The sequence below is a fragment of the Rhizobium mayense genome (assembly GCF_030272705.1).
Taxonomy (GTDB): Bacteria; Pseudomonadota; Alphaproteobacteria; order Rhizobiales; family Rhizobiaceae; genus Rhizobium; species Rhizobium mayense.
This window is the reverse complement of record NZ_JARFYM010000007.1, coordinates 113,081-223,938: the sequence shown is the minus strand read 5'-3', so window position 1 is coordinate 223,938 and position 110,858 is coordinate 113,081. Positions and strand designations below refer to the sequence as shown.

Sequence of the window (110,858 nt, the reverse complement as noted above, 5' to 3'; positions counted from 1 at the left end):
CGACATCTGCGATTTCGCCGTCGGCCTGTCGCGCCAGCTCTACGGACTGACCATTGCCACCGAGCGCGCCGAACATCGGATGATGGAAAGCTGGCATCCGCTGGGGCCGATCGGCATCATCTCCGCCTTCAATTTCCCGGTCGCCGTCTGGTCGTGGAACGCGGCGCTCGCCATCGTTTGCGGCAACTCCACCGTCTGGAAGCCATCGGAAAAGACGCCGCTGACGGCGCTTGCCGTACAGGCACTGTTCGAAAAGGCGCTGAAGCGTTACGTCGCTGAAGGCGGCGAAGCGCCGGCCGACCTCTCGACCCTGATCATCGGCGGCCGCGATGTCGGCGAGGTGCTGGTGGATCATCCAAAGATTCCGTTGGTTTCGGCAACCGGCTCGACGGCCATGGGCCGTGCAGTCGGACCGCGTCTTGCCGGTCGCTTCGCCCGGGCAATCCTCGAACTCGGCGGCAACAATGCCGCGATCGTTTGCCCAACGGCCGATCTCGATCTGACGCTGCGCGGCGTCGCTTTTTCCGCCATGGGCACGGCCGGCCAGCGCTGCACGACGCTGCGTCGCCTCTTCGTGCATGAAAGCGTCTATGATCAGCTCGTGCCGCGCCTGCAGAAGGCCTACGGCTCCGTCGCCATCGGCAATCCGCTGGAAACGGGCACCCTCGTCGGCCCGCTGATCGATAAGCAGGCCTTCGACAAGATGCAGGTAGCACTCGGCCAGGCGCAGTCGGCCGGAGGCAAGGTTACCGGTGGCGAGCGGGTCGAAAACGGCGCGGCCGATGCCTTCTACGTTCGTCCCGCTTTGGTCGAGATGCCCGCGCAGACCGGTCCGGTCGAGCACGAAACCTTCGCGCCGATCCTCTATGTGATGAAATACAGCGATTTCGACGAGGTATTGGCGCTGCATAACGCCGTGCCCCAAGGCCTTTCGTCGTCGATTTTCACCAACGATATGCGCGAGGCGGAAGCCTTCGTCTCGGCGCGCGGTTCGGACTGCGGCATCGCCAATGTCAATCTCGGGCCTTCCGGCGCTGAAATCGGCGGCGCCTTCGGTGGCGAGAAGGAGACCGGCGGCGGCCGCGAGTCGGGCTCTGACGCCTGGAAGGCCTATATGCGGCGGGCGACCAACACCATCAACTACGGCAGGACGCTGCCGCTGGCGCAGGGTGTCAAGTTCGACGTCGCCTAAGGCAGGCGGAACAATTGTTGCATAGCTAAGAGGAGAGCGAGGGCATAGGAACTCTTCGCTCTCCTTGTCCACTCCAAGGTCTTTCACCATGCATCTGTCGCTCGCCGAAGCTGAAACGCTGATCGTGGATGCGTTGATGCGAAATCGGGTCAGTGCGGAAAATGCCCGTTCGGTGGCCGTTGCCCTGGTCGCAGCCGAAGCTGCCGGGCAGGGTGGCCATGGTCTGCGCCGCGTGCCTGCCTATGCCGGGCAGGCGAAGATCGGCAAGACCGACGGTTTCGCCAAGCCGCAGCTCACCCGGCCCTATCCTGCCGTGCTGCGCATCGATGCCGGCAACGGCTACGCCTATCCGGCTCTCGATCTTGCCGTTGCCGAGCTTCCCACTGTTGCCCGCGAGCAGGGGATCGCGCTTGCTGCCATCAGCCGTTCGCATCATGCCGGCATGATGGGCTTGACTGTGGAGCGCTTTGCCGACCAGGGGCTGGTGGCGCTGATGGTCGCCAATGCGCCGGCCGCGATAGCGCCCTGGGGCGGCAAGAGGCCGGTCTTCGGCACCAATCCTATAGCCTTCGCCGCGCCGCTGCCGGATGCCGATCCCATCGTCATCGATCTGGCGCTGTCGAAAGTGGCGCGCGGCAAGGTCATGGCCGCCCGGCAGAAGGGTACGCCGATACCGGCCGATTGGGCCTACGACCGCCACGGCAAGCCGACGACCGATGCGGAGGAGGCGCTGGCCGGCACGATGATCCCCGCCGGTGAATCGAAGGGGGCAGCACTGGCGATGATGGTGGAGATCCTGTCCGCCGGCCTGACGGGCGCCAACTATTCTTTCGAATCTTCGTCGCTGTTCGACGACCAAGGTTCGCCACCCGCGCTTGGCCACACGATCATCGCCATCAATCCGGCAGCGACGAGTGCCGCCGACACCGCAAAGCGGCTGGCTCTGCTGGCGAGCGAAATCACGAGCGATCCCAACGTCCGTCTACCCGGCCGGCGCGGTCAGACCTCACGGCGTCTTACGCTGAGTGAGGGCATCATCGTCGAGGACGAGGTGATCGAGGCGATCAGGGGGCTTTGAGGCGTAGAAGATGATGGTTGGGTGAATGTGTTTTGACGCGCTCTCGCGCATGGCCCCTCGCCCCAACCCTCTCCGCGCAATGCGGGGCGAGGCACGTCGTTCCTGTAACAGTGAACATGCCTGACGGCTGTCAGCGATACAAAAATCAAGCGATCGCCGGTGCAGCCTGCTTTTCGTCCAGCCAGCCGCCGGTGAAGCCGGCGCGTTCCAGGCCGCGGCGCAGGATCGGTGACTGCCGCATCAGGTCCCAGATCAGGCCGGTACGCTCATTTTCGATCATCATGACGAGCAGGCCCTGGTCGATGGCGACGGAGCGATCGTCGACCCAGCCCTCCGGGCCGGGACCTTTGACGCTGGGGTTGAAGCCGCCGGGAAAGCGGCCGTCCAGCAACAGGTTCGGATAGGCGGCCAGCAGGGCCTTGGTGCCGTCGAGCGCGGCCTGGCGGTCGAACGGCAAGCAGGAGAGCGGACCCCAGGGCGCGATGGTGCCGTCATCGGGACCGAGGGGCGCGCCGCGCGCGGCATAGCCGAGAACTTTCGGGCTGTAACGCCGGCTGTGTTTGGTGCCGGTCGGATTCGGGCCGTCACAGGCCGACAGGCCCCAGATGTCCTTGGCATATCCGACGAAGTGGCCGGGATTGCGGTCGGTGTAATCGCGCTGAACGGCAATCGCCGTCTGGGTGTTGCGGAAGTAGTCAGTTTCCTTGTCGGCCACATGCCGGTCGCGGATGTCGCGAAAATCGATCCAGGCGTGCGAGAAGAGATGGATGAACAGCGGCCCGGCATAGAGATAGGGCCTGTCCTTGAACATCATCCAGGTATAGGTCGAGGCGAAGGCCTCGTAGCTCGACGACGGTACGGGATGGGTCGGTGAAGCGAGCGCCAGCACATAAAGGAAGATCGCCTCGTCGTAGCCCTGATAACGCCAGCGCAGGAAACCGCTGCTCGGCTTCCAGCCCATGCTGATCGTCTGGCCCTTGTTTAGCGCCCAGTGCCAATCGCAACGCTCATAGAGAAACTGCGCCTGCTTGCGGATGTCCTTTTCGTCCCGGCTGGGCCCCTTGAAATAGGCGGCCGCCGTCAAGACGCCGATCAGGAACAGGCCGGTATCGATGGTCGAGAGTTCGCTGTTCCAGGCGCGGTTGCCGGTCGCCATGTAGAGGAAGTGGTAGTAGAAGCCGCGATGGCCGGTCGCGCCACGCTCTTCGCCCTGTTGGCTTTCGGCAAAGAAATTGAGCGCGGTCAACACGCGCAGTGCCGCGTCGGCGCGGCTAATCCAGCCGCGTTCGACGGCGACCGGATAGCTCGACAGCGCAAAACCGACGGCGGCGATACTGCAATGGCTCGTCTTGATCGAGGTGTCCGCCACTAGCCCGTTTTCCGGGTTGGTGTGCAGCATGAAATAGTCGAAAGCGGAACGTTGCAGTCGATCGATCAACGCATCGTCGGTTTCGTTGTTCTGTTGCAGCATGGTCTACCCATCTCCTCGACGCTCCCGTTTCTGCTGGAGCACAGGAGCTTGGACAGTAGCGAATCAAAGATGATTGATACTGCCACGTTTTTGTGGACGATTGTTTAAGATGGGGGCGTTGGCCGGATTTGCCAGCCGCCTTTTCAAGGAAGACGGTGGTCCCGCCGATTTCCATCGGCTCGGTTTTTATCACAATCACGTTGCCGGGATGAAACGTCACACTAGTTTCAACAGGCACCTGTTCAGTGCCGTCTCCGCTTTGTTTCAGGAAAAACAAGATGATCACACCAAGCTTTCAGCATGTATCCTATCCGCCGACCTATCTCTTTCTGGGAGTCCAGATGAAAGTGCTGCTGTCTTCTGCCCAGACCGGCGGCCAGTTCACGCTGATCGAGGGCATCATGCCGCCGGGCGGCGATGGCGGGCTACATGTTCATGCCAATGACGACGAATCGATGCACATGCTCGAGGGAGAGCTGGACGTTACAATCGGCGAAAACAGTTTTGTCCTGAAGCCTGGCGAGACGTATCTGGCACCGCGAGGTGTGCCGCACCGGCTGCGCAATCTTGGCAGCGTGCCGGCTCGCAGCCTGTTGATCACCACGCCTGGCGGCTTCGACGAGATGATCTCGCAAGCTGGTTTTGCCCTGGACGAAGGCGCCGTTCCAGGTCCGGCCGTGCCGCCGACGCCGGAACAGATCGGCCATTTGCTCGAAGTCGCCGCCAGGTTCGGCATCAGCGTGCTCGCTCCGCCGGAGCCGCTGCCCTAAGCGGCGGCGGCCTCGAAAAGCTCAATCGCCGACGCGGATGGTTGCCAGCACCGCATCGAGCAAACTATCCGCTGTTTCGTTGCCGGGAAGCGATCCGATCATGACGTCCAGGCGTCCCTCTAGCCGCAGCGTGGCGAAGCCGTGCGCCAGCGACCAAAACGCCGCCGCCTGTGCCGCCATCTGCAGTGGCGGTGCCGAGGGGTCGGGCGCGCGGGCTCGAACGGCGGCGACAAGTGCCTGGCGGGCGGCGACCGTGGCATCGCGCAGTGCCGGTCGGTCATAGTCGAGCACTTCACTGCGGAACATCAGGGCGAAGAGGCCAGGATGGGCGGCGGCGAAGCCGACATAGCCACGGCCCATCGCCTTGATTCGCTGGCGCGGATCGTCACCGGCCTCAGTCATCGCGTCGGCAAGCGCTGCGCTGAAGCGAACGAAACCCAACGCCGCCAGCTCGCTCAACAGGCCGGTCAGATCGTCGAAATGGTTCTTGGGCGCGGCATGCGACACACCGGCGGCTCGCGCCGCTGCGCGCAGTGTCAGGGCCTGAATACCTTCCTTCTCCAGAATTGTTTCCGCCTTGGCGAGCAGGGCAGCTTTCAGGTCACCATGGTGATAGGGGCGGCGGGGGGTGGCGTCGGGTGCTTCATGATTCATTTCAAATGTTTACAATGGAAACATTTTCGTTGACAAGTGAGCAATGCCCAATATTGTCACTGTCAATATTGGCGCGAACGAGGTTTTCGTTGCGCTCCACCCATTCAGCGAACGGATAAACCAATGAGCCTTCTCCTTGCGTTTCTGCCTTTCATCGTGTTTGCGGTCGCGGACCGATTCGTTGGCCCAACCGAGGCGCTGCTGCTGGCCGCGCTCGTCTCGTTCGTTCTCTTGCTGCGCGATTGGTTCATTCTCGGCAAGGCGGCGAAGATTCTGGACATCGGTACGACAATTCTCTTCACTGGCCTCGCCCTTTACGCTCTGCTGGGCGGCGGTCTCATGGGATCGATTTTCGCTGTTCGTCTGGCAGTCGATGCGGGGCTGTTTGTAATCGTCCTGATATCCATCCTGATTCGGCGCCCGTTCACGCTGCAATATGCCCGCGAACAGGTGGCGCGCGAATTATGGGACAGCTCTGTCTTCATCAGGACGAACTATGTGATCACCTCGGTCTGGGCAGTCGCCTTCGCAGTGATGGCAGCCGCGGATGCGGTCTTGCTCTATGCGCCTGAGGTACCGGTCCAGGTGGGAATAGTCGCAACTATCGTTGCGCTTGTCGCCGCGATCCGGTTTACGGGGTGGTATCCGGAAAAAATACGTCAGCGGTCGGCAGAACGATAAGCGACATCGGCTTACTGCAGCCTGGTTTCTACCCGCTTCCTCAACCTTTGAAGCATCCGCCCAAAAATCTCATCATCCTGGAGCGCTCTGGTCAGCGTCAGTGCGCCCTGAATGCCGACAACAGCTTCTTCGGCGAGCTCATGCGCCTCTGACGCTTCGACGCCGGCCCTCATCATTGCGCCGGCAAGCGCTTCGATCCAACGTTTGAAATAGCCCTCGATCGCGCTTGGGAAACGGTCCCGCGTTTCGTCCAGCGCAAAGGCGCCGATGAGGCAGACACGGCGGCCGGAGCGGAAATAGGCGTCTGTCCTATCCCACATACGGGCAACGGCGGCGCGCGGTTCGTCCTCTTCGAGCGGCTTGAATATTTCGTTGACGAACCAGGCGTCGATATTGGCCATAATCTCTGCGGCCATCTCTTCCTTTCCGCCGGGGAAGAAATGATAGAGGCTGCCTTTCGACAGTTTGGTGCGCGCCGTGATGTTGCTCATCGACGCGCCCTCGTAGCCGAGTTCGCGAAAGACCTCGGCGACGAGGGTTATGGCGTCCGATTTTTCGAAGATGGTGCGTGTCATGGTCTCGTGTCTTAGAGCGGTTCAACTTTTCACGGAAAGGCAGTACCGCTCTATCTCTTGGTTTTTACAATCCCGGACGGAAAACCGCTTCGCAGTATTCCTCGAATTGTTCTAGAGGCCGAGTTCGGAAAGCCCCGGATGATCGTCCGGACGGCGGCCGAGCGGCCAATGGAATTTGCGGTCCTCTTCCTTGATCGGCATGTCGTTGATCGAGGCGAAGCGGCGCTGCATCAGCCCTTCGGCATCGAATTCCCAGTTCTCATTGCCATAGGAGCGGTACCACTGGCCGCTGTCGTCGTGCCATTCATAGGCGAAACGCACGGCGATGTGGTTGCCGTCGAAAGCCCATAGCTCCTTGATCAACCGATATTCCAGCTCTCTGGCCCATTTGCGAGTGAGGAGTTCGACGATTTCCTTGCGGCCGCGCGGGAATTCGGCGCGATTACGCCACTGGCTGTCTACGGTGTAGGCCTTCGAGACACGCTCGGGATCGCGGCTATTCCAGCCGTCTTCGGCCAGACGAGCTTTGGCGATAGCGGTTTCGCGGGTGAACGGCGGTACGAGTGGGGTGGTCATGATTTGCTCCTTTGTGAACTGATAAGTTAAGACTAGACCGATTGGTTTAGAAGCGCAAGAGCCTTGCGCTTTTTTTGAGCGGCTATCGCGCGAATTTTTTTGCACCCACCACGCAGGCAATAACGCCAATGGTCACCAAAAACATGGACCAGCTGACGCTCTCTTTCAGCAGCGTGGCGGCGAGCGCGAGGCCAAAGAAGGGTTGCAGCAACTGCAACTGCCCGACCGCGGCAATGCCGCCCTGCGCCAGTCCGCGGTACCAGAAGATGAAGCCGATCAGCATGCTGAAGAGCGAGACATAGATCAGGCCGATCCAGGCCGGCTCTCCGATGCCGCCAATCGCCTGCGGCATGGTGTAGAGGCAAAGCGCGATCATAACCGGCAGCGACAGCACCAGCGCCCAAGAAATAACCTGCCAGCCGCCGAGCCGGCGCGACAGCACCGCCCCCTCGGCATAGCCAAGGCCGCAGACGAGAATTGCTGCCAGCATCAGCAGATCGCCGACCGGCGAGGCTGAAATGCCCTGTGCAAGGGCATAACCGCAGACGATGGCACTACCGATGGCAGAAAATATCCAGAAGGCCGGCCGCGGCCGTTCGCCGCCGCGGAGTACGCCGAATATGGCGGTAGCAAGCGGCAGCAATCCAATGAAGACGATCGAATGGGCCGAAGTGACATGCTTGAGTGCCAGAGCCGTCAGCAGCGGAAAGCCGACGACGCAGCCGAGCGCCACAATGGCAAGCGGGATGATATCGCCGCGACCGGGTCGCTTCTCCTGAAAGGCAAGCAGCAGGCACAGCGCCAGGATGCCGGCGATCGCGGCACGGGCGACCGTCAGGAAGACGGGATCGAAATCCATCACCGCCACCCGCGTTGCCGGCAACGAGCCGCTGAAAATCAGCACGCCCATCAGTCCGTAGATCCACCCGCCCGTCGTCTTATCCATGTACATGCTCCAAGTTTGTTAGCCGGTATCGGCGAAGCCGGCTGGTCATTCCAGAGACGGTGCAGTACAATTTCTGCAAACTGTTATGGTATGGGGTGCAGTACGGATGGACGATGTGATCGCAACGCGCGGGATCAGCGGCACGCTCATCGAAAGCGTGATGGCGGCGATTGCTGATCGCATTGCGGCGCGCAGCTTAGCACCGGGGGCACGGCTTCCGTCGGTGCGCAGCTTCGCCGGGACGATGCGGGTCTCGGTGTCCACCGTGGTCGAAGCCTATGAGCGGCTGGCGGCCGAGGGCGTGATCCGCTCGCGGCCCGGTTCCGGTTTTTATGTCTGCGGGCCGCTCGCACCGCTTTCCCTGTCGGAGATCGGCCCCAAGCTGGAGCGCGATGTCGATCCGCTTTGGATTTCACGGCAATCTCTGGAGGTGGGAGACGACGCGCTGATGCCCGGTTGCGGCTGGCTTCCGCCCTCCTGGATGCCGGAAGCGGCGTTGCGTCGTGCGATGCGAACCCTGGCGCGGGCAGGCGAGAGCAGCATTCTCACCAATTATGGGACGCCGCTCGGTCTGCCGCCGTTGCGGCAGCTTCTGGCAAGGCGCATGGGCGAGCACGGTATTGCCGCATCGCCCGATCACATCATGTTGACGGAATCCGGTACGCAGGCGATCGATCTTCTCTGCCGGTTCCTGCTCGAACCCGGCGATACCGTACTGGTGGACGATCCCTGTTATTTCAATTTCCATGCCCTCTTGCGGGCGCACCGGGCCAATATTGTCGGCGTGCCTTTCACGCCGACGGGACCGGATGTCGAGCTGTTCGGCCAGGCGCTCGAAAGGCACGCTCCGCGCCTCTACATCACCAATTCCGGCGTTCACAACCCGACGGGTGGCGTGTTATCGCCCGTGACAGCGCATCGCCTGCTGAAGCTGGCGGACGCCTCCAACTTGATCATTATCGAAGACGACATTTTTGCCGATTTCGAGTACACGCCGGCGCCGCGGCTCGCCGCTTATGACGGCCTCGACCGCGTGATCCATATCGGCAGCTTCTCGAAGACATTGTCGGCCTCGGTGCGCTGCGGCTTCATCGCCGCGCGGCGGGACTGGATCGACGGCCTTGTCGATTTGAAGACCGCCACCAGCTTCAGCGGCGGCCAACTGACGGCTGAGCTATTGTTTTCGGCGCTGAAGGATGGCAGCTATCGCAAGCATATCGATGCGCTGCAGGTTCGGCTTGCCAAGGCCATGAGCGAAACTATTTCTCGATTGGAGACAATCGGCATAACGCCGTGGCTCAGGCCGCAGGCCGGCATGTTCCTCTGGTGCCGGCTGCCGGAAGGTCTCGACGCCGCCGAAGTCGCCCGCACTTGTCTAGCCAAGGGCGTCATCCTCGCTCCCGGCAACGCCTTCAGCCAAAACGAAACGGCCGGCGGCTTCATGCGCTTCAATGTCGCGCAATCGACGGATGTCCGCATTTTCGACGTGCTGGCGGCGTCGATGCGGGCATTGGGCGCGAGGATCTAACTCCCTAGCTCGGAGGCAAGGCGTGACGCGGAGAAGATGCGATAAACACTCCCCGTCGCCGGTGGTCGCGATCACATCACTCCTTTGTTTCGGTCTATATGGGCATTCAGTTTCTTGTTGAGATCGTATTTGTCAGGACCGAGATTGTCCCGACGTGCGGCGGCAGCAATTCCGGCGTGCGGCGTAAAAGGCCCGCTTTTTTTGTTAATGACCACGCACAAGTAGTCTTGAGGCTTACAATCTGCTGGCTTTGGCTTTGGTGAATCTGGCTGTTTTTCTGGTGCCGGCACCTGCGTCTGCGGCTGCAGCTGCGTCTGAGCCATCACCATTGTGGATCCGCTCAGCATTAGAAACGTCATCAAATGAAGACGGGTAACCATGGCATCTCTCCTCAAGGATTGGGGTCGATTGCGAAAGATACGGATCGGAAACCGAAGGCGAGGGGTTTCGCGAATGTCTGCCTGTTTGCGATTGTGGCGCCATTTTGCGCCGCGTAGCGCATAAACTCAGAGGAAAGGGGGACCGGCGGCGGATCCTTGTCGACATCGGCGGCGGCATCCGACTTGGCGGTGGTATCCTTCCCTGGGCTCTGATCCTCCCCATTGTTCTTGGCGGCCCCTTTGTGCGGGGATGACTTTGAAACCGAGTAGCGCACGCCGTCGGCTGCTCCCGTCGCAACATCAATCTGTCGCGTCAGATAAACCTGGCTGACGAGCTTGATGGTCAGGTTGAAGATGAATTTTCCCTGATATTTGGCATCGATGTCGCGGCCGAACACGAATTCGAATATTTTCCGAGCATAGTGGTCGCCGCACAATTTTTCGGTCGCCTCGTCGGCGCAATATTGCCCTAGGGCGGATAAGGCGTCGAGAACCGGAACCGAATAGGTCTCGGCCTTTGAGATCGTGATGTCCTCGACCGTGGAGGTATCGCGCCCGAGCGCAAAGAGATTATAGCGCGTACCGCTGTTCAGCTTGCGTCGGATCGAAACGCCGGGAAACGAGATTTCCGACAGAGAAACGAGGTTGGCATCGGACGTGTTTGAGAGTTCGACGTTCGATTGATCGCTGTCGGCGTTACCTGTCGCCACCAGCTTGGTCACGGCGAAACGAGGGGTCTGGTCGCGGCCATTGATTTTCGCGCGAAGATCGACATGGCCGATCTTGAAGCCTTTGCCTTCGAAAACCTCGGACGGATAATCAGGAACGGGCGCTTCTTTGGATCGTGTCGCTACGATGTAGATGTCGCCGACGAAGAAATCTTCCTGAGGAGGATAAAGCGGCTCCATGCCGAGCCGATCGATGGCCTTGTTCCAGGCCAAGGCGACGTTGCTCTCAATGTCGGATGTGTCATCTTCCCACGGGCGAACGACAATAAGAATAAATAGCGCGATAACACAGATCGCGAGCAGGCTGCGCCAGACGATCCGGCTTGCTATGAATTGCTTGATCCTCTCCGAAACCTTCGTCATCGGAACCACCAATCCGTGGTAGCGCGTAATCCCTCATTTGCCGCCTCGCGCCGGTTGCGTTCTCGCTTAACGATCGCCTCCACTCAGGATTCCCTCTCAGCATGAACAGAGACAATTTATTTGTGCTGCATCATGTTAAGATGGCTCAATAATGAAGGAATTAATACATAATGATTACAAGCTTATCGTCTAACTAGACGTTTTTGATAATTAAGATCGTGCGTAGATTGCATTGATATACTTATGTGTCGGCCCACATCTGTCAAGTGAAAAGCTTTTTACACAATTCATCCAGGAGTTACTTGTGCAGCATCTTCAAGGCCTCGATGAAATAGCTGTCGGCTCCGGAAAAGTCGTTGGCCTTGCAACGCTTAAGAGCTTCAGCCACCAGCGCCTGCGCCCGCTTTCTGTCGGCGGCGCTGATCGCCGATGACTTCAACCCATTATTGATGCTGTCCACCATTTTCGCGCATGGCCCGGAATTGCTGTTTCCGGTGGTTGCGGTATTCGCGGCTAAGGCGGTGAACGAAAGGGCGAAAGTGATTGAGATAAGCGATGGAGCGACAAGAGCGAGCGTTTTCATGTCCCTGCATCCCTCAGCCCCGTTCGCAGTCTACGGATAAAACATGTAAGCCAAACGTCTCAGGATACCGTCGAATGCGGGGAGAGAGATGAGAAAGACAATCGGACACTGTGAAGCAGCTCGGATACGCTCTTGCAGGTCTTGTTGGACCGAAACATTTCATTATACCTCTGCCACAAGGCCGCTTCAATTACGGTTCACATCGGCTCCACAATCCCCATTGACGAATGAGATCGACCGTGCGTGTTCTGCTTGTTGAAGACGACAATATTCTTGGATCATCCCTCAAGAAGGCGTTGGAGAAGCACGCTTACGGCGTCGATTGGATGCGGGACGGCGAGTCCGGCCTGGAAGCTGCGCAGCATTCGCATTTCGCGGCTGTCATCCTCGATATCAACCTCCCGCAGCTCAACGGCATGGAGGTGTTGAGGCATATTCGGCAGAGGGGCAATTCCGTGCCTGTCCTGTTGCTGACCGCGCTCGATGCCGTGCGCCAGAAAGTCGAGGGGCTCGACGAGGGCGCAGACGACTATCTGGTCAAGCCGTTCGATCTCGATGAGCTGCTGGCCCGCCTGCGCGCGCTAATCCGCCGTCGCGACGGGCGAACCGAAAGCCTCATCCGATGCGGCGATGTCGAGATCGATCCGTCGGCGATGGTTGCCCGCAAGGGGAGTGCGCAGGTTCATACCACCGCCAAGGAATTCCATTTGCTGAAACTGCTGATGGAGCGCAGCGGTCGATACGTGACCAAGAACGATATCGAATATGCGCTTTACGATGCCGACAACACGATCGAGAGCAACGCGATCGAAGTGACGATCTACAATCTGCGCAAGAAGCTCGGCACAGATTTCATAAAATCGATCCGTGGCGTTGGATACATGGTCGAGCGATGAACAACTCCACGCTAACCCGCAAACTCTTCTTCAGGATCGCGCCGGTCGTGGTGGTGACGATCGTGGTGATCGGTGCCTTCGCGTTCAACAGCGCAACGCGCGAGATCAACAATATTTACGATGCCCAGCTCATCGACGATGCCAACGTCATCTGGAGTCTGCTGCGCCGCCCGCTGGAAAGAACGCCGGATCACTCTCCGAAACAGATCGAAGACATCGACTTCAATATGGACAACCAGCTAGCCTTCAACGAGGACGCTGACGACTATGCCGACGCCCACATGTTTCGCGCCTGGGTGGACGGCCGCATTCGCTTCTACAGCAGCACGGCGTTCCAGTCCGACGTGCCGCAGCAGAAGGTCGGCTTCACCACGCTCAATTATAAGGGCGAGGAATGGCGGGTCTATTCGCTGCCGATTCCGAATACGACCATCGTCATGGAGATCGGCGAGAAGATCGCTCTTCGGGAAACGCTGGTTTCCAACATCCTGCTCAATCTCTTCTTTCCACTGCTCGTGCTGGTGCCGGTCATCGGCTTTCTCATCTGGCTCGGCATCAACAGCGGGTTGCGGACGATCCACGGGCTGGTGCGCCAGATCCGCACCCGCTCGCCCGACGATCTCTCCGCCATCCCCGTCGAAGGTCTGCCGCGGGACCTGTTGCCCCTCGGCCGCTCTATCAACCAGCTTCTCGACAAACTAGGTCATTCATTGACGCTTGAGCGGCGCTTCTCCGATCTTGCGGCGCATCAGTTGCGTACCCCGCAGGCCAGCGTGAAGCTGTTGCTGCAGATGCTGGGCAATAGCGACAGCGAGCAGGAACGACAGACGATCATCGCCGATCTCGTGGCCAGCAACAATCGCGCCATACATCTGATTGAGCAGCTGTTGCGACTGGCCAGAGTAAGCCATCATCCTCTTAATCCCATCCCCGTCCAGCTCTACCATTTGGTGGCATCGGTGCTGGCGGAATTCGGCAACATCATCACCAGCCGGCAGCTTGACGTCTCGCTCGACGGGGGTGAGACGGCGCAGGTCAAAACGGATGAATCACTGCTGCGCATGATGATCAGCAATCTTTTGGACAACGCCATCAAATACACGCCCGTCGGTGGCAGGATCGAAGTGGTGATCGCGTCCGAAAACGACCTGTGGCGAATCTCGATCAGCGACAGCGGGCCTGGTATTCCACCCGATGAACGCGCGGCGGTCTTTCAGCGGTTCTATCGGCTCGATACACTTCATACCGACGGCGCGGGCCTTGGTCTTGCGATTGTCGCCGATACTGCGGATCGTCTCGCCGCAACGATCGAGCTCTCGACGCCGCGCTGGGGAACGGGCCTGCGGGTCGATTTAAGGCTGTCGAAAAGCAGATAACCAACTTAGCCGCGTTTTTCATTTTCGCATCATCCTCCCCTCATGCCCGGCTCATCCGAAGTTGTTAGATGCAACTTAGGGATAAGGCGAAAGGGCATTTTCATGCAGGTGTTTTGCGATTTTGATGGAACCATATCCATCGAAGACGCGACGGATATGGTGTTGTCCCGTTTCGCCGGTTCCGAATGGGAAGACATAGAACAGCAGTGGAAACAGGGGCTGATCGGGTCGGCAGAATGTATGCGCCGGCAGATCGCCCTCGTCCAGGCGAGCCGGGCGGATCTCGACGCGCTCCTGAACACCGTGTCCATCGACCCCGGCTTCCAGGATTTCCTGTCCTATTGCAATCACAGTGATCTGCCCGTGACGATCGTCAGCGATGGTGTCGATTACTTCATTCGTTACATCCTGGCGCGCCACGGCATCGAAGACCTGCCGATTATCGCCAACATCCTCACCCATCGCTTCGTCCATGGCCGAGAGTCGTATTCTCTTTCCCCGTCGTCCACGACAGCCGGCTGCATGTCCGGTTCAGGCGTCTGCAAGTGCCTGGTTGTCAAAAGCGCCGAACTGCAGATCTACATTGGTGATGGACGAAGCGATTTCTGCGTTGCCGACAAGGTCGACCTCGTCTTCGCAAAAGACAAGCTCGCCGATTATTGCGTCGACCGCGGCATTCCTTTTGTCGGGTTCGAAGATTTCACCGACCTGCTTCCAAAGATGAAAGCAATCCTCCCCAGCGCCGCACGGGGACACCGCGCGCTGCTGCATTCCAAGATCGCATGAACAGACCGAGAGGCATTTAATGAAAACCAATGTAGCCGAAGCCTTCAGTGGCGAGATGCAATCGCCCGTCAGATCTGAGGCAGAGTTGCGTATCCTCGAGGAAGCCTATTGCTCCCATGGCGATACGGTCCACTACACGGCAAAACCGAAATTCTTCGAGGAATGCGACGGTTCCTACGTTTACGACCGGGCAGGAACACCGTTCCTCGATCTGCAGATGTGGTATTCGGCCGTCAATTTCGGCTATCGCAACGAACGCCTGAATGCCGCCGCGCACCGTCAGCTCGACCGGCTGCCGCAGGTCGCATCGCAATATCTGCATCGCGAAAAGGTGGAACTGGCAGCGATGATCGCCCAGGACGCCGAACGCAAGTTCGGGCGCAAGGGTCGGGTTCATTTCAATGTCGGCGGCTCGCAGGCCGTCGAGGATTCCTTGAAGCTGGTGCGTAACTTTACCGGCGGCAAGAGCCTGATGTTCGCCTTCGAGGGCGGTTATCATGGCCGCACGCTCGGTGCCTCGGCGATCACGTCGAGCTACCGCTATCGCCGCCGTTACGGCCACTTCGGGGATCGGGCGCAGTTCGTCGAGTTCCCCTATCATTTCCGCGGTCCGAAGGGCATGTCGAAGGAGGAATACGGACACTATTGCGTCCAGAAGTTCGCCCGCCTGTTCGAGAGCGAATATAACGGCGTCTGGGACCCGAAGGCCGAGAAGTCCGAATATGCCGCCTTTTACATCGAGCCGATCCAAGGCACCGGCGGCTACGTCATTCCGCCGATGAATTTCTTCATCGAACTCAAGAAGGTGCTGGACGATCACGGCATCCTGCTCGTCGTCGACGAAATCCAGATGGGCGTCTACCGCACCGGCAAGCTCTGGTCGATCGAGCATTTCGGCGTTTCACCCGATGCTCTCGTCTTCGGCAAGGCGATCACCAATGGGCTCAATCCGCTTTCAGGCGTCTGGGCGAAAGAAGAGATGATCAATCCGACGATCTTCCCGCCTGGCTCGACACATTCCACCTTCGCCAGCAACCCGATGGGGACCGCCGTGGCTCTCGAAACCATGAAGATGTTGGAAGAGGAGGATTTCGGCGCGGCCATCATGGCCAAGGGCGCCTATTTCCTCGATGGGTTGAAACAATTGCAAAAGCGCCATGCCATCGTCGGCGAAGTCGACGGTCTGGGCCTAGCCCTACGGATGGAGATCTGCAAGGACGACAGCTACACGCCGGACAAGGCCACGATGGATTGGCTTTGCGACGAAGGCATGAAGGGCGATCTGCAGGTCGGCGCCAAAATGTACGGCCTCGTGCTCGATGTCGGCGGCTACCACAAGAACGTCATTACCTTTGCGCCCAACCTGCTGATCACCCGCGAGGAAATCGATCTGGCGATTGCCCTGCTCGATCAGCTTCTCACGCGCGCGGCTCGGAGATAAGGCGGTGCAACTCCTTCTTCTTCATCTCGATGATGCGTTGGAGTTGCAGCCGGATTTCGTGCGCGCCTGCAAACTTGCGGGCGCGTGCCAGCATGTCGACAAGGGAACCGGCACCGCGGTCCGGCTCTGGAGCAACCAGAAGGCACTTGCCGAACTCGGCCGCAATATCGTCAGAAGCACTCCCGCAGCCGGCAAGGATCCGCAGCTCTGTTTCATGGGCTCGGGCGACTTTCATCATGTGACGGCACTGCTTCTTGACGGGGCTCTGGAGCGGCAATCCGCTTCCGCAACGCTTATTCATTTCGACAATCATCCGGACTGGGTCACCTTCAAGGGTGGCATGCATTGCGGATCCTGGGTCAACAGCGCACTCGCTCATCCGAATATCCAGAAGGTCATCACCATCGGTGTTTGCAGCCGGGACCTTCGCAGCCCGGAGCGCAAGGGAGCCAATCTGCATTGGCTCGGCGACGGCAAGCTCGAACTCTACCCCTATCAACACGCTCCGAGCCGTGTGCTGGCCGATTATGGCAGCGGCGCCAGCTACCGGCAGGAGAAGGGGGCATTGCACTGGAAATCCATTGCCGAGATCGGCGAGGAAAATTTCATCGACCAGATGCTGAGTCGAATTCGCACCGAGGCGGTCTACGTGACGATCGACAAGGACGTCTTGGCCGCAGACGACGCCGTGACGAACTGGGACCAAGGTCAGATGCGGCTACCCTATCTGCTGGCGTTGATCAGCGAGATCGGCAGCCGCCATCGCATCATTGGCGCCGATGTCATCGGTGACTACTCCGCCCCGATCTATGCCGGCGATTTGAGGACCCGGCTTTTGAAAAAGGCGGAGATTTTTATCGATCAGCCACATGTCCGGCCGAAGCCCGAAACAACCAGGAACATCAACAGTGCCGCAAATCACGCGTTGTTGGAGGTCCTGGCGGAGTACATGGCATGAGCGGCAGTCTGACCCTTCCGATGCTTGCACTGATCCTTTTCTGCGTGCTGGCAGAAACGGCACGCGAGGTCTGTTTCAAGCAGGCGGCAAACGAAAACGCATTGCTCTCGGCGCTGGCCAAGCCTGTCATCTGGCTAGGCATCGTCTTCTGGGCCGTGGAACTGCTGGCCTGGACCGCCGTGCTTGAGCACGTGCCCCTATCCATTGCCTTTCCGCTCATGGCGCTGAGCTATGTCGTCATCGTCTTGGCCGGAGCCCTGATCTTCAAGGAAAACATTAACCTCCGCCACGCAACGGGCGTCTTTCTCGTGACCGCCGGCGTGGCCTGTGTGGGAGTAACCGGACTATGAAAATTTTTGCGCACACCAGATGGGATGCCGCACCGGTTCTGGCCGCTGTGGCGCATCTCGCTTTCGACGTTTATCTGATCGTAGGTTTCGCGAGCCGACCCCTGTGGCTTTCCGCTGTCCTCGGCTGCCTGTACGCCGTATCGATCTCGTGGAACATCAACAGCATATCCCATAATTTCATCCACACGCCCTATTTCAAGCCGCGTTGGATGAACTACGCGTTCAGCCTGCTGGAATCGGCCGCAATCGGCTTTTCGCAGACCTACTATCATTGGGTGCATATGCGCCATCACTCCGGCAACAGCGACCGGCCGGACGAAAAGGGCGATACGATCGATCTCCTGTCGATCTACCGCCACGGCCGCAACGGCGAACCGGAAAATGTGTGGTCCTACACGCTTCTGAGCTTCTTTCGCGACAGCCTCGGCGACATTCACAAGGCCATTGCCCGTAATCGCCCTTTCGACGCGAAATGGGGCCGGTTCGAACTCTTCTTCTTCCTGGGGCTTGCCGCGATTGCGCTGATCTATGACTGGAAGGCCGTGCTGTTCTTCGTGCCCTTCTATTATTTCGGCAACTGCCTGTCGTCGCTCAACGGCTACTACGAGCATCTGCACGGCGACCCGGACGAGCCGATCGCCTGGGGCGTCAGCAGCTACAAAGCATTCTATAACTGGCTGTGGTTCGGCAACGGCTATCATGCCGAGCACCATTATCGGCCGCGGACCCACTGGACGAAACTGCACACGCTGCACGAACAGATCAGGGAAGAGCAGGAAAAGGGCGGCACGCACGTCATCAGTACCTGCCATGCGCTTGGTTTCATGGCCAAGGAAAACCGGCAGGCGGAGCTGTCTCATGAAGTTAGATGATGGGTTGAGCTTCTTTTGGGAAGGCTCAAACGGAAAAGGCGTCCTGCTGATTCATGGGCTGACCGGGGCCCCGGCTGAAATGAAGCTGGTCGCCCGCCATCTCCATCGCAGGGGCTACAGTGTCTATGCACCGCTTCTAGCCGGCCATGGGGTCGACGCCCGTACCCTTCGGCGGTCGCGGTGGGAGGACTGGCTGGAAAGCGTCGAGCGGGCTTCGGATTTCCTTGCGAAGCGAACGCAGCAGGTCTTTGCGGCCGGTATCTGCGTCGGCGGCAAGCTTTCCATACTGGCGGCAGAAAGACGTCCGGAGACGATCAGTGCCGTCGCCATCTATTCCCCCTGCTTTCATTATGACGGCTGGGATGTCCCGTTCTATTATCCGTTGCTGTCGTCGCAAATCGGCTGGCTTTGCCGCATTCCTTTAATCGACCGTCTCAATTTTCGCGAAACCGCATCCCTCGGGATCAAGGACGATCGGCTGCGCCGGCTGGTCGAGGCCATGGGAGGGGAGGGCGTTCTCGAGAAATTCCCCGGAAGGGGGCTCGTCGAGATGCATCGGCTGGGCAAGACTCTCAGAGATAAGTTGCCGCAGATCAGAACGCCCACGCTGATTCTGCACGCCGAGGACGACGACCTCAGCAATCCCAGGCATGCACGCTATATTTCCGACCATATAGGCGGCCCGCACGAGCTCATATGGATCAAGGACAGTTACCACATGATCCATGTCGACCGTCAGCATCGGCAGGTGGCGAATTTCACCGCGGATTTCTTCGAGGCGACGAGCCATGTTGCAGCTGTCGCCTAATCCTTCGCTGGCGCCAGCGCGCGATCCGGTTGCCGAGGTGCATTTCAGCATCCGCGCCATCGGACGCGATGCCTGGAACGCGTGCTTTCACGATCAGGTCGAGGACTATGATTGCCTGCTGGCCATCGAGGAGGCCGGCATCGCCGGTTTCGAATGGCGCTACATTACCGTCGTGGAAGACGGACGGGTCAGCGCCGCGATGCCGGCTTTCCTCTGCCCCTATGCCTTGGACACGACACTGGAAGACGGTTTTCTGCGAAAGGTGGTGCGTCGCATACGGCAGCGCTTCCCGGGTTTCCTGACGCTGCGCCTCGCCTGTCTCGGTTCACCCTGCACGGAAACCGGCACGGTCGGCTTTCACCCCGATGTGCCGCTGGAACGCCGCGAGGCGCTGTTTGCGACCCTGTTGTCATTCTTCGAACAGCTTGCGGCGACGGAAGACTGCGCGCTGATGGGCCTCAAGGATATTCCTCAGCCGATTGCAGCCGAACTCGACGGCCCGCTCTCGGCCCGTCGCTACGCGATGATCGGCGGCCTGCCGACCGCCTGGCTCGACATCGATTTCAAGTCGATCGACGAATATCTCGCCCGGCTTTCCTCGGGGACGCGCAAGGACATGCGCCGCAAGATGAAGTCCTTCCAGCAGGTCAGGGTCGAGATTCGAACGGATTTCGGCGATTTCCTGCCGGAGGTCGTGGCGCTCTACCATGACACCCGCAATCGCAGCGAATGGCAGTTCGAGGAGCTTACGGCCGAGTACTTCGAGGGAATCCTTTCCAGCATGCGCGGTCGCTCTTTCTGCGCCTTCTACTTCGTCGAGGACAGGTTGCTTGCCGCCAATTTGATCGTCCATGACGAACGCGTCGCCATCGACAAATTCTTCTGCATGGATGGCGAAGCGGGACGGCCGTACAATCTGTATTTCCTGAGTTGGTTCACCAATCTGCGCTATTGCCTGGAACACGGCATAGGCCGTTATCAGAGCGGCCAGGCCTATTATGAAAACAAGATACGGCTTGGCAGCAAGCTGACCGCCAACGCGATGTTCTTCCGCCATCGCAATCCCTTTCTTCAGAAAATACTGCGGCTGGCTTCCCCGCTGTTTTCAACAGACGAGGCAGGCCAATGATGTCGATGCGCTTATCCTGGTTGGCCGTCCCGGTGTTGAACACGCTGTACCAATTCTTCATCAAGCACGGGGCCGCGCAATTGGACGGCGCCGCCGGCGCGGACTGGCTATGGCAGGCGCTCGCATCGCACTGGATTCTGGCGGCGATCGCTGCCGAAATCCTCTGCTTCTTCATATGGATGAACGTGCTTTCCGAACTTGACCTGAGCCGGGCCTTTCCCCTTTCCGGCATCAGCTACGTGCTGATCATCGCGACCGGCTGGTTCGTCTTCGGCGAGCCGATCGTCGGCCTGCAGGTGGTCGGCAGCGGATTGATCCTGACGGGTGTCTGGCTGATCGCGGGCGCTGCCGGTGAAGGGGCACGCCAGGATGACTGGGACACGAAGCACAATTCTCTTCGCGTCGACACAGGTAAGGATAGGTAATGTCCCGATTGCAAGCTGAAGATCGTCGCCAAAACAAAGGCGCTGCTGTCGCGTCCAGCCTTTCGGACTGGAGCCTGAAACGCGCGCTTTCGCATATCGTGACGCGAGGATCGCTGACGGTGACGACGGCAGCCGGCCGCGTTCTGACATTCGGCGATGGCAGTGGTCAGCCGGTTCATGTCCGCTTTACCGATACGCGCGCGCAATGGGCCTTTCTGATCGACGCTGATCTCAGGCTCGGCGAGCTCTATATGGATGACCGTTTCCTTGTCGAACAAGGCTCGCTCTACGATTTTGTCGCGATGATGTTGCGGGAGGCGCAAAACAGCACGCATCCGTTCATTGCCCGCGTGATCGACCACATCCGGACGCGGCTGCGCATTTTCCGCCACCGCAATCTGCCGGGGCGCTCGAAGACCAACGTCGCGCATCACTACGATCTCGATGGCCGGCTCTACGAACTTTTTCTGGATGCGGACCGGCAATATTCCTGCGCCTATTTCGAGCATCCCGACCAGTCCCTCGAAGAGGCGCAGCTGGCCAAGAAAAGGCACCTGGCGGCCAAGCTGCTGATCGAGCCGGATCACAGCATTCTCGACATCGGTTGCGGCTGGGGTGGCCTTGCCCTGCATCTGGCCGAGCAGGCACCGGGCGGCTACGTGCTCGGCGTCACCCTGTCCGAAGAGCAGCACGAGTATGCGTCGAAACGGGTGCCCGCCAGCATCGATCGATCGAAGGGGGAAGTTCAGTTTGCGCTCAGGGACTACCGCAGCCTGACGGGCCATTTCGACAGGATCGTCTCGGTCGGCATGTTCGAGCATGTCGGCCTTGCATCCTATCGGACCTTCTTCCGCAAATGCGCCGAGTTGCTGGAAGATGACGGCATCATGGTGCTGCACACCATTGGCTGTGCGGCGACACCGGGCTTTACTACGCCCTGGCTCGACAAATACATCTTCCCCGGTGGCTATATTCCCGCGCTTTCGGAGATCGTTCCGGAAATAGAGGCCGCGGGATTGTCGGTTACCGATGTCGAGGTGTTGCGGCTGCACTACGCCTGGACCCTCGCCAACTGGCGCGAGCGTTTCATGGCGCGCTGGGCTGAGGTGGCGGAGCTCTATGACGAACGCTTCTGCCGCATGTGGGAATATTATCTTTCGACCGCGGAAGCTGCGTTCCGGTACGAAGACCTCGTTGTCTTCCAGATTCAGATGAGCAAGCGCAATGACGTCGTCCCGGTCACGCGGGATTACATCGCCCGGAACGAAGCACGCCGATCTCTAAAACCGGATGTCGAACGTTCTGTTGAGGGTAAAGCCGATAACGTTCTGGTTGGGTGAGCCGATTTGTGAGGTGATCGGGCTGTCGGCGGCGTCGCTTACCAGACGGCTGTACTTGTCGTAGAGCTGCACGCTCCAGGCGGGCGAGATCGTATAGGTCGCGGCCACCGTGAAGCCGACGGATTTGATGCCGCCGCTGGCGTCAAAGGCGCTGAGATGGCCATTCTTCGCCGACTCGCTCGCGGAAATTCCGAAATTATTGCGCATGTAGGCGGAGTTTGCCAGCGACAGGCGCGGCCCGGCGGACAGAAGCCATCTGTCTCCAACCGGCTGGAACCAATCGAGTGACAGATCGGCAAGAAGGCCATCGCCACCCCACAGCGCCTGGCGCACCTCCGCCCGCACCCGCAACTGATTTTCTATCGGCCAATATTGCGCGAATGCGCCCGCATCGAAATTCCAACGAACCCTGTGCAGGCCGTTGAGGTTAGAATCCTCAAATGCCGAGCGCCCACCCCTGAGACCGACGACGGGGCCGATTTCGATGCCGCCGAGGTCGAACAGGCCATAGTCGATGTTGTCGTCCGGGGCGCTGTAATCCTGAGTTTCGCCGAGGCGATGGACGTCAAAAGATGGCAGGCCGCTAAAGGAGAGATGCTTCGATCCCTCGTAGGAAGGCCCGTATTCGACCGTACCGCCAAGCGTCACGACCCAGGTGGTCGAGCCAGATTTCGCCGCCTCCTCCGCGAAGGCCGGAACCGCGGTGATCGCGGATGTTGCTGGCAGAACCATTCCCGTAAACGCCAAAAACCTGGCGAAGAAAGATGTCTTCACGCTGAACATTAAGCCAACACCCATCCCCGATCGCTGACACCGATTCACGGGCAGATCGCCCCCCGCGGCATTACTAACACGTCCTGCGGTTTTAAAAACAGAAAAAACTTGAGATGCAATCGCTGTACTCGGCCGGTGTTTCGCGGAAGACACGGTGCAGAACCTTTGAGGCTTCATTGAACGAACCTCGGAAAGATGACCTTTATCCGCAAGCCAGGTCGTGAGTTTTCCACGAGTATCCCAGCGCCATGGAGGTCGGCGATAGCCTTTACCAGGCTGAGTCCTAGCCCACTGCCCGGCGATGTGCGGCTTTTTTCCAGCCTGTAGAGGCGGCGGAAAATGTTGCCGTGTTCCTGCTCGGGAATGCCGAGGCCGTTGTCTTCGACACTCGTCGCTATCGTTTCGGCATCTGCTTCACACCGGACCACTATGTCGGTTCCGGACGGACAATGGCGAATGGCGTTCTCGATGAGGTTGGCATACATCTGCGTCAGCAGTTCCCGATCACCCAAAATGACCTCGTTGGGCTTACCAATGCTGGTTTTAAGCCGTTGGCCATTGTCCTCGGCGACATTGGAATAGATGTCATCAAGGGACTGCAGCATATCGCTGAGGTCGACCTTGCCGAATCTGGATTTGCGGGCTCCTGCTTCGATCTGAGCAATCCGCAGCAATGCCTCAAAGGTTTCATTGATGCGGTCGGCTTCCGAACTCGCGGCCTCGAGTTCCTGAATGACCGTTAGTCCCGTTTCCTGTTTCGCGAGTGCTTCGTCGACCGTCATCTTGAGGCGGTTGAGTGGGGATTTCAGGTCATGGGCTATATCGGTGCTGACTTGCCGCATTCCATCGACGGTCGCCGCCAGGCGGGCAAGGGCGTCGTTGATGTCATAGGACAGCAAATCGACGTCATCGCCGCCTCCGACGATTGGGACGCGCGCGTCGAGGTTTCCGCGCGCTATATGTTCCATCGTGCTTCGAACGGCGCCAAAACGCCTTTGCAATCGCAGGGCAATCAACCCACCGCCGCAAATTGCGAGCAGCAGGACAATGATGGAGGCCCAGCTGAAGCTTTGCAGCATGATCGCTTCAATGTTTTTGGTTTCCCTCTGACTGAGGCCGACGGTCAGGCGGTTACCGTCGACGGTGCCCGAGAAAATCCGGTATTGCTGATCCCCTGGCAATCGTATCTTGTCGCCGTCAACGTCGCTCCAGCCCTCCGGAAATTTGAGGTCGGGAATATTGCCGGCAAGGACCTTGCCGGAGGGATCGACGAGCGAAAATACGCGCTGGCGGTCGCCGCTTGCTCTGCTGTAGGTCTCAACCGTATCCAGCAGGTCCTGGATGTCCTGATCGCCGTAGGCTGCGGCAATTACGGCAAAGGTCTCCTGGATCGTCTGGTCCTGTCGCTGCTGAAATTCCCATTTCACAAGCTGAAAGACGATCAGGCCCGTCACTATGAACGCGCTGATAAACATCAGCGAAAAGATCAACGCCAGACGAAACGATGAGCTGCGCAGAATGTTATCGCGGCGCATGCAACGAATAACCGGTGTTTCTGATCGTGTGCAGGAGCGGCACGTCGAAGGGCTTGTCGATCTTGCCGCGCAATCTGCTGATATGCGTTTCGACCACGCTGGTCTTCGGATCGAAATGGAAATCCCATACGCGTTCGAGAAGCATGGTCCTGGTGAGAACCCGGCCTTCGTTGCGGGCGAGTACCTCCAGAAGCGTGAATTCCCGCGGCTGCAGCTCGATCTCGACCCCGGCTCTGGTGACGCGGCGCTTCATCACGTCCATCGTCAGGTCGGCGACCTGCAGCATGGTCTTTTCGGACACAGCGGGCGGACGGCGGGCGAGTGCGTTGACCCGCGCCAGGAGTTCGGAGAAGGCGAATGGTTTGACGAGGTAGTCGTCGGCGCCTGCCTCGAGACCCTCCACCCGGTCATCGATACCTGCGATCGCGGTTAGAAAGAGCGCCGGCGTTTTGACGCCGGCGGCGCGCATCGAGCGCATGATCGACAGGCCGTCGAGACCGGGTAACATCCGGTCGATGATAAAGATGTCATAGGTCTCACGGATGGCATGGAAAAGTCCGTCCTGTCCATCCGAAAGCATGTCGCATACGTGCCCTGCTTCCCGCAGGCCGCGCGAGACGAATTCTCCAATTTTGATGTCGTCTTCTATGAGCAGTATGCGCATGAAACGATCTGTTCCTATTCCGGCCATGATGCCGTTTTGAGGCGAGTTCATCCGCGGTGTGCCGACTCTCATTGCGACCGGCGAGTGCGAACATATCGATTACTGCAAACTCATTTCACCAACCTGAAGAGCAGGTTATTGTTCCCCGGAACCCTCGAATTCCGCCTTCACAGGTTCCTGAACCGTGGGTCCTTGAGCAAGCGTCATATAGATCACCAGGCAAACGATCACGGCGAGGAAGAGCAGGCTGGTGACGGTCGTGCCGAAACCCAGGCCGCCATATTCCTGCGGCTGCGATAGCAGATCGCCGAACGAGGCGCCGAGCGGCCGCGTCAGGATATAGGCGAACCAGAAGGCCAGAATGGCGTTCAGTTTGAAGACGTAATAGGCAATCGCAATCACCGCGATGATGCCCCCAAAGAGGATGCCGGTGGTGAGATAGCCGAGCGCGAAGACTTCCGCCACCAGATCGCCCACCGCCGTTCCGAGAGCGAAGGTGAACAGGATGGCCAGCCAATAGAAGGTCTCACGGCGCGTCGTGAAGATGGTATGGATCGATAATGTCCTCTCGGCCGCGTACCAGACCGCAAAGGTCACGGCGAGCGTGATCATGAAGGCGATGGCCGTGGTCTGAAGTGCAACCCCGAAATTGTCGACGAGATTGTCGGAGACCAATGTGCCGACGATGCTGATGAGAACGACGGCTGCCCAGTAGAAGGGTGGAACATAGCGCTTTTGCGCAAACTGGAGCACCAGGGTCACAATCAGCACTGCGGTCATCAGCAGGGAGGTGACGGTCAGGCCGAGACCGAGATTGACGGCAAGATAGTCGGCAGCCGTCTCGCCCATGGTCACGGCCATCAGCTTGATCAGCCAGAAATCGATCGTGACCTCGGGAACGCGGTTCTGCTGAACCGGCGCCGTGTGAGCATGTGTCATCGGATTTCTCCAATTATTTGCGGTTTATTTGCCCATGATCTTCATGGCGTCGGCCAGAAACTTGTCCGAGCGAGTGTCGTCATCGGCATTGCAGCGCTCGATGGCCTTGGCTTCGAGGTCTTTGACCTTTGCCATGTCGGCGTCGCTGAGCTTGGCCGCTGCCTTGGCTGCGCGCATATCCTTCAACATCTGTTCGCAGGGTGCGGCAGCGGCGTGTGCTTGGGATGCGACGAATCCGAGGCTTGCGGTGGCGGCGAGAATGGTCGCGGCGATAATCTTTTTCATGGAAGATTCCTTTGTTTTCGCAGGGTGTTCATGCGGGCAGGCCCGCCCAAATTGATCGACCGGCGTTATCGTTTATCGCCGGTGGGCAAGCGATCTAGCGCAGCGCCTCTACAGCGGCCTTGCCGCAAGGATACGGTTTCGTAAGGTTGGGGTGGCCGGCAAGCGTTCGGCGTCCTCGAACGGCCTCAGCCCCGGCGAGGTTACGTATCCGTATATTCCGGGCAATCTCGCTGAAAAACTGCGTGTCTAAGTTGGATTTGTCGCCTCATAAGGTGCGAACGCGCATTCAACGCAGGGAAGTTTCGGCTCTGCTGTCCTGGCGCCGGCGAGGTGTTGGTGAAACCATCGAATCGAACGGATCAAGAAGATGAAAAGATCAGTCATCATCGCAGCGGCAATATTTGCGATCGCTTCCTCTACTGGCGCCTTTGCAAAGGCAATTACCGATACGATCAAGAGCGTCGACAAGAAAGGCGACTCGATTACGCTGATGAGCGGAAAGGTCTTCAAGCTGCCGGAGAAGATTGAAGCGGAACGCTTCAAGGTCGGTGAGAAGGTCAGAGTCAATTATTCGACGACGAAAGCAGGCAGAACGACGGTATCAAGTATCCATCCCGTTATGTAGGGACATACGGCGTGGGGTTGCGCATGAACCCTTGACTCAAAACAGGGTCAAGGGATTGCGTTTTACGGCGCGCATTCCAACGCGACAATGGTTCCCCGGGCCGACGGCGAGCTCAGCACTGGACTTCCAGCCTTGTCGCTACGAGCTGCGAATAATTCGTTCCCATCGGGTCGTTGAAGAACATGCTGGTGAGCGTCGCCTGATTCTGCGCGATGATTTCATTGGGATTGGGCCGCACCACCTTGCGCTTGCAGCGCGCAAATGCCTCGCCGGAGGTGGCCATGTCGCTGTCGGCGGCGAAATCGACCGCGGTATAAAGCGTCTTGTCGTAAATTCCGAAAATCGTCGTTCCCTTGAGGAAAGTCTTCTGCAGCGGCTTCAGCGAGAAGGTCAGTATCAGGGCGTCGTCCTTGTAGTCCGCCCGTATTTCCTCCGGCTTCGCCATCGCAATCGCTTTGCCGTTGCTGGTGGCGTTCGTATAGTAATCGTACTGCGCCAGCGAATTCTTGACCGTCTTGCCCACCGCCTTGAGCTCGCCCGGGTCGAGCGTCATGTTGCCGTTCTTGTCGAAATCCAATAGCACTGACGAGGAGAAGACCTCATCGAAGCGCCAGACGTTGCGAAGCTCGTTGATCGAGCCATCGGGCGACGCAATCACGTCGAATTTCGCGTCGATGAATATATGCGGGTGGGCAACGGCGGGGACAGGCAGGAGCGACAGCATCGCGATCAGCAAAATCGTATGTCGTTTCATTCAGCCTCTACCCGTGATGCCCCTGCGGCTCGAATGCCAAGGCCTGAACGTCAATTGAGACTGATTTTAGACCTCGGAAGGTTGCAAATGCCGCCACGTTCCGTTGCGAGATCGACAATGTCGATGCAGCAACTGACTCACCAGAAATCGATTCGCAAATGCGCTTCAGCGGCTTTCTAACGGACTGAAATTCCTGAGAGAAACTGGAGTGGCGAAGGGATTCGAGCCTCGCCAGGTTGGCATTGCGCGGTTTCAGCTCATCTCTGAGCAGAACTCATTTGTCGATAAGCAATTGTTTTTATTGAATTTAGCGTCGTGGTGGCCGCTGCGCGCTGTGGCGCCATCGCAACAGTTATTAAAAACAGAATTGCAATTCTAGAATTCTAATGCAGTGAAAAATTGTGCTTTATCGAAGTTCATGACTAATAATTGAATTGCATTATGCTGATATACGCGCCTGGCTAGCAAATAATATTCGCGTGCGGCGAAGCGCATCCACTATTTTGCGACTTGCTCCGGAGGGCGGCGAGCATGCGTGGATTTTGGTTAGGGACATGTCGTCTCAGTGGTGAATGCTTTGCCAACGGGAGTCGGCTGGTCGGGGGAGTGCCGTCACGACGCTCGCAGCCATTCTTCATGGCTTTGCCGTTGCTCGCATCGCTCGGGCTCTCAGTACCCGCCTTGGCGCAGACGGTACCGGTGGTACCGTTCGGGACCACAGTGCAACCGCAGGAATGGCTCGGCGGCACGGGGACAAGCCAGTGGAACAATCAAAACAATTGGGCGCGGCCAGGCAGTAACGGCAGTATTCATGATGGGGTCCCGCTCGTGACCGCATATTTCACCGGCCTCACGACCAACACGACGGTCCGCGACCAGAACAGCCAATCGATTGGTCAGCTCATCTTTACGGCGCCAGGTTATCTTTTGAGCTTGGAGAACGGCACCACCACGACCGTTTACGGCACCGGCTTCGTGATCGACGATCCGAACAACAGACCAATCGTAAACGTTGGCGTTGTCGGCGGCGGCACGTTCAAATTTACGAATGCCGCCACGGGTAGCCTGGCGAAATTCGTGATTGCGTCGAATGGTACGCTCGACATGTCCGGTCGCACGGTACTGAACGGCATGACGAGCGGCGAGATCGACAATGCCGGCAAAATTATCATCGCCAACAGCGATGCCAACAGCGTTGGCAACACACTCACCGTTTTCGGACCTTATACTGGTAACAGCGGCTCGATCTACCTGAGAACGGTTCTCCAAGGCGACAGCTCCCCATCCGACAAGCTCGTCATCGATGGCGGCACGCCCACTATCGATGACATCGCGGGCGCCATTCAGGCCACGGGCAACACGCTTCTTTACTTCACCCCCGGCCCGAACAGCACTGGCGACTACACCACCAACGGCATCCTGGTGGTTGACGCCGCCAACGGCGGCACGACGGCAGAGGGGGCCTTCTCGCTCGGAAATGCGGAGCTGCGCGCCGGAGCTTTCGACTACCGTCTGTTTCGCGGTGGTATCGACGGCAGCAATCCGGACGACTGGTTCCTTCGCTCAACCTTTACAGGGGGGCAGGTCACGCCGCCAACCGTGCTGCCGGAGCCGATCGAGCCGCCGGTCACGCCGCCAAGCGTGCTGCCGCAGCCGATCACGCCGCCAGACGAGTTGCCACCAGATGCGTTGCCGGAAGATTTGCCGCCCGTGCTGCCCCCGGGCCTGTATCCGATCATCGGGCCGGAGATTGCGACTTACGGTGCGGTCCAGCCGACTGCCCGCCAGCTCGGGCTCGCGACACTCGGCACCTTGCACGAGCGCATCGGCGATACGCTTGTGATCGGAAATGGTGAAGGCGATGGGACGAACCGGACCAGTTCCGTCTGGGGGCGTCTTTTCGGTGAGCAGATCAATAACCACTATCGCGCTTTCGCCGACCCGCGCACAGACGGTAACCTGGGCGGCTTTCAGACCGGCGTCGATCTCCTGCACGGCGAATGGCTACCGGGCCACAGTGACGTCGCGGGCATCTATTTCGCCTATGGCCATGCCGATGTTGATGTGACCGGCCTCGTCACCAACGATGCCGCCACGAATTACGAGTTGCGCAAGACGGGCAGCCTCAATCTTAACGGATGGTCTGGCGGCGCCTATTGGACGCACTACGGTCCGACCGGCTGGTATCTCGACGCAGTTCTGCAGGGGACGGCTTACGAGGGCTCGGCATCAACGGACTACACCAAACTTTCGACCGATGGCGCCGGCTTCGCCGCCTCGCTGGAAGCTGGCTATCCGATTTCCATTCCGGCGCTTGGTTCGGGTTTCGTGTTGGAGCCGCAGGCCCAAATCGTCTGGCAACATGTCTCGTTCGACGACGACAACGATGATTTCGGCAAGGTCGCGCTCGGCTCCACGTCTGGAGCGAGCGGACGGATCGGACTGCGCGGCCGCTGGACCGTCGTGAGCGATGGCGGCCAGGTTTGGCAGCCTTACCTGCGAGCGAACCTGTGGCAGGACTGGGGTGCACAGGCGACCACGACCTATTCCGGCGCTACTCGTGTCCCGTTGCTGGAAGAGGCAACGCGCGTCGATCTGAGCGCAGGGTTGACGACCAAGATCAACGCCGGACTTAGCCTTTACGCCCAGGCTGGCTACCAGTTCGCGGTCGGCGACACCGACGGCCACCAACGTGACGGCGCCCGAGCAGATTTCGGTCTCCGCTACAGATGGTAGGTGGCGGACAGCGGCGCTGAGAAATTCGCGAAGATATCCTGCCGATGTGGCCGCAGAGGTTTACACTGAAAGCCGCTGGCGAAGGCTGAACAAGGGGCAACCATCACCGTTCGCGGCGGCATGTGCGAAGGCACGGCGGTCAGCGGGGTGCTCGACCGACCGGAAGAGCACGAGGAGGAAGCGGTATGAGCGAGGACGAGAGGTATGAGGCCGGTTTCGATGCGGGCCTGAAGTTTGTCCTGGACCTTCTGGACAAGCAAGGCGGGCCGCGCGACGGCATCGAGGAAGCGGTGCTCGGGGTGAAGGACAATTTTGACAAATGCAGCCATGGCCGCTTTCGCTACGAGCCCTGCTTCGATTGCCTCAGGATCGCCATCATCGCGGTACTCAAGCGCGAGCACGATCCGGACTAGCAAGACGACCAGCGGTTAGCAAGACGACCAGCGGTCGCCTTCTCGCAAGTCGTTAGCTCGTGGACCTCTTGCCCGCATTTCCTCTATCGACGGGTCGCTGCGTCTTTCAATGCGGGCGTGGAGCGAATGACGAGCTTTTCGATCTCCACGACGAGGAAAAAGGCGAGCCCGCCTACGATGAGCCAGAGCCAGACCGAAGGAGACAAGGCCTCGGTGTTGAAGACGGCCTGGAGCGGCGGTGCATAGGTGAAGAGGAGTTGCAGCACCACGACCCCGCCTATGCCGTACCAGAGATAGGCATTGCCCAAATGGGCGCGCACGGACAGGGACGAATCGAGCAGGTAGCGGCTGTTTAGAAGGTAGTAGACCTGCCCAAGCGTGATGGCGTTGACGGCCGCGGTGCGCGCCATCTGGTCCGAAGCGCCTTGCCCCTTCATCCAGAAGAAGGCCGCCAGCGTATATAGCACAAGCGCCGCACCCACGAAGAGAATGCGCCAGATACCGAAGCCGGTGACGATCGGTCGGTCGACCGAGCGGGGCGGGCGCCGCATCACGTCAGCCTCGTGCGGCTCGAACGAAATGACAAGGCCGAGCGCGACCGAGGTGACCATGTTCACCCACAGCACCTGCGGCGCCGTAATCGGCAGCGTGAAGGCGAACAGGATCGCAATCGCGATCACCGCGCCCTGAGCGACATTGGTGGGTAGCAGGAAAAGCATCGCCTTTTCGATGTTGTTGTAGACGGTGCGGCCCTCCTTCACGGCCGCTGAGATCGAGGCGAAATTGTCGTCGGCGAGAATCATTCCCGCTGCCTCTTTCGTCACCTCGGTGCCCTTGATACCCATTGCGACGCCAATATCGGCCTTCTTGAGCGCCGGCGCATCGTTTACGCCGTCTCCGGTCATGGCCACAATTTGACGATTGGCTTGGATCGCCTTCACCAGCCTGAGTTTGTGCTCGGGGCTGGCGCGGGCGAAGACGTCGACGTCGCGCACGCATTCCTGCAATGCCGCGTCGTTCATCGCCTCGATCTCGGTGCCCGCCACGGCGGTCTTGCCATCGCCGATACCGAGCATCTTCGCGATCGCTGCCGCCGTGATCTTGTGGTCGCCCGTGATCATCGTCACGCGGATACCGCCGCCATGGCATTCCTGCACGGCGTCGATCGCCTCCTTGCGCGGAGGGTCCATGAGGCCCACGAAACCGATCAATACCAGGGTCTTCGGCAAGTCCGCCGGCCCGAGGCTGCCGGCCCGGAGGTCCGGGTTCGGCAGCCATGCCAAGCCCAGCACACGCTCCCCTTGCGCGGCTAGCCGGTCACCCTCTCGAACAAAGCGGTCACGATCGAGCGGCGCCGGACCATTTGCTGCCTGCTGCCGGTCGCAGTGATCGAGGATCACTTCCGGCGCACCCTTGACCAGCAGCATTTCGCCGTCCGCTGAACGGTTGAGCGTTGCCATGAACTTGTGCTCGGACTCGAAGGGGATCGCGTCGATGCGGGGCGCGGCTGCCGCCTCCGCGGCACGATCAATGCCAAGCTTAGTGGCGAAGGGATAAAGGGCGCCCTCGGTCGGATCTCCTTCCACTTTCCACTTTCCCTCCTCGTTGAAGAGCTCGGCGTCGTTACACAGAGCCGACACACGGCCCATCAGCGCGAGCGCTTCCGGCACGGCGTCAACGGGCTTGCCTGCGGCCTTGACTTCGCCGTCGGGCGCATAGCCGTTGCCGCTGACCTCATAGGTCGCATCCGCAGTCACGACGGAGGCGACCATCATTTCCATGAGGGTCAGCGTTCCGGTCTTGTCCGAGCAGATGCGCGAGACGGATCCGAGCGTCTCGACCGCTGGCAGGCGGCGGATGATCGCATTGCGCTGGGCCATGCGTTGCACGCCGATGGCGAGCGTTATGGTGATCAGAGCTGGCAGGCCTTCAGGGATCAGCGACACCGCAATGCCGACAACGGCCTGGAACAGCTCGACGAAGGTCATGTGTCCGAGCCAGTGACCCCAGGAGAAGAGCAACACGCTGATGACGCCGATGGCTGCCGTGATGACGTAGCCGAACTTCTTGATCTGGCGCAGCAGCGGCGTCTCGAGCGCACTGACGTCCGCCAGCATCTGGTTGATGCGGCCAAGTTCCGTCTGGCTACCGGTCGCCACAACGATGCCGGTCGCCCGGCCCGACACCACCATGGTGCCGGAAAACGCCATGTTCTCCCGGTCGCCGATCGTAGCCTTGGCTGATACTGGAGCCGTGGTCTTCTCGGCCGGAACGGATTCGCCCGTAAGCGCAGCCTCCTCCGTGCGCAGGTTCTTGGCATCGATCAGGCGCAGATCTGCCGGAATTTTGTCGCCCGATTCCAGGAGGACGATGTCGCCCGGGACAAGTTCCTCGGCCGAAATGAGGCGCGTCGCCCCACCACGCAAAACGCGCGCCTCCGCCGACAGCATGCTGCGGATCGAATCGAGTGCCCTTTCCGCTCGTCCCTCCTGTAGAAAGCCCAGGAGCGAGTTGAGAATGACGACGGCAAAGATGATCGAGGCGTCGAGCCATAGGCTCAGCATCAGTTTGACGAAGCCAGCCGCCAGCAGGACATAGATAAGAATATTGTTGAACTGGGCGAGAAACCGCATCAGCGGCCCCTTCTTCCTGCCCTGCGGCAGGCGGTTCGGCCCGTGGGTCTTTAGCCGTTCGGCGGCCCCCGCCGCATCGAGGCCGCTCCCGGGATCCACGCGAAGCTGGCTTTCCACCTGGTCGGCCGGCATCGCATGCCACGACACCGAATCCGTACCCAAACCTGAGGTCTCATCCGATCTCATTTTTGTTCCTCCCGGCGCTTTCTCGTGTCTGTCCCTTCCGCCTCGAGTTCCTGGCGCGCCGCCGCGAGATTCTTCATCTTCTCCGGCGTGATTTTGGGATATGTGAGGTCAAGCTTCTCCACCGCCTCCACGATCGCCGCCGCGACGACGAGGCGCGTGAACCATTTGTTGTCGGCGGGTACGACGAACCACGGCGCTTCCACGGAGGCCGTGGCGCGGATCGCGTCATCATAGGCCTGCATGTAGTCTTTCCAGTATCGCCGCTCGCGAACGTCGGACGCGGAGAACTTCCAGTTCTTCTCCGGCTTGTCGAGGCGGCGCATGAACCGCTTTTTCTGCTCCTCGTACGAGAGGTTCAAATAGAACTTGAGGACGACCACGCCCTGGCGCATCAGGTAGTTCTCAAAACGTGCGATGTCGGCAAGCCGCTCTTCCCAGACATTCTTGCCGACAAAGCGCGGCGGGATCTTTTGCGCGTCAAGCAACTCCGGGTGCACGCGCACCACGAGCACTTCCTCGTAATAGGAGCGGTTGAAGATGCCTATTCGCCCGCGCTCGGGAATGTTCTTGGCATAGCGCCAGAGGAAATCGTGCGAGATCTCCTTGTTCGAAGGCTGCTTGAACGAGACGACATCGCACCCCTGCGGATTGACCCGCGACATGACATGCTTGATCGTACCGTCCTTTCCAGCCGCATCCAGCGCCTGGAACACCAGCAGCAGGGCCCAGGAATCCTGCGCATAGAGAATATCTTGCTCCATCGCGAGCCATTCCGAACCGCGATCGAGAAGTTGCGCCGCTTCCTGCTTGCCCATTTTGAGCCCCAGCGTATCGCCTGGATCGAAATCCCGCAGGCGAAAATCACTGCCGTTGGTCACACGGAACGGATCCGTGTATTTCTTCATGGCGTCTATTATTTCCTGCCGAGCCATAGACCGCTTCTCCCAGACGATCGTCCCACGAGAAGAAGGCTCGCGCTTGCAACCAATGTCAATCCGGCACCTGCAGCCAAACGCCGTCGCGGGACAAACAGGGTCGGAGCAGGAACAGTCCAAAACCCTGCACTGAGGCCGAAACCTGCAGGTCATTGGACCGAGAAACGCGGGCGTTGTGATTGTCTGTTTGCTTGAAAGGGCAGGGCACACCAACCCACATCGGCGTTAAAGTCTGCCTCCGCGGCCTTATCGTCGGCTGGCTCCAGGTGATCGAACAGAAACGCAAGCCCAGGCAGTCCCGCAGTGTTTCAGCCGCTCTTTGGGGGTGGCGGCATACAGTTCAAACAACAAAGCCGCCTGTGCGGCGGCTTTTGTTATTCGTCTGATTTCCTTGAAGAAAACTGGAGCGGGCGAAGGGATTCGAACCCTCGACCCCAACCTTGGCAAGGTTGTGCTCTACCCCTGAGCTACACCCGCTCATATCCGCAGCCGTCCGGGGTAGTGTGTTGGACCGCTGGGCGTCGTCTTGCGGCGACGGGCGCTATATGGCCTAACCATTTTTCAAATGCAACAGGGAAATGACGAGGTCGCGAAGAAAAATCTGCATTTTTTTGATCATCCACCGGAAAGCCCGGGAACGCCTAGCTCTGTCGTCTGGAAGATTGCAAAGGATTTGTGAGCGACGTATCAGGGGCGGATCGTTTTTTATCGCGAGACCGCCATGACAGAGAACAGCCCGAAAAACCGCGACGATCTTTTCCGTTTTCTGGATGGGCTCGGCATTTCCCATAGCACCAAAGATCATGCGCCGGTGTTCACCGTCGCCGAATCGGTGTCGCTGCGCGACGAGATCCCCGGCGGGCATACGAAGAACCTGTTCGTGAAGGACAAGAAGGATAATTTCTTCCTGTTGACGGTCGAGGAGAATGCCACCGTCGATTTGAAGACGGTGCACATGCTGATCGGCGCGGCCAGCAAAGTCTCCTTTGGCAAGCCCGAAAAACTGCTAGAATATCTGGGCGTCATTCCGGGCTCGGTGACGGCTTTCGGCGCCATCAACGATACCGGCAAGAACGTGACCTTCATCCTCGATGCCGAATTGATGGAACACGACATCGTCAATTGCCACCCGTTGTCGAACGATGCGACGACCTCGATTGCCAGCAGCGATCTCCTGCGCTTCATGGAAGCGACGGGTCATACGCCGCTAGTCTTGAAAGTGACGGCGTGACATACGATTTTAACGCTGCGATTAGAGCGAGATGACCTGTCTTCGAACTGTCCTGTCGCTCAGGCAATTTCATTGAGCGTGATTTTATCCAAAATTCGCTTCGTTCTTTTTGGAATCATGCTTTAAAGGTCCAGAATGCCGGTAAGCGGGAGATACTCATGAGTGGTTCAAACAATCCCTATAACGCTTCTTTCGGCGGCCAGATGTCTGCCTCGGCATCCTATGGTGCTGCGCCTGTGTCATCCGGCGGCGCTTCACCCATCAAGGACACCACGACGGCGAATTTCGCCCGGGACGTCATCGAGGAATCGCGCAACCAGCCGGTGCTGGTGGATTTCTGGGCGCCCTGGTGCGGCCCGTGCAAGCAGCTGACGCCGGTTCTGGAAAAGGTCGTCAATGAGGGCAAGGGCCGCGTCAAGCTGGTCAAGATGAACATCGACGATCATCCGGCCATCCCCGGTCAGCTCGGTATCCAATCCATTCCGGCCGTCATCGCCTTCGTCAACGGCCGTCCAGCCGACGGTTTCATGGGCGCTATTCCGGAAAGCCAGGTTCGTCAGTTCGTCGATCGCCTCGGCGGTCCGGCTGACGGAGCCGGCGATCAGGCGGCGGAGATCGAAGCGATTTTGGAAGAGGCAGCCGGTCTTCTGGCAGGCGGCGATATCAATGGCGCCGCCGAGCTGTTCGGCGCGGTGCTGCAGGCCGACCCGGAAAACGCCAAGGCGCTTGCCGGTATGGCCGAATGCATGATCGCCGCCGGCCAGAGCCAACGGGCGCGCGAGGCGCTGACGGATCTGCCGGAAACGCTTGCCAACGATGCCGGCATCCAGGCTGTGGTGAAGAAGCTCGATCAGATCGAAGAAGCCCGCAAGCTCGGCGATCCGGTGGCGCTCGAGCATGAGCTGGCGATCAATCCCGACAATCATGAGCAGCGCGTCAAACTCGCAAAGATCCGCAATGTCGAAGGCAAGCGCGACGAGGCCGCCGAGCATCTGCTGACGATCATGCACCGCGACCGCGGCTTCGACGACGACGGTGCGCGCCGTCAGTTGCTGCAATTCTTCGAGGTTTGGGGTCCGAAGGATCCCGCAACCATTGCCGCGCGGCGCAAGCTTTCGTCAATCCTCTTTTCTTGAGGCATTGCGCATTCGAGGGGCGCGATCGTTCCATCCGGAGCATCGTGCCTGCCTCGAACGCAGTTGAAGACAAAATGCTTCGAAGTTTCGCCCGGAAATGCTCTTGTGTTTTCGGGAGAGGGGCCCACATTGTCCTTTGGCGCGGAGTGTGACGGGATAATCGCCGCTGAGGTATCGTTCCTGCGTGTCTTATCGAGACGCACGACGCAGTGATGTAGCGGGACGGGAATCATGCAAGTCGGCAATGCCAGATATCTGAAGCCAAGCGACCTGCCGGAATCGGTGGTTGTGTTCCCCCTGTCCGGCGCTCTGCTTTTGCCAACCGGGCAATTGCCGCTCAACATCTTCGAGCCGCGCTATCTCTCCATGTTCGATGCGGCGATCGCCGGCAACCGGCTGGTTGGCATCGTGCAGCCGGCGCTCAGCGAGACGCCGGAAACGGCGCATCTTTCGCATGTCGGCTGCCTTGGGCGGATCACGTCTTTCGCCGAGACCGGGGACGGCCGCTATATCACCTCCCTGACAGGCATTTGCCGCTTCCGGCTGATGGACGAGATCATCACCCATCAACCCTACCGCACCTTCCGGATCACGCCTTTCATTTCCGACCTCAAGTCGCGCGACGAGGAAGACAGCGTCGATCGCTCGGCTCTCCTGTCCGCCTTCCGGGCCTATCTCGACGCCAACAAGCTGGAGGCGGATTGGGAGAGTGTGGAGCGCGCCAGCAACATGACGCTGGTGAATTCACTGGCGATGATGGCGCCCTTCGACCCTGCCGAGAAACAGGCGCTTCTGGAGGCGCCCGACCTGAAGACAAGGGCGGAAACTTTCATCGCCATCATCGAGATCGTGCTCGCCCGCTTCGGCGACACCGATTCCGTACTGCAATAGGGGTTTGCAATGGACATCACGGTCAGCAAAGTGGACCCGAAGCTGCTCGACCTGCTCGTCTGCCCTCTTACCAAGGGGCGCCTGAGTTACGATCGCGAGAGGAACGAGCTGGTGTCGGAAAAGGCACGGCTCGCCTATCCTATCCGAGACGGCATTCCGATCATGCTGATCTCGGAAGCGCGGCGTATAGAGGACTGAGGCTGGTTTTCTTCCCGATAGTGCTTATTCAGATCGCCTCTCCGGCGAGAAGCCGTGGATTGTCCCTGGCGGCCGTGCCCGCAGCCTGGCCGATGAAGTAGGATTTGAGTTTCGGCAGCCGGTCGACGAGGCCGAGGCCGAAATCGCGGGCGATTCGCACTGGCGTGATATCATTGGAAAACAGCCGGTTCAGCACGTCGGTGGTCACCCCCATGCGGAAGGTGTCGAAACGCCGCCAGGTCTGGTAGCGTTCGAGGATGTTGATCGAGCCGATATCGAGGCCAAGGCGGTCGGCTTCGACGACGGTTTCGGCCAGCGCCGCAACATCCTTGAAACCGAGATTGAGCCCCTGGCCGGAGATGGGGTGGATGCCGTGGGCCGCGTCGCCGGCGAGCGCAAAGCGCGGTGCCACGAAGGCGCGGGCAAGCGTCAGGCCGAGCGGGAAGGCGCGGCGGTCGCCGACCGTGTGAAGCGCGCCGAGCTTATGGCCGAAGCGGCGCTCCAGTTCCTCTTCGAACACCAGATCGTCGGAGGCGACGAGCCGGTCGGCGTCCGGTGTGCGCTCGGTCCAGACGAGCGAGGCGCGATTGTTCTTCAGCGGCAGGATGGCGAAAGGTCCGGAAGGCAGGAAATGTTCCTCGGCGCAGCCATTGTGCGGCCGTTCGTGCTCGACGGTCACGACGATGCCGGACTGGCCATAATCCCAGCTTACGGTCTTGATGCCCGCCATGTCGCGGAGCTTGGAGCGCACACCATCGCAGGCGACCAGCAGCCGCGCTTCCTGCGTGCTGCCGTCCGAGAGCGTCAGCGTGACGTTGGCGTCCCCCGTCTTGAAGTCTGTCGCGCTGACACGGTGGCGAATCGCGATGCCGAGGCGTTCGCAGGCGCCGCGCAGAGCGCCGACCATGGCGAGGTTCGGGACCATATGGGCGAAGGGCTGACCCTCCTCCACTTCGCCGTCGAAAGTCAGAAATACCGGCCGCACGGGATCGCCCGTGCGTGAATCGGTGACGATCATTCTGGTGATCGGCTCCGCTTCCGGCTTGATCTCGTCCCAGACGCCGAAGACTTCCAGCATCTTCGTGGCGGCGGCGATGATCGCCGAAGCACGCATATCTTTTTTCCATGCGGTTTCCGGGGCTGCCTCTATGACCATGACGTCAAGATGGGGTGCTGCCTGCTTGACGGCGACCGCAGCGGCAAGACCCACATAACCGCCACCCACTACCAGCATGTCCAACATAACGCTTCCCCGTGTCCGACTGTCGTTTCCTGTTCTATATAGAGCATCCCATTCGTGGTTCCTACCTTCGGAGTTTATTCAAAATGTCGCGCGAGAACGAGAAACTGACCGCCATGCAAGTCACGCTCGCGACATTGGATCTGGAAACGATCGAGATGAACCTGTTTCGCGGCAACAGCCCGCAGGTCGGCTGGCAGCGCGTCTTCGGCGGGCAGGTCATCGGCCAGGCGCTGATGGCGGCGCAGCGAACCGTGGCGGACGATCGTTTCGTGCATTCGCTGCACGCTTATTTCATGCTCCCCGGCGATCCCGCCGTCCCCATCCTCTATCAGGTCGACCGGCTTCGGGACGGCTCGAGTTTCAATACGCGCCGCGTTCTGGCGATTCAGCACGGCAAGGCGATCTTTGCGATGACGGCTTCCTTCCAGATCGATGAGCCGGGCTTCGAGCATCAAGGCGAGATGCCGAAGGTGCCAGCTCCGGAAGAACTGATGGACGAACAGCAGATCAAGGAACGCTATCTTGCTCGTGCGCCGGAAAATGTACGCCGCTATTGGGAGCGAAAGCGCGCCATCGAAATCCGGCCGGTGTCTCTCGATCGCTATTTCTCCCGTTCGCAGCCCAGCGAGCGTCAGGATATCTGGGTTCGCCTGACGGGACCGGCGCCGGACGACCGGCTCTATCAGAATGCCGTGCTCGCCTATCTTTCGGATATGACGCTCATCGATGCGGCGCTGCATGCGCATGGCACGTCGGTCTTCGACTCGAGGCTGCAGGTCGCGAGCCTCGACCATGCCATGTGGTTCCACCGGCCGTTCAAGCTCGACGACTGGCTGCTTTACACCCAGGACAGTCCGAGTGCTTCGGGTGCGCGCGGGCTGGCCCGTGGTAGCCTTTTTACGAGATCCGGTGTCCTGATTGCGTCGGTTGCGCAGGAAGGGTTGATTCGTAAAAAGGCAAATGATTAAATTTTGCGCAAATTTATAAAATTGCTATAAATTTAAGCGCGTGAAGCGCATCGGGGTGCCGTTTTATTAGCGGCCCAAAGTAAATCCGTTAAAATTCAACTGGTTATGGACGCGTCATGAATCTGGCACGGCCCTTGAATGTGTATGGCCAGTCGCTGCTGAAGCATTCGTCAGCGGCAAGGAGAGTCGGCTCGGCGCCGAGGGTAAAAAGGATGGGAAACCAGATGAAAATTGTGATGGCCATTATCAAGCCGTTCAAGCTCGATGAGGTCCGTGAGGCCCTCACGGCTGTCGGCATCCAGGGCCTGACTGTGACCGAAGTGAAGGGCTACGGACGCCAGAAGGGGCATACCGAAATCTATCGCGGCACCGAATATGCGGTCAGCTTCCTGCCGAAATTGAAGATCGAAGTCGCGGTCGCATCCGAAATCGTCGACATGGCAGTGGAAGCCATCGCGTCGTCTGCCAAGACCGGCCAGATCGGCGACGGCAAGATTTTCGTCTACTCGATTGACCATGCCGTGCGCATCCGTACGGGCGAAACCGATTCAGAAGCGCTGTAAGAGCGGCCGATCAGGGAGTTATTTGCAATGACATCTACTAAGCTTTCCTCCACTCTTGCACGGGTAGGCGCGCTTTCTGCGGCCTTGCTCGCGCCGGCAATCGCCTTTGCGCAGCAAGCCGCGCCGGCCGCAGCCCCGGCAGCCGCTGCCGCAGCACCGGCAATCACCATGGACAAGGGTGACAATACCTGGATGCTGGTTTCCACGGTTCTCGTCCTCCTCATGACCATTCCGGGCCTGGCGCTGTTCTACGGCGGTCTCGTCCGCGCCAAGAACATGCTGTCTGTCCTCATGCAGGTCTTCATGATCACCGCGATGGTCATGATCATCTGGTGCGTCTACGGTTACTCGCTCGCCTTCACAGATGGCGGCGCGCTGAACAGTTTTGTCGGCGGCTTCTCCAAGGCTTTCCTTGCCGGCGTCAGCACCGATTCGAAGGATCTCGTCGAAACCTTCACCAAGGGCGTCGGCATTCCTGAGCTCACCTATGTCTGCTTCCAGATGACCTTCGCCTGCATAACGCCGGCCCTGATCGTCGGCGCCTTCGCCGAGCGCATCAAGTTCTCGGCCGTCATGCTTTTCGTCTTCCTGTGGGTCACCTTCGTGTACTTCCCGATCGCCCACATGGTTTGGTACTGGGGTGGTCCGAGCTCTTATTCGGCTCCGTCGGGCATGGTCTTCGGCTTCGGCGCGCTCGACTTCGCCGGCGGCACGGTCGTCCATATCAATGCCGGCATTGCCGGTCTGGTCGGCGCGATCATGCTCGGCAAGCGTACCGGTTACAAGAAGGAGATCATGGCGCCGCATTCGATGACGCTCACCATGGTCGGCGCATCGCTGCTGTGGGTCGGCTGGTTCGGCTTCAACGCCGGTTCCAACCTTGAAGCAAATGCTTACGCTTCGCTTGCGATGATCAACACCTTCGTCGCCACCGCTGCTGCAGCCCTTTCGTGGTGCCTCGTTGAAACCTTCACCCGTGGCAAAGCATCGATGCTCGGTGCAGCTTCGGGTGCCGTCGCCGGTCTCGTTGCCGTCACGCCGGCTGCCGGCTTTGCCGGCCCGATGGGCTCGATCGTCCTCGGTATCCTGGTTTCGCCGATCTGCTACTTCTTCGTCGACGTCGTGAAGAACAAGTTCAACTACGACGACAGCCTCGACGTCTTCGGCGTCCATTGCGTCGGTGGTATTTTCGGCGCCCTGATGACCGGTATCCTGGTCAATCCGGCCCTTGGCGGCGCTGGCATCGTCGACTACTCGACGGCTGACTTCGCAGCCTCCTATCCGGGCACGGCAACGCAGCTGCTCAGCCAGCTGAAGGCAGTTCTCACCACGCTGCTGTGGTCCGGCATCGGTTCGGCGATCCTCTACAAGATCGTCGACATCATTATCGGCCTGCGCGTAACGCCGGAAGCCGAGCGCGAAGGTCTCGACCTCGCTTCTCACGGCGAAGCTGCTTACCACGCTTCTTAAATCCGGAGATTGCGGCGCCGGGACAATGCTCCGGCGCTGCTGAACATCCCGTCGCGGCCTATTTCATTGAGATAAGCCGCTCTTGGCCCGGACTTTCGTTCGGGCCTTTTTTATGCGCGGCCGCTTTTGCCCATGGCCATAATTTCACTGATTCGGCCGCCGCGCCCGCATGGTTAACATGCCATTAACCCTCCTCTGATTAGGTAGAGCTGACGTACTGGGTGAGTGGCATGACGCCGATTCGCTTGTGCTTTCGATAACGAACGGGCTGGATATTATGGGCAGAAGCAATTCGGCAGCGTTGGGCGGTCGTCCCGACCGCTTCTCGCTTTCGGTAGTCGTTTGGCGGCAGGTGAGGGGCCTTAGCGGCTTCGCGCTGCTGTTCCTGCTGGCGCTCGCCGTTGCGGCACTGGCGACCTGGAACGTCATGGACCCCAGCTATTCCTACGCCACCAGCAATGCGCCGACCAATATACTCGGCTTTCCGGGTGCTGCCTTTGCAGACATCATGATGCAGGCGCTGGGACTTGCCTCGGTCGTCGCACTGCTGCCGGTCGTCGCCTGGGCTTTCGCGCTGATTTCCAATCGCAGGATTCATCGTGTGCCGGCTCGTCTCGGCGCCTGGGTCGGCGGGGCCATTGTCGCTGCCGGTTCCATTGCCTGTTTCCCCGCACCTCCGACCTGGCCGATCCCGAACGGTATCGGCGGCGTCATCGGCGACATCGTCCTGCGCTTTCCCGCCCTTTTCATCGGCACCTATCCGCGCGGCGTCTTCGCTACCGTGTTCGGCTCTGTTCTCGCGATCCCGGCCGCCTGGCTCATGCTGTTCGCAGCCGGCGTTGTCGGCCGCAGCCTGGTGGAAGACGAGGAGGACGAGGACGAAGAGGACTATCAAAACACGCAGAGCCGCGCCCGCAATGTCGGAGATGACGAAGAGGATGACGATCGCGGCGGCTTCCTGGCCTTCGGCGCCCTCATGCATGCCTGGTACAATTGGCAGGCGCGGCTTCGCCGCCTGTTCGGCATGGGTCCGCGCAAGCGTCGCGATCAAGCCTTCGATGCGCCCTACGATTTCAATGATGATGAGTTCGGTACGCTGAACGAGCCGGTGCGTGCCAAGGCGCAGGTTGTCCGCGGCGAGCGTCTCGAACCGTCGATGGACGGCCCGGCGCCACGCCGCGTCGTTTCTCCGCCGTCGATGAATATCGACGATGATGAGGATGAGGACGACGATCCGTCCTATGAACGCGAGCTGCCGCGTCCGGCGGGCATCCTCCCGGATGACGAAGACGACGAATGGGCGCTGCGTCCTGCTTCACCAAAGGTTCCCGGTCACCGTGTCGTTCCCGCCGCCGCCCGGCCGAAGCCTGGCGTCCGCGCCGAGCGCGAGGCGCAGACCTCCTTCATTCGCCCCTATGGCTTCCAGCTTCCGGCCGTGCACCTGCTCGCCGAGCCGAAGACGATCGTGCGGGACGCGACGCTGTCTTCCGATGCGTTGGAGCAGAATGCCCGTATGCTCGAGGGTGTGCTCGAGGACTTCGGCGTCAAGGGAGAGATCATCCACGTCCGTCCGGGCCCGGTCGTGACGCTGTATGAATTGGAGCCGGCGCCGGGCATTAAATCGTCCCGCGTCATCGGCCTTGCCGACGATATCGCCCGCTCGATGAGCGCGATCGCCGCCCGCGTCGCCGTCGTCCCCGGCCGCAATGCTATCGGCATCGAATTGCCGAATTCCACCCGTGAGACGGTCTATCTGCGCGAGCTCATCGCCAGCCGTGATTTCGAAAGCTCCAAGGCCAAGCTCGCCATGTCGCTCGGCAAGACGATCGGCGGCGAACCTGTTATCGCCGATCTCGCCAAGATGCCGCATCTGCTCGTCGCCGGCACCACCGGCTCGGGTAAATCCGTCGCCATCAACACGATGATCCTGTCGCTGCTGTACCGCATGACGCCGGAGCAATGCCGCCTGATCATGATCGATCCGAAAATGCTGGAACTCTCCGTCTATGACGGCATTCCGCACCTGCTCTCGCCTGTGGTCACCGATCCCAAGAAGGCTGTCGTCGCGCTGAAATGGACCGTCCGCGAAATGGAAGAGCGCTACAAGAAGATGTCGAAGATCGGCGTGCGCAACATCGACGGCTTCAATACCCGCGTCGAGCAGGCGGTCGCCAAGGGCGAGGCGATCAGCCGTACCGTTCAGACCGGCTTCGATCGCCAAACAGGCGAGGCGATCTACGAGACCGAGGAATTCGATCTGAAGCCGATGCCCTACATCGTCGTCATCATCGACGAAATGGCCGACCTGATGATGGTCGCCGGCAAAGATATCGAAGGTGCGGTGCAGCGCCTGGCGCAGATGGCGCGTGCCGCGGGCATCCATGTCATCATGGCGACGCAGCGCCCATCGGTCGACGTCATCACCGGCACGATCAAGGCGAACTTCCCGACGCGCATCTCCTTCCAGGTGACGTCGAAGATCGACAGCCGCACGATCCTCGGCGAGCAGGGTGCCGAACAGCTCCTCGGTATGGGCGATATGCTGTACATGGCCGGTGGCGGACGCATCCAGCGCGTGCACGGGCCCTTCGTCTCCGACGGCGAAGTGGAAGACATCGTCTCCTACTTGAAAACGCAGGGCTCACCCCAATATCTCGATGCAATCACCGCCGACGAGGACGGCGACGACGATGGTCACGGTCCAGCGGGTACGGCCAACCTCTCCGATTCGGAGGATCCATACGATCAGGCGGTGGCGATCGTGCTGCGTGACGGCAAGGCATCGACTTCCTATATCCAGCGCCGGCTCGGCATCGGCTATAACCGCGCCGCCTCGCTGATCGAGCGCATGGAACAGGAAGGTCTGATCGGGCCGGCCAACCATGCGGGCAAGCGCGAGATTCTCGTGCCGACAGAAGCGGACGTTCTCGATCGCTGACGGGTCATGAGCCCGTGACACATATCCAGAATATGGTGTCGGAGATTTGATCGCGGCTCGTGACCGAGCAGGGGCCGCCGCGCCATGAAGACGCCGATTTTGCGCGCCATGGACAAAGCATGAAGGAGAATTCGATGAAAAAGTTTGATGCGCAGCCCTCGATCCACCTGAACCTCACTCGCCGTCATTTCCTCGGCGCTATGGTGGCTGTGGGCGCGGCAAGCGTGGCACCCGCGGCGGGAGCCTTCGGGCAGCAATCGGTAACGCTCAATCCCGATATTGCTCAGGCGATCGCCGACCATTTCTCGTCCATCAAGACCATGAAGGGTGGCTTCCTGCAGATCGGACCGCGTGGCGATCAGCTGAGCGGCAGTTTTTTCATTCAGCGTCCCGGCAAGCTGCGCTTCAACTATGATCCGCCGTCGCGTATGCGTGTCATCTGCGACGGCAACAACGTCCAGGTCATCAATGACCAGACGCACACGAACAACATGTATCAGCTTTCGAAGACGCCGCTGAGCCTGTTGCTCGCCAACAAGATCGACCTCTCCGCCGACATGGTTCGCAATGTCGAAGCGCAGCCCGATCTTACCAAGATCACGCTCGGCAACCGCACCGTCTTCGGCGATGCGACCATCGCCATGATCTTCGATTCCAAGACCTACGACCTGCGCCAATGGACGGTCATCGACCCTCAGGGCAAGACCACCGATGTCATCGTCAACAATGTGAAGACTAACGTTTCCTTCGACGACAGCGTCTTCCGCATCGATTATTCGGGCACGAACCGGTAGTTCTCTTCCCTGCTTCAACATCGAGCGAAGACGTTGAATGATCTTCCTTTTTCTTTCCTGTCGGGCTAAACCCCTAGGGCGTCGTGCGTTCGCCTGAACGCACAAAGGTCGCTCTAATCATTTGAATCTAGAGCATCTTATCCGCTTGCAGGTGATTCCACCTGAAGGCGGGATGCTCTAGCGGGATTGAAGGCAGGGGTCTGTGCATGGGATTTTCGATTGCGACTTGGAACATCAATTCGGTGCGGCTGCGCATGCCGATCATCGAGCAATTCGTGATGCAGCACCGGCCCGATATTCTCTGTCTGCAGGAGACCAAGGTCCCGAACGAGCTCTTCCCGCTGTCGCCGCTGAGGGCACTGGGCTACGAGCACATCATCGTCCATGGCCAGAAGGGCTATCATGGTGTCGCCATCGCTTCGCGCATTCCGTTGACCGAGGACCATCGGCAGGATTATTGCAACGTCGGCGATGCCCGCCACATCTCGGCGATCTTCCATCGCGGCAGCCGACGCATCCGGCTGCATAATTTCTACGTCCCGGCCGGCGGCGACGAGCCGGATCGGACGATCAATCCCAAGTTCGGCCATAAGCTCGACTTCATCGAGGAGATGAAGCGACTGCATGCCAATGCCGAGCCGAACACCTCGGCGATCCTCGTTGGCGATCTCAACATCGCGCCGCTCGAGCATGACGTCTGGTCGCACAAGCAATTGCTGAAGATCGTCAGCCATACGCCGATCGAAACCGACGGGTTGATCGAGGTGATGAAGCGCGGCGCCTGGCTAGATCTGATGCGCCAGCAGGTGCCGGAAAGCGAGAAGCTTTATACCTGGTGGAGCTATCGCGCCAAGGATTGGGAAGCGGCTGATCGCGGTCGTCGTCTCGACCATATCTGGTCATCATCCGATCTCGGCCCGCTTCTGCAGCGCATCGACATCCTGAAGGCGGCACGCGGTTGGGATCGCCCGTCCGACCATGTGCCGGTGACCGCGCATTTCAATCTCTGAGATATTAGGGTGAGTTCAAGAGTTCCGCTGGCCATGGGGCCTACCGCGATCCTTCGAGGCCTCGCCGCTTCCACTGACGCTCCAGCGTCAAGGTGCCTCAGGATGAGGTGGTGCGAATCTCGGGGCTGGTCGAGACGATCAGCCGTGATGGTGAGGAAGAAGCTCGCCCCGCCCTCATGGTGAGGTGCGCAGGCCAAAGGCCGGAGCCTCGAACCAGGAGGGTCGGCCTCATGGCTCAGCAACCGCCAAGGCTGGAATCTCAGGAAAACCGATGCAGCAAGGCCGCAGCCTGCTTGGCGAGGATGGAGAAATTTTCGCGGACGCGGTTTTGGATGAGGAGGCCGGCGTCGGGATATTCCTCTATCAGCCGGAGAAACAGGGCGCGTGTGATGCGGATGACATCGGAGTCCTCCAGCGCCACCGCGGTATATTTGCGCTCCACCAGCGTCACCAGCGCCAGTTCCGAGAGCATGGTGCCGGCTTGCACGGTCGCTTCGACATGCGGCTGCCCGGCGGCATCGACGGTGCTCAGCTCGAAACTGCCGCGAGTGACGACATAGGCGCATTCGGCGGGCGATTTTTCCCGGAAGAGTGTCAGGCCGGCCGCGACATGGCGGCGGTCGGCGCCGAAGGCGATCAGCCGCAACGGCTCGTCGCCCATGCCGTGGAACAGCGGCAGTTGCGACAGCAGACGGATATCGTCATTGAGCGCCATCTCTTGTTGCCTATGGAATGATCTTGTAGCCGCCGTTTTCCGTGACCAGGATTTCGGCGTTGGAGGGATCGCGCTCGATTTTCTGGCGCAGCCGGTAGACATGGGTTTCCAGCGTGTGGGTGGTGACGCCGGAATTGTAGCCCCAGACTTCTTCGAGAAGGATGTCGCGCGTGACGACCTTCTGGTCGGCGCGGTAGAGATAGCGGATGATCGCCGCTTCCTTCTCCGTCAGACGGATCTTCTGGCCATCTTCCGTGGTCAGCAGCTTCTGGCTCGGCTTGAAGAGATAGCGACCAACAGTGAAGGTCGCGTCTTCGCTCTGCTCGTGTTGGCGCAACTGCGCGCGGATGCGGGCAAGCAGCACGGCAAAGCGGAAGGGCTTGGTGACATAGTCGTTGGCGCCGGCTTCGAGGCCGAGGATGGTGTCGGAATCTGTATCGTGACCCGTCAGCATGATGATCGGGGCCTTGAAGCCGTTCTTGCGCAGCAGCTTCACCGCTTCGCGGCCGTCCATATCGGGCAGGCCGACATCCATGATCAGGAGATCGACGGGGGTGGCGCGAGCGGCCTGCACGCCTTTGCCGGCGGTCGCCTCCTGCAGAACCGTAAATTCCTCATAAAGCGATAATTGCTCGACCAGCATTTCGCGCAGGTCGTTGTCATCGTCCACCAGCAGAATGGTGCGTGCGGTCATGCCGTTGCGATCCTCGTGTTCTCTAGCTCTAAGTCCTACGCCAAATTGCATTTTTAGCAAGTCATGAGGCTGCTCAGGCTTGGTCGTCCAATTGAAACTGCTATGATTTCAAACGAAATCACGCGCAAAGCAAAAACATGTGAGGAAAATGGAAAAGGCAAGGGCAGGCGGCAGGCGGGCCGTTTCGACCATCGTCGTTCGTCCCGCGCCGGGAAAATCGACGCGCGCACTGATACAGATTGGTGCCTTGACGATGCCGGCTGCGATCGGCCGATCGGGACGCAGGGCGGTAAAGCGGGAAGGGGATGGCGCGACGCCGATCGCTGCAATGAAGCTGCTTTATGGTTTTATCCGCGGCGATCATGTCCCCTTTCTGGAGACGCCTTTGCAGATGCGGCGGATTCGTAAGGACATGCTCTGGTGTGACGAGCCCAACAATCCCAATTACAACAGGCTTGTCAAAGCGCCGTTCAAGCCAAGCCATGAGGAGATGCTGCGACGCGACGGGCTCTATGACATCTGTCTGGTACTCGACTGGAATATCAGTTCGCGCCGTCGCCATCGCGGCTCGGCGATCTTCTTCCATCTAATCAAACCCGGATACGAGCCGACCGCCGGCTGCGTCGCCGTCAGCCTCAAGGACATGCAGCGGCTCATCCGCTTTTTCCGCCGGGGAACAACTGTTCGTGTGATCTGATATGTGCGCTCTGGGGTGATAATCCTGTAATCCTATATTATATAGGCTTCCGACCGGCGCGAGCGGCTGCGATGCGCGCAGGGAAATCCGGGGCCTCCGCCCGGGTTCAATTCACGCCTTCACTCCATCCACTCCCAAGTCCTTTGGAGACATATTGTGACCACTCAACCGACAATCACTTTCAACGACGGCAATTCCATCCCACAGATCGGCCTCGGCGTCTGGCAAACGCCGGAAAACGTGGCGCCCTTGGCCGTCAGCACGGCATTGAAGGCTGGCTATCGTCATGTCGACACGGCTGCCATTTATGCCAATGAAGATGGCGTGGGCGAAGGCATGCGCCAGTCCGGCGTCGCCCGCAAGGACATTTTCCTGACCACAAAGCTCTGGAATGAAGCCCAGGGTTTCGACTCGACCCTGAAGGCGTTCGATGAAAGCCTGAAGCGGCTCGGCACCGATTATGTCGACCTCTACCTGATCCACTGGCCTTCGGCTCATCGCGGCCGTTATCTCGATACCTGGAAGGCATTCCTTCGCATCAAGGAAGAGGGGCGTGCTCGCTCGATCGGCGTCTCCAATTTCGCCAAGGAGCATCTGGACCGCATCATCGGCGAAACCGGCGTTACCCCGGTGCTCAACCAGATCGAATTGCACCCGACCTTCCAGCAGAAGGCCTTGCGTGAGGTCCACGACAAGCTCGGCATCAAGACGCAATCCTGGAGCCCGCTCGGCCAGGGCAAGCTTCTCGGCAATGCTGTGATCGGCGAGGTTGCCGCCAAGCACGGCCGCACGCCGGCTCAGATCGTCATCCGCTGGCACATGGACAACGGCCTGATCGTCATCCCGAAGTCGGTGACGCCGAGCCGCATCGAAGAGAACTTCAAGGTGTTCGACTTCAAACTCGACGCCGAGGATCTCGCCGAAATTGCGAAACTCGATTCTGCCGGCGGACGCATCGGCCCGGACCCGGTAAAAGCAAGCTTCTGATGGATGGAATTGCGGAGGGGACACTTTCCGCGCAGTATTCAGGGGCTCGGAGTTAACACTCCGAGCCCTTTTCGCTTCATAACAGCGTCAAAATTGAAGTCTCTTCAAACACGGTGGCGAAGGGCATTTACGACCAGAGCGAAGGCCGGTGAGGCCTGCCGCCGGCTCGGATAGTAGAGATGATATCCCGCAAATGGCGGGCACCAATCCTCGAGTACCCTGACCAGCCTCCCGTCGTGAAGATAGGGCCGCACCACGTCTTCCGGAAGGTAAGCCAGGCCCAAACCAGCCAAGGCGGCGTTCAGCCTGAGCGCGATGTTGTTGAACACTAGCTGGCCCTCGACTCGCACCTTCAGTTCCCGCCCGTCCTTCTCGAACTCCCAGGCGTAGATGCCGCCGTAGGTCGGCAGACGCAGGTTGATGCAAATGTGATCGGTCAGGTCCTGCGGTGTCCGCGGTTTCGGCCGATTCTCAAAGTACGTGGGAGCGCCGACGACAGCCATGCGCATATCCGGGCCGATGCGAACCGCGATCATGTCTCTTGCCACCTGTTCGCCCAGTCGCACGCCCGCGTCGTACCGTTCGGCGACGATATCGGTCAGTCCGTAATCGACGATAATCTCGACATTGACGTCCGGATATTGCGGTAGCAACGTCTCCAGGGCCGGCCAGAGGATGGTTTCGGCCGAGTGCTCACCGGCTGTGATGCGAATGGTTCCCGCCGGCTTTTCGCGGAATTCGCTAAGCGCGGCCAATTCATTTTCGATCTCGTCAAAGCGGGGACCTATGGTCACCAGCAGCCGCTCTCCGGCTTCGGTCGGCGAGACGCTGCGCGTGGTGCGCATCAGCAGCCTAAGCCCCAGACGAGCCTCAAGTCCCCGGATGGTATGGCTTAGCGCCGATTGCGAAACCCCGAGTTTTGCGGCCGCTTTAGTGAAGCTCTGTTCCCGCGCGACGGCGAGGAAAGCAATTAGATCATTCACGGGCTGACGCGGCATTCATGAATCTTTCTCATAGGCCTTTGCCAATTTTACCATCTAATCGCTATCAATCACACGCGCTAAATCTCGCCCATCAGCGGCCGAATTCATTGTGCTGCCTTTCGGGTAGAGGACGAAGATGATGGAAATCAAACGAAACGGTTCGCAGCCATCGGGCAAAGGACCGGCAGACTGGTTCACCGGAACGGTCCGTGTGGACCCACTGTTTCAAGCAGATGGGCCGGTCCGCGCGGCTGGTGCCAGCGTCACATTCGAGCCGGGCGCCCGCACGGCGTGGCACACGCACCCTGTCGGCCAGACGCTCGTGATAACCGCAGGTCTCGGTCGCGCGCAGCGTGAGGGCGGCCCGATCGAGGAAATACGGCCGGGAGACGTTGTCCGGTTCGCTCCCGGTGAGAAACATTGGCATGGCGCTTCGCCCACCACGGCCATGACCCATGTCGCCATCCAGGAACATCTCGATGGGAAGGTCGTCGACTGGATGGAGCATGTCAGCGACGAACAATATCAGCCCTGAGGGAGAAGAAGCCATGCAGACGCGTAAACTTGGAAACAGCGGTCTCGAAGTCTCAGCTCTCGGTCTCGGATGCATGGGCCTAAGCTACGGCTACGGGCCTGCAACGGACACGCAAGAGGCGATCAAGCTGATCCGTTCAGCTTTCGAGCGCGGCGTTACCTTCTTCGACACCGCCGAGGCCTACGGCCCCTATAAGAATGAGGAGCTTTTAGGTGAAGCTCTGGCGCCCATTCGGGACAAGGTCGCGATCGCAACGAAGTTCGGCTTCGAATTCGATGCGAACGGCGGCCAGAGCGGCATGAACAGCCGACCGGAACAGATTCGCAGGGTTGCCGAAGCCGCCTTGAAACGTCTGAAGACCGACATCATCGACCTGTTCTATCAGCATCGCGTCGATCCGGACGTCCCAATCGAGGATGTTGCCGGCGCGGTGAAGGGCCTGATCAAAGAAGGCAAGGTCAGGCATTTCGGATTGTCGGAGGCTGGCGCACAGACGATCCGTCGTGCCCATGCAGTCCAACCGGTCGCAGCCCTTCAGAGCGAATATTCACTCTGGTGGAGGGAGCCTGAGCAGGAGGTCCTGCCGACGCTCGAAGAACTCGGCATCGGTTTCGTTCCTTTCAGCCCCTTGGGGAAGGGCTTTCTCACCGGCGCGATCAGTGAAAACACCAGATTCGACAGCAAGGACTTCCGCAACATCGTCCCGCGCTTTACGCCGGAGGCCAGAAAAGCCAACCAGGGTCTTGTCGATCTGCTTGGCGCCATCGCGGCGCAAAAGCAGGCGACGCCAGCTCAGGTCGCCCTTGCCTGGCTGCTCGCTCGAAAGCCCTGGATCGTCCCGATCCCCGGCACCACAAAGATGCACCGGCTTGAAGAGAACATCGGAGCGGCTAACGTCGCGCTTACCGCCGACGATCTTCGCAATATCGAGGATGCAGTCTCGCAGATCGCTGTCCAGGGAGACCGTTATCCTCCGCATCTGCAGGCAAGGGTCAACCGGTAAGCGGCATACAAGCCGGAAAGGAAGAGGACATGACTCACGGTATCAGGGACAAAGTTGTTGTCATAACCGGAGCAAGCAGCGGCCTCGGCGAGGCTGCTGCCCGTCGCTTGGCGAAGCACGGGGCCAAATTGGTGGTCGGTGCGCGTCGCCTTGATCGCCTGCAGGCTCTCGCCGAGGAGCTTTCCTTGGATCCGCAAGCAGTCCTGCAGACCGATGTGACACGGTTCGAGCAGGTCAAGCGCCTCGTGGACCAGGCGGTAAAACTCCACGGCCGCATCGATGTCATCATCAACAATGCCGGGCTGATGCCGCATTCTCCTTTGGAGCGCTGCAAGGTGGAGGATTGGGATCGCACGATCGATGTGAACCTGAAGGGCGTGCTCTACGGCATCGGCGCCGCGCTGCCCCACATGAAGGAGCAGAAGAGCGGCCACATCATCAACGTCTCCTCGGTAGCTGGCCACAAGGTCAATCCGGGAGGAGCGGTTTACGCCGCGACGAAGCATGGCGTGCGTGTGATCTCCGAGGGACTGCGGCAGGAGATCAAACCTTATAACATCCGAACCACCATCATTTCACCCGGTGCGGTCGCAACCGAACTTCCCGACAGCATCACCGAACCCGATGTCGCCGAGCGTGTCCGGAAGGTCTACGAGCTTGCCATTCCCGCCGATTCCTTCGCGAACATGGTTGCATTTGCCATGAGCCAGCCTGAAGACGTGGACATCAACGAAATCCTGTTCAGGCCAACCCGTCAGGAATACTGAGCCCGAGGGCGGTCCCGTAGGCCGCTTTCGATGTCGAGGCGTGGCGCTCGCCCCGCTTCTACCGGAGGTCCAACCTACGACGTTTTGTCCAGCATCGAGGCCTCGAAGCCGGCTAAATATTTACCAAGCAGCGCGTTCAACGCCGCTTTCTCTTCTTCCGATAGGCCTGAGACGAGGCGGGCCTGCGTCTCGACATGCGCGGCCACCGCGCTATCGATCAGCGCAAAGCCCTTTTCGGTCAACGACACCAGAAGGCTGCGGCCGTCCTCAGGATTGGTGCTGCGGGCGACGAGACCGGCCTTTTCCAGCTGATCGATGCGATTGGTCATGGTGCCCGAGGCAACCATCATTGCGGCCATCAGATCGCTGGGGGAGAGGGCATAGGGCGCTCCCGAGCGGCGCAGGGTGGCCAGTACGTCGAAGGTTGCACCGTTCAATCCGAATTGCGCGAAAGTCCTGTCCATTTCTCGGCTGAGATGGTGGGCTAGGTTCCTGATGCGGCCGATCAACCCCATCGGGCCGGTGTTGAGATCGGGCCGTTCGCGGCGCCATTGGGCGAGAATTTTGTCGATGCGATCCATGGCAAGAACTCGCCACGAATTTATCTTGACGTCAAGACATTTCGGATTATCTTGAGGTCGAGATAAATTTGGGAGGTTTGACGTGAGGCGCAATTTTGATCTGTTGCTGACGGCAATCGCGCCGACCATTTGGGGCAGCACCTATCTGGTGACGACCGAGCTTCTGCCGGCCGGCTATCCTCTGACGGTCGCCATGTTGCGCGCATTGCCCGCCGGGCTGCTTCTGCTCGCGGTCGTCCGGCGATTGCCGCACGGCATATGGTGGGCGAGATCGCTCGTCCTCGGCGCGCTGAATTTCTCGATTTTCTGGTGGATGTTGTTCATATCCGCATACCGGCTGCCGGGCGGCGTGGCGGCCACTGTCGGCGCGATTCAGCCGCTCATCGTCCTCGTGCTGGCCCGGTTCCTGCTCGGTTCGCCGATTCGCGGCCTTTCCATCGTCGCGGCGATGGCCGGTATCGTCGGCGTCGCGCTCCTCATTCTCACGCCGAAGGCGACGCTTGATCCGGTCGGCATCGCGGCTGGTATCGGCGGTGCCGTCTCCATGGCGGCCGGCACCGTACTCAGCCGCCGCTGGCGGCCCGATGTATCGCCGCTCACGTTCACCGCCTGGCAATTGACGGCCGGAGGCTTCTTGTTGTTGCCCTTTACCCTGGCGATGGAGCCTCCGCTTCCCTTTCCGACCGCCGCCAATCTTTTGGGTTTTGCCTATCTCGGCCTGATTGGAGCAGCGCTCACCTATATGCTCTGGTTTCGCGGCCTGTCGCGCCTGGAGCCGTCCGTCGTCTCGCCGCTCGGCTTTCTCAGCCCGACGACCGCCGTGATCCTCGGCTGGTGGGTGCTGGACCAGCGATTGAGCCCGATACAGTTCCTGGGCATCGCCACCGTGCTTGGCAGCGTCTGGCTCAGCCAGCGTGCACAGCAGGTTCCTTCCCGCGGCAAATCAGCGCCCACCGAACGCCCGGCAGTCGTGTCGAGAGGATAGAAGGCTATTGGGCAGAGATTTTTGGTAGCAGACAAAAAAGGCGGCCCAGAAGCCGCCTTTTGCATTCAATCAATCGAAGCCGATCAGTTCCATTCGCGAATATCGACGAAGTGCCCCGCGATTGCAGCTGCTGCGGCCATGGCGGGCGATACCAGATGCGTGCGGCCCTTGAAGCCCTGGCGGCCTTCGAAGTTGCGGTTCGAGGTCGAAGCGCAGCGTTCGCCGGGCTTTAGGCGGTCGTCGTTCATGGCCAGGCACATGGAACAGCCGGGCTCGCGCCAGTCGAAGCCGGCCGCCTTGAAGATCTTGTCGAGGCCTTCGGCTTCCGCCTGTTCCTTTACAAGACCGGAGCCCGGAACGATCATGGCGTCGACCGTCGCAGCCACCGTCTTGCCTTCGACGACCTTCGCGACTGCGCGCAGATCCTCGATTCGGCCGTTGGTGCAGGAACCGATAAAGACGCGATCCACATTGATCTCGGTCATCGGCGTGCCCGGCTTCAGGCCCATGTAGTCGAGCGCACGCCACTTGGAGGCGCGCTTGGTCTCGTCCTGGATTTCATCCGGGTTCGGCACGATGCCCTGAACGGACACGACGTCTTCCGGCGAGGAACCCCAGGAGACGATCGGCGGCAGGTTGGCGGCGTCGAGCTTGACGATACGATCGTAGTGAGCGCCTTCGTCCGACTTCAGCGTCTTCCAGTAGCTGATCGCCTGCTCCAGCGCCTCGCCCTTCGGTGCGCGCGGCTTGCCCTTGATGTATTCGAAGGTGATTTCATCGGGCGCGATCAGGCCGGCGCGGGCACCGCCTTCGATCGACATGTTGCAGATGGTCATGCGGCCTTCCATCGACAACGAGCGGATGGTTTCTCCTGCATATTCAATGACATAGCCGGTGCCGCCGGCAGTGCCGATCTCGCCGATGATGGCGAGGATGATGTCCTTGGCGGTGACGCCGGGCGGCAGCTGCCCGTCGACCTGCACCAGCATGTTCTTCGCCTTTTTCTGGATCAGCGTCTGGGTTGCCAGAACGTGTTCTACTTCGGACGTGCCGATGCCATGCGCCAGCGAGCCGAAGGCGCCGTGGGTCGAGGTGTGGCTGTCACCGCAGACAATGGTCATGCCGGGCAGGGTGAAGCCCTGCTCGGGGCCGATGATGTGGACGATGCCCTGGCGCTTGTCGTTTTCGGAGTAGTATTCGACACCGAATTCCGCGGCGTTCTTGGCAAGCGCCTCCACCTGGATACGGCTTTCCTCGTTCTTGATGCCGAGATGGCGATCAGGAGAGGTCGGGACGTTATGGTCGACGACGGCCAGGGTCTTTTCCGGCGCGCGGACCTTGCGGCCGCTCATGCGCAGGCCTTCGAAGGCCTGCGGCGACGTCACTTCGTGAACGAGGTGACGGTCGATATAGATAAGACAGGTACCATCGTCCTGGGCGTCGACGAGATGATCATCCCAGATTTTGTCGTAAAGGGTGCGGGGAGCGCTCATGGCTACAGATCCATATTGGCATTGTCGAAAATGGGGGGTGACGGATCAGGACCGCCGGCCTCGGGAGTGATCAGCGAAGTCGGCTGTTGAGCGCGCCCGAAATCATTGCAAAGAAACGGGCCGGCAGGCGCTTATGGTCCTGCAGCACGAACGCCGTGACGAATTGCCCGTCTTTGCTCATGATCCTAGTCATGCCGATGCTCATACCAATTTTCAAAACCTTCGGCAATGGTGGCCATGGGCCAACATTTTGCCGCAGGTCATTCTCTCAGCGCTCGTGGGCCTTGCGCATCCGCTTTTCAATCCGGCGCAGCAATAGCGACAGGCCTACCGTGAGAATGAGGTAGATGTAGGTGACGATCGAGTAGGTTTCAAAGAAGCGGAATGAGCCGGAGGCATAGACCTTGCCCATCTGCGTGATGTCGGCGACGCCGAGGACGGAAACCAGCGAACTGTCCTTCACCATCGAGACGAAATCGTTGGAGAGCGGCGGGAAAATGACGCGGATCGCCTGAGGCGCGATAACGTGGCGGAAGCGGCGGTAGCGCGACAGACCGAGCGCCTTCGCCGCTTCGATCTGGCCCTGGTCGACTGCCTGAATGCCGGCGCGAAAAATCTCGGCGATGAAGGAGGCATAGCCGATCATCAGCGCGATGATGGCGCGCCACATCAGGGAGAGGTCGCGCACCAGCATCGGCTTTGCCCAGCCAGCATTGGCCAGCGGCGCCGTCACGGTGTTATAGAGCGCGACGATCGCCGGGGCTCCCACGAAGGCAACGTAGAAGAGCAGCACCAGCATCGGGATGCCGCGAATGACTTCGATATAGAAGCGTGCCGTCTGGCGCAGGACGATATGGTCGGAGAGGCCGAGCAGCGCAATGCAAAGGCCGAGTATGACAGCCAATGCGAAGGCGACCAGCGTCACGAAGACGGTGACGTAGACGCCCTGCGCGACGGTGAAGAAGACCTGGGTATAAAGATCGCTGACGATAATGGCGGCAGCGATCGCGATCCCTAACAAAATGAAAACGACTAGCCACCAGGGATAGTCGTCCTTGATATGGCGTCCGCTCTGAGCCATCAGAGCGGGATTCCCGGCTGCAGAGGCATAAGGCTCATTGGCCCATCTTGTAGTCGAGGAACCACTTCTTGTTCAGCGCGTCGAACGTGCCGTCGGCCTTGAGGCTGGCGATGGCGGCGTTGATCGGGGCGACGAGATCGGAGCCCTTCTGGAAGATGAAGCCGAAATCTTCCGTGCCGAGCGGATCGCCGATCAGCTTCAGTGCGCCGTTCGAGGCGTCGACATAGCCTTTGCCGGCCGTGCCATCGGTCAGAACCACGTCGACGTCGCCGGTCTTCAACGCCTGTACGGTGGCGCCGAAGGTTTCGAAGAGCTTGATGCGCGGATTCTGCTCGTTGCCGTCAAGGATTTCGTAGACGGCGGTGTAGAAGGGAGTCGTGCCCGGCTGCGCGCCGACCAAACCATCCTTGAAGGCAGCAAAGCTCTTGGCATCGGTGAAACGCTTTTCATCGCCGCGCACCAACATGAATTGTTGCGAACGCATGTAGGGATCGGAGAAATCGACCTTCTGCTTGCGGTCTTCCTTGATGGTGATACCGGTCATGCCGATGTTGTACTGGCCATCCGAGACAGCCTGGATCATCGCATCCCAGCTCGTATTCTGATACTCGACCTTGAAGTTCAACCGCTTAGCGATCTCATTCATCGCGTCATATTCCCAACCGATTGCCTTGCCGGTTTTGGGATCGATGAATTGCAGCGGCGGATAGGCATTCTCGGTGACGACGACGACGGTCTTGCCGTTGAGATTCGGCAGGTCGGCGGCAAAGGAAGCAAAGGGTGCAAGCACGAGGGCGGTGAGGCCCAGAAGGAACGAACGACGGAATGCCATGGAAATCTCCCCGAATAGCGCAACGGAAAATTGTCATAATTGGAAAGCGGATTGCAAGGCCATTGCATAGCCATGACGATAAATACAGAAAAGCCGCACCAAACTGATGGCCTGCGGAGAATTTTCCGCAATTACATAGCTACTGCACTAGACTGGACTCTATGCCGAGCTCCCAGGGGCGCATGTTGGCGACGGCGGTGGCGCGCTGACGTTCATCATCATTGCTGCAATGATGATCGTTGCGTTTTGCCGCATCGTGATGCGGTGACGTGTGCTAGCTACGGCGGCAGTGGACCTCAGCCAAGCGGATGCCATTCATGGGCGACTCTGGCGTAAGCCACACCCAGTACCGCACCGTAGACTAGGTGAAGAACAAGCGTTGCGACCGCCGCCTGCCCCCCGAGCGACAGCGCGAACAGGCCATGGCCGGCCAGGGGCATGAAGATGATCATCATGGCGAGCCAGGCTAAAGCTCCGAAAATGAGGCCCCTGACGACCGGGGTGCCTGGAAGGCTTGCCTGTATCGCCGCATAGATGATGCCCCATACGATTGTCCCGAGGACGAAGTGGCCGATCCATCCAAACAATAGGGATAGGATGGTGCCTGCCGGCTGACCCGCTACATGGGCGATATCTTCGATTGGATTGAGCTGCGGCAGCAAGCCTGCCGAACTCTGGGCAATCATCAGGATGGAAAGAACGACGGTAGCTGTGAAGCCGGCGATAAGCCCTGCCCGGACATCTAGGGTCATTGGCGTTGGATGGAAGAATTGTCTGACGTTCATGGCGTTGCCTCACCAGCTTAAGCTCCTTCCACGAATGCGGAAGGATATCGAACCAAGTCGATTTCAGATTCGCTCGCCTGCTGGAGGCATTACCGCTGCCATCGATTTCACGGAAACTCGGCGTGTACCGCTAGCAGGCTGTGACTATTTTACACCTATTGCGTTGCGGAGTTTAGAGGTGTGATGCCGCTTTTTTGGGCGCTGCATCAAAAAAGGCGACCCGAGGGCCGCCTTGATTGTAACAATCCGATGGGATCGAAAGCTTATTCGCTTGCCGGTTCCGCGGCGGCTGCAGCGGCTTCAGCTGCTGCCTTTGCTTCGGCGGCTTCGGCTGCTGCCTTTTCGGCTGCGAGAGCCTGAGCTGCGGCAACCTTTTCAGCCTCGATACGAGCCTTTTCATCGGCAACGGCCTGGCGCTCGGAATCGTTGAGCTTGCGGGCGCGGGTGCCGGTGTTCTCGACGATACGGGCAGCCTTGCCGCGCAGGTCGCGCAGGTAGTAGAGCTTGGCGCGACGGACCTTACCGCGGCGAACGACTTCGACGCTTTCGATCATCGGCGAGTAAACCGGGAATACGCGCTCGACGCCCTCGCCATAGGAGATCTTGCGAACGGTGAAGTTTTCCTGCAAACCACCGCCGGAGCGAGCGATGCAGACGCCTTCATAGGCCTGAACGCGGGTACGGTTGCCTTCCGTGACCTTCACGTTGACGCGGACGGTGTCGCCGGCGGAGAATTCGGGAAGGGTACGCTTGGCTTCGATCTTGGCGGCCTGTTCGGCTTCCAGCTGCTGAATGATGTTCATGTTATCAACCTCGTTGTTGGTTCAACAGCCAGAGCGCTCTGAACAATCTATCTTTGGTCCGATCTTGCGATCTCGCCTCGGATATATGCCCGTGAAGGCAGGAGCGAATACGTCTGCTATTCTTTGGTGGTTGATGGGAAATTTCCCATGCCGGGCGCGCACATACCCTATTGTCGCGGCTTTGTCACCCCTTGTCGGGGAATTTCATGAGCGAGATGTCACTTTTGAACGTTCATACCGCTTCGGCCGGACGAAAGCTCGATCCGTTCCTTCTCCAGCAAATCCGGCCGGCGGTCCCTGGTCAGTCTTTCGGCCTCTTGCCTCTGCCATTTGGCGATGGCGCCGTGGTTGCCTGACGTCAGCACCGCTGGAATCTCGTGGCCTTCCCAGACCTGTGGTCGTGTGTATTGCGGATGTTCGAGCAGGCCTCCTTCGAAGCTCTCGTGCAGGCCGGAAAGATCGTTGCCCATGACGCCGGGCAGGATGCGGACGATAGCATCAAGCAGGATCAGCGCGGCCGGCTCGCCGCCGGAAAGGATATAGTCACCGATCGAGACTTCCTCGAGGTCGCGCCCGTCGATCACCCGCTGGTCAACGCCTTCGAAGCGGCCGCAGACGATGATAACGCCGTCGCCGTCAGCGAGTTCTCGAACACGCTTCTGCGTGAGCGGCTTGCCGCGCGGGCTCATCAGGAGGCGAGGGCGGTGGTCGTTTTCTGAGGCATGGTCTATGGCGCGGGCAAGCACGTCCGGCTTCAGCACCATGCCGGCGCCGCCGCCGGCCGGCGTGTCGTCGACCGTGCGGTGCTTATCGATGGCGAAATCGCGGATCTGCACGGTGTCCAGCGACCATTGCCCGCGCTCCATCGCCTTGCCGGCGAGCGACGTGCCGAGATGGCCGGGAAACATCTCGGGGTACAGCGTCAGGATGGTTGCCCGGAAACTCATGGCCGGATCACTTCTTCGCTTTGCCCGGACGCTTCGGTGGCTTGCCGGCGAAGTCCTCCGGGCTGTCGATCAGGCCTGCGGCCATCGGGTCGATCAGGATCTTGCCGCCTTCAAGGTCGATTTCCAGCACTGCAGCTTCGGAAAAGGGGATGAGCACCGGGCGCTTGCCCGGCCCCTTCAGCTCCAGAAGGTCGCCGGCGCCGAAATCATAGATGCCGCTGACCGTACCGTAACCGGTGCCCTTGTCGTCGACCGCTTCCAGGCCTTCGAGATCGGCATAGAAGAACTCGTCGTCCTCCAGCTCGTCATCGGGCAGGTTGTCGCGCTCGATATAGAGTTCCAGCCCGTTCAGCGCCTCGGCGGCATTGCGGTCGTTGACGCCGCGAAAGCGGACGATCACCACGTTCTTGGCCTCGCGGATTTCCAGAACCTCGAAGCTGCGGCCGTCGAGGCTGTGCAGATGGCCGTAATCGCCGAGTGCCGTGGGGTCCGAGGTAAATGCGCGGGCCCGCACTTCGCCTCTCAGGCCCTGTGCGGCGCCGATGGTGGCCATCAATACCGGGTTTTCAAGTTTCGTCATGGTCCTGTGCCGACTGCCGGAGGATCGATTGCGTTCTCTCATAAGGTGAACGCTCGCCTATGGGAACAAAAAACGGGCGGCATGTCGCCATGCCACCCGTTTAAATAGCCGTTAAGGCCAATTATTCAGCAGAAGCGGCGGCGGCGTCAGCGGCCTTCTGTGCCTTTTCAGCGGCGCGTTCCTGGGCGCGCTTGCCCGGCTTTGCCTTTTCCGGGTTGTTCTTGGCTTCGCGCGTAGCAATGCCGGCTTCGGCGAGGAAGCGCAGAACGCGGTCGGTCGGCTGGGCGCCGTTGTCGAGCCAATGCTTGATGCGGTCGGCGTTCAGTTCAACGCGCTTGGCGTCGTCCTTGGCGAGCATCGGGTTCCAGGAACCGAGGGTCTCCAGGAAACGGCCGTCGCGGGGCGAACGGGCGTCGGCGAGGACGACGTGGTAATACGGGCGCTTCTTGGAGCCACCGCGGGCGAGACGAATTTTCAGTGCCATGTTAATTCTCCTTAGGCTTTTCTTGACCGCTTCGTTTTGGCGGTATGTTCATTTGCCGTTGCTGTTCTTGTGTGTCGCATGATCTCTTGCGAAAACCGCTTCACACTTTTCGCGATCATGCTTTGAGATCAGCAGCGATCTGTTCATGATGCCGGATGACTTCCTTGATGACGAAGTTCAGGAACTTCTCGGCGAAATCCGGGTCCAGATTTGCGTCCTTTGCCAGGTGGCGCAGGCGTTCGATCTGGTATTCCTCGCGCGCCGGATCGGCCGGCGGCAGATTGTACTTGGCCTTCAGCACACCGACTTCCTTCGTGCAGCGGAAGCGTTCGGCCAGCATGTGCACCAGTGCGGCATCGATATTGTCGATCGACTGGCGGTAGTTGCCCAGTTGGGCCTTGACGTCTGGATCAATCATTGGGGTCAACGATCCTTCTCACTTCTTCTTCGGCAAACCGGGCAGGCCCGGGAAACCACCGCCGAGGCCTGGCAGCTTGGCGCCGCCGAGACCGGGCAATCCGCCACCACCGCCGAGGCCCGGCAGGCCGCCGGGACGGCCGAGGCCGGCGGCTTCGGCCTGCTTCTGCAGGGCTTCAAGCTGCTTGGGGTCGATGTTCGACAGGTCAGGCATGCCGCCCATTCCACCCATGCCGCCGCCGAGGCCCATCTTGCCGGCAAGGCCGCCCATGAGCTGCTTCATCATGCCGCCTTTGCCCTTGCCGCCCATCATCTTCATCATGTCCGCCATCTGGCGGTGCATCTTCAGAAGCTTGTTGATGTCGGAGGCGTCGGTGCCGGAGCCGCTCGCGATGCGCTTCTTGCGGGAGTGTTTCAGGAGATCCGGGTTGGAGCGCTCGGCCTTGGTCATCGAGGAGATGATGGCGAGCTGGCGCTTGAACAGGCGGTCGTCGAGGCCGGCGGCGGCCATCTTGTCCTTCATGCCGGCCATGCCGGGCATCAGGCCCATGATGCCGCCCATGCCGCCCATCTTCTGCATCTGCCCGAGCTGGTCGGCGAGATCGTTCAGATCGAATTTGCCCTTGGCCATCTTGGCGGCCATGGCGGCTGCCTTTTCGGCGTCGATGTTCTCGGCGGCCCGCTCGACCAGCGAAACGATGTCGCCCATGCCGAGGATACGGTCGGCGATGCGGCGGGGATGGAATTCCTCCAGCTCGCCCATCTTTTCGCCGACACCGATCAGCTTGATCGGCTTGCCGGTGACGGCACGCATCGAAAGGGCGGCACCGCCGCGGCCGTCGCCATCCATGCGGGTCAGCACGAGGCCGGTGATGCCGACGCGCTCATCGAAATTACGGGCGAGATTGACAGCGTCCTGACCGGTCAAGCTATCCGCGACCAGCAGGATTTCATGCGGATTGGACTTCTTCTTGATGTCCGCCATCTCGACCATGAGCGGCTCGTCGATATGCGTACGGCCGGCGGTGTCGAGGATGACGACGTCATGGCCGCCGAGCTTGGCGGCCTGCACGGCGCGGGCGGCGATATCGGTCGGCGACTGGCCGGCGATGACCGGAAGCGTGTCGACGCCGGTCTGGACGCCGAGCTGGCGCAACTGCTCCTGCGCGGCCGGGCGGCGGGTGTCGAGCGAGGCCATCAGGACCTTCTTGCGGTCGCGGCTCGTCAGGCGGCTGGCGATCTTGGCGGTCGTGGTCGTCTTACCGGAGCCCTGCAGACCGACCATCATGACGACGACGGGGGCCGGCGCGTTCAGGTCGATGCCGACGCCTTCGCCGCCGAGCATCTCGATCAACTCGTCATGGACGATCTTGACGACCATCTGGCCGGGCTTGATCGACTTCAGGATCTCGGCGCCGACGGCCTTTTCACGGATGCGATCGGTAAAGGATCGCACGACATCCAGCGCCACGTCGGCTTCCAACAGCGCGCGGCGAACCTCGCGCAGCGCTGCGGAAACATCGGCTTCCGAAAGCGCGCCGCGGCCTGTCAGTCCATTCAGAATGGATCCAAGACGGTCCTGGAGGTTTTCAAACATCGGTTCTTCCTTATCGATCGCTTGGGATTTGGATTTGCGCCCCTGCGCGGTTCCTCGCCCGAAAACGTCGTGCTTTTCCATGACGAAAACAAGACGCAAAGCCAAAAAGCACCCGAGGGCGCATCGCGCTGTCGGGTGTTGACCTCCGGGATCTCTTTATACCTTAACGGGTCCCGGCCGGTGGCTCGGAGGCTTGTGCTCGTCGCAGATTGCGGGCGATAAACAGGAAACGGGTGGGAAAGTCAAGCCAAGAGGGCGGAAAGGCTTTCAAAAGCGCTATGTTTGCCCCACATCTCAGCCAAGAGAAAAATCCATCGGCGCATTCATGACAGACAAACGCGGCTCCCGGAAGGCATCGAACCCTTATTACCAAGGTCCAATCTCCGATCATTTCGACGGGCTACGCTTCTTCAATCCGGACGGCGTAGAGCCGGGCGGGCTCAGTGACCTGCTGAAATGGAAACTCGGCGGCGGGCGGGCGCGTTGGCCGAATCCGGTCGTCAGCCTGTTTCCGCAAGCCAGGCCCGACAAGCATGTTTTCGGCGACGCGTTGCGGGTAACCATGATCGGCCATGCCTCGATGCTGATCCAGGCGGCTGGTCTCAATATATTGACGGATCCGGTGTGGTCGGAACGCGTGAGCCCCTTCACCTTTATCGGGCCAAAGCGGGCGGTTCCGCCCGGCATCCGCTTCGAAGACCTGCCGCCGATCGATCTCGTGCTCGTCTCGCACAATCATTATGACCATCTCGATCTCGCAACGCTGAAGCGGCTGCACGAGACGCATGCGCCGAAAATCCTGACGCCGCTCGGCAATGACGCCATTATCCGGCGTGGGGTGCCCGATGCGCGGATGATGACGATGGATTGGGGTGACCGCGTCGCGATCACTAACGCGGTGACCGTGGATGCCGAGCCCTGCCATCACTGGTCGGCGCGCGGTGCGGGCGACCGCCGCATGGCGCTTTGGGCGGCTTTCGTCATCACGACTTCCGCCGGCAAGATCTACCATGTCGGCGACACCGGCTTTCATCGCGGCGTCAACTATGAGGCGGCGCGGCAAAAACATGGCGGCTTCCGCCTCGCCATCCTACCTTTCGGCGCCTACGAACCGCGTTGGTTCATGAAGGGCCAGCATCAGAACCCGGCGGAAGCGGTTCAAGGCATGAAGCTCTGCAACGCGGCTCACGTCGCCGGCCACCATTTCGCGACCTTCCAGCTCACCGACGAGGCAATCGATGCGCCGGTCAAGGCGCTGGACGCGGCGCTTCGGGAGCACGGCGTGGAACCGGATCGCTTCAGGCCGCTCAGGGCAGGGGAAGTGTTTGATGTGCCGGTTGTTTGAAGAGCAATCGAGCCGCCCCGCGAACAGGACGGCCGGTGCAGGAATGCAAGGTTGAGCGCGCCTCTATGGTCGCGCGCTGGATCGCGAAAATAATCTACGCGATCCGATCATAAGAGCTCTTGTCGCTCTCAACGCCTTATTGGTTGATTTCAGGCTCGACGAGCTTTGCCAGATTGTACAGCGATTCCTGCCAGCCGAGATAGCAGGCTTCCGGCGGAATGACATCCGGCACGCCTGCCTGGGTTATATTCACCTCGGTCCCGACCAGGACCTTCTTCAACGTCACGGTCACTTCCATTTCACCCGGCAGGTTGGGATCGTCGAACTTGTCGGTGTAGCGCACCAGCTCGCCAGGGATGAGTTCGCGAAATTCACCGCCGAACGCATGGCTATGGCTCGTCGTGAAATTGCGGAAGGACATTCTGAACGTGCCGCCGACACTCGGCTCCAGGTGATGCACGGTGCAGGCAAAGCCGTTCGGCGGAAGCCATTTGGCGAGCGCGTCCGCCTCGATGAATGCGCGATAGACCTTCTCCGGGCTCGTTGCCAGGACGCGGTGCAGGCGGATGGTATTCGGCATGGTCATGATCCTTCTGATTTGACGGAGTGGACGAGCCTAGGACGGGTGAGGTTTCCGTGATCCGACATTGGGCGGATCTTTTATTGGAATAATTTGCATCAAGCGCTCATGCGGCAGGATTTTCGCGGAGAGGCGATGGACGCAATTATCCGTTGATAGTCGAACAGCGTGTTCGCAGTTATAGTAAATCATGACCGTACGTGCGCCCACCGAACAAGATGCGGATTGGATTGCGAAGCTCCTTAAAGAGCGATGGGGTAGCACCACGGTTGTCGCTCACGGCGGGGTCTTTGATTTGCTGAAGCTTCCGGCGCTGGTGGCCGAACCCGATCGGGGATTGGCGACCTATCGGGCGGGAGACGACGAGGCCGAGCTGATGTCGCTTGATGCCGTTTATCCCGGTCAGGGCGTCGGAACTTTATTGATTGAAGCTTTGGCTGATCTTTTGCGGAAGCGAGGAATTTCTTGCCTTTGGGTCACCACGACAAATGACAATCTCACCGCATTGCGCTTCTATCAAAGACGGGGCTTCGAACTGCGGCGAGTTCGACCTGGAGCGGTGGATGCGGCTCGCTTGCTGAAACCCGCAATTCCACAGATCGGCAATCATGGGATTCCTATCAGGGACGAAATTGATCTGTGCCGTCGGCTTCTCTAAGGACTTGCGCAAGCGCGATGCGCCGAAACGATCGACGCTCAGCCTCTGCCCGGTCTGATGTCACAGGCCATGAACCAACCATGCCACTGGTAATTCCCCCGCAATTCCGCCATATACAGCTCGAAATACACTGACGGACATACCACCATGAGCAATACGGTCGAATTTGCGCGGATGAACGGGCTTGGCAACAAGATCCTGGTTGTCGATATGCGCGGCCGGAAAGATGTGGTGACGGCGGCGGCGGCGATTGCGCTGAATGCCGATCCGGCCACCGAGTTCGACCAGATCATGGCGATCCACGATCCGAAGGCTCAAGGCACCGACGCCTGGATCGATATCCTCAATTCCGACGGCACCAAGGCGCAGGCTTGCGGCAACGGCACGCGCTGCGTCGTGCAGGCGCTTGCCGCCGAGACCGGCAAGAAGATGTTCACCTTCCAGACCGTCGCCGGCATTCTGAATGCCGTCGAGCATGAGGACGGCACGATTTCGGTCGACATGGGCAAGCCGGTCTTTGCGTGGGACAAGATTCCGCTCGCGGAGGAATTCGCCGATACGCGCCGCATCGAGCTGCAGATCGGGCCGATCGATAATCCGGTCCTGCATTCGCCTTCGGTCATGTCGATGGGCAATCCGCATGCGATCTTCTGGGTCGACAAGGACCCGATGTCCTTCGATCTCGCCCGCTTCGGGCCGTTGCTCGAAAATCATCCGATGTTTCCCGAACGCGCCAATATCACCCTGGCGCAAGTGCTTTCGCCGACCACGCTGCGCACGCGCACCTGGGAGCGCGGCGCGGGGCTCACGCTTGCCTGCGGCTCGGCCGCCTGTTCGGCCGCCGTCAGCGCGGCGCGTACGGGCCGAACCGGCCGCAAGGTGACGATCGATGTCGCCTCTGCCCCGGCGCCGAGCCAACTCACCATAGAATGGCGGGAAAGCGACGATCACGTCGTCATGACCGGCCCGGCGGAATGGGAATGGTCTGGCTCCGTCGATCCGACGACGGGTCAATGGAGGCGCGATCAGGAGCAGGGGGCTCAGGCGCGGTGAGTGGGGTCGAGGTCATCACCTTCGGCTGTCGTCTCAACACCTATGAATCCGAAGTGATGCGGGCCAAGGCGGAAAAAGCCGGGCTCAACAACGCCATCCTGGTCAATACCTGCGCCGTCACCGGCGAGGCCGTGCGCCAGGCACGCCAGGCGATCCGCCGTGCGCGGCGCGACAATCCGCATGCCCGCATCATCGTCACCGGCTGCGCCGCCCAGACGGAAAAGCAGACCTTTGCCGATATGGCGGAAGTGGATGCCGTGCTCGGCAATGAGGAGAAACTGACGAGCGCTTCCTATCGCGCGCTGCCGGATTTCGGCGTCTCGGCCGAGGAGAAGCTGCGCGTCAACGACATCATGAGCGTGCGGGCGACCGCGCCGCAGATGATCCGGCATATCGATGGACATGTGCGCGCCTTCATTCAGGTACAGAACGGTTGCGACCATCGCTGCACCTTCTGCATCATCCCCTACGGCCGCGGCAATTCGCGATCCGTGCCGATGGGCGCGGTGGTGAGCCAGGCGCGCAATCTCGTCGAAAGCGGTTACCACGAGATCGTCCTGACCGGCGTCGATGCCACCAGTTACGGCGCCGACCTGCCCGGGCAACCGACGCTCGGGCTTCTGGCGAAGACGCTGCTGAAGCAGATCCCCGAGATCCGCCGCCTGCGGCTCTCCTCGATCGACAGCATCGAGGCCGATCGGCATCTGATGGATCTGATCGCCGACGAGCCGCGTTTCATGCCGCATCTGCATCTGTCGCTGCAGCACGGCGACGACATGATCCTGAAGCGGATGAAGCGGCGGCATTCCCGCACCGATGCTATCAGTTTCGTCGAGGATGTCCGCCGTCTTCGGCCGGAGATGAGCTTTGGCGCCGATATGATCGCCGGCTTTCCGACCGAAACGGAAGCGATGTTCGAAAACGCCGCCAATCTTGCGGAAGAGGTTGGCATTGCGCATCTGCACGTCTTTCCCTATAGCCCACGTCCTGGAACGCCGGCCGCGCGGATGCCGCAGCTCGACCGGGCGCTGATCAAGGAACGCGCTGCACGGCTGCGCCTGGCTGGACAAAAACTGCATCAGTCCCATCTGGATACGATGGTCGGCACACGGCAGTGGCTGCTCGTGGAGAATAATGGGCTGGCGCATACGGAAAACTTCACGCTTGTCGCAGCGCCGGGCCTCAGGCCGCGCGACCTTGTGCAGGTCGTCATCACCGGCCACAATGGCAGGCATCTCGACATGCAACTTGCGGCCGCCGACGCGGCCTGATCCTACTCGCTCACGGAATTTTCATGGCGCTCAGTTTCATCAAAAAAGTCTTCACCTTCGGCCGCGAAAAGCCGGCGGAAGAGCAGGCGCCGGAAGAGGCTTTGCTCGTTGAGGAATCCGCTGCCGCGCAAGAGGCGCCTGTTGCGGACGTTTCGCCGGCTTCCGAGCCTGCCGAACCTGCGTCGCCCCCCCCTGTCCCTTCGGGACATCGCCCCCACGAGGGGGGAGATCGCTTGGAGGTTGCCCCGCCCTCGGAACAAGAAAAACCGGTTGACGAACAAGCAGAGGGCGATTTTCGCGCTGAGTTGAATGCTCAGGAGATCGAGGCCGGGGAGGCTTCGTCGGCAGAGCATCCTGTAGCGACCGAAGCTAATGATGAGCCGCATGCGGCCGCTTCCGAACCGATCTCTCCCCTTGTGAGGGGGATGTCCGACAGGACAGAGGGGGGTGAGGAAGCCCCGGCAAATGCGGAACCTTCGTCGGAAAGCACCGAAACTCCGGCCGCCGCTCCCATCCTCCCCAAGGGCTTTTCCACCGCCGCTTCCGCTCCAGCCCCCATTCCCGACGCCCCAAAGCCAAGACAGACCTGGTTCCAGCGCCTGCGCGCCGGTCTTGCGCGCACGTCGTCGCAGCTCACCGGCCAGATCGCTGCGCTCTTCACAAAGCGCAAGCTGGACGATCAGACCCTGCAGGATCTGGAAGACCTGCTGATCCAGGCCGATCTTGGCGTCGAAACCGCGATGCGGGTCACCGATACGTTGGCCTCGGAACGCTACGGCAAGGATGTGACCGGCGAGGATGTCAGCCGGATCATGGCGCAGGAAATCGCCAAGGTGCTGAAGCCGGTCGCCAAGCCGTTGCAGCTCGATCTCAGCCACAAGCCGCATGTCATCCTCATCGTCGGCGTCAACGGCACCGGCAAGACCACGACGATCGGCAAGCTGGCGGCGAAATTGTCCGGGGCCGGGCTGAAGGTCATGGTCGCTGCCGGCGATACCTTCCGTGCGGCGGCCATCGAACAGTTGAAGATCTGGGCCGACCGCACCAAGTCGGAATTCATCGGAACCAAGCTCGGCGCCGATGCCGCCGGCCTTGCCTTCGACGCCTTCCAGCAGGCCAAGGCCAGCAAGAGCGATGTGTTGATCATCGACACCGCCGGCCGCCTGCAGAACAAGGCCGAGCTGATGGCGGAGCTGGAAAAGATCGTTCGCGTGCTCGGCAAGCTCGATCCGGACGCGCCGCATACCGTCCTGCAGACGCTGGATGCAACGACCGGCCAGAATGCGCTGAACCAGGTGGAAATCTTCCGCAACGTCGCCGGGGTCAACGGGCTGATCATGACGAAGCTCGACGGCACGGCGCGGGGCGGCATTCTGGTGGCCATCTCGGCCAAGCACAAGCTGCCGGTCTATTTCATCGGCGTCGGCGAAGGTGTAGACGATCTCGAGCCGTTCGAGGCCGAGGATTTTGCCCAGGCGATCGCCGGGATCGGCCAATGAACGACAAAACCAAATTCGATGACAATGCCAAATCCGATGACAACGAAAGTGCCGCGATGACGACCAGCGACAGTGATCTGACCCCAAGTGCTGCCGACAAGCATCATCCGCTATTGAAACTGGTGCTGGAACTCGGGCCGCTGCTGGTCTTCTTTTTCGGCAATCTGCGTGGCGACTGGCTGGTGCAGCATTTTCCGGCGCTGTCGGCACTCGGCGGCCCGCTTTTCGTCGCAACGGCTTTGTTCATGGCAGCGACGGTGATCTCGCTTGTCGTCTCGAAGATCATGCTCGGCCATCTGCCGCTGATGCCTTTCGTCTCCGGCATCGTCGTTGTCACCTTTGGGGCTCTTGGCATCTATCTGCAGAACGAGACCTTCATCAAGATGAAGCCGACCATCATCAACGCCCTGTTCGGCTTGGTGCTGCTCGGCGGGCTCGCCTTCGGCAGATCGCTGCTCGGCTATGTCTTCAACGCTGCCTTCCAGCTGGATAGCGAGGGCTGGCGCAAGCTTACGCTGCGCTGGGGTATCTTTTTCTTCTTTCTCGCCGTGCTCAACGAGGTCGTCTGGCGCGGATCGAATTGGTATTACCTGCCCGACGTCAAAGCCGCGGATAATCTCTGGGTGCTTTTCAAGGTCTGGGGCACGATGCCAATCACCATCCTCTTCACCTTGTCGCAGATGCCGTTGATCATGAGACACACGGTCAATCCGCCGGCGGACATTGAATAGTGACGGCCTATTCGGACGCGGAATTCGTTATCGACAGCAGAATGGTCGTTGGTTTCCTGTTTGCGTCGCGCGCGCCGGTGCTGGCCATTGCAATCTTCTTCGAGCTGCTCACCGGCTGGTTGATCCGCGACAATCTCGCGCTCAATGTGCTGATGCTGATTTGGCCGGTCGAGGCGATCAAGACGTGGCGGGGTGGGCTTTAATAGAACTTTGAAGCTGGCCCCGTGGCCACCTCGTGGTTCGAGGCCCCATTGCCTGCGCCAAGGCTTCGGCAACAGAGCACCTCACCATGAGGTGGAGTGGCTTTTGCGGTCGAGCAAAGAAGACCAGCCCTCATGGTGAGGTGCGGAAGCCCATAGGGCTGGAGCCTCGAACCACGAGGGCGGGTTGGCCGCACCTTCTCCCCGAGGGGAGAAGCGATTCAGGATGACGGCTTTCCCAGCGCCTTTTCGATCGCCGGATATAGCCCCTCTTTGAGGCTGGTCGACGTGAAGGGGCCGACCTGCTTGTAGAGAATCGTGCCATCCGGGGAAACGAGGTAGGATTCGGGGATGCCGTAGACGCCCCAGTCGATCGCGGCCGTGCCATTTGGATCGATGCCGATGGCGCTATAGGGATTGCCGAGTTCGCCGAGGAAACGGAGCGCGTTTTCGCTCGTATCCTTGTAGTTGATGGCGACGATGTTCAGTCGTCCGTCCTTGGCGAGGTCCTTCAAGAGAGGATGTTCTTCGCGACAGGGGAGGCACCAGGAGGCGAAGACGTTGACGAGCGTCAGCTTGCCCCGGATGGCATCGTCGGTCAGTGTCGGCAGATTGGAGCCTTCGAGCCGTGCCAGGGCCAGCGCCGGGGCTTTCGTGCCGATCAGGGCGGAGGGGATGGCGGAAATATCGGTGCCGTGAACTTCCTGGTCGTACATCACCTTGCCGACGGCCAGCGCGATGCAGGCAAAGACGATCAGCGGAATGAGCGCGAGCAAATAGCGACCGGTGCCAGCCGATTTCGGTTTGTCACCCTCTTTGGTTTCCAAGGTCATTTCGCCTTGCCTTCCGGCGCGCGCTGCGACCGGCGACGGATGCCGGAGGCTTCGAGCGCGGCGATCTCCTTGCGGCGCAGATGCCCGTCGATCCATGTCCAGGCGATGACGGCGATGATCATGGCGGCGGTAAAGCCATAGGAGCCGTAGACGTAGAAGGGATGCGTCATGCTATTCCTCTCGGGCGGCCATGCGTGCGGCGAGACGGCGCTGCGCAGCGATGCGGCGACGCCAGATCTCGTTGCGGATCGCCATCAGATGCAGCGTGAAGAACAGCAGCGTGAAGGCAAGCGCCATGGTGAAGAGCGGCCAGAGGAACTGCGCATCGATGGTCGGGCCGTCCAGGCGCATGATGCTTTCCGATTGGTGCAGCGTGTTCCACCAGTCGACCGAGAACTTGATGATCGGAATGTTGATGAAGCCGACGAGGATCAGCACGGCGCTCACGCGCGCTGCCCTGGATGGATCGTCCATGGCGCGGTTCAGCGCGATCAGCCCGAGATACATCAGGAAGAGAATGAAGACGGAGGTGAGCCTCGCATCCCAGACCCAATAGGTGCCCCACATCGGTTTGCCCCAGAGCGAGCCGGTGACGAGGGCGACAAGCGTGAAGGCGGCGCCCAGCGGTGCGGCAGCCTTGGCGGAGACATCGGCCAGCGGATGGCGCCAGACCAATGTACCAACCGCCGACATGCTCATGATCGTGTAGCACATCATCGACAGCCAGGCCGCCGGCACATGGATATACATGATGCGGACGGTGTCGCCTTGCTGATAGTCGCCCTCGGTCGAGAAAGCGAGATAAAGGCCGATCGCGAAGAACACGGCTGATATCGCCGCCAGCCAGGGAATGAGACGCGCCGAAAGCGCCAGGAACCGTGTCGGGTTGGCGAGGTCGGAAAATCGGCTGATCGCGGGGCTGATATCGCTCATGCGGCTTCTTTACCCTTATATCCCTTTTACGGCAATCGATCGCATTGTCTCAGGCCGATCAATCCGTCGTGTTGCGCAAGGCGAGCGCCGCAGCCGCCGGGCCGAGCACGGCAAAGAACAAGGTGAGTGCCATCAGGATCAGGAACGGCGGAAGGAAAGGCTGCGGACCTTCGACCGCGGCGTAGGTGGCACTGACGCCAAAGATCAGGACCGGAATGGTCAGCGGCAGCACCAGGATCGACACCAGCAGCCCGCCGCGCGGCAAGGCAACGGCGACGGCGGCGCCAACCGCGCCGATGAAGGTGATCGCCGGCGAGCCGACGAGCAGGGTCAGGGCCGTAGCGCCGATTGCCATCTCGTTCATGTTCATGAAGAGGCCGAGCAACGGCGAAGCGATGACCAGCGGCAGGCCTGTCGCCGTCCAGTGGGCGGCGCATTTGGTGAGCACGGTCAGCACAAGGGGCGTTTCCTGCATGACCAGCAGATCAAGCGATCCGTCATCGCGTTCGGCCTGGAACAGGCGGTCGAGGCCGAGCAGGGCCGACAGCAGCGCGCCGATCCAGACGATGGCGGGGCCGATGCGCGACAAAAGCTTGAGGTCGGGGCCGACACCGAACGGGATGACGGCGACGACAGTGAGAAAGAAGAGAATGCCGATAAGGGCGCCACCGCCGGCGCGGACCGAGAGTTTTAAGTCGCGGAGGAAGAGAGCGGTCATACGGCGTACACTCTGATTGCGTTGTCTATGGAGACGGCAGTGTTGCCCCTCACCCTAGCCTTCTCCCCGCAGGCGGGGAGAAGGGACGATGGAGCCCGCCGAGACCCTTCGCCCCGTAAAACGGGGAGAAGGTGGACTTGAGCAGTTACGCATCGCGAAACCGCGAAAGGACGGATGAGGGGCCATGAGGGGCGCAAAATCATCCCCAGACCCCCTCGCCAACCCCAGCAAACCCAGTCATCCGCATTTCCCGCACATTCGTAAGTCCCAGAGCCTGATGCGTTGCGGCAAGGACAATGCCGCCGCTCTTCTGATGCGACGAGATCAGATCCACAAACAGCCGGTCCGCCGCCGCATCCAAGGCCGCCGTGGGTTCATCGAGGATCCAGATCGGGCGATAGGCGACCAGCAGTTTTGCGAAGGCGAATCGGCGTTGCTGGCCAGCGGACAGGTAGCCGAAGGGCAGATGGGTGATGCCGGCAAGGCCGACGGCTTCGGCGGCTTCATCGATATTCAAACCAGAGCCGCCTGCCATGTCTCCGAGGAAGGTTTTCCAGAAGGCGAGATTTTCGGCCACGGTGAGCTCGGATTTCATCGCATTGCGATGGCCGAGATAGTGGCTGGCCTCACCCGCTGGGCGGTCCGATTCGCCCTTGGAATCTGTGAAAACGACGCGGCCTTTTTCCTGTCTCAGGAGGCCCGCGACAACACGCAAAAGTGTTGATTTTCCCGAGCCGTTGCGGCCGGTCAGGATCAGGGCGTCGCCACTGCTCAAGTCAAAGGAAACATTCGTGAAAATCAGGTCCTCGCCTCGCCTTGCCGCCAGGTTTTCAGCGCTTAGATGCATGAAGTCAGGCTTTCTCTATTTCCGGTCCCGTTTTCGTTGTCGCAGGCTCAAAAAATTGTCCAAATTTGCGCTTGGCCACTCTGGCAAGTCTTTACGAAATTATCTATAAGACCCGCAACCACGCCAGCGGTCGGCGTGAATTTCATCCTTGCGCCGAACTTAAGGTTTTCTTCCTTACGTGCGGACAGCGGAAATGGCCGTACCCGCATCCTGATGTGCATAAAGTGCATAGGCGTTCGCACGACTGTGTTGGCTATCAGAAACGGGGTCTCTCGTGTCTAAATCTCTTGACAGTTTCAATTGTCGTTCCACGCTGACCGTGGGCGGGAAAGACTATGTGTATTTCAGCCTGCCCAAGGCTGAGGCCAATGGTCTGCCCGGTGTTTCCAAGCTTCCCTATTCGATGAAGGTGCTGCTTGAGAACCTGCTGCGCTTCGAAGACGGGCAGTCGGTCACCAAGGAACATATCGTTGCGGTCGCCGAATGGCTGACCAACAAGGGTACCGTCGAGAACGAAATTGCCTATCGCCCGGCGCGCGTGCTTATGCAGGACTTCACCGGCGTTCCGGCCGTCGTCGACCTTGCTGCCATGCGTGACGCGATGGTGTCGCTCGGCGGCGATCCGGAAAAGATCAATCCGCTCGTTCCCGTCGATCTCGTCATCGACCACTCCGTCATCGTCGATGAATTCGGCACGCCGCAGGCCTTCGCCCGCAACGTCGAGCTGGAATATCAGCGCAACGGCGAGCGCTATCGCTTCCTGAAGTGGGGCCAGCAGGCATTCAAGAACTTCCGCGTCGTGCCTCCCGGCACCGGCATCTGTCACCAGGTGAACCTCGAATATCTCGGCCAGACCGTCTGGACGAAGGAAGAGGACGGCGAAACGATCGCCTATCCGGACACCTGCGTCGGTACCGATTCGCACACGACCATGATCAACGGCCTCGGCGTTCTTGGCTGGGGTGTCGGCGGTATCGAAGCTGAAGCTGCGATGCTCGGCCAGCCGGTCTCCATGCTGCTGCCTGAGGTCATCGGCTTCAAGCTCACCGGCAAGCTCAAGGAAGGCGTCACGGCGACAGACCTGGTGCTGACCGTCGTGCAGATGCTGCGCAAGAAGGGCGTCGTTTCCAAGTTTGTCGAATTCTTCGGCCCCGGCCTCGACAACATGCCGCTCGCCGACCGCGCCACCATCGGCAACATGGGTCCGGAATATGGCGCGACCTGCGGCTTCTTCCCGGTCGACAAGGAAACGCTCAACTATCTCAACATGTCCGGCCGTGAGAAGGACCGCATCGCGCTGGTCGAAGCCTATTCGAAGGCGCAGGGCATGTGGCGCGACAGCGACGGCTCCGATCTCGTCTTCACCGACACGCTGGAACTCGACCTCGGCGACGTCGTGCCGTCGATGGCCGGCCCGAAGCGCCCGGAAGGCCGCATCGCGCTGGAAAACATCGCTTCCGGTTTTGCCACGTCGATGGACAGCGAATACAAGAAGCCGGGCCAGCTTTCGAACCGCTATGCGGTCGAGGGCACGGATTTCGATATCGGCCATGGTGACGTCGCCATCGCTGCCATCACGTCCTGCACCAACACCTCGAACCCGTCGGTGCTCATCGCCGCCGGCCTTCTCGCCCGCAACGCTGTTGCCAAAGGCTTGAAGACCAAGCCATGGGTCAAGACCTCGCTGGCGCCGGGATCGCAGGTCGTCGCTGAATATCTCGCCAAGTCCGGCCTGCAGTCCGATCTCGACAAACTCGGCTTCAACCTGGTCGGTTTCGGCTGCACCACCTGCATCGGCAATTCTGGCCCGCTGCCGGCGCCGATCTCGAAGACGATCAACGACAAGGGCCTGATCGTTTCCGGTGTTCTCTCCGGCAACCGCAACTTCGAAGGCCGCATCTCGCCGGACGTCCAGGCGAATTATCTCGCCTCGCCGCCGCTCGTCGTCGCCTATGCGCTCGCCGGCACGGTGCAGATGGACCTGACCAAGGAGCCGATCGGCGAAGACCAGAACGGCAAGCCGGTCTTCCTCAAGGACATCTGGCCGACCTCGCAGGAAGTGCAGGAATTCATCCTGAAATACGTCACCCGCGAACTCTACGAGACCAAATACGCCGACGTCTTCAAGGGCGATGCCAACTGGCAGGCCGTGCAGGTGCCTCCGGGCCAGACTTACGCCTGGGACGACAACTCGACCTATGTGCAGAACCCGCCTTACTTCGTGGGCATGGGCAAGACCGGCGCCGGCGTTTCCGACATCAAGGGCGCCCGCGTCCTCGGTCTCTTCGGCGACAAGATCACCACCGACCACATTTCCCCGGCCGGTTCGATCAAGGCTGCATCGCCGGCCGGTGCCTACCTCATCGGTCATGGCGTCGGCGTTGCCGACTTCAACCAGTACGGCACGCGCCGCGGCAATCATGAGGTCATGATGCGCGGCACCTTTGCCAATATCCGCATCCGCAACCACATGCTCGGCCCGAACGGCAAGGAAGGTGGCTACACCATCCATTATCCGTCCAAGGAAGAGACGTCGATCTACGATGCGGCCATGCAGTACAGGGCCGAGGGCGTTCCGCTCGTCATCTTCGCCGGTGTCGAATACGGCAACGGTTCGTCGCGCGACTGGGCTGCCAAGGGCACGAACCTGCTCGGCGTGCGCGCCGTCATCGCCCAGTCCTTCGAGCGCATCCACCGCTCGAACCTGGTCGGCATGGGCGTCATCCCCTTCGTCTTCGAGGACGGCACCACCTGGGCCAGCCTGGGCCTCAAGGGCGACGAGACAGTGACGATCGAGGGCCTGGAAAACATCAAGCCGCGCGAGCGCAAAATCGCCAAGGTCACCTATGGCGACGGCACGGTGAAGGACATTCCGATCATCTGCCGCATCGACACGCTGGATGAGGTCACCTACGTCAACAATGGCGGCATCCTGCAGACGGTTCTGCGCGATCTCGCGGCCTAATTGACGTTAAAACCGCTTATGCACGCCGCCGGAGCATACTCTCCGGCGGCGTCTTGTTTTTCACGCCGATGTGTACGACGCTGTCCTCTCCGGGCCTTCGTCTCACCCCTTCGTGACTTTGCGTCATCGTGCTTAGCGATTATCTCTTGTTTTAGATTTATCAGGCTTGATGAGGGCCTTACGGACATCCTGAGAAGCGCGAGCGGTTTCGGGAGTCGCGCCATTATATGGCTTTCAAGGTCTGAGAAAGAGGTATAAGAGCATGCGCCTACGGTTTTTGGTTCCACTTCTAGCAGGCATCGCGCTGGCAAGTTCGCTGCATGCGCAGGAGCCTGCCAAGATCAAGGGCGTCGTGGAGCTTTTCACGTCTCAGGGCTGCGCTTCCTGTCCGCCGGCCGATGCTGCGTTTCAGAAGCTGATCGGCCAGGGCGATGTCGTCGCGCTCGCCTATCATGTCGATTATTGGAACTATCTCGGCTGGAACGACACGATGGCATCGAAAGAGAATACGGCTCGGCAGTATGCCTATGCCCGTACGCTCGGCCGCAGCGGGGTCTATACGCCGCAGGCGATCATCAACGGCCGCGATCATATGAACGGCGCTGATCTCGGCGCCATCAATACCAAGCTCGAAGACTTCCAGCACCACGGCAAGGGCCTGACGGTTCCGGTGAGTGCCGCCATGAAGGGTGACGAGCTGGAGATCAAGATCGGCGCCGGCCAAGGTAAAGCCAATGTGGTCGTTGCCTATTTCGACAAGGAACAGCAGGTTTCTCCGAAGGCTGGCGAAAACAATGGCCAGCAGATCACTTATTTGCATGCGGTTTCGGACGTCGAAACCGTCGGCATGTGGGACGGCAAGGAAATGAATGTCGTGCTGCCTGCCAATGTCATGGACAAGGCTGGCCGGCGCGGCCTGGCGGTTTTGCTACAGTCCTCGACGCCGTCGGGCGACCCAGCGGCGATCATCGGCGCGACCGTACTGACGATTGGCACGGACGGCTGATCAAGCACTATTTCGGCCGGCGCCAAAAAGTTCTCTATTTTGGCTGACACCAAAGAGCTCTCTATTTCGACTAGCGTCGAAAAGAGGGGGTGCCCGGCGAGGGCGCATTCGGGGCTGGGGTTCGGTCGATACGCCCCGGCCGGGCCGTTTGGCGCGGCGGCGCCAAACGGCTGCCTATAGTTCTGGAAAATTGGGCGTCGTTTTGACTGAAATGCGGCGGCGCCAAGACGCTTTCCTTCGAGCGCAAGAAATTGTGAGCAGCCCCCGGTCTTGCAATTTGCCGTGGCTGAGGCAAACTGTCACTTTCTTGTCATGACACAACCCTTGGGGGATTGATGACTGATCAGCCGGAATTGCGACACGGCGAAAGCCGTTCCGTCGACACCACTTCTTCCGTCGTCGTTGATCTCAGAGAATATAAACAGAGCAAGGACCCGCTGCCTGTAACCTTCCATCGCAGGGAACTGGACGCGATCCTGTGGATCTACGGCCGCATGGTCGGCGAGGGCGAGTGGCGTGACTACGCCATCGACCATCTCAGGGAAAAGGCGGTTTTCTCGGTTTTCAAACGTTCCGGTGAACTGCCGCTCTTCCGCATCGAGAAAAACCCAAAGCTCGCCGCCAAGCAGGGCGCCTTTTCCGTGATCAATACCAACGGCATGATCCTGAAGCGCGGCCACGACTTGAGCCAAGTGCTGAAGGTCTTCGATAAGCAGCTGAAGTTGGTGAAGAAGTGATCTTCTCCTGCCGCGTTATTCGCTGAACAACGTCCCCGGATAGATCGACGGATCGGGGTCGGTTTGCACGCCCTCGCCGAGTGCCTTCTGCATCAGCATCGTGTCCAGCCAGCGGCCGTGCTTGTAGCCGGTGCCTTTCAACAGGCCAGTCTCGATAAAGCCAGCGGCGCGGTGGAGGGCAACGGAAGCCGGGTGGGCGCCCCCGATGACGGCGATCATCTGGCGGAAGCCGAGGGTCTGGCAGGTTTCCACCAGAGCTGCCAGCAGCGCTTTGCCGATGCCTCGGCCGCGGGCCTCGGGCGCGAGATAGATCGAATCCTCCACCATCCAGCGATAGGCCGGCCGCGTGCGGAATGCCGAGGCATAGGCATAGCCCAGAAAGGCGCCGTCTTCGCCCTCCGCGGCTATATAGGGATAGCCCTTGTCGCGGATCGCCTGGAAGCGACCTGCCATCTCCTCTTCGTTCGGCGGGATGATCTCATAGCTGGCCGTACCGTTCAGTACGGAGTCGCGATAGATCGAGGTGATGGAGGGAAGGTCGGTCGGGGCGGCGTTGCGAAGGCTGAAGGACATCTGCTTTTTATTGCCTGATCTGCAATTTCAAGAAGCAGATATAAAGCCGCGTGCGAGGCATCAAGGCAAATAGAAAAGGCGGCCGAAGCCGCCTTTTCGAACGATCATTCATGCCGCGGCAGTTATTTGCGGTCGCCCATGAACTGCAGCAGGAACATGAACAGGTTGATGAAGTCCAGGTAGAGCGTCAGCGCGCCCATGATCGCCTTGCGGCCAGCAACTGCAACATCGTCGGCTTCATAGTACATTTCCTTGATCCGCTGCGTATCCCAGGCGGTGAGGCCTGCGAAGATCACAACGCCAAGAACGTTGATGGCGAAGTGCACCGCAGAAGACTGCAGGAAGATGTTGACGAGCATGGCGATGATCAGACCGAAGAGACCCATCATCATGAACGAGCCCATAGCCGAAAGGCTACGCTTGGTCGTGTAACCGTAAAGCGACAGCGCGCCGAAGGACGCGGCGGTCACGAAGAAGGCCTGCACGATACTCTGGCCCGTGTAAATGATGAAGATCGACGACAGCGACAGGCCAACCAGCGCGGCGTAGACCCAGAAGGTCGTCGTCGCGGCGGCCACGCTCATGCGATTGATCCTGAAGCTCAGGAAGAACACCATTGCCAGCGGCGCGAAGATAATGACCCACTTCAGCGGGCTCAGGTAGATTGCCTGGCCGAAAGCCGTAAGCTGTCCGTCAGCGAATGCGAGCGAGAAGGCGCCGTAAGCAGCAAAACCTGTGATCGCCAGACCCAGCGCCATCAGGTTATAGACCTTGAGCATATAGGCTCGAAGGCCCTCATCGATCATCGCGCCGGTCTGCGCGCCTGTTTGCGGCGTCCGGTTTGGGTAGTTGCGAAAGTCAGCCATGTTTTCCTCTTTTAAGCTCCGATGTGAGTACGGTGTCGGGCGTTTGGTCCCGGGCGCCGCTGCGGAGCTCCAGCATGCCTGCACAGAATATGAGGCTTTCAGGCCGGGTGCACAAGGCCTAAGCGGCGGCGGCAGGGTTAAATCGGTGTAATATCGGGTAATTTCCGGGCGCTTCGTTAATGGTTGAAGCGTCTTGGTTGCGCACAAGCCTTTCCGGAAAGCGATGCCGATTTTCGGCGTTCCGCTCTCAGAGTTCGCGCAGGACGGGTGCTGCCTTCTGGCCAAGCACACGCCAGGTGCCGACCAGTCCGATCCCGACCGTCAGCAGCAGTGCGATGATGAGGGTCGAAAAGGCAACGTCTGGAAGGAAGGTCGAGGGCAGGTGCATGATGCGACTGACGATATACCAGGCGGACACCGACCCGGCGAGCAGTGCGAAGACAGCCGTTGCAGCCCCCAGGATCAGATATTCGTAACTGAAGGCGCGGATCAGCATCGCGCGCGTCGCGCCGAGTGTCTTCAGCACGACCGCGTCATGCGTGCGTGCGCGATTTCCGGCGGCAAGCGCGCCTGCAAGCACCAGCACGGATGCGATGAGCGCGACGGAGGCCGCGGCCCGGATAGCGGCGGCAAGCTGTCCGACCAGTGTGTTGACGATATCGAGCGCATCCTTGACTCGGACGCTCGTGATCGTCGGGTAGGTGTTGGTGACGTTCTTCAGGATCGCGGCTTCCTGTGTCGATGTAGCGGCGGGATCGGTGAGCGTCGCGAGCCACGCATGCGGCGCACCCTTGAAGGTGTTGGGCGAAAAGATCATGACGAAATTGATCGACAGCGACTGCCATTGGACCTTGCGGAAACTGGCGATCTTGGCCGTCACGTTGCGGCCGAGCACGTTGACGGTCACGGTATCGCCGAGCTTCAGGCCGAGCGCCTTGCCTTCTTCGTCGGAGAAGGAGACCAGAGGCTCGCCGCTGTAATCCATGCCCCACCATTGTCCTTCCGTCAGGGCCGCGTTCTCCGGTATGGTTTCGGCATAGGTGATGCCGCGGTCGCCGCGCAACACCCATTGCCCTGCCGGCGCCACCTTCATCCTGGTTACGTCCTGGCCGTTAAAGGCGACGATGCGGCCACGCAGCATCGGCACTTCGACGAGCTTGCCCTCGGGCGCTTGCGCCTCCACGACTTTGCGGAAGCCGTCGAGCTCCGAGCCCTGGATATCGACGAAATAGAAGTTCGGCGCCTGCTCGCTCATGCGCCCGGTCAGCTCGTTGCGCATATTGCCGTCGATCAAGGTCAAGGTCACCAGGAGCGCCAGGCCGAGACCGAGCGAGAGGACGACGGAGGCGGTGAGCGCACCCGGCCGATGGATGTTGCCGATCGCCAATCTCAGGGCGGGCGAGTGAACGCGCGGGCTGCGGCGGGCAAGCCATGCCAGCAAGGCGGCGACGGCGCGCAGCACCACGAAGGCGGCGGCGATGGAGACGACAAAGACGACGGCGATGTAGCGGTCATAGGCGGTGAAGATCGCGAGCACCGCAAGGGCGGCCATCAGCAGGCCGGCGGTGAGCAGGTATGGCCAGCTCGGCAAGCGGCGGGTCTCGAAACCCTGTTCTCGGAAGAGCGCCGTTGCCGGCACTTCGCGGGCATGGCCGAGCGGCAGGATGGCGAAAGCAAGCGTCGTCAGCAGGCCGAAGAGCGCTGCGAGCGTCAGCGGGCCAGGGTAAAGTTGCGGCGCGGTCGAGATCGGCAGAAATTCGACCATGAACTGTGAAGCGAGCAATGGCGCAATGGCACCGAGGACGAGACCGACGGCGATGCCGGCCAGCGCAATCAAGGCGATCTGGATCAGGTAAATCATCACCACGACCAAGGCCGGTGCGCCCAGGCATTTGAAGGTGGCGATAGTTGTGCGCTTGGAATCGAGGAAGGCGCGCACGGCATTGGCGACGCCGACGCCGCCGACGATCAGCGCCGTCAGCCCGACCAATGTCAGGAATTGCGAGAAGCGGGTGATATTGTCGGCGAGGGCAGGGGCCGCCCGGTCGCTGGTCCGGATCGACCAACCGGCCTGAGGGAAAGCCGTGTTGGCGCGAGCGGCGATGTTGCTGAGGTCGACTGCCGGGTCGTTCATGCGGATCTTGTAAACCTGCTCGACGAGACTTCCGGTCGTGATCAGGCTCGAGGCGACCAAAGCGTCACGGCTGGTGAGCAATCGTGGGGCGAAGCCGAAACCTTCCGACACCGAATCCGGCTCGGTCTTCACCGTGCCGGTGATTCTGAGCTTGGTGTTGCCGAGCAGCAGCTCGCTGCCGATCTTGAGGTTCAGCCGCTCGAGCAGCAGGGGAGCCACGACCGCGCCCCAGGTGCCGTCCTTGGCAGCGAGCAGCGTTGATAGCGGCTGATCCGGATCAGCTTCGAAGGTGCCATAGAGCGGGTAGGCGCCGTCGACCGCCTTGACCTCGACCAGCGCTTGGTCGGAGCCATCAGGCAGGCGGGCCATGGAGCGCAGGCCGGTGGATTGGGAGAGCTGGCCGAGGCTGTTTAGATAGCTCAGTTCGTCCGGCGTTGCCTCGCGATTGTTGAGCTCGAAGCGGACGTCGCCTGCGAGCAGCGACTGGCCCTGTGTCGAGATGGCGTCGGTAATCGAGCGCGAGACGGAGTTGACGGCGGCGATCGCGCCGGTGCCGAGAGCAATGCAGGCGAGAAAGATGTAGAAGCCGCTGAGACCGCCGCGCAATTCACGCAGCGCCAGGCGAAAGGCAAGCGTGAGACGCGCTCCGGCCGCGGTCATGCCATCGCCGCCTGATTGGTGCGCGCGCGGGCGCTGTCGCCCTCAATTTCGCCGGAGCGAACGTGGATCTGGCGCGAGCAACGGGCGGCGAGCGCCGGATCATGGGTGACGAGCAGCAGCGTGGTGCCACGTTCGGCCTGCTGGGCGAAAAGCAAATCAGCGATCTGCCTGCCGGTGTCGGTATCGAGATTGCCGGTCGGCTCGTCGGCGATCAAAAGGGCGGGTGACGGGGCGAGTGCGCGGGCGATCGCCACGCGCTGTTGCTCGCCGCCCGAAAGCTGACCGGGATAGTGGCTCAGCCGCTCGCCGAGGCCGACAGCCTCCAATTCGCGCCGGGCGATGTCGAATGCATCGCGGACATTGGCCAGCTCCAGCGGAACGGCGACATTTTCCAGCGCTGTCATATTGGCAATGAGATGGAAAGACTGGAAGACAATGCCGATATTGCGGCCGCGGAAATCCGCAACACGGTCCTCGCTCAGGCTATGCAGCGGCGTGTCACGGATCAGCAGTTCACCGCTGTCGAGCTTTTCGAGGCCGGCAAGCACCATCAGCAGCGTCGACTTGCCGGAGCCAGAGGGGCCGACAATACCGACTGATTCGCCCTCGCTAACGGTGAGGTCGATACCTTTCAGCACGTGAACGGAGGCGGCGGCGTTGCCGAGCGTTAAATCCGCCTTCTTTAGCTCGATGATGGTTTTTGCCAATGCGAACGCCCTATATACATCAGAGACCATGGCGGGCTCGAGTTGGCCCTCACGGCGAATTTAGGGAATAGATCATGAGTTTTAAAGTTGCCGCGTTTCACTTCGCTGTCATTGCTTTCGGTCTTTTCTTTGGCGCGGCCGGTGCCGCCGATGCTCGGACGATCCAATTGGTCGGCCTCGGCGACAGCCTGATGGCCGGTTTCCAGCTGCCGCCGGGCGACGGATTTCCCGCCAAGCTGGAGGCAGCGCTGAAGGCCAAGGGGCTGGATGTGGCAATCGCCGATGCCGGCGTGTCAGGGGACACCAGCTCTGGCGGCCTGTCGCGCATCGACTGGTCGGTGCCGGATGGAACCGACGGCGTTATTCTCGAGCTCGGCGCCAATGATGCATTGCGCGGCATTCCGCCCGAACAGACGGAAAAGAACCTCGACACCATCATCAGTCGGCTGAAGGAGCGCAACATTCCCGTCCTGCTCGCCGGCATGCTGGCGCCGCCGAACATGGGCCCGGATTATGCAGCCAGGTTCAACTCGATGTACAAGCGGTTAGCCGACAAATATCGACTCACGCTCTATCCATTTTTTCTCGATGGCGTTGCCATGCATGCGGATCTACAGTTAAAGGATGGCATGCATCCGAACCCGCAGGGCGTCGACATCATGGTGCAGCGCTTCCAGCCCGTAGCGACCAGTTTCATTGGGACGATTGCCGCAGGCGCGAAATAGGAGCTTGCACCGGCTGCAATTGCATGATTCCCTGCTGATATCTGCAAGAGATTCGGGGAGTGCTCGTTATGCCGAGACTTTTTACCGCCCTCGAAATTCCGCGCAACGCGGCCATGAGCCTTTCGTTGTTGCGCGGCGGTCTTCCCGGAGCCCGGTGGATCGACGTTGAAAATTACCACATCACTCTTCGTTTCATCGGCGACGTCGATGGTCGCACTGCGGATGAAATCGTCGAGCGGCTGGATCGCATCGATCGGCCCGAGTTCCAGCTTCGGCTGGAAGGCATCGGCTCCTTTGGCTCGAAGAAACCGCATTCGGTCTGGGCCGGCGTTACGCAGACGCCCGATATGTATGCGCTGCAGGGCGAGATCGAACGGATCTGCCAGCGCATCGGCTTGCCGCCGGACCCGCGGAAGTTCACGCCGCATGTCACGCTGGCGCGGCTGAAGTCTTCGCGTGTCGACGATGTCGTGCACTATCTCTCCGGCCGCGGCAACTTTCACACCGCTCCGTTCACGGTAGGGCGCTTCGTGCTGTTGTCATCGCGCGAATCGGTCGGCGGTGGTCCCTATCTCACCGAAGAGGTTTTTCCCCTTCACGAGGCCCGCAGTGCTTTTCCCACCATGGGCAACAGCGCAATGCAGCCAGCCAAGAGCTTGGTGTAGACCGCTTCGAAATCCTCATGGCCTCCGTAGTAGGGGTCAGGAATGTCTTTGTTGCTGCCAAGCGTGAAGGCGTTGAAGAGGTGGAGCTTGCCGAGTGCATCGGCAGGCGCGATTTTGCGTAAATTCTTCAAATTGTCTTGATCCATTGCCAGGATCAGGTCGAAACGATCGAAGTCGGCAACTTCGATGCGGCGGGCGCGTTGACCGGAAATGTCGACGCCGTGGTCTGCGGCCGCGGCTATTGAGCGGCGGTCCGGCCTCTCGCCCTGATGCCAGCCGCCGGTGCCGGCCGAATCGATCTCGAACTCGGAGGCACGGCCAGCTTCTGTCGCAAGATGGCGGAAGATGCCTTCGGCGAGCGGTGAACGGCAGATATTGCCAGCGCAAACAAAAAGAATCTTGTGACGGTCCATGGTATCGTTCAACCGATTGAGAGGAGTGATCTTGTCATGAAATACGAAAAGCTGGAACCGGCGGCAATTGATGAAAACGTCGCTGAGCTCAGCGGCTGGGCCTTGGCGGCCGACCGCCTGTCGATTTCAAAGAGCTTCAAATTCCGCAATTTCGTCGAAGCCTTCGGCTTCATGACCGAGGCGGCCCTGGCGGCGGAGAAGTTCAATCACCATCCTGAATGGTTCAACGTTTATTCCCGCGTCGACGTGAAACTGACGACGCATGATGCCAATGGCCTGACGGAGCAGGACATCAAGCTCGCCAAAGCTATGGAAAAGGCCGCAACGCGGCGAGCTGATTGAATCGCAGGTACCCATCACCATATGTTTGATGCGGCCCAGGAAGGGCTTCCTATAGGGATGAGTGGAATGGATGACATCAAGTACGGGGAAATCCTGATGCCTGGTGACGAAGAGACGCAGGAACGGCAGGAGAAGACGGTGCGCAGCAAGTTCTGGCCGACCCTGCGCAGGGCTGCGCGCTATATCCCGTTTTCCCGCGATGTCGTCGCAGCCTTCTATTGCGCGCTCGATCCGCAGACGCCAACGCGTGTTCGCGGCATTCTGCTGGCAGCGCTCGGCTATTTCGTCATGCCGGTCGATATCATCCCGGATTTTTTTGCCGTCATCGGCTTTTCGGATGATGTCGCGGTGCTGACGATTGCCTTTGGCATGATCAAGGGCCACATTCGCCAGGAGCATTATGACGCCGCGGATCGGGCCTTGGCCGACGAGCTCGAGGCAGCGAAGACGGCTTAATTCCCGTGCGATCGGCCGTTACGGATTCCTGCCGGGTTTCCAGACTTTTATGAGGCGTTCCTGATTTTAGAGAGGTCAAACTCTTGCCTGAATCTTTTTGTCTTAAATCGATTCCGTAGGGTGGTGTTTCACCATCCGGGTTTTCCAATTCTTCCTGATGTATTTCGGGCCTGGCGCGGCACCTTGAATCGAAATGACACAGACCAGGGGCGGTCACCGCCCCGTTGACGGTTTGGTAACCTAAATAAAGTCAAAATAGGGCAGCTCATGAGCATAGGTGTGCGTTACTCAAATCGCCTCGAGCTCTGGACCGCAAGAAATCGGCAGGAAACCATGTTTGTAAAAAGCTTCGCAATCGCCCTCTCGCTCGTTCTGGCCGGCACCGGCATCGCATCCGCGCAGACCAAGGCCAAGAAGCAGACGGCGCCCGCACAGGCGCAGGCAGCGGCACCGGCGGCTCCGACTCGCATCCAGCAGTTCGACGCCTGGGGTGCCTATTCCTACCAGTCCGGGGCCGGCAAGGTCTGCTACGTTCTCTCCGTGCCGACGGCCAAGCTTCCGGCCTCCGGTATCGACCATGGCGACAACTTCTTCATCGTTTCCCAGCGTCCGGGCCAGAACATCTCCTACGAACCGCAGGCGATGATGGGCTATCCGCTCAAGGAGAATTCGAAGGTCGACGTGGTCATCGACAACAAGACCTTCGTGATGTTCACCAAGGACAAGGCCGCGTGGGTCGAGAATGCCGCCCAGGAGCCGGCGCTGGTCGCAGCGCTGAAGTCGGGCCATTCGCTGAAGGTCACCGCGACCTCGAAGAAGGGCACCGGCACCTCCTACACCTACTCGCTGAAGGGCGTCAGCGCCGCGCTGAAGCAGATCGAAAGCTGTAAATAAGATCGATACAGCCTGATCACGGCAAAGTGATCGCAGGCTTTGTGGAGACCGAAACGATGAGGCCGGCCCGCGTGGCTGGCCTTCTGCTTTTCCAGGAGGGATGACGCGGGCTGAAATTAATGCTAAAGGCCCGCCGATGAGCGGTGTATTCGCAATTTCTTTGCTCCGCACCAAATGAACCTTCTGATCTCAGTGCCTTGCCCGCGCCCACAGCTTTCAAGCTTTTGGGGGCATCGCCGATATGAACCATGGAATGATCCTATGTCCGCGATCGATGTCATGACCCCACCCAAGCTGAAGCCGATGCCGGTCTCGCATCCGGTCGAGCTCTCGCCGAAGCCGTCGTTAATCGGCATGACGCGCGAGGAAATGGGTGCGGCGCTCAAGGAAAAGGGCGTCGCCGTCAAGCAGATCAAGATGCGCGTCAGCCAGCTCTGGAACTGGATCTATGTGCGCGGCGTCTCCGATTTCGATGCCATGGCGAATGTCTCCAAGGACATGCGCGAGATGCTGAAGACGCATTTCACCATCGCCCGGCCGGAGATCGTCGAGGAGCAGGTTTCGAACGACGGTACCCGCAAATGGCTGCTGCGTTTCCCGCCACGCGGAGCAGGCCGGCCGGTCGAAGTGGAAACCGTCTACATTCCGGAAGAGGGCCGCGGCACACTTTGCATTTCCAGCCAGGTCGGCTGTTCGCTCACCTGTTCGTTCTGTCACACCGGTACGCAGCGCCTCGTCCGCAACCTGACGGCCGAGGAGATCCTGTCGCAATTGCTTCTCGCGCGTGACCGGCTCGGTGATTTTCCGGACCGTGAGGCGCCGCAAGGGACAGTTATGCCAGCCGAAGGCCGCAAGGTCAGCAACATCGTTATGATGGGCATGGGCGAACCGCTCTACAATTTCGAGAGCGTCAAGACGGCGCTGCTGATCGCCTCCGATGGCGATGGTCTGTCGCTCTCCAAGCGCCGCATCACGCTTTCCACCTCCGGCGTCGTGCCGGAAATCTACCGCACCGGCGACGAGATCGGTGTCATGCTGGCAATCTCGCTGCACGCCGTACGGGATGACCTGCGCGACATGCTGGTCCCGATCAATAAGAAATATCCGTTGAAGGAGTTGATGGACGCCTGCCGCGCCTATCCCGGCCTTTCGAACGCCAGGCGCATCACTTTCGAATATGTGATGCTGAAGGGCGTCAACGACAGCCTCGAAGACGCAAAAGGCCTGGTCCAGCTTCTGAAAGGCATTCCGGCAAAGATCAATCTCATCCCGTTCAATCCCTGGCCGGGCACGAATTACCAGTGTTCCGAGTGGGAGCAGATCGAGAAGTTTGCCGATTTCATCAACGCGGCCGGCTACGCCTCGCCGATCCGCACACCGCGCGGCCGCGATATCCTTGCCGCCTGCGGCCAGCTGAAGTCGGAATCGGAGCGCATGCGCAAGACCGAACGACTGGCTTTCGAAGCCATGATGATCGCCAACCACGGCGAGGATTGAGACTGATGCTGCTCGGTTTGCGCAGGCCGATGCGGCTTCTGTGGGGCTATCTCGGAGCCTGTGTTCTGATGGGCTTCGTGCTGGCTTGCGTTGCGGCCTGGACGATGCCGGGGATGGCCGCACCGGAATTGTTCGCACTGACCATCGCGATGACCAAGCTGGCGATGATAGTCAGCGTCGTGCCATCGCTTGTCGTCATTGCGATTTTCGAATGGCGCGGCATGCGCCGCTGGTACGGTTATGCTATCTATGGCGCCTTGCTGTCGGCAGCGGCCTCAGTCCTCATCTCGGGCAACCTGGAGAGGCCGCAGACCCTGAACCTGATCACCGTCGTCGTTTGCTTTGCATTTCTCGGCGCCACCAGCGCCACACTCTATTGGTGGATCGCTGGCCGGTTTGCGGGACGCGTCGCTGTTTTCACCGGGAATGGGTGAGGAAGATCTTCACCGCGAAGACCGAAAAGACGCTGGCAAAGGTGTAGTCGAGGCCGCGCATGACGCCGCGGTTCTTCTGCAGCCAGGACGCCAGACCATCGGCGGCAAGGACGACGATGGTGTTTACCGGCATGCCGATCAGGATGAAGAAGAAGCCCAGGAACAGGAGCTTGTGCGTGACGGCCGGATCGCCCGCGGTGACGAACTGCGGCAGGAAGGTCATGAAAAAGATGATGACCTTCGGATTCAGCAGATTGACCCAGAAGCCCGTTGAAACGTTGGTGAGTGGCGTGCCCCTGGCCTCATCGACCTTCTTGACCGACAGGCTGGAGCCGAAACGGATCGCCTGGATCGCCAGCCACAGCAGGTAGGCGGCGCCGCCGGTTTTCAGAATGGTGAAGGCAAGCGGCGATGCGGTAATCAAGGCTGAAACGCCGAAAGCCACCAGGCATGTATGGACGACAATGCCGAGACTGGTGCCAAGGACCACGAAAAGTGCCGCCTTCTTGCCCTGCGCCAAGGCGCGGCTGATCGACAGGGTCATATCGGGCCCTGGGGTTGCCGCCAGCAGCAAGCTCGCGGCAGAAAAAGCCAGAAGGGTCGGCAGGCTGGGTATGAAGTCCATGACATGCTCCGAAAGCCGGATAAAAGGATCAATGTTTTTATCCGGCTTTCAGCGCTTTGCAAATCAATCCTTCTTTTCAAGGAATGCCTTGAACTTGTCGGCATAGTCGGGATGCCAGCGCGACAGCGGCGGGCGGTTTTCGATGATGTCGCCGGCCGCCCAGAGCATGCGGCGCTCGTCGGTCGGCCGCTGCACGTCGTTGTCGGGGCAGAGGATGTAGAAGTCGCCGCGCTTGATGCTCTCCACCATGAAATCGACCGTCTGTTCCGGTGTCCAGGCGCCTGCCGGTTTTTCCTGGCGGTCACCCTTGGTGAGGCCGGTGAAGACAAAGCCGGGGATCAGGAGATGCGCGGCGATCTTGGCGCCTGCGGTATTGCGCAGCTCGTGCTGCAGGGCCTCTGTGAAGACCTTCACGCCGGCCTTGGAGACGTTATAGGCCGGATTGCCGGGCGGCGTGGTGATGCCCTGCTTCGATCCGGTGTTGATAATCAGGCCGGGTTTGCCATGGGCGAGCATGCCGGGTCCGAAAACGCGCGTACCGTTGATGACCCCCATTAGATTGACACCAAGGATGTTGTCCCAGCCGGCCTGCGGGCTGAAAATCGAGGTTTCCGGCCCGATGCCGGCATTGTTCATCAGCACGTGCACCCGGCCGAAATGCTGCAGGACAGCGCGTTCGAGAGCCTCCAGCTGTTCCTTATGAGCAACGTCGGTCTCGACGGCCATGATCTGATCCACGCCGGCGATCGCTTCGAGCTCGGCGCGCGCGGCGGCCAGCCGGTCGCGGCCGAGATCGGCGATCGCAACGCTCATGCCGAGCTTTGCGAAATATTTCGCCGCCGCAAGTCCGATGCCGGAGGCGCCGCCGGTGATGACGGCGACATTGGCCTTCTTGAAAATCTCTTGAATATCAGTCACGAGCGTCGCCTTCCCCAAAATGTTGTCTGCATACTGGAGATATGATCCCTCGATTTGATGTGTCAAATCGAAATCAGGCATCGCAGAGGCAGATACCGCGCTTGCCTTGTCACGAACGCGACATGAACTGACTGCCCTTCCCCTTGCGCCTCGCGATAATCTCGCTAAAAGTGCCGCGATACAGGGTTGGCGGGCCTCTCCGCGGGCTCGCATTGAAACGGACCTCATCATCATGGCATCACATAAAGACGTGAAGAAAGTCGTTCTCGCCTATTCCGGCGGTCTCGACACCTCGATTATCCTGAAGTGGCTGCAGACGGAACTCGGCGCCGAAGTCGTCACCTTCACCGCCGATCTCGGTCAGGGCGAAGAGCTCGAGCCGGCGCGCAAGAAGGCCGAGATGCTCGGCATCAAGGAAATCTATATCGAGGACGTGCGCGAAGAGTTCGTGCGCGATTTCGTCTTCCCGATGTTCCGTGCCAATGCGGTTTATGAAGGCGTCTATCTGCTCGGCACGTCCATCGCGCGCCCGCTGATCTCCAAGCACCTGATCGATATTGCCCGCAAGACCGGTGCCGATGCGATCGCCCATGGCGCGACCGGCAAGGGCAACGACCAGGTCCGCTTCGAACTGTCGGCCTATGCGCTGAACCCCGACATCAAGATCATCGCCCCGTGGCGCGACTGGTCGTTCAAGAGCCGCACCGACCTGCTCGAATTCGCCGAAAAGCATCAGATTCCGGTTGCCAAGGACAAGAAGGGCGAAGCGCCGTTCTCGGTCGATGCCAACCTGCTGCACTCCTCTTCCGAAGGCAAGGTTCTGGAAGATCCGTCGCAGGAAGCGCCGGAATATGTGCACATGCGCACGATTTCGCCGGAAGCCGCTCCCGACAAGGCGACCGTCATCAAGGTCGGCTTCGAAAAGGGTGATGCCGTTTCGATCAACGGGCAGCGCATGAGCCCGGCGACGTTGCTTGCAACGCTCAACAACTACGGCCGTGACAACGGCATCGGTCGCCTCGATCTCGTCGAGAACCGCTATGTCGGCATGAAGTCGCGCGGCGTCTACGAGACCCCCGGCGGCACGATCCTGCTTGCTGCCCACCGCGCCATCGAATCCATCACGCTCGATCGCGGCGCAGCTCACCTCAAGGATGAGCTGATGCCGCGTTACGCGGAGCTTATCTACTACGGCTTCTGGTTCTCGCCGGAACGCGAAATGCTGCAGGCGCTGATCGACAAGAGCCAGGAGCATGTCGAAGGTGAGGTGACGCTGAAGCTTTACAAGGGCAACGTCATGGTCATCGGCCGTGAAAGCCCGAAGTCGCTTTATTCCGACAAGCTGGTGACCTTCGAAGACGACCAGGGTGCCTACGACCAGAAGGATGCGGCTGGCTTCATCAAGCTCAATGCGCTGCGTCTGCGCACGCTCGGCAAACGCAATCTGTCGAAGTAATCAGATTTCCAACAAAAAGACCCGCTTCCGATTGCCGGAGGCGGGTTTTTTATGCGGAGGGCGTGAATTTACTCTACAGCCCTCAATTCGCGTTCCATCTCTGCCGGCTGCTCCGCGTTCTGCAGATTGGTGCGGAAAGTGCGGAGTGCATGCTGAAGGTCATCCTGCAAACCGTGATCGAAGCCTTGCATCGCGTCCTTCTCCACCGCGCAAATCTCGCAGCCGATCTGTTTCAGCTTGGCGCCTGCCTCCTCCGACAGGACGATGCGCTTGGCGCGACGGTCGAGCGGATCGGGCTGACGCTCGATCAAGCCGCGCGCCTGCAATTTGTCGAGAAAGGCGCTGACCGTCATCGGCTCCAGCCCCATGCGAGTGGCGATATCGAGCTGACGGCTGCCGTTAACGGCCGCGACCTGGATCAGCGTGCGCGCTTCACCTGCCGTCAAACCGAGTCCCGCTGCCATGATGCGCCGTTCAAATGCTGCTCGCATTAGTCTGGCGCAATCCGCCACAAGAAAGGCAAGTGAATCCGTATCTATCCTGCTACTCATAAGCGCTTCCCTACCTACGCTTGTTTTTAGGCCCCGATAAATCTTTATTGATTTCACCCCTCGAATACAATGGATTCTTCATTCCTCAAGCAACTTGTTTAGCTTGACCGGATCTGGCGCCTTGTTAATCTGCCGCCATCACCATCGGGAACTTCCAATATGACGCAATCACTTATCGTCGGCGCCTTCCTGGCGGCGCTGTTCTATGTGCTTATTCCCGGCCCCGCTTTCCTGGCGCTGCTTGGCATCGGTGCGGGGCAGGGGCGCAAGGCCGGTGCTTTCTTCATGAGCGGCCATCTCGTCGGAGATCTCGTATGGTCGTCGCTCGCTCTGGTTGCAATCGTTGGTGCGAAAACTATCGGCACCTTTGTCTTCGATCTGCTGGGATTGCTCTGCGGCTTCTATCTTGCTTGGATCGGCTGGAGTGCCGTCACCGCCAAGCCGAAGAAGGATGGCAAGGCGTTGCTCAATGTCGACCGCCCGTTCCGCCGCGGCCTGATCTTCGGCGTCACCAACCCCAAAGGATATCCTGTCGCACTGGCAACCTTTACCGCACTGGTGGCGGGCTCGGCGGGAGCATTGACGTTCAACGCGCTGCCGCTGCTGCTCACCGTTTCCTTCGCCGGCTTCGTCACGGCCGACATTATCCTGATCGGCATTATCGGTGCGGGCACGGTCCGGCGTTTCTATCGTGCTCACGAGCGGCTGATCGTGCGCTGCTCCGGAGTGTTGTTCATGGGCTTTGCGGCACAGGCGCTGTGGCACGCGACACCCGGCTTGCTCGGCTGGCGTAAAGCCTGAACATTCCTCTTTATTTGTTCCGCCCTCGCCATACTAATTTGGCGGATGGGGCCTTATATCGTGTTTCGATCAGATGCCTGCCGAAAGGACCGCTTGCATGTCTTCCCAAACCGCCGTCAACCCAGCGCTCGTCGAATGGACAGGACATCAGGGCCTGCCGCGTTTCGACGCCGTGAAAGACGCCGATTTTGCGCCTGCCTTTGAAGCAGCTCTTACGTCGCACAATGCGGAGATCGATGCGATCGCCGACAATGGCGAGGCGCCGACATTTGCCAACACTGTTACCGCGCTCGAAAGCGCCGGTGACGAGTTGTCACGGGTGTCCTCTCTGTTCTGGAACCGGGCTGGGGCGCATACCAACGAAGTGATCCAGGCCCTGGAGCGTGAGATCGCTCCGAAGATGTCGCGGCATTATTCGAAGATCGGTATGAATGCCGCGCTTTTCGCCCGCATCGACGCGCTTTGGGAAGCGCGCGAAGACCTCGGCCTGACGGTGGAAGAGACCCGCGTGCTGGAGCGGCATTGGAAGGGTTTCGTGAAGTCGGGCGCCAAGCTGCCGAAGGCGGAACAGGAGCGGCTTGCCGAGATCAACGAGAAGCTGGCGGGCCTCGGCGCGCAGTTCGGCCAGAATGTGCTTGCCGATGAAAAGGGCTGGGCGCTGATCCTCTCCGAAGAGGCGGATCTTGCCGGTCTTCCCGATTTTCTGAGGGATGCGATGGCGGCGGCAGCGCGCGAGCGCGGCGAAGAGGGCAAATATGCCGTCACGCTTTCGCGTTCGATCATCGAGCCCTTCCTTACGTCGTCGGAGCGTCGCGATTTGCGCGAACAGGCCTTCAAAGCCTGGGTAGCGCGCGGTGCAAACGGCAGCGGGACCGACAATCGCAACATCATCAAGGAAACCCTGGCGCTGAGGGCCGAGAAGGCCAAGCTGCTCGGCTATGGCAATTATGCCGAACTCAAGCTCGACAACACCATGGCCAAGACGCCGGAGGCCGTAAACGAGCTCCTGAAGGCCGTTTGGGCAAAGGCGGCGGAACGCGCGCGCGAGGAAGAGGGCGATATCGCCGCACTGATCGCGGAGGAAGGCCGCAATCACGAGGTCATGCCCTGGGATTGGCGGCACTATGCCGAGAAGATCCGGACGCGGAAGTTCGATTTTTCGGAAACGGAACTGAAGCCCTATCTGCAGCTCGAAAAGATCATCGCCGCCTGCTTTGATGTCGCCGGCCGTCTTTTCGGCATCCGCGCCGTCGAGCAGAAGGGCGTTCCCGCCTATCATCCAGATGTTCGCGTTTTCGAGATCCGGGATCGCTCCGACAAGCTGGTGGCGCTGTTCCTCGGTGACTATTTCGCCCGCAGCTCGAAGCGCTCCGGCGCCTGGATGAGCTCGTTTCAGTCGCAGCACAAATTGCCGCTGAAGAACGGTCACATCGGCGAACTGCCGATCATCTATAACGTCTGCAATTTCGCCAAGCCCGCCGAAGGCAAGCCGGCGCTGCTGTCGATCGACGACGCGCGCACACTGTTCCACGAATTCGGCCATGCGCTGCACGGCATGCTCTCGAACGTCACCTATCCCTCAGTTTCGGGCACCGGTGTTTCCCGCGATTTCGTCGAACTGCCGTCGCAGCTTTATGAACACTGGCTGACCGTCCCGGCGATCCTGAAGGAATATGCTGTCCACTACGAAACCGGTGCACCGATGCCGCAGGCGCTGCTCGACAAGGTTCTCGCCGCCCGCACCTTCAATGCCGGTTTCAACACTGTGGAATTCACCTCGTCGGCGCTCGTCGACATGGCGTTCCATACCCGCGGCGCCGTCGAGGATCCGATGGCGGTTCAGGCCGAGGTGCTGTCGGAGATCGGCATGCCGAAATCGATCGTCATGCGCCACGCCACACCGCACTTCCAGCACGTCTTCGCCGGCGATGGTTATTCGGCCGGCTATTATTCCTACATGTGGTCGGAAGTGCTGGATGCCGATGCCTTCGCCGCCTTCGAGGAAACCGGCGACGCTTTCGATCCGGATATGGCCGAGAAATTGAAGGCCAATATCTATTCCGTCGGTGGCTCGATCGACCCCGAAGATGCCTACAAGGCCTTCCGCGGCAAGCTGCCGAGCCCCGATGCGATGCTAAAGAAGAAGGGTCTGGCGGCTTGATTCTTGCTTTCGGCATGCAGCAAAAGTCAGTCGCGAAAGGTCAACTTTTGCGACCGGCTCATGTGGCCGCATTTGGTTTGGATTGATTTTGCCTGGCCAATCAGGATTTGCGCGAAAGCACAGCCAACAGTTCGGCCAGTTGGTCGGCTTGGGCGTTGTCTAGCTTGTCGCCCAGGTGGCGTTGAAGCGCCGAAGCATAGACGGTCCACATGCGGTTGCGCATGGCACTCCCTGCCTCGGTGATAACCACCCAGCGGCCCCGGCCGTCCTCGGAAAATACCTCGCGGTGAACAAGACCAGCCTTTTCCATCCGGTCGAGGAGGCGAGACAGGTTATGCTGCGCGAGCAGCGTGCGCTCCTCGATCTCATAGGGCCGCAACCTGCCGTCCGTGGCCCGCGCCAGCTCCAGCAGCACGTCATACCAGCCGAGTGGCGGCAGGTCGGCCGCCTTCAGATCCTGCTCGATCGCCGCAAGGACGATTTGCTGCGTGCGCATGAGGCGTACCCATGCTCGCGTGATGGCGGGCGAGGGCTGTGGGGTTTTGACATCTGAACAATCGGACATGGATGCAATTACATCTATATTGACTGGCTTGGCAAGCCTGGATATAGATGCAATTACATCTATCCTGAACGGAGATGCTTCCATGCCCCATTCGCTGGGTCAGACAATAGGAGATTTGATCATGTTCGACGCAAAGTTGACCCTCGTCAGCCACCATCTTTGCCCCTACGTTCAGCGGGCCGTCATCATGCTTACTGAAAAGGCCGTGCCATTCGAGCTCCGTTATGTCGATCTGTCGGCAAAGCCCGATTGGTTTCTTGCCATTTCTCCGCTCGGCAAGGTGCCCCTCCTGATCGTGCAGCAGCGCGACGGGGCGGAAATGGTGTTGTTCGAAAGCGCAGTGATCTGCGAATATCTTGAGGAAACTCAATCAGGCCCCAGGCTCCACCCGGCCGATCCGCTGGCGCGTGCTCGGCATCGCGGCTGGATCGAGTTCGGCTCTTCCATCCTTTCGGATTTGTGGGGGTTCGAGACCGCCAAAGATGAAGAGATCTATGAGGTCAAGCGCAACGCGTTGATCGACAAGTTTGGTCGTGTCGAGGCTGAATTGAAGGATGGACCGTTTTTCGCCGGCGGAACGTTCAGCCTGGTCGATGTGGTCTTCGCACCGATCTTCCGTTACTTTGGCGTGTTCGATACCATCACACCGGCCGGCATATTCGATGCGTTGCCGCGTGTCGCGGCATGGCGTGCAGAATTGGCTTCACGGCGAAGTGTGCGAGATGCTGTGACGCATGACTATCCCGATCGCCTCAAGGTCTTCTTGAGGGATCATGATGCGTGGCTGCTGAAGCGCGCTACCTAGCCGGGATACGATGCTACGCAAGAAGGGTCTGGCGGCCTGAATGTCCGACCGGCGAAATTGCGTCGTTCGGTGGTAAATCTGTCTGCGGGATCTGGGCGACAGCTATGCTTGGGCCTTGCTCCGATGCGGCAATTTAATCAGGGTGCGTTATGAGCGGATTCGATAGCCCTTTCGAGTACTACATGCGGCCCGGCCCGATGACCGCCGGTGGGCCGCATGCTGAGGCTCTTGCCGCGCTCGATGGAGTCGAGGGCGTTGCTGCGTCGGTGCATGGCGTGCTGCTGCATGATGCCTGGGCGCCGTGGTATCATCAGGAGCTCACGCCGGCGCGGAGGGCGCAATCTCACACGCGGCCCGTGCGGGAGATGCTCGATACTATCATGGAGATCGATCCCGCGCCGTTTGGCGTCCCGCGCCCGCCTGCCAAACGGAGCATCGGCGTTTGCCGCCATTTCGCGGCGCTTGCGTGCGCAGCGCTACGGGCTCAAGGCGTGCCAGCGCGCGCCCGCTGCGGCTTCGGCATGTATTTCGAGGCCGGCAAGGGCATCGATCACTGGATCACAGAATATTGGGATGGGCGGCGCTGGGTGTCTGCGGATTTCCAGATCGACGATCTCCAGCGTGCTGCCTTGAAGCTCGATTTCGAACCGCTTGACCTGCCGCCGGGCAAATTCCTCAGAGCTGGCGAAGCCTGGCAACGCTGCCGCGCCGGCAATGCGGATCCTGGCACCTTTGGCATCTTCGACGAGTCGGGCTTCTGGTTCATTGCGATGAATCTTGTCCGAGACTTCGCCGCCCTCAACAAAGTGGAGATGCTTCCCTGGGACAACTGGGGGCCGATGCCACAGCCTGGCGAAGAGATATCTCCGGTTCGCCTGGCAATGTTCGATCGTCTCGCCGCGCTGGCGATCGAGGTGGACGAACGTCTCGACGAGGTGAGGGCACTCTATCAGGAAGATGTCAGTTTGCGCGTGCCGGCGCAGGTGTTTAACGGTGTGCGCAAGCAGATGGAGAATGTTGCAGCGGCGTGACCGTCACAGCGCGCATGCGGTAGCTGCTGTGTTTCCTATTGATGACACTTGCTGTTGAACAACGCGAAATTGAGGCGTCGGCAGAGGTTGTAGGCGAGCTTACTGCCGCTTTCGCGCCTCCCCCCTTTCGCAAACGCGAAAAAAAGGGTATGAGCGCGCCAAATGTAATTGGCCTGTTTGCTTTATACAGCGCCCCAGCCTCAGAGATTAAGACATATGGCACTTCGCAACATCGCGATCATCGCGCACGTTGACCATGGGAAAACCACCCTTGTCGACGAGCTTCTGAAGCAGTCCGGCTCCTTCCGCGAGAACCAGCGCGTTGCCGAACGCGTCATGGACTCGAACGATCTGGAAAAGGAACGCGGCATCACCATTCTCGCCAAGGCGACCTCTGTCGTCTGGAAGGATACCCGCATCAACATTGTCGACACCCCCGGCCACGCCGACTTCGGCGGTGAGGTCGAGCGCATTCTGTCGATGGTGGACGGCGCGATCGTTCTCGTCGATGCCGCCGAAGGCCCGATGCCGCAGACCAAGTTCGTCGTCGGCAAGGCGCTGAAGGTTGGTCTTCGCCCGATCGTCGCGATCAACAAGATCGACCGTCCGGACGCCCGTGCCGACGAAGTCATCAACGAGGTCTTCGATCTCTTCGCCAATCTCGACGCCACCGACGAGCAGCTCGACTTCCCGATCCTCTACGGTTCCGGCCGTAACGGCTGGATGAACTATTCGCCCGAGGGTCCGAAGGACGAAGGTCTGGGGCCGCTGCTCGATCTCGTCGTCAAGCACGTTCCGGAGCCGACCGTCGGCGAAGGTCCGTTCCGCATGATCGGCACAATCTTGGAAGCCAACCCCTTCCTTGGCCGCATCATCACCGGCCGCATCCATTCCGGCTCCATCAAGCCGAACCAGGCCGTCAAGGTCCTGCACGCCGATGGCAACACGATCGAAACCGGCCGTATTTCCAAGATCCTCGCCTTCCGCGGCATCGAACGCCAGCCGATCGAAGAAGCGCAGGCGGGTGACATCGTCGCGATTGCCGGCCTCTCCAAGGGTACGGTCGCCGACACTTTCTGCGACCCGCAGGTCAGCGAGCCGCTGATCGCACAGCCGATCGACCCGCCGACCGTCACCATGTCCTTCATCGTCAACGACAGCCCCTACGCGGGCACCGAAGGCGACAAGGTCACCTCGCGCGTCATCCGTGACCGCCTCTTCAAGGAAGCCGAAGGCAATGTCGCGCTGAAGATCGAAGAAGCCGAAGGGAAGGACTCGTTCTATGTTTCCGGCCGCGGTGAATTGCAGCTTGCGGTTCTGATCGAAACCATGCGCCGCGAAGGCTTCGAACTCGCCGTGTCGCGTCCGCGCGTCGTCATGCACAAGGACGAGGACGGCCAGCTTCTCGAGCCGATCGAAGAAGTCGTTATCGACGTGGACGAAGAGCACTCCGGCATCGTCGTGCAGAAGATGTCCGAGCGGAAGGCCGAAATGGCCGAGCTGCGTCCTTCAGGCGGCAACCGCGTGCGTCTCGTCTTCTGGGCGCCGACCCGCGGCCTGATCGGCTATCAGTCGGAACTTTTAACAGACACCCGCGGCACGGCCGTCATGAACCGTCTGTTCCATGACTATCAGCCCTACAAGGGCGAAATCGGCGGCCGCGTCAACGGCGTGCTGCTCGCCAACGAAGCCGGCGAAGCCGTGGCCTACGCCCTGTTCAACCTGGAAGACCGCGGCCCGATGATCATCGACGCCGGCGAGAAGGTCTATGCCGGCATGATTATTGGCATCCACTCGCGCGACAACGACCTCGAAGTCAACGTGCTGAAGGGCAAGAAGCTCACCAACATCCGCGCCGCGGGCAAGGATGAAGCCGTGAAGCTCACCCCGCCGATCCGCATGACGCTCGACCGTGCGCTCTCCTGGATCCAGGACGACGAGTTGGTCGAAGTCACGCCGAAGTCGATCCGCCTGCGCAAAATGTACCTCGATCCAAACGAGCGTAAGCGTTTCGAGAAGGCTCGCTACGCATAATAGAGCGACTCGTACCGCTTCGGACGAATTGACCCCGGCCACTGTGCCGGGGTTTTATTTTGTGTGTTCGATTTTTGAGCCCTTGTGGCAAAGGTTAAAAATGCGTTAATTTTCAGCAGCCGTCCACGGATAAAGACTGTGGGCAAGTTGCTGATCCGCATGATTTGTGGATGGTTAATTTTCGCTGGCGGGACCAGAGTAGCCGTTATGAAGACGTTGTCGATCGATGTTCGGCGGGCTGAACCGCATGATGCCCGGGCCATTTCCGAGGTGCATCGCCTGTCGTGGCAGTACACCTATACCGGCATCATTCCGCATCGCGCGCTCAGCCATATGATCGAGCGCCGTGGCGAAGCCTGGTGGCGCAAGGCGACCAGCGGCCCGGCGACGCTTCTGGTTCTCGATGTTGCCGGTGAGATCGCCGGCTACGCCACGCTCGGTCTCAACCGCGCCCGCGCACTGCCGCAGGAAGGCGAGATCTACGAACTTTATCTTCGCCCCGAATATCAAGGCATCGGTCTTGGCCGGCTTCTCTTCGGCGAAGCGCGCCGGCTCTTGAAGTCCCTCGGCTGCAAGGGACTGGTGGTCTGGTGCCTTGAGGAAAACGAGAATGCCGATCGCTTCTATCGCGGTCAGGGCGGCGCAGATTTCTGCGAGGGCATCGAGACCTTCGATCGCAAGCAGCTCAAGAAGATCGGCTTCGTCTGGCCTTAAAGCGTGTCGCGGTCTTTCGGACTGGCTCCTTGCGCTCTAAGGTTCTTGATTTTGCGCATGTCGTTCTCGCAAAACCGCTGCGCACTTCTGCGCGACATGCGTTAAGGCCACCTGCTGCGACGTTCGCCGTAACGGCTTTAAAATCCCGCGCCGCGCCAATGCCTTGTTGCGTTGCGTCATGAATCCGATTATCTGGGCGCAGCAACCATCCTTATTAGGGGAGACGCATGCGCATCGACGCGATTTCCATTGGCAAGAATCCGCCCGAAGACGTCAACGTCATCGTTGAAGTTCCGGTCGGCGGTCATCCGATCAAGTATGAGATGGACAAGGAGGCCGGTACGCTGGTCGTCGACCGTTTCCTCTACACACCGATGACCTATCCGGGCAATTACGGCTTCGTCCCGCACACGCTTTCCGAAGACGGCGACCCGATCGACGTCCTCATCGCAAGCACCCGCCCGCTCGTTCCGGGCTGCGTCATCAATGTGCGCCCGATCGGCGTGCTAATGATGGAAGACAATTCCGGCAAGGATGAAAAGATCATCGCCGTTCCCTCGCCGAAGCTGACGCTGCGCTACGAGAAGGTCAAGGAACACACCGACCTGCCGGAAATTACGCTGAAGCAGATCGAGCATTTCTTCGAGCACTACAAGGATCTGGAGCCCGGCAAGTGGGTGAAGATCTATGGCTGGAAGGGTTCGAAGGAAGCCGGCGAGCTCATTCTCGAAGCTATCGAGCGCGCCAAGAAGGCAAAGGCCTGATCAGTCCTTCGGCAGAGCATTCAGCTTGCCTATCAAATCCTCCGGATCGCCATCGACCCGGAGGATTTTTTTACGCGCCGTATCGCCGGAGATCAGGCTGACTGCGGATTTGGCAACGCCGAGGTTCTTGGCAAGCAGTACGATCAGCGCCTTGTTGGCCTTGCCCTTTTCCGGCACTGCGGAAACACGTGCCTTCAGATAGGACTCGCCGTCGCCGCCGGTCTCGACACCGTCGATCGCGTCACGCCCACCATTCGGCGTGAGCCGGACAGATAGCCGCACATGGTCGGCAAAAGCCTGCCAGGCCCCGCTCACCGGCCAAAAATCGGGTAAAGCGTGTTCCACATCAGCGAACGGAAGAAGAAGATGATCAGCAGCAGGATGATGGGCGAAATGTCGATGCCGCCGAGATCGGGCAGCACGCGCCGGATCGGGCGGAGCGCAGGCTCAGTGACTGCATAGAGGAAACTTCCAACCGAGTTGACGAACTGATTGCTCGAATTGATGACATTGAAAGCATAGAGCCAAGAGAAGATCGCACTGGCGATCAGCACCCAGGTATAAAGATTCAAAGCCAGATCAATGGTTTGAAATAAGGCAAGCATATCCGTCTCCATTTCGCGGTTGACAGAGATGTAGACATTGGCGACTTAACGGGCAAGTCCCATGCTTTGAAGCACGCTGAATCATGTTTAACAGGCCGGGCGAGCGCGCTCTGTGCATTTGCCCTGGTCGGAGAGTCTCGTTTCATGTCGTTGGTCGCCAGCGGAGACCGGTTAGCCGCATTCCGGCACATTGCCTACACCTATTTCTTCTTTGCCCGTTTTCTAACGGCTTTCGCCACGCAGGTCGTCAGCGTCTCCGTCGGGTGGCAAATGTATGACCATACCGGCAATCCGATCTATCTCGGCCTGATTGGTCTCGTACAGTTCCTTCCGTCCCTGCTGTTGATCCTGGTGACCGGCACGGTCGCCGACCGCTACAACAGGCGCATGGTGGCTGCCGTTTGCATCCTCGTCGGCACGATTTGTGCGGCGGCATTGCTGTTCCTAACCGTTTCCGGCACCTTCGCGCCCCTCCCGGTTTTCCTGATCCTGGCCGTCTTCGGCATCGAGCGCGCCTTCATGACGCCGGCGACGCAATCGCTGGCGCCGAATCTCATTCCGCCTGAGGATCTGGCGAACGCGGTGACCTGGAATTCCATGTCCTGGGATGCGGCTGCCATTCTCGGCCCAGTGGCCGGCGGCCTGCTCTATGGCGTCGGCCCCAGCGTTTCCTACACCGTCGCCGTCCTGTTCTTCGCCGCCGGTTCGCTGCTGACCTTCCTCATTCCGAAACCACAGCAGCGCGTTGCGCACGAAGCGAGGAGCTTGAATGAGATCCTCGCCGGCTTCCGTTTCATCTGGTCGGAAAAGGTCGTGCTCGGCGCCGTCTCTCTCGATCTCTTTGCCGTGCTCCTCGGCGGTGCGGTGGCGCTGATGCCAATCTATGCACGCGATATTCTGACGCTCGGTCCTTGGGGCCTCGGCCTGCTGCGGGCTGCTCCGAGCTTCGGCGCCATTGCCATGGGCCTGCTTCTGGCGACCTATCCCATCCGGCACCGGGCGGGGATTTGCATGTTCATTGGCGTCGGAATGTTTGGGCTCGGAACATTGATTTTCGGTATCTCGCATACGCCGTGGCTGTCGATTGCCGCGCTCGCCATCATGGGCGCGTCGGATCTGATCTCGGTCTATGTCCGCGAAACGCTGATCACGCTCTGGACGCCGGATCATGTGCGCGGCCGTGTCAACGCCGTGAATATGGTCTTCGTCGGCGCGTCGAACGAACTCGGCGAGTTTCGTGCCGGCACGATGGCGCACTATTTCGGCGCCGTCCCTGCCGTCGTCATCGGCGGCATCGGCACGTTGGCTGTGGCGATCATCTGGGCGAGCGGTTTCCCGCAATTGCGCCAGATCGACAGTCTGAACGCGCCGGACCGCGAGGGTGAGCCGCAATTGGCGTGAGCCACAATTTTCTTGTCATGACGGCAAGAGCGCGTGCATCTTGTCGCCATGAGCAACACGACGAGCAGCGACCCGATCGAGCCAGATCCATCTGCTCCGCCGCCGGCAGCATCTACGGAGCGCCGGCGTGCGCTCCGGCTTGTCGCGGGTATAGCAAGCCTGCTGGCGCTATGGGCGGTTTGGCAGGTCTTGACGTCGTTCGTCGCCTATACCGACGATGCCTATGTCACCACGAACTTCGTCGCGGTTGTGCCGCAGGTTACCGGCGTGATCGTGAGCGTCAATGTCGCCAACGATCGGGAGGCGCGGCGCGGCGATCTTCTGGCTGTCATCGACAAGGCGCCGTTCCAACTCGTCGTTGATCAACGCAAAGCGGCGTTGCAGGAGGCGGCTGCGAACCACAAGTTCGTCAGCGACGATCTGGCCGCCGCCCAAAATCGGCTGGCGGCTGCGACGGCCGCACTTCAGCAGGCCGGCGATGATCAAAAACAACTGAGTTTAACTGCTGCCGATGTTGTTTCCGCCGAACAGCAGGCAACCATGGAGTTGGCAGCGGCGCGTGAGGCGGTCGACAAGGCATCCCAGTCGGTCGCCCGCCAGGAGGCGATCGTCGCGCAGGCCGAGGCGGCGCTGGCCTTGGCCGAATGGCAGTTCGGCCAGACCGAGATCCGCGCGCCCGTCGACGGCACGGTCAACAATCTCTCCGTAAGCGTCGGCGATACGGCCTCGGCCGGAAAGGCGCTCGTCGGCATCGTCGACGCGGCAGGCTGGCGCATCGTCGCAAACTATAAGGAGAACTACGTCAGGAAGCTTGAGCCCGGCAAAGCAGCCTGGGTATGGCTTGACACGCATCCCTGGCGTCTCTATCGCGCTCGCATCGAAGGCGTGTCGCGGGGCATCAGCAGGGGTCCCGATCAGGACGGAATTCTGCCCTATGTCGCCCCCACCACCGATTGGATCAGGCTGAGGCGCCGCTTTCCGATCACGCTAAAGCTGGTCGATCCTCCATCCGACCTCACCCTTTATATGGGGTCGGACGCCAGCACGCTGATCTTCCCATGAGGCAGGCTCTTGCAGAACTCGTCGGTGCGATCCGCGGCGAGCTGGCGGAGTTGACCCTTTCAGGTCCACGCGTGCGGCAAGCCAATATTGCGGCGCTGGCGGTCGGGCTCGCGCTCGTCCTCGCTTTGATCCTGAGGCTCAGCAATCCCTGGTGGGCCGCGATCAGCGCTTTCCTATGCGTGCAGGCGAGCCATCCGCAATCCTGGCAAAAGGGCGGGATGAGGATAGTCGGTACGCTTATCGGCGCCGTGGTGAGCTTTGCCCTTGTGCCGTGGGCCGTCTACGATCCCCTGGCGACGCTGCTGCTTCTTTTCGCTGCCGGCACGCTCGCTATCCTCGGTGCGTTGCTGAGCCCACATGGCTATGCCTGGCAGCTCGGCGGGATCACGGCCATGATGATCACCCTCGGGGCGCTGGACGATCCGACATTAGCGCTTTCCATTGCCTTTTACCGCACCGTCGAAATCATACTCGGCACCGCCACCGCCTTGCTGGCGACACGGCTGCTGGCGCCTGCAGAAGCCGGCGTGACGGTGCCGCCGCCGGGCTGGCATAGTTTGCTGGGACCAAACTGGCATGTCCTGTCTCATGCCATGCGAACCGGAATGGCGGTTGCTGCCGTGCCCGTGGTCTGGCGGCAACTGGAGCTGCCTAACCTCAGCCAGATGGCGATCTCGATCGGCGCGGTCATGGCCGTCCCCACCCTTACAGGGATCTCGGACAAGGACCAATCGGCGATAACCCAACGCATGCTGCAGCGGGTAGCCGGGTGCCTACTGGGCGGCGTGTTCGGTGCGATGGTGCTGTTAATGCCGATCAGCCAATTCTTCGCGCCATGGCTCTTGTTGCTGATGGCGGGAACATGGCTTGCCATGCAGATCCAGAACGGGAGGCACGGAATCGCCAACATCGGCGCGCAGGCTGCCATCGCGCTGATCCTGACGCTTGTGCAGGATACGGGGCCTGCCGCTAGTCTCGGACCGGCCATCAACCGCATCGCCGGGATGATCGGGGCGATAGGGCTTTTGCTGCTTGTCAACCTGCTGCTCGGCCCGCCGATCGCGGCTCAATCAGCGGGTGATGGAAAACGAGGCTGATGCACAGGCGATCCTGGATGTCGGGCCTCTCAAGCCGCCATCGCCTGCTTGCCCTCGAAAACAAGATCGAGGAATTCGGAAAGCCAGACTTTGAGCGCAGGGTCGAAGATCATGCGGCCCTCCAGATGCTCGCGGCCCTTCTGGGCGTTCGGCATGCAGAAGCGGTGTTCGCCGTGCACCACCCAGCGCTGCATCATGGCGCGGGTGAGTTCGGCGTGGAACTGCAGGCCCCAGGCATTGGCGCCATAGCGATAGGCCTGGTTGGGATAGGTCTCGCCGGTTGCGAGCAATTCGGCGCCGTGCGGCAGGTCGAAGCCTTCACGATGAAAATGGTAGACCATTTGTGGCCAGTGGCGCATCAAAAGCCGTCCCCTTTCCGTCGACTGCAGCGGATACCAGCCGATTTCGGTCTTGCCGTCGTCCCGCGCCTTTACCTTGGCGCCGAGGTGGCGGGCGAGCATCTGGGCGCCGAGGCATATGCCGAGATAGGGACGGTTTTCCTTTAGCGGCACGTCGAGCCAGTCGATCTCGGCCTTGACGAAATCGTCGGGATCATTGGCGCTCATTGGCCCGCCGAAGATCACCGCGCCGGCATGGCCCTCCAGCGTCGTCGGCAGCTTGTCGCCGAGCACCGGCCGACGGATGTCGAGATCGTAACCCTTGTCCAGGAGCATCTGGCCGACACGGCCGGCGCTGGAGCGCTCCTGGTGCAAGACGATCAATACCGGGCGATGCCTGCTCCCCTTAGGGCGCGCCTCAATCATCATCCCCGGTCTCCACGTTGCGACCCGGGGCGCGGGCGGCTGCCTCCTGACGCTTCATGACGCGCTCGCGATCGGAAATGCCCATGAGATCGGCAATGCGCCAGATGGCATGGTCCTCCATTTCGCTGCGTTCGCCATCGGCATAGACGATGTCCCACAGGATGCCGAGAAGCTCGAGGCGCTGTTCGCTGTTGAGGTGACGCTTCAGGTCGGAGGTGAAGCGATAATAGTCGACCGCCTCGCTCTCGGCTTGCTGGCCTGCGGCGATCAGCGCATCCAGCTGGCGGCCGTCGAGACCATATTGGCTCTTCAGCAGCTTGCGTAGCCGCTTTTTCTCACTCTCCTCGATCTTGCCGTCCGCCTCCATCACCTGGAAACAGAGCGCCGCAACCGCGATGCGCGGATCGTCTGGAGCAAAACCGGATTTTGGGTGGTCCTTGGTCAGATTCTGAAAGAATTCCTGAAAGCGTTCGAACATTCGGTTCCATTCTTAGAAGAGCTTGAGCCGTGTCTTGGGTTCCGGTTCAAACTTGGGATCTTTCACGCCCGGATCATCCGGCGCACCGCCGAAGAAGGGTCGTGGTTCCGGCTCCTTCGCCGGCTCGAATTTGGCGGCGGATGCGGCTGGCGCCGGCTTCGTCGCGATCGGTTCCAATTCCATAACAGATGTGCCGGCAGCCGGCGACGCAACTGTTGGTGAGGCGGATTTTACTGCCGCGGTTGCGGAGGCTGCCTCGCGCACGGGGGGCAGCGTTCTCAGCGCAGCGTCAACCGAGACGGCAGTGCCCTCTTCCACCGGCCCCTCGAGCTGGCCGAAGGGCGCCTTCCATTCGAAGGCGTCGAGCCTGCCGGTGATGGGTGACAGCGGCAGCCATTTGTCGGAGATGAAGCCTTCGGCGACCCAGGCCGGATCGCGCGGCGCGCGCAGCGCCTGCGCCATCCAATGACGGATGCGGCCCTGGTCTCCAGTCTCGGCCTCTTCGATATCGGCCAGCAGCAGGAAAGCGCCTTCACGGGTATCGATACGGGCCGCGGCCTCGGCCTTGGCGCGGGCCTTGGCAAAGTCGCGAGCGTCGAGCGCCGCCTTTGCCGTGATCAGCAGCGCTTCGACATTATTGGGGCGGATGGCTTCCAGCCGCTCGGCACGCTTCAGGCGATCGGCGACGGAATCGCCGCTGCGGGCGCGGACATAGGCCTTGCCGATCTCCGGATTTGCCCCTGTCTTCCAGACTTGTTCGAGAATGGATGCGGCCTTGCGGCTTTTGTCCTCGCGGAACAATGCCTTGGCGGCTGTAAGCGCGGCCGGCACGAAATCGGAGACCAGCTTCAGCGCGGCCAGCGCGTCGTCACGGGCGCCGGCCGGATCGCTTTCGAGCTTGTCGTTGGCGCGCGCGGTCAGCAGCACGGCGCGCTGGCGGTTGGCGGTATCCTTATCGATGACACGCGCAATCTTCTGCTGGTCGAGAAGCTTGATGGCTTCGTCCCAATCACCTGCCTGACTGCGGTATTCCATCGTCGCCTGCGCTGCCCAGGGCAGATAGGGGGCTTGGTCGGCGGCCCTTTCGGCATATTGGCGCGCGGCCTCGTGCGCGCCGAGCCGCTTGGCTTCGAGATAGAGGCCGCGCAGACCGAGTTCCCGGGTTTCCGGGTCGTTGGCCATCAGCTCGAATTTTTGGCGGGCCTCGTCGTGCTTACCCTCGATCAGCGCGGCCTGGGCTTCGAGCAGGTTGATCAGCGGCTCCTGGTCGGCGCGGATGAGGCCTCGCGAGCGCGCCGCCATCTTGCGAGCCAGCAGCGCATTGCCGGCCCCGGCGGCGATCAGTCCGGTCGACAGCGCCTGATAGCCGCGGTCGCGCTTACGGGCGCGGAAATAGCGGGTGACTGAATGCGGCGAGGTCCAGATCAACCGGATGAACCACCAGACCAGCATGGCGGCGGCGATGAGCGCGATCAGGATGGCGGCCGCGACGATGAGCTTGGTCTGGTAGAGTTCGCCGCCCCAGACCAGCGAAAGATCACCCGGACGATCCGCCAGCCAGGAAAAGCCATAGCCGAGTGCCAGCACGAGGACGGCGAAAATAAGCAGTCTGATCATTCTCTCACCCCGTCCTCAGCTCTGTTTTCCGGTGTTGGCGATTGCCTTAGACAGTGCTTCGCCGACCAGATCTTCGACGCGGATACGAGCTTCCAACGATTGCTTGAAGGCGGCCGAGGCCGATTTGGCGGCGTCCGGCAGGCTGTTCCATTCGGTGACGGCACCGGGCAGATCGCCGTTCCTGACCTTGTCCTCGAAGCGAGCGGCGATGGCCGCGACGCTGTCGCCGGAGACATTGCCGACCGGGCGCACCTGTACCAGGGATTTGGCGCTGGTGAGCAGGCGGTCGCTCCAGCTCTGGTTCGGATCGTCCTGCTGCGTCGAACCGACGATCGCCGTTGCGACCTCGGATACGCGGCGAATGAGATCGGCGCGCGAGGGAATGCCGGTCTGCGCGAAGGTCTTCAGATCGGCGACGGCCGGGTCGTCAGGCGCGACATTGGCGAAGGTGTCGAGTTCGGGCTGAAAGGGGCCTCCGCGATCGATCGCCGCCTTCAAGGCAGCAGCCGCGATGGCACGGGCGACCGCAGTTTGCTGGCTCGGCGCGTTCAGCCTCCTCTCGGCATCGTCAAGGCGCTTGCTGACGTCGGCGTCGGACGAAGCCTGGTTTTGTGCCGCCTGAGCGAGGCTCGCCTTCAATTGATCCACTTGCGCGCTGAGCGCGGCGATCTTCTCGTCGGCATCGCTGCTTGCGCCGGACGATCCGCCTGCAGTGTTGTTGGCGGCTGCCGCTTCGAGTGCCGCAACGCGGGCGGTAAGCGCCGCGTCAGGCGTTGCCGCGGGAGCGGCTGCGAGATTGGACACCGTTTGCTTCAGCCCGTCGATTTCGGCCGTGAGCGCGGCGATATTGGCGGATTCGTCCTTGGCAGCCCTGCCACCGGGCAGAAGGCCCGCATACTGGATGGCGCCTGCGCAGATGAGAGAGATCAGGCCGCCGACAATGCCTGCGGCAATCAGGCCTGATGTTGCACCCTGCTGTCGCGGGGAAGCAGGGGTTTGCGCAGCGCGCGAAGGCTCGGGTTCCTGCGCGGTCGCGGCTTTGGGCTCATCCGCCGCAGCGTCTGCGACGGGTTCGTCGATGTCTTCCCGCAGCGGCTCCTTCTCGGTTTCCAGCGGCATTTCCGCCTCATTGGCGGACGAGCTGCCGGGCTCGCTGTGATTGCGCTCCGTCATCTCCTTGGCGGCCGCGGCTTGAGTGGTTTCCTCGGCTTCCAGGTCGATCGTGATCGGCTCGTCGTTGGGCTTCGAATGGCTTGGCGGGTTTCCCGATACCATGAGGTCCTCTTTTCATGCGCTGCAGCGAAAGTAGACAGACAAGTCGATTATGGAAAGAGCTTAGATCAAAATTGCGATCTCACTTCGCGGCCAGAAGCGCCAGAAGGCTGTCTTCGTCCGGCACGGCGGCGATTTCCACAAGGGATCGCAGGGCCGCCGGCACCCCTTCGGCAATCGCCTCGCTGAGGCAGAGCATTCGCGTTTGAACCAAGGTATCGGCGTGCTGGTGCAGAAAGGGTAGGGCGAAAAAGCGGCGGGCGGTTTCGCGGGAGTAGAAGAGGATCGCGTCCGCGGGGATATCAGCAAGGACGCGGATGAGGATCCCGCCATCGGGTATGATTTCTTTCATCCGGTAGCATTCGACCGTTCGGAATGCGATCCGGAGTTCGCTCAGTTGCGCCTCGAAGCCAGGCGCACGCGGGGAGCCCGCAAGATAGAGCAGTGGTGACTCTCTGAATTCGCGGGGATGTCCGATGATCAGATCCGCTAGCTGTGCACCGTTGCCGCCGCCAACTCCCACCACGATCTCGAAGCCGATCTCCCGGGCGGCCTGTGCCGTCGTAGCACCGACCGCAAAAACCCGCCGGTGGAAAAAAGGC

116 protein-coding genes, 1 tRNA gene and 1 pseudogene (2 of these 118 running past the window's edge) are annotated in these 110,858 nt (G+C 60.3%); 63 read left to right on the top strand and 55 right to left on the bottom strand.

What is annotated here, in order from left to right:
• Positions 1-1,192: the 3' portion of an L-piperidine-6-carboxylate dehydrogenase gene (amaB, locus tag PY649_RS12225; protein ID WP_285868659.1), read on the top strand. 344 nt of this gene lie to the left of the window's left edge; 1,192 of the gene's 1,536 nt are visible here — the last part of the coding sequence; its start codon lies off the left edge, out of view; the stop codon is at positions 1,190-1,192.
• An 88-nt stretch (positions 1,193-1,280) separates the two neighbouring features.
• Complete coding sequence (locus PY649_RS12220) at positions 1,281-2,270, top strand: Ldh family oxidoreductase (RefSeq protein ID WP_285868681.1); 990 nt, start codon at positions 1,281-1,283, stop codon at positions 2,268-2,270.
• A gap of 145 nt (positions 2,271-2,415) precedes the next feature.
• Here PY649_RS12220 and PY649_RS12215 read toward each other — a convergent pair whose 3' ends face one another.
• Complete coding sequence (locus tag PY649_RS12215; protein WP_285868658.1) at positions 2,416-3,741, bottom strand: glucoamylase family protein; 1,326 nt, start codon at positions 3,739-3,741, stop codon at positions 2,416-2,418.
• A gap of 278 nt (positions 3,742-4,019) precedes the next feature.
• On the opposite strand from PY649_RS12215, the gene PY649_RS12210 reads away from it, so the two are divergent.
• Positions 4,020-4,511, top strand: a complete 492-nt coding sequence (locus PY649_RS12210; RefSeq protein WP_285868657.1) for a cupin domain-containing protein — start codon at positions 4,020-4,022, stop codon at positions 4,509-4,511.
• 21 nt (positions 4,512-4,532) lie between these two features.
• On the opposite strand, the gene PY649_RS12205 is transcribed toward PY649_RS12210, so the two are convergent.
• Complete coding sequence (locus tag PY649_RS12205; protein WP_285868656.1) at positions 4,533-5,165, bottom strand: TetR/AcrR family transcriptional regulator; 633 nt, start codon at positions 5,163-5,165, stop codon at positions 4,533-4,535.
• A 123-nt stretch (positions 5,166-5,288) separates the two neighbouring features.
• On the opposite strand from PY649_RS12205, the gene PY649_RS12200 reads away from it, so the two are divergent.
• Positions 5,289-5,846, top strand: coding sequence for a hypothetical protein (locus PY649_RS12200; RefSeq protein ID WP_285868655.1), 558 nt, complete (start codon positions 5,289-5,291; stop codon positions 5,844-5,846).
• An 11-nt stretch (positions 5,847-5,857) separates the two neighbouring features.
• Here the strand turns inward: PY649_RS12200 and PY649_RS12195 are convergent, their stop codons facing one another.
• From PY649_RS12195 to PY649_RS12185, 3 genes are all read right to left on the bottom strand, one after another.
• Positions 5,858-6,421 carry a TetR/AcrR family transcriptional regulator gene (locus tag PY649_RS12195; RefSeq protein ID WP_285868654.1) on the bottom strand — a complete coding sequence of 188 codons (564 nt, stop codon included), beginning with the start codon at positions 6,419-6,421 and terminating at the stop codon, positions 5,858-5,860.
• 111 nt (positions 6,422-6,532) lie between these two features.
• Positions 6,533-6,997, bottom strand: a complete 465-nt coding sequence (locus PY649_RS12190; protein WP_285868652.1) for a nuclear transport factor 2 family protein — start codon at positions 6,995-6,997, stop codon at positions 6,533-6,535.
• Between the two features lie 82 nt (positions 6,998-7,079).
• A complete protein-coding gene (locus PY649_RS12185; protein ID WP_285868651.1) occupies positions 7,080-7,943 on the bottom strand; it encodes a DMT family transporter in 864 nt (287 codons plus the stop codon).
• Positions 7,944-8,049: 106 nt separating this feature from the next.
• On the opposite strand from PY649_RS12185, the gene PY649_RS12180 reads away from it, so the two are divergent.
• Positions 8,050-9,471 (top strand): aminotransferase-like domain-containing protein, encoded by a 1,422-nt coding sequence (locus PY649_RS12180; protein WP_285868648.1) that lies wholly within the window; start codon positions 8,050-8,052, stop codon positions 9,469-9,471.
• Positions 9,472-9,542: 71 nt separating this feature from the next.
• Here PY649_RS12180 and PY649_RS12175 read toward each other — a convergent pair whose 3' ends face one another.
• The 3 genes from PY649_RS12175 to PY649_RS12165 form a co-directional block, all read right to left on the bottom strand.
• Positions 9,543-9,851: a hypothetical protein gene (locus PY649_RS12175; RefSeq protein WP_285868646.1), complete on the bottom strand. Its 309-nt coding sequence runs from the start codon at positions 9,849-9,851 to the stop codon at positions 9,543-9,545.
• Positions 9,852-9,862: 11 nt separating this feature from the next.
• The gene (locus tag PY649_RS12170) at positions 9,863-10,942 is read right to left on the bottom strand and encodes a hypothetical protein (protein WP_285868644.1); all 1,080 of its coding nucleotides are present in this window, start codon (positions 10,940-10,942) and stop codon (positions 9,863-9,865) included.
• 298 nt (positions 10,943-11,240) lie between these two features.
• Entirely contained in the window at positions 11,241-11,525 is a 285-nt protein-coding gene (locus PY649_RS12165) for a hypothetical protein (protein ID WP_285868643.1), read from the bottom strand.
• 239 nt (positions 11,526-11,764) lie between these two features.
• On the opposite strand from PY649_RS12165, the gene PY649_RS12160 reads away from it, so the two are divergent.
• The 11 genes from PY649_RS12160 to PY649_RS12110 all read left to right on the top strand — a co-directional run bounded on the left by PY649_RS12160 (position 11,765) and on the right by PY649_RS12110 (position 21,906).
• Positions 11,765-12,421, top strand: coding sequence for a response regulator transcription factor (locus tag PY649_RS12160; RefSeq protein WP_285868642.1), 657 nt, complete (start codon positions 11,765-11,767; stop codon positions 12,419-12,421).
• On the top strand, positions 12,418-13,797 hold the full coding sequence (locus tag PY649_RS12155) for a sensor histidine kinase (RefSeq protein ID WP_285868640.1): 1,380 nt from the start codon (positions 12,418-12,420) through the stop codon (positions 13,795-13,797). Before PY649_RS12160 ends, PY649_RS12155 begins: the two co-directional genes overlap by 4 nt.
• A 102-nt stretch (positions 13,798-13,899) precedes the next feature.
• Positions 13,900-14,583 carry an MtnX-like HAD-IB family phosphatase gene (locus PY649_RS12150; protein WP_285868638.1) on the top strand — a complete coding sequence of 228 codons (684 nt, stop codon included), beginning with the start codon at positions 13,900-13,902 and terminating at the stop codon, positions 14,581-14,583.
• Positions 14,584-14,602: 19 nt separating this feature from the next.
• Positions 14,603-16,024 carry an aspartate aminotransferase family protein gene (locus PY649_RS12145; RefSeq protein WP_285868636.1) on the top strand — a complete coding sequence of 474 codons (1,422 nt, stop codon included), beginning with the start codon at positions 14,603-14,605 and terminating at the stop codon, positions 16,022-16,024.
• A 4-nt stretch (positions 16,025-16,028) separates the two neighbouring features.
• Complete coding sequence (locus PY649_RS12140) at positions 16,029-16,982, top strand: arginase family protein (RefSeq protein WP_285868635.1); 954 nt, start codon at positions 16,029-16,031, stop codon at positions 16,980-16,982.
• Positions 16,979-17,332, top strand: a complete 354-nt coding sequence (locus tag PY649_RS12135) for a DMT family transporter (protein ID WP_285868634.1) — start codon at positions 16,979-16,981, stop codon at positions 17,330-17,332. The genes PY649_RS12140 and PY649_RS12135 overlap by 4 nt, the downstream gene beginning before the upstream one ends.
• Positions 17,329-18,204 (top strand): fatty acid desaturase family protein, encoded by an 876-nt coding sequence (locus PY649_RS12130; protein ID WP_285868633.1) that lies wholly within the window; start codon positions 17,329-17,331, stop codon positions 18,202-18,204. Before PY649_RS12135 ends, PY649_RS12130 begins: the two co-directional genes overlap by 4 nt.
• Positions 18,191-19,012 (top strand): alpha/beta hydrolase, encoded by an 822-nt coding sequence (locus tag PY649_RS12125; RefSeq protein WP_285868632.1) that lies wholly within the window; start codon positions 18,191-18,193, stop codon positions 19,010-19,012. Before PY649_RS12130 ends, PY649_RS12125 begins: the two co-directional genes overlap by 14 nt.
• Positions 18,993-20,141 (top strand): GNAT family N-acetyltransferase, encoded by a 1,149-nt coding sequence (locus PY649_RS12120; protein WP_285868631.1) that lies wholly within the window; start codon positions 18,993-18,995, stop codon positions 20,139-20,141. Before PY649_RS12125 ends, PY649_RS12120 begins: the two co-directional genes overlap by 20 nt.
• Positions 20,138-20,566, top strand: coding sequence for an EamA family transporter (locus PY649_RS12115; RefSeq protein ID WP_285868630.1), 429 nt, complete (start codon positions 20,138-20,140; stop codon positions 20,564-20,566). Before PY649_RS12120 ends, PY649_RS12115 begins: the two co-directional genes overlap by 4 nt.
• Positions 20,566-21,906 (top strand): SAM-dependent methyltransferase, encoded by a 1,341-nt coding sequence (locus PY649_RS12110; RefSeq protein ID WP_285868629.1) that lies wholly within the window; start codon positions 20,566-20,568, stop codon positions 21,904-21,906. Before PY649_RS12115 ends, PY649_RS12110 begins: the two co-directional genes overlap by 1 nt.
• Here the strand turns inward: PY649_RS12110 and PY649_RS12105 are convergent.
• From PY649_RS12105 to PY649_RS12085, 5 genes are all read right to left on the bottom strand, one after another.
• The gene (locus PY649_RS12105; protein WP_285868628.1) at positions 21,847-22,638 is read right to left on the bottom strand and encodes a MipA/OmpV family protein; all 792 of its coding nucleotides are present in this window, start codon (positions 22,636-22,638) and stop codon (positions 21,847-21,849) included. The two genes, PY649_RS12110 and PY649_RS12105, sit on opposite strands and share 60 nt — an antisense overlap.
• 215 nt (positions 22,639-22,853) lie before the next feature.
• Positions 22,854-24,215, bottom strand: coding sequence for a sensor histidine kinase (locus PY649_RS12100; protein WP_285868627.1), 1,362 nt, complete (start codon positions 24,213-24,215; stop codon positions 22,854-22,856).
• Positions 24,202-24,879 (bottom strand): winged helix-turn-helix domain-containing protein, encoded by a 678-nt coding sequence (locus PY649_RS12095; protein WP_285868626.1) that lies wholly within the window; start codon positions 24,877-24,879, stop codon positions 24,202-24,204. Before PY649_RS12095 ends, PY649_RS12100 begins: the two co-directional genes overlap by 14 nt.
• A 135-nt stretch (positions 24,880-25,014) precedes the next feature.
• Positions 25,015-25,818, bottom strand: coding sequence for a COG4705 family protein (locus PY649_RS12090; protein WP_285868625.1), 804 nt, complete (start codon positions 25,816-25,818; stop codon positions 25,015-25,017).
• A gap of 24 nt (positions 25,819-25,842) precedes the next feature.
• Positions 25,843-26,103, bottom strand: coding sequence for a hypothetical protein (locus PY649_RS12085; RefSeq protein WP_285868624.1), 261 nt, complete (start codon positions 26,101-26,103; stop codon positions 25,843-25,845).
• Between the two features lie 367 nt (positions 26,104-26,470).
• Between PY649_RS12085 and PY649_RS12080 the strand changes: the two genes are divergently transcribed.
• On the top strand, positions 26,471-26,728 hold the full coding sequence (locus PY649_RS12080) for a DUF1344 domain-containing protein (RefSeq protein ID WP_285868623.1): 258 nt from the start codon (positions 26,471-26,473) through the stop codon (positions 26,726-26,728).
• A gap of 112 nt (positions 26,729-26,840) precedes the next feature.
• Here PY649_RS12080 and PY649_RS12075 read toward each other — a convergent pair whose 3' ends face one another.
• Entirely contained in the window at positions 26,841-27,482 is a 642-nt protein-coding gene (locus PY649_RS12075; RefSeq protein ID WP_285868622.1) for a DUF1007 family protein, read from the bottom strand.
• A gap of 636 nt (positions 27,483-28,118) precedes the next feature.
• Between PY649_RS12075 and PY649_RS12070 the strand changes: the two genes are divergently transcribed.
• Both PY649_RS12070 and PY649_RS12065 read left to right on the top strand, forming a co-directional pair.
• Positions 28,119-30,218, top strand: a complete 2,100-nt coding sequence (locus PY649_RS12070) for an autotransporter family protein (RefSeq protein ID WP_285868621.1) — start codon at positions 28,119-28,121, stop codon at positions 30,216-30,218.
• A 185-nt stretch (positions 30,219-30,403) separates the two neighbouring features.
• Positions 30,404-30,631: a hypothetical protein gene (locus PY649_RS12065; protein WP_285868620.1), complete on the top strand. Its 228-nt coding sequence runs from the start codon at positions 30,404-30,406 to the stop codon at positions 30,629-30,631.
• An 83-nt stretch (positions 30,632-30,714) separates the two neighbouring features.
• Here the strand turns inward: PY649_RS12065 and PY649_RS12060 are convergent, their stop codons facing one another.
• The 3 genes from PY649_RS12060 to PY649_RS12050 form a co-directional block, all read right to left on the bottom strand.
• Entirely contained in the window at positions 30,715-33,450 is a 2,736-nt protein-coding gene (locus PY649_RS12060) for a cation-transporting P-type ATPase (protein WP_285868619.1), read from the bottom strand.
• The gene (locus PY649_RS12055) at positions 33,447-34,355 is read right to left on the bottom strand and encodes a polyphosphate kinase 2 family protein (RefSeq protein WP_285868618.1); all 909 of its coding nucleotides are present in this window, start codon (positions 34,353-34,355) and stop codon (positions 33,447-33,449) included. The genes PY649_RS12060 and PY649_RS12055 overlap by 4 nt, the downstream gene beginning before the upstream one ends.
• Positions 34,356-34,787: 432 nt before the next feature.
• Positions 34,788-34,862, bottom strand: a tRNA-Gly gene (locus tag PY649_RS12050).
• A gap of 244 nt (positions 34,863-35,106) precedes the next feature.
• On the opposite strand from PY649_RS12050, the gene PY649_RS12045 reads away from it, so the two are divergent.
• From PY649_RS12045 to PY649_RS12030, 4 genes are all read left to right on the top strand, one after another.
• A complete protein-coding gene (locus tag PY649_RS12045) occupies positions 35,107-35,616 on the top strand; it encodes a prolyl-tRNA synthetase associated domain-containing protein (RefSeq protein WP_285868616.1) in 510 nt (169 codons plus the stop codon).
• Between the two features lie 158 nt (positions 35,617-35,774).
• Positions 35,775-36,752, top strand: coding sequence for a thioredoxin (gene trxA, locus PY649_RS12040; RefSeq protein ID WP_285868614.1), 978 nt, complete (start codon positions 35,775-35,777; stop codon positions 36,750-36,752).
• 231 nt (positions 36,753-36,983) lie between these two features.
• On the top strand, positions 36,984-37,643 hold the full coding sequence (locus tag PY649_RS12035) for an LON peptidase substrate-binding domain-containing protein (protein ID WP_285868613.1): 660 nt from the start codon (positions 36,984-36,986) through the stop codon (positions 37,641-37,643).
• A 9-nt stretch (positions 37,644-37,652) separates the two neighbouring features.
• Entirely contained in the window at positions 37,653-37,841 is a 189-nt protein-coding gene (locus PY649_RS12030) for a Trm112 family protein (RefSeq protein ID WP_285868612.1), read from the top strand.
• Between the two features lie 28 nt (positions 37,842-37,869).
• Here the strand turns inward: PY649_RS12030 and PY649_RS12025 are convergent, their stop codons facing one another.
• Entirely contained in the window at positions 37,870-39,084 is a 1,215-nt protein-coding gene (locus tag PY649_RS12025; protein ID WP_285868611.1) for a ubiquinone biosynthesis hydroxylase, read from the bottom strand.
• 83 nt (positions 39,085-39,167) lie between these two features.
• On the opposite strand from PY649_RS12025, the gene tesB reads away from it, so the two are divergent.
• From tesB to PY649_RS11995, 6 genes are all read left to right on the top strand, one after another.
• Positions 39,168-40,052 carry an acyl-CoA thioesterase II gene (tesB, locus tag PY649_RS12020; RefSeq protein ID WP_285868610.1) on the top strand — a complete coding sequence of 295 codons (885 nt, stop codon included), beginning with the start codon at positions 39,168-39,170 and terminating at the stop codon, positions 40,050-40,052.
• Positions 40,053-40,264: 212 nt separating this feature from the next.
• Complete coding sequence (locus tag PY649_RS12015; protein WP_285868609.1) at positions 40,265-40,615, top strand: P-II family nitrogen regulator; 351 nt, start codon at positions 40,265-40,267, stop codon at positions 40,613-40,615.
• Between the two features lie 27 nt (positions 40,616-40,642).
• The gene (locus PY649_RS12010; RefSeq protein WP_285868608.1) at positions 40,643-42,085 is read left to right on the top strand and encodes an ammonium transporter; all 1,443 of its coding nucleotides are present in this window, start codon (positions 40,643-40,645) and stop codon (positions 42,083-42,085) included.
• A 277-nt stretch (positions 42,086-42,362) separates the two neighbouring features.
• Positions 42,363-45,023, top strand: a complete 2,661-nt coding sequence (locus PY649_RS12005; protein WP_285868607.1) for an FtsK/SpoIIIE family DNA translocase — start codon at positions 42,363-42,365, stop codon at positions 45,021-45,023.
• 134 nt (positions 45,024-45,157) lie between these two features.
• Positions 45,158-45,817, top strand: a complete 660-nt coding sequence (locus tag PY649_RS12000; protein WP_285868606.1) for an outer-membrane lipoprotein carrier protein LolA — start codon at positions 45,158-45,160, stop codon at positions 45,815-45,817.
• A 206-nt stretch (positions 45,818-46,023) separates the two neighbouring features.
• A complete protein-coding gene (locus PY649_RS11995) occupies positions 46,024-46,827 on the top strand; it encodes an exodeoxyribonuclease III (RefSeq protein ID WP_285868605.1) in 804 nt (267 codons plus the stop codon).
• A gap of 259 nt (positions 46,828-47,086) precedes the next feature.
• Here the strand turns inward: PY649_RS11995 and PY649_RS11990 are convergent, their stop codons facing one another.
• The gene (locus PY649_RS11990; RefSeq protein WP_285868604.1) at positions 47,087-47,542 is read right to left on the bottom strand and encodes a cyclic nucleotide-binding domain-containing protein; all 456 of its coding nucleotides are present in this window, start codon (positions 47,540-47,542) and stop codon (positions 47,087-47,089) included.
• 10 nt (positions 47,543-47,552) lie between these two features.
• Positions 47,553-48,236, bottom strand: a complete 684-nt coding sequence (locus PY649_RS11985) for a response regulator transcription factor (protein ID WP_285868603.1) — start codon at positions 48,234-48,236, stop codon at positions 47,553-47,555.
• 148 nt (positions 48,237-48,384) lie between these two features.
• Here PY649_RS11985 and PY649_RS11980 point away from each other — a divergent pair, with 148 nt between their 5' ends.
• Entirely contained in the window at positions 48,385-48,933 is a 549-nt protein-coding gene (locus PY649_RS11980) for a L,D-transpeptidase family protein (protein WP_285868602.1), read from the top strand.
• A 156-nt stretch (positions 48,934-49,089) separates the two neighbouring features.
• On the top strand, positions 49,090-49,920 hold the full coding sequence (locus PY649_RS11975; protein ID WP_285868601.1) for an aldo/keto reductase: 831 nt from the start codon (positions 49,090-49,092) through the stop codon (positions 49,918-49,920).
• A 104-nt stretch (positions 49,921-50,024) separates the two neighbouring features.
• Here PY649_RS11975 and PY649_RS11970 read toward each other — a convergent pair whose 3' ends face one another.
• Positions 50,025-50,918, bottom strand: coding sequence for a LysR family transcriptional regulator (locus PY649_RS11970; RefSeq protein ID WP_285868600.1), 894 nt, complete (start codon positions 50,916-50,918; stop codon positions 50,025-50,027).
• Between the two features lie 124 nt (positions 50,919-51,042).
• Between PY649_RS11970 and PY649_RS11965 the strand changes: the two genes are divergently transcribed.
• Genes PY649_RS11965 through PY649_RS11955 form a run of 3 tightly spaced genes read left to right on the top strand, consistent with a single transcriptional unit; the run spans position 51,043 to position 53,208 of the window.
• Complete coding sequence (locus PY649_RS11965) at positions 51,043-51,438, top strand: (R)-mandelonitrile lyase (RefSeq protein WP_285868599.1); 396 nt, start codon at positions 51,043-51,045, stop codon at positions 51,436-51,438.
• 13 nt (positions 51,439-51,451) lie between these two features.
• Positions 51,452-52,441, top strand: a complete 990-nt coding sequence (locus PY649_RS11960) for an aldo/keto reductase (RefSeq protein ID WP_285868598.1) — start codon at positions 51,452-51,454, stop codon at positions 52,439-52,441.
• Between the two features lie 29 nt (positions 52,442-52,470).
• Entirely contained in the window at positions 52,471-53,208 is a 738-nt protein-coding gene (locus tag PY649_RS11955) for an SDR family oxidoreductase (protein ID WP_285868597.1), read from the top strand.
• A gap of 74 nt (positions 53,209-53,282) precedes the next feature.
• Here PY649_RS11955 and PY649_RS11950 read toward each other — a convergent pair whose 3' ends face one another.
• Positions 53,283-53,789: a MarR family winged helix-turn-helix transcriptional regulator gene (locus PY649_RS11950; protein WP_285868596.1), complete on the bottom strand. Its 507-nt coding sequence runs from the start codon at positions 53,787-53,789 to the stop codon at positions 53,283-53,285.
• Positions 53,790-53,871: 82 nt separating this feature from the next.
• On the opposite strand from PY649_RS11950, the gene PY649_RS11945 reads away from it, so the two are divergent.
• Complete coding sequence (locus tag PY649_RS11945) at positions 53,872-54,774, top strand: EamA family transporter (RefSeq protein WP_285868595.1); 903 nt, start codon at positions 53,872-53,874, stop codon at positions 54,772-54,774.
• A gap of 83 nt (positions 54,775-54,857) precedes the next feature.
• On the opposite strand, the gene leuC is transcribed toward PY649_RS11945, so the two are convergent.
• The 11 genes from leuC to ffh form a co-directional block, all read right to left on the bottom strand.
• A complete protein-coding gene (gene leuC, locus PY649_RS11940) occupies positions 54,858-56,267 on the bottom strand; it encodes a 3-isopropylmalate dehydratase large subunit (protein WP_285868594.1) in 1,410 nt (469 codons plus the stop codon).
• Positions 56,268-56,337: 70 nt separating this feature from the next.
• Positions 56,338-56,472, bottom strand: coding sequence for a hypothetical protein (locus tag PY649_RS11935; protein WP_285868682.1), 135 nt, complete (start codon positions 56,470-56,472; stop codon positions 56,338-56,340).
• Positions 56,473-56,535: 63 nt separating this feature from the next.
• The gene (locus PY649_RS11930) at positions 56,536-57,348 is read right to left on the bottom strand and encodes an amino acid ABC transporter permease (RefSeq protein WP_285868593.1); all 813 of its coding nucleotides are present in this window, start codon (positions 57,346-57,348) and stop codon (positions 56,536-56,538) included.
• Positions 57,349-57,382: 34 nt separating this feature from the next.
• Positions 57,383-58,180, bottom strand: a complete 798-nt coding sequence (locus PY649_RS11925; RefSeq protein ID WP_285868592.1) for a basic amino acid ABC transporter substrate-binding protein — start codon at positions 58,178-58,180, stop codon at positions 57,383-57,385.
• A gap of 296 nt (positions 58,181-58,476) precedes the next feature.
• On the bottom strand, positions 58,477-58,965 hold the full coding sequence (locus PY649_RS11920; RefSeq protein WP_285868591.1) for a DUF6789 family protein: 489 nt from the start codon (positions 58,963-58,965) through the stop codon (positions 58,477-58,479).
• A 263-nt stretch (positions 58,966-59,228) separates the two neighbouring features.
• Entirely contained in the window at positions 59,229-59,768 is a 540-nt protein-coding gene (gene rplS / locus PY649_RS11915; RefSeq protein WP_285868590.1) for a 50S ribosomal protein L19, read from the bottom strand.
• A 218-nt stretch (positions 59,769-59,986) separates the two neighbouring features.
• Entirely contained in the window at positions 59,987-60,715 is a 729-nt protein-coding gene (gene trmD / locus PY649_RS11910; RefSeq protein WP_285868589.1) for a tRNA (guanosine(37)-N1)-methyltransferase TrmD, read from the bottom strand.
• Positions 60,716-60,722: 7 nt separating this feature from the next.
• A complete protein-coding gene (rimM, locus tag PY649_RS11905) occupies positions 60,723-61,295 on the bottom strand; it encodes a ribosome maturation factor RimM (RefSeq protein ID WP_285868588.1) in 573 nt (190 codons plus the stop codon).
• Positions 61,296-61,416: 121 nt separating this feature from the next.
• Positions 61,417-61,779, bottom strand: a complete 363-nt coding sequence (rpsP, locus tag PY649_RS11900) for a 30S ribosomal protein S16 (protein WP_285868587.1) — start codon at positions 61,777-61,779, stop codon at positions 61,417-61,419.
• Between the two features lie 115 nt (positions 61,780-61,894).
• Entirely contained in the window at positions 61,895-62,197 is a 303-nt protein-coding gene (locus tag PY649_RS11895; RefSeq protein ID WP_034481598.1) for a chorismate mutase, read from the bottom strand.
• Between the two features lie 18 nt (positions 62,198-62,215).
• Complete coding sequence (gene ffh / locus PY649_RS11890; RefSeq protein ID WP_285868586.1) at positions 62,216-63,793, bottom strand: signal recognition particle protein; 1,578 nt, start codon at positions 63,791-63,793, stop codon at positions 62,216-62,218.
• Between the two features lie 325 nt (positions 63,794-64,118).
• On the opposite strand from ffh, the gene PY649_RS11885 reads away from it, so the two are divergent.
• The gene (locus PY649_RS11885) at positions 64,119-65,138 is read left to right on the top strand and encodes an MBL fold metallo-hydrolase (protein WP_285868585.1); all 1,020 of its coding nucleotides are present in this window, start codon (positions 64,119-64,121) and stop codon (positions 65,136-65,138) included.
• Positions 65,139-65,274: 136 nt separating this feature from the next.
• On the opposite strand, the gene PY649_RS11880 is transcribed toward PY649_RS11885, so the two are convergent.
• Entirely contained in the window at positions 65,275-65,718 is a 444-nt protein-coding gene (locus tag PY649_RS11880; RefSeq protein ID WP_285868584.1) for an SRPBCC family protein, read from the bottom strand.
• 190 nt (positions 65,719-65,908) lie between these two features.
• Here PY649_RS11880 and PY649_RS11875 point away from each other — a divergent pair, with 190 nt between their 5' ends.
• From PY649_RS11875 to PY649_RS11850, 6 genes and pseudogenes are all read left to right on the top strand, one after another.
• The gene (locus tag PY649_RS11875) at positions 65,909-66,376 is read left to right on the top strand and encodes a GNAT family N-acetyltransferase (protein ID WP_285868583.1); all 468 of its coding nucleotides are present in this window, start codon (positions 65,909-65,911) and stop codon (positions 66,374-66,376) included.
• Positions 66,377-66,523: 147 nt separating this feature from the next.
• Positions 66,524-67,429: a diaminopimelate epimerase gene (dapF, locus tag PY649_RS11870; protein WP_285868582.1), complete on the top strand. Its 906-nt coding sequence runs from the start codon at positions 66,524-66,526 to the stop codon at positions 67,427-67,429.
• Positions 67,426-68,700 (top strand): tRNA (N(6)-L-threonylcarbamoyladenosine(37)-C(2))-methylthiotransferase MtaB, encoded by a 1,275-nt coding sequence (mtaB, locus tag PY649_RS11865; RefSeq protein WP_285868581.1) that lies wholly within the window; start codon positions 67,426-67,428, stop codon positions 68,698-68,700. Before dapF ends, mtaB begins: the two co-directional genes overlap by 4 nt.
• Before the next feature lie 23 nt (positions 68,701-68,723).
• Positions 68,724-70,199, top strand: a complete 1,476-nt coding sequence (ftsY, locus tag PY649_RS11860) for a signal recognition particle-docking protein FtsY (RefSeq protein ID WP_285868580.1) — start codon at positions 68,724-68,726, stop codon at positions 70,197-70,199.
• A 56-nt stretch (positions 70,200-70,255) separates the two neighbouring features.
• On the top strand, positions 70,256-70,930 hold the full coding sequence (locus PY649_RS11855; protein WP_285868680.1) for a septation protein A: 675 nt from the start codon (positions 70,256-70,258) through the stop codon (positions 70,928-70,930).
• A 41-nt stretch (positions 70,931-70,971) separates the two neighbouring features.
• A pseudogene (locus PY649_RS11850) lies at positions 70,972-71,133 on the top strand (DUF2585 family protein); the annotation flags it as partial.
• Between the two features lie 218 nt (positions 71,134-71,351).
• Here the strand turns inward: PY649_RS11850 and PY649_RS11845 are convergent.
• The 5 genes from PY649_RS11845 to ccmA all read right to left on the bottom strand — a co-directional run bounded on the left by PY649_RS11845 (position 71,352) and on the right by ccmA (position 74,461).
• Entirely contained in the window at positions 71,352-71,963 is a 612-nt protein-coding gene (locus PY649_RS11845) for a DsbE family thiol:disulfide interchange protein (protein WP_285868579.1), read from the bottom strand.
• Positions 71,960-72,133, bottom strand: a complete 174-nt coding sequence (gene ccmD / locus PY649_RS11840; protein WP_285868578.1) for a heme exporter protein CcmD — start codon at positions 72,131-72,133, stop codon at positions 71,960-71,962. The genes PY649_RS11845 and ccmD overlap by 4 nt, the downstream gene beginning before the upstream one ends.
• A 1-nt stretch (position 72,134) precedes the next feature.
• Positions 72,135-72,896 (bottom strand): heme ABC transporter permease, encoded by a 762-nt coding sequence (locus PY649_RS11835; protein ID WP_285868577.1) that lies wholly within the window; start codon positions 72,894-72,896, stop codon positions 72,135-72,137.
• Between the two features lie 58 nt (positions 72,897-72,954).
• Positions 72,955-73,614 (bottom strand): heme exporter protein CcmB, encoded by a 660-nt coding sequence (ccmB, locus tag PY649_RS11830; RefSeq protein WP_285868575.1) that lies wholly within the window; start codon positions 73,612-73,614, stop codon positions 72,955-72,957.
• A gap of 199 nt (positions 73,615-73,813) precedes the next feature.
• Positions 73,814-74,461: a heme ABC exporter ATP-binding protein CcmA gene (ccmA, locus tag PY649_RS11825; RefSeq protein ID WP_285868573.1), complete on the bottom strand. Its 648-nt coding sequence runs from the start codon at positions 74,459-74,461 to the stop codon at positions 73,814-73,816.
• 274 nt (positions 74,462-74,735) lie between these two features.
• On the opposite strand from ccmA, the gene acnA reads away from it, so the two are divergent.
• The 3 genes from acnA to PY649_RS11810 all read left to right on the top strand — a co-directional run bounded on the left by acnA (position 74,736) and on the right by PY649_RS11810 (position 79,169).
• Positions 74,736-77,426, top strand: a complete 2,691-nt coding sequence (acnA, locus tag PY649_RS11820; RefSeq protein WP_285868571.1) for an aconitate hydratase AcnA — start codon at positions 74,736-74,738, stop codon at positions 77,424-77,426.
• Between the two features lie 262 nt (positions 77,427-77,688).
• Complete coding sequence (locus PY649_RS11815) at positions 77,689-78,432, top strand: DUF1223 domain-containing protein (RefSeq protein WP_285868570.1); 744 nt, start codon at positions 77,689-77,691, stop codon at positions 78,430-78,432.
• A 335-nt stretch (positions 78,433-78,767) separates the two neighbouring features.
• Positions 78,768-79,169, top strand: a complete 402-nt coding sequence (locus tag PY649_RS11810) for a DUF2794 domain-containing protein (RefSeq protein ID WP_285868568.1) — start codon at positions 78,768-78,770, stop codon at positions 79,167-79,169.
• A 15-nt stretch (positions 79,170-79,184) separates the two neighbouring features.
• Here the strand turns inward: PY649_RS11810 and PY649_RS11805 are convergent, their stop codons facing one another.
• The 4 genes from PY649_RS11805 to PY649_RS11790 form a co-directional block, all read right to left on the bottom strand.
• Complete coding sequence (locus PY649_RS11805; protein WP_285868567.1) at positions 79,185-79,742, bottom strand: GNAT family N-acetyltransferase; 558 nt, start codon at positions 79,740-79,742, stop codon at positions 79,185-79,187.
• A 122-nt stretch (positions 79,743-79,864) separates the two neighbouring features.
• The gene (locus tag PY649_RS11800) at positions 79,865-80,608 is read right to left on the bottom strand and encodes a Bax inhibitor-1/YccA family protein (RefSeq protein WP_285868566.1); all 744 of its coding nucleotides are present in this window, start codon (positions 80,606-80,608) and stop codon (positions 79,865-79,867) included.
• Positions 80,609-80,855: 247 nt separating this feature from the next.
• The gene (locus tag PY649_RS11795) at positions 80,856-83,402 is read right to left on the bottom strand and encodes an ABC transporter permease (RefSeq protein ID WP_285868565.1); all 2,547 of its coding nucleotides are present in this window, start codon (positions 83,400-83,402) and stop codon (positions 80,856-80,858) included.
• Positions 83,399-84,109, bottom strand: coding sequence for an ABC transporter ATP-binding protein (locus PY649_RS11790; RefSeq protein WP_285868679.1), 711 nt, complete (start codon positions 84,107-84,109; stop codon positions 83,399-83,401). The genes PY649_RS11795 and PY649_RS11790 overlap by 4 nt, the downstream gene beginning before the upstream one ends.
• A gap of 74 nt (positions 84,110-84,183) precedes the next feature.
• Between PY649_RS11790 and PY649_RS11785 the strand changes: the two genes are divergently transcribed.
• Together PY649_RS11785 and thpR are read left to right on the top strand one after the other, a co-directional pair.
• Positions 84,184-84,834, top strand: a complete 651-nt coding sequence (locus PY649_RS11785) for an arylesterase (RefSeq protein WP_285868564.1) — start codon at positions 84,184-84,186, stop codon at positions 84,832-84,834.
• A 68-nt stretch (positions 84,835-84,902) separates the two neighbouring features.
• Positions 84,903-85,499, top strand: coding sequence for an RNA 2',3'-cyclic phosphodiesterase (gene thpR, locus PY649_RS11780; protein ID WP_285868561.1), 597 nt, complete (start codon positions 84,903-84,905; stop codon positions 85,497-85,499).
• Here thpR and PY649_RS11775 read toward each other — a convergent pair.
• Positions 85,430-85,912, bottom strand: a complete 483-nt coding sequence (locus PY649_RS11775; protein WP_285868560.1) for a low molecular weight protein-tyrosine-phosphatase — start codon at positions 85,910-85,912, stop codon at positions 85,430-85,432. The genes thpR and PY649_RS11775 overlap by 70 nt on opposite strands.
• A gap of 36 nt (positions 85,913-85,948) precedes the next feature.
• Here PY649_RS11775 and PY649_RS11770 point away from each other — a divergent pair, with 36 nt between their 5' ends.
• The 5 genes from PY649_RS11770 to PY649_RS11750 all read left to right on the top strand — a co-directional run bounded on the left by PY649_RS11770 (position 85,949) and on the right by PY649_RS11750 (position 89,535).
• Positions 85,949-86,254: a 4a-hydroxytetrahydrobiopterin dehydratase gene (locus tag PY649_RS11770; RefSeq protein WP_285868558.1), complete on the top strand. Its 306-nt coding sequence runs from the start codon at positions 85,949-85,951 to the stop codon at positions 86,252-86,254.
• 66 nt (positions 86,255-86,320) lie between these two features.
• The gene (locus PY649_RS11765) at positions 86,321-86,710 is read left to right on the top strand and encodes a YkvA family protein (protein ID WP_285868557.1); all 390 of its coding nucleotides are present in this window, start codon (positions 86,321-86,323) and stop codon (positions 86,708-86,710) included.
• 333 nt (positions 86,711-87,043) lie between these two features.
• Positions 87,044-87,604, top strand: coding sequence for an invasion associated locus B family protein (locus PY649_RS11760; protein WP_285868556.1), 561 nt, complete (start codon positions 87,044-87,046; stop codon positions 87,602-87,604).
• A gap of 261 nt (positions 87,605-87,865) precedes the next feature.
• Complete coding sequence (rlmN, locus tag PY649_RS11755) at positions 87,866-89,101, top strand: dual-specificity RNA methyltransferase RlmN (RefSeq protein WP_285868554.1); 1,236 nt, start codon at positions 87,866-87,868, stop codon at positions 89,099-89,101.
• Between the two features lie 5 nt (positions 89,102-89,106).
• Positions 89,107-89,535, top strand: a complete 429-nt coding sequence (locus tag PY649_RS11750) for a hypothetical protein (protein WP_285868553.1) — start codon at positions 89,107-89,109, stop codon at positions 89,533-89,535.
• On the opposite strand, the gene PY649_RS11745 is transcribed toward PY649_RS11750, so the two are convergent.
• Both PY649_RS11745 and PY649_RS11740 read right to left on the bottom strand, forming a co-directional pair.
• Positions 89,519-90,160, bottom strand: a complete 642-nt coding sequence (locus PY649_RS11745; RefSeq protein ID WP_285868551.1) for a LysE family translocator — start codon at positions 90,158-90,160, stop codon at positions 89,519-89,521. The genes PY649_RS11750 and PY649_RS11745 overlap by 17 nt on opposite strands.
• A 63-nt stretch (positions 90,161-90,223) precedes the next feature.
• Positions 90,224-91,078, bottom strand: coding sequence for an SDR family NAD(P)-dependent oxidoreductase (locus PY649_RS11740; RefSeq protein ID WP_285868550.1), 855 nt, complete (start codon positions 91,076-91,078; stop codon positions 90,224-90,226).
• A gap of 232 nt (positions 91,079-91,310) precedes the next feature.
• On the opposite strand from PY649_RS11740, the gene PY649_RS11735 reads away from it, so the two are divergent.
• On the top strand, positions 91,311-92,534 hold the full coding sequence (locus PY649_RS11735; protein ID WP_285868549.1) for an argininosuccinate synthase: 1,224 nt from the start codon (positions 91,311-91,313) through the stop codon (positions 92,532-92,534).
• A gap of 68 nt (positions 92,535-92,602) precedes the next feature.
• Here the strand turns inward: PY649_RS11735 and PY649_RS11730 are convergent, their stop codons facing one another.
• Positions 92,603-93,085, bottom strand: a complete 483-nt coding sequence (locus tag PY649_RS11730; RefSeq protein WP_285868547.1) for a MarR family winged helix-turn-helix transcriptional regulator — start codon at positions 93,083-93,085, stop codon at positions 92,603-92,605.
• Between the two features lie 159 nt (positions 93,086-93,244).
• Between PY649_RS11730 and PY649_RS11725 the strand changes: the two genes are divergently transcribed.
• Positions 93,245-93,886, top strand: coding sequence for a LysE family translocator (locus PY649_RS11725; RefSeq protein WP_285868546.1), 642 nt, complete (start codon positions 93,245-93,247; stop codon positions 93,884-93,886).
• Between the two features lie 97 nt (positions 93,887-93,983).
• Positions 93,984-96,047, top strand: a complete 2,064-nt coding sequence (locus PY649_RS11720; RefSeq protein ID WP_285868544.1) for a M3 family metallopeptidase — start codon at positions 93,984-93,986, stop codon at positions 96,045-96,047.
• 100 nt (positions 96,048-96,147) lie between these two features.
• On the opposite strand, the gene PY649_RS11715 is transcribed toward PY649_RS11720, so the two are convergent.
• A complete protein-coding gene (locus PY649_RS11715; RefSeq protein WP_285868543.1) occupies positions 96,148-96,612 on the bottom strand; it encodes a MarR family winged helix-turn-helix transcriptional regulator in 465 nt (154 codons plus the stop codon).
• A 121-nt stretch (positions 96,613-96,733) separates the two neighbouring features.
• On the opposite strand from PY649_RS11715, the gene PY649_RS11710 reads away from it, so the two are divergent.
• From PY649_RS11710 to ppa, 5 genes are all read left to right on the top strand, one after another.
• Entirely contained in the window at positions 96,734-97,417 is a 684-nt protein-coding gene (locus PY649_RS11710; protein WP_285868678.1) for a glutathione S-transferase family protein, read from the top strand.
• Positions 97,418-97,566: 149 nt separating this feature from the next.
• Positions 97,567-98,448, top strand: a complete 882-nt coding sequence (locus tag PY649_RS11705) for a transglutaminase domain-containing protein (RefSeq protein WP_285868542.1) — start codon at positions 97,567-97,569, stop codon at positions 98,446-98,448.
• A 216-nt stretch (positions 98,449-98,664) separates the two neighbouring features.
• Positions 98,665-100,482 carry a translational GTPase TypA gene (typA, locus tag PY649_RS11700; protein ID WP_285868541.1) on the top strand — a complete coding sequence of 606 codons (1,818 nt, stop codon included), beginning with the start codon at positions 98,665-98,667 and terminating at the stop codon, positions 100,480-100,482.
• Between the two features lie 207 nt (positions 100,483-100,689).
• The gene (locus PY649_RS11695) at positions 100,690-101,196 is read left to right on the top strand and encodes a GNAT family N-acetyltransferase (protein WP_285868540.1); all 507 of its coding nucleotides are present in this window, start codon (positions 100,690-100,692) and stop codon (positions 101,194-101,196) included.
• Positions 101,197-101,423: 227 nt separating this feature from the next.
• The gene (ppa, locus tag PY649_RS11690; RefSeq protein WP_120705797.1) at positions 101,424-101,960 is read left to right on the top strand and encodes an inorganic diphosphatase; all 537 of its coding nucleotides are present in this window, start codon (positions 101,424-101,426) and stop codon (positions 101,958-101,960) included.
• Here the strand turns inward: ppa and PY649_RS11685 are convergent, their stop codons facing one another.
• Both PY649_RS11685 and PY649_RS11680 read right to left on the bottom strand, forming a co-directional pair.
• A complete protein-coding gene (locus PY649_RS11685) occupies positions 101,961-102,275 on the bottom strand; it encodes a DUF167 domain-containing protein (protein ID WP_285868539.1) in 315 nt (104 codons plus the stop codon).
• Positions 102,272-102,565 carry a YggT family protein gene (locus PY649_RS11680; RefSeq protein ID WP_285868538.1) on the bottom strand — a complete coding sequence of 98 codons (294 nt, stop codon included), beginning with the start codon at positions 102,563-102,565 and terminating at the stop codon, positions 102,272-102,274. The genes PY649_RS11685 and PY649_RS11680 overlap by 4 nt, the downstream gene beginning before the upstream one ends.
• Before the next feature lie 144 nt (positions 102,566-102,709).
• Here PY649_RS11680 and PY649_RS11675 point away from each other — a divergent pair, with 144 nt between their 5' ends.
• From PY649_RS11675 to PY649_RS11665, 3 genes are read left to right on the top strand one after another with little or no spacing between them, the layout of a single operon-like run.
• Positions 102,710-103,966 (top strand): MFS transporter, encoded by a 1,257-nt coding sequence (locus tag PY649_RS11675; RefSeq protein WP_285868537.1) that lies wholly within the window; start codon positions 102,710-102,712, stop codon positions 103,964-103,966.
• 48 nt (positions 103,967-104,014) lie between these two features.
• A complete protein-coding gene (locus PY649_RS11670) occupies positions 104,015-105,028 on the top strand; it encodes an HlyD family secretion protein (RefSeq protein WP_285868536.1) in 1,014 nt (337 codons plus the stop codon).
• Positions 105,025-106,125, top strand: coding sequence for an FUSC family protein (locus PY649_RS11665; RefSeq protein ID WP_285868535.1), 1,101 nt, complete (start codon positions 105,025-105,027; stop codon positions 106,123-106,125). Before PY649_RS11670 ends, PY649_RS11665 begins: the two co-directional genes overlap by 4 nt.
• Before the next feature lie 29 nt (positions 106,126-106,154).
• On the opposite strand, the gene PY649_RS11660 is transcribed toward PY649_RS11665, so the two are convergent.
• From PY649_RS11660 to PY649_RS11640, 5 genes are all read right to left on the bottom strand, one after another.
• Entirely contained in the window at positions 106,155-106,889 is a 735-nt protein-coding gene (locus PY649_RS11660; protein ID WP_285868677.1) for a glutamine amidotransferase, read from the bottom strand.
• Positions 106,882-107,367 carry a tellurite resistance TerB family protein gene (locus PY649_RS11655; RefSeq protein ID WP_285868534.1) on the bottom strand — a complete coding sequence of 162 codons (486 nt, stop codon included), beginning with the start codon at positions 107,365-107,367 and terminating at the stop codon, positions 106,882-106,884. The genes PY649_RS11660 and PY649_RS11655 overlap by 8 nt, the downstream gene beginning before the upstream one ends.
• A gap of 12 nt (positions 107,368-107,379) precedes the next feature.
• On the bottom strand, positions 107,380-108,984 hold the full coding sequence (locus tag PY649_RS11650; protein ID WP_285868533.1) for a heme biosynthesis protein HemY: 1,605 nt from the start codon (positions 108,982-108,984) through the stop codon (positions 107,380-107,382).
• A gap of 15 nt (positions 108,985-108,999) precedes the next feature.
• Positions 109,000-110,259 (bottom strand): COG4223 family protein, encoded by a 1,260-nt coding sequence (locus tag PY649_RS11645; RefSeq protein ID WP_285868532.1) that lies wholly within the window; start codon positions 110,257-110,259, stop codon positions 109,000-109,002.
• Positions 110,260-110,338: 79 nt separating this feature from the next.
• A protein-coding gene (locus PY649_RS11640) for a uroporphyrinogen-III synthase (RefSeq protein ID WP_285868531.1) crosses the window boundary here: on the bottom strand, positions 110,339-110,858 show its 3' portion. It continues 212 nt past the right edge of the window; 520 of the gene's 732 nt are visible here — the last part of the coding sequence; its start codon lies off the right edge, out of view — the gene reads right to left on this strand; it ends in the stop codon at positions 110,339-110,341.

Bases quoted from the DNA above. Each gene is read 5' to 3' on its own strand.
- ccmA (WP_285868573.1), bottom strand. From the start codon at position 74,461: ATGCATCTAAGCGCTGAAAACCTGGCGGCAAGGCGAGGCGAGGACCTG.
- PY649_RS11720 (WP_285868544.1), top strand. From the start codon at position 93,984: ATGTCTTCCCAAACCGCCGTCAACCCAGCGCTCGTCGAATGGACAGGA.
- PY649_RS11655 (WP_285868534.1), bottom strand. From the start codon at position 107,367: ATGTTCGAACGCTTTCAGGAATTCTTTCAGAATCTGACCAAGGACCAC.
- PY649_RS11695 (WP_285868540.1), top strand. From the start codon at position 100,690: ATGAAGACGTTGTCGATCGATGTTCGGCGGGCTGAACCGCATGATGCC.
- PY649_RS12155 (WP_285868640.1), top strand. From the start codon at position 12,418: ATGAACAACTCCACGCTAACCCGCAAACTCTTCTTCAGGATCGCGCCG.
- rplS (WP_285868590.1), bottom strand. From the start codon at position 59,768: ATGAACATCATTCAGCAGCTGGAAGCCGAACAGGCCGCCAAGATCGAA.
- PY649_RS11745 (WP_285868551.1), bottom strand. From the start codon at position 90,160: ATGGACTTCATACCCAGCCTGCCGACCCTTCTGGCTTTTTCTGCCGCG.
- rimM (WP_285868588.1), bottom strand. From the start codon at position 61,295: ATGACGAAACTTGAAAACCCGGTATTGATGGCCACCATCGGCGCCGCA.
- PY649_RS12190 (WP_285868652.1), bottom strand. From the start codon at position 6,997: ATGACCACCCCACTCGTACCGCCGTTCACCCGCGAAACCGCTATCGCC.
- PY649_RS11845 (WP_285868579.1), bottom strand. From the start codon at position 71,963: ATGACCTTGGAAACCAAAGAGGGTGACAAACCGAAATCGGCTGGCACC.
- PY649_RS11710 (WP_285868678.1), top strand. From the start codon at position 96,734: ATGTTCGACGCAAAGTTGACCCTCGTCAGCCACCATCTTTGCCCCTAC.
- PY649_RS12205 (WP_285868656.1), bottom strand. From the start codon at position 5,165: ATGAATCATGAAGCACCCGACGCCACCCCCCGCCGCCCCTATCACCAT.
- PY649_RS11980 (WP_285868602.1), top strand. From the start codon at position 48,385: ATGGAAAAGGCAAGGGCAGGCGGCAGGCGGGCCGTTTCGACCATCGTC.
- tesB (WP_285868610.1), top strand. From the start codon at position 39,168: ATGTCGCGCGAGAACGAGAAACTGACCGCCATGCAAGTCACGCTCGCG.
- PY649_RS11650 (WP_285868533.1), bottom strand. From the start codon at position 108,984: ATGATCAGACTGCTTATTTTCGCCGTCCTCGTGCTGGCACTCGGCTAT.
- PY649_RS12215 (WP_285868658.1), bottom strand. From the start codon at position 3,741: ATGCTGCAACAGAACAACGAAACCGACGATGCGTTGATCGATCGACTG.
- PY649_RS12200 (WP_285868655.1), top strand. From the start codon at position 5,289: ATGAGCCTTCTCCTTGCGTTTCTGCCTTTCATCGTGTTTGCGGTCGCG.
- PY649_RS11735 (WP_285868549.1), top strand. From the start codon at position 91,311: ATGGCATCACATAAAGACGTGAAGAAAGTCGTTCTCGCCTATTCCGGC.
- PY649_RS11960 (WP_285868598.1), top strand. From the start codon at position 51,452: ATGCAGACGCGTAAACTTGGAAACAGCGGTCTCGAAGTCTCAGCTCTC.
- PY649_RS11935 (WP_285868682.1), bottom strand. From the start codon at position 56,472: ATGAGCATCGGCATGACTAGGATCATGAGCAAAGACGGGCAATTCGTC.
- PY649_RS12195 (WP_285868654.1), bottom strand. From the start codon at position 6,421: ATGACACGCACCATCTTCGAAAAATCGGACGCCATAACCCTCGTCGCC.
- PY649_RS11810 (WP_285868568.1), top strand. From the start codon at position 78,768: ATGACTGATCAGCCGGAATTGCGACACGGCGAAAGCCGTTCCGTCGAC.
- PY649_RS11765 (WP_285868557.1), top strand. From the start codon at position 86,321: ATGGATGACATCAAGTACGGGGAAATCCTGATGCCTGGTGACGAAGAG.
- PY649_RS11715 (WP_285868543.1), bottom strand. From the start codon at position 96,612: ATGTCCGATTGTTCAGATGTCAAAACCCCACAGCCCTCGCCCGCCATC.
- PY649_RS12030 (WP_285868612.1), top strand. From the start codon at position 37,653: ATGGACATCACGGTCAGCAAAGTGGACCCGAAGCTGCTCGACCTGCTC.
- PY649_RS11775 (WP_285868560.1), bottom strand. From the start codon at position 85,912: ATGGACCGTCACAAGATTCTTTTTGTTTGCGCTGGCAATATCTGCCGT.
- PY649_RS11995 (WP_285868605.1), top strand. From the start codon at position 46,024: ATGGGATTTTCGATTGCGACTTGGAACATCAATTCGGTGCGGCTGCGC.
- PY649_RS12095 (WP_285868626.1), bottom strand. From the start codon at position 24,879: ATGCGCATACTGCTCATAGAAGACGACATCAAAATTGGAGAATTCGTC.
- PY649_RS12165 (WP_285868643.1), bottom strand. From the start codon at position 11,525: ATGAAAACGCTCGCTCTTGTCGCTCCATCGCTTATCTCAATCACTTTC.
- PY649_RS12125 (WP_285868632.1), top strand. From the start codon at position 18,191: ATGAAGTTAGATGATGGGTTGAGCTTCTTTTGGGAAGGCTCAAACGGA.
- PY649_RS12070 (WP_285868621.1), top strand. From the start codon at position 28,119: ATGGCTTTGCCGTTGCTCGCATCGCTCGGGCTCTCAGTACCCGCCTTG.
- PY649_RS12055 (WP_285868618.1), bottom strand. From the start codon at position 34,355: ATGAAGAAATACACGGATCCGTTCCGTGTGACCAACGGCAGTGATTTT.
- PY649_RS12060 (WP_285868619.1), bottom strand. From the start codon at position 33,450: ATGAGATCGGATGAGACCTCAGGTTTGGGTACGGATTCGGTGTCGTGG.
- PY649_RS12110 (WP_285868629.1), top strand. From the start codon at position 20,566: ATGTCCCGATTGCAAGCTGAAGATCGTCGCCAAAACAAAGGCGCTGCT.
- trxA (WP_285868614.1), top strand. From the start codon at position 35,775: ATGAGTGGTTCAAACAATCCCTATAACGCTTCTTTCGGCGGCCAGATG.
- ffh (WP_285868586.1), bottom strand. From the start codon at position 63,793: ATGTTTGAAAACCTCCAGGACCGTCTTGGATCCATTCTGAATGGACTG.
- PY649_RS11875 (WP_285868583.1), top strand. From the start codon at position 65,909: ATGACCGTACGTGCGCCCACCGAACAAGATGCGGATTGGATTGCGAAG.
- PY649_RS11645 (WP_285868532.1), bottom strand. From the start codon at position 110,259: ATGGTATCGGGAAACCCGCCAAGCCATTCGAAGCCCAACGACGAGCCG.
- PY649_RS11990 (WP_285868604.1), bottom strand. From the start codon at position 47,542: ATGGCGCTCAATGACGATATCCGTCTGCTGTCGCAACTGCCGCTGTTC.
- PY649_RS12085 (WP_285868624.1), bottom strand. From the start codon at position 26,103: ATGAAAAAGATTATCGCCGCGACCATTCTCGCCGCCACCGCAAGCCTC.
- PY649_RS11705 (WP_285868542.1), top strand. From the start codon at position 97,567: ATGAGCGGATTCGATAGCCCTTTCGAGTACTACATGCGGCCCGGCCCG.
- PY649_RS12005 (WP_285868607.1), top strand. From the start codon at position 42,363: ATGGGCAGAAGCAATTCGGCAGCGTTGGGCGGTCGTCCCGACCGCTTC.
- PY649_RS12105 (WP_285868628.1), bottom strand. From the start codon at position 22,638: ATGGTTCTGCCAGCAACATCCGCGATCACCGCGGTTCCGGCCTTCGCG.
- PY649_RS12075 (WP_285868622.1), bottom strand. From the start codon at position 27,482: ATGAAACGACATACGATTTTGCTGATCGCGATGCTGTCGCTCCTGCCT.
- PY649_RS12185 (WP_285868651.1), bottom strand. From the start codon at position 7,943: ATGGATAAGACGACGGGCGGGTGGATCTACGGACTGATGGGCGTGCTG.
- PY649_RS12150 (WP_285868638.1), top strand. From the start codon at position 13,900: ATGCAGGTGTTTTGCGATTTTGATGGAACCATATCCATCGAAGACGCG.
- PY649_RS11955 (WP_285868597.1), top strand. From the start codon at position 52,471: ATGACTCACGGTATCAGGGACAAAGTTGTTGTCATAACCGGAGCAAGC.
- PY649_RS11985 (WP_285868603.1), bottom strand. From the start codon at position 48,236: ATGACCGCACGCACCATTCTGCTGGTGGACGATGACAACGACCTGCGC.
- PY649_RS12025 (WP_285868611.1), bottom strand. From the start codon at position 39,084: ATGTTGGACATGCTGGTAGTGGGTGGCGGTTATGTGGGTCTTGCCGCT.
- PY649_RS11680 (WP_285868538.1), bottom strand. From the start codon at position 102,565: ATGCTTGCCTTATTTCAAACCATTGATCTGGCTTTGAATCTTTATACC.
- PY649_RS12120 (WP_285868631.1), top strand. From the start codon at position 18,993: ATGTTGCAGCTGTCGCCTAATCCTTCGCTGGCGCCAGCGCGCGATCCG.
- PY649_RS12100 (WP_285868627.1), bottom strand. From the start codon at position 24,215: ATGCGCCGCGATAACATTCTGCGCAGCTCATCGTTTCGTCTGGCGTTG.
- dapF (WP_285868582.1), top strand. From the start codon at position 66,524: ATGAGCAATACGGTCGAATTTGCGCGGATGAACGGGCTTGGCAACAAG.
- PY649_RS11950 (WP_285868596.1), bottom strand. From the start codon at position 53,789: ATGGATCGCATCGACAAAATTCTCGCCCAATGGCGCCGCGAACGGCCC.
- trmD (WP_285868589.1), bottom strand. From the start codon at position 60,715: ATGAGTTTCCGGGCAACCATCCTGACGCTGTACCCCGAGATGTTTCCC.
- PY649_RS12065 (WP_285868620.1), top strand. From the start codon at position 30,404: ATGAGCGAGGACGAGAGGTATGAGGCCGGTTTCGATGCGGGCCTGAAG.
- PY649_RS11750 (WP_285868553.1), top strand. From the start codon at position 89,107: ATGCTGCTCGGTTTGCGCAGGCCGATGCGGCTTCTGTGGGGCTATCTC.
- PY649_RS11930 (WP_285868593.1), bottom strand. From the start codon at position 57,348: ATGGCTCAGAGCGGACGCCATATCAAGGACGACTATCCCTGGTGGCTA.
- PY649_RS12210 (WP_285868657.1), top strand. From the start codon at position 4,020: ATGATCACACCAAGCTTTCAGCATGTATCCTATCCGCCGACCTATCTC.
- PY649_RS12130 (WP_285868633.1), top strand. From the start codon at position 17,329: ATGAAAATTTTTGCGCACACCAGATGGGATGCCGCACCGGTTCTGGCC.
- PY649_RS12035 (WP_285868613.1), top strand. From the start codon at position 36,984: ATGCAAGTCGGCAATGCCAGATATCTGAAGCCAAGCGACCTGCCGGAA.
- PY649_RS11660 (WP_285868677.1), bottom strand. From the start codon at position 106,889: ATGATTGAGGCGCGCCCTAAGGGGAGCAGGCATCGCCCGGTATTGATC.
- PY649_RS11805 (WP_285868567.1), bottom strand. From the start codon at position 79,742: ATGTCCTTCAGCCTTCGCAACGCCGCCCCGACCGACCTTCCCTCCATC.
- PY649_RS11965 (WP_285868599.1), top strand. From the start codon at position 51,043: ATGGAAATCAAACGAAACGGTTCGCAGCCATCGGGCAAAGGACCGGCA.
- PY649_RS11885 (WP_285868585.1), top strand. From the start codon at position 64,119: ATGACAGACAAACGCGGCTCCCGGAAGGCATCGAACCCTTATTACCAA.
- PY649_RS11725 (WP_285868546.1), top strand. From the start codon at position 93,245: ATGACGCAATCACTTATCGTCGGCGCCTTCCTGGCGGCGCTGTTCTAT.
- PY649_RS12145 (WP_285868636.1), top strand. From the start codon at position 14,603: ATGAAAACCAATGTAGCCGAAGCCTTCAGTGGCGAGATGCAATCGCCC.
- PY649_RS11815 (WP_285868570.1), top strand. From the start codon at position 77,689: ATGCGCCTACGGTTTTTGGTTCCACTTCTAGCAGGCATCGCGCTGGCA.
- PY649_RS12000 (WP_285868606.1), top strand. From the start codon at position 45,158: ATGAAAAAGTTTGATGCGCAGCCCTCGATCCACCTGAACCTCACTCGC.
- PY649_RS12180 (WP_285868648.1), top strand. From the start codon at position 8,050: ATGGACGATGTGATCGCAACGCGCGGGATCAGCGGCACGCTCATCGAA.
- PY649_RS12090 (WP_285868625.1), bottom strand. From the start codon at position 25,818: ATGACACATGCTCACACGGCGCCGGTTCAGCAGAACCGCGTTCCCGAG.
- PY649_RS12045 (WP_285868616.1), top strand. From the start codon at position 35,107: ATGACAGAGAACAGCCCGAAAAACCGCGACGATCTTTTCCGTTTTCTG.
- PY649_RS12220 (WP_285868681.1), top strand. From the start codon at position 1,281: ATGCATCTGTCGCTCGCCGAAGCTGAAACGCTGATCGTGGATGCGTTG.
- PY649_RS11760 (WP_285868556.1), top strand. From the start codon at position 87,044: ATGTTTGTAAAAAGCTTCGCAATCGCCCTCTCGCTCGTTCTGGCCGGC.
- PY649_RS12170 (WP_285868644.1), bottom strand. From the start codon at position 10,942: ATGACGAAGGTTTCGGAGAGGATCAAGCAATTCATAGCAAGCCGGATC.
- PY649_RS11730 (WP_285868547.1), bottom strand. From the start codon at position 93,085: ATGAGTAGCAGGATAGATACGGATTCACTTGCCTTTCTTGTGGCGGAT.
- PY649_RS11925 (WP_285868592.1), bottom strand. From the start codon at position 58,180: ATGGCATTCCGTCGTTCGTTCCTTCTGGGCCTCACCGCCCTCGTGCTT.
- PY649_RS12175 (WP_285868646.1), bottom strand. From the start codon at position 9,851: ATGGTTACCCGTCTTCATTTGATGACGTTTCTAATGCTGAGCGGATCC.
- ccmD (WP_285868578.1), bottom strand. From the start codon at position 72,133: ATGACGCATCCCTTCTACGTCTACGGCTCCTATGGCTTTACCGCCGCC.
- rpsP (WP_285868587.1), bottom strand. From the start codon at position 61,779: ATGGCACTGAAAATTCGTCTCGCCCGCGGTGGCTCCAAGAAGCGCCCG.
- PY649_RS11970 (WP_285868600.1), bottom strand. From the start codon at position 50,918: ATGCCGCGTCAGCCCGTGAATGATCTAATTGCTTTCCTCGCCGTCGCG.
- PY649_RS11665 (WP_285868535.1), top strand. From the start codon at position 105,025: ATGAGGCAGGCTCTTGCAGAACTCGTCGGTGCGATCCGCGGCGAGCTG.
- PY649_RS12010 (WP_285868608.1), top strand. From the start codon at position 40,643: ATGACATCTACTAAGCTTTCCTCCACTCTTGCACGGGTAGGCGCGCTT.
- rlmN (WP_285868554.1), top strand. From the start codon at position 87,866: ATGTCCGCGATCGATGTCATGACCCCACCCAAGCTGAAGCCGATGCCG.
- thpR (WP_285868561.1), top strand. From the start codon at position 84,903: ATGCCGAGACTTTTTACCGCCCTCGAAATTCCGCGCAACGCGGCCATG.
- PY649_RS12015 (WP_285868609.1), top strand. From the start codon at position 40,265: ATGGGAAACCAGATGAAAATTGTGATGGCCATTATCAAGCCGTTCAAG.
- PY649_RS11895 (WP_034481598.1), bottom strand. From the start codon at position 62,197: ATGATTGATCCAGACGTCAAGGCCCAACTGGGCAACTACCGCCAGTCG.
- PY649_RS12115 (WP_285868630.1), top strand. From the start codon at position 20,138: ATGATGTCGATGCGCTTATCCTGGTTGGCCGTCCCGGTGTTGAACACG.
- PY649_RS12080 (WP_285868623.1), top strand. From the start codon at position 26,471: ATGAAAAGATCAGTCATCATCGCAGCGGCAATATTTGCGATCGCTTCC.
- PY649_RS11835 (WP_285868577.1), bottom strand. From the start codon at position 72,896: ATGAGCGATATCAGCCCCGCGATCAGCCGATTTTCCGACCTCGCCAAC.
- PY649_RS11795 (WP_285868565.1), bottom strand. From the start codon at position 83,402: ATGACCGCGGCCGGAGCGCGTCTCACGCTTGCCTTTCGCCTGGCGCTG.
- PY649_RS11670 (WP_285868536.1), top strand. From the start codon at position 104,015: ATGAGCAACACGACGAGCAGCGACCCGATCGAGCCAGATCCATCTGCT.
- PY649_RS11920 (WP_285868591.1), bottom strand. From the start codon at position 58,965: ATGAACGTCAGACAATTCTTCCATCCAACGCCAATGACCCTAGATGTC.
- typA (WP_285868541.1), top strand. From the start codon at position 98,665: ATGGCACTTCGCAACATCGCGATCATCGCGCACGTTGACCATGGGAAA.
- leuC (WP_285868594.1), bottom strand. From the start codon at position 56,267: ATGAGCGCTCCCCGCACCCTTTACGACAAAATCTGGGATGATCATCTC.
- PY649_RS12135 (WP_285868634.1), top strand. From the start codon at position 16,979: ATGAGCGGCAGTCTGACCCTTCCGATGCTTGCACTGATCCTTTTCTGC.
- ccmB (WP_285868575.1), bottom strand. From the start codon at position 73,614: ATGACCGCTCTCTTCCTCCGCGACTTAAAACTCTCGGTCCGCGCCGGC.
- ftsY (WP_285868580.1), top strand. From the start codon at position 68,724: ATGGCGCTCAGTTTCATCAAAAAAGTCTTCACCTTCGGCCGCGAAAAG.
- PY649_RS11800 (WP_285868566.1), bottom strand. From the start codon at position 80,608: ATGGCTGACTTTCGCAACTACCCAAACCGGACGCCGCAAACAGGCGCG.
- PY649_RS11770 (WP_285868558.1), top strand. From the start codon at position 85,949: ATGAAATACGAAAAGCTGGAACCGGCGGCAATTGATGAAAACGTCGCT.
- PY649_RS11855 (WP_285868680.1), top strand. From the start codon at position 70,256: ATGACGACCAGCGACAGTGATCTGACCCCAAGTGCTGCCGACAAGCAT.
- ppa (WP_120705797.1), top strand. From the start codon at position 101,424: ATGCGCATCGACGCGATTTCCATTGGCAAGAATCCGCCCGAAGACGTC.
- PY649_RS11785 (WP_285868564.1), top strand. From the start codon at position 84,184: ATGAGTTTTAAAGTTGCCGCGTTTCACTTCGCTGTCATTGCTTTCGGT.
- PY649_RS11880 (WP_285868584.1), bottom strand. From the start codon at position 65,718: ATGCCGAATACCATCCGCCTGCACCGCGTCCTGGCAACGAGCCCGGAG.
- PY649_RS11675 (WP_285868537.1), top strand. From the start codon at position 102,710: ATGTCGTTGGTCGCCAGCGGAGACCGGTTAGCCGCATTCCGGCACATT.